This window comes from Pseudomonas sp. GM74 (assembly GCF_000282455.1).
Lineage (GTDB): Bacteria > Pseudomonadota > Gammaproteobacteria > Pseudomonadales > Pseudomonadaceae > Aquipseudomonas.
The window spans coordinates 1-115,343 of record NZ_AKJG01000041.1 but is presented as its reverse complement, the minus strand read 5'-3'; the positions used below and the strand labels follow the sequence as shown (position 1 = coordinate 115,343).

Genomic DNA, 115,343 nt, shown 5'->3' with positions numbered 1-115,343 from the left:
TCGAACAAGGTGGCTTCGACGTTCATCGCACGGTTCGCGATCATGCTGAACTCGACTTTGGCCCGGCCTTTATTCAGGACGTATTCGGCTTGCTGAGAGGCCACCGCCATGTGCGCAGCGGCGTCTTCCTTCATGTCCAGCTGTACTTCGTAGCGGACTACGCCGCTTTCTTTTTGTGCGTAAAGGCTGTTGGTGCCTTTGACCGGTTCGACATTGCCGCTCTCGTCGCGGATACCGGCGCGAACAAGGGTGTGGGTCTGGTTGATTTTTTCGGCCAGCTTGAACGACCAGTTTTGCGGCGTGCCGTCTTCAGCGTTTTCGATGCTGATGTTGATGCTGTAGTCCGGGCTCTCGCCATTGGCGGTGAACGCGCGGGCCTTGACCTTGTCGCCCACCAGCAGCGCCGTCGAGGGCGCAATGCTGCCTACGGAGGACCAGCCGCCAGGCAGTTCAGGCTCCGCCAGGATGTTCAGATCCGTAGCGTTGTAGAACGCGGCATCGGTATCGCCCACGGTCCAGATGGCCAGGACGACGTGATGGCCAGACTTGTCTGCCGGAATGTTGCAGCTGTGCTTGTCGCTGGACTCAGGCCGCTTGTTGCCACCATCGATTGTGCAGAACGGCGTGCTTTCGAAAGTGGCGCGCTTGAGCGATTCGTTCGGATTCCAGCCGTTGCGGGTGATGAAATACTCGTGTTTGGTCGCAGGGTGAACCGCCGTGTAATGCCATTTGAAATCGATGTTGCGGTCCTTGATTTCCGTCAGGTGCCAACGGGTGGCGGACTGTGCATCCATGGCAGAGAACAGCGAGTGACCACCGCTGGCGATCTTGCCATCGACCGGCCCCTGCAAGGGAGCGCCGCCGACACCTGCCGGAAAGCCCTTGAAGGTTTCACCGACACTCTGCGGCTCGTACTGGGCGCCACCACAGTTGGTGTTCAAGCCTTTCTGGCAAGCCAGTGCGCGCGAAGGCGGCACATCCAGATAACCATGGGCGGAAACGGTTTGAGAGGCCAGCATTGCCGATAACAGGATCATCGATGAGGTGCAGGCCGTTAATGCACTTCTTTTATCAAATGTAATTTTCATGATGTATTCCAGACTTCTTATCGAAAACAGGGCGCCTCGTGGGCGCCCCTGTTCGCTTCGTGATTGTTCGGCAATACGCCGGACAAGGGCCTGAAACCTTACGGGGATGGAGGAAAATTTTATGTAGGAGTAATCACCGCGCGAGGCAAGAACCGTCTCTCCATTCCTCGCCCCGACAAAGAAAGAAAACACTCTTACAGCTAGTGATGCTTTATCGATTGAGCTTTTAAACGGCACAAAAAAACCTGTCCGGCACGAGGCGGGACAGGCTTTTTGAAAACGGGTAATCGCTATTCGTGATACTGCGCCGACAACTCATGTACCGCGCGCAGGAACGCACCGGCATGCTCCGGGTCGACTTCCGGCGTGATGCCGTGACCCAGGTTGAACACGTGACCACTGCCTTTGCCATAGCTGGCGAGGATACGGCCGACTTCCGCGCGGATGGCTTCCGGTTTAGCGTACAGCACAGTCGGGTCCATGTTGCCTTGCAGCGCTACCTTGTCACCGACACGGGAGCGGGCGTTGCCGATGTCGCAAGTCCAGTCCAGGCCCAGTGCGTCGGCGCCAGCATCGGCGATGCTTTCCAGCCACAGGCCGCCGCTCTTGGTGAACAGGATCACCGGCACCTTGCGCCCCTCATGCTCGCGGATCAAACCGCTGACGATTTTCTTCATGTAGGCCAGGGAGAACTCCTGGTACGCCGCAGCCGACAGGCTGCCACCCCAGCTGTCGAAGATCTGCACCGCTTGGGCACCGGCCATGATCTGGCCGTTGAGGTAGCTGGTAACGGTCTGCGCGAGCTTGTCCAGCAGCAGGTGCAAGGCTTGCGGGTTGTCGTAGAGCATGGTTTTGGTCTTGCGGTAATCTTTCGACGAGCCGCCTTCGACCATGTAGGTGGCCAGGGTCCACGGGCTGCCGGAGAAACCGATCAGCGGCACACGGCCGTTCAGTTCGCGGCGGATGGTGCTGACCGCATCCATCACATAGCCCAGGTCTTTTTGCGGATCAGGAATCGGCAGGGCTTCGATGTCGGCCAGGGTGCTGACGACTTTCTTGAAGCGCGGACCTTCGCCGGTTTCGAAGTACAGGCCCTGACCCATGGCATCGGGGATGGTCAGGATGTCGGAGAAGAGGATCGCCGCATCCAGCTGCGGATAGCGGTCGAGCGGCTGCATCGTGACTTCGCAAGCGAACGCCGGGTTCATGCACAGGCTCATGAAATCGCCGGCCTTGGCACGGCTGGCGCGGTATTCAGGCAGATAGCGACCGGCCTGACGCATCATCCACACGGGGGTGACGTCTACGGGTTGCTTGAGCAGGGCGCGCAGGAAACGGTCGTTCTTCAGGGCAGTCATGTCGGCATCCGGAAAAAAAGTGAGGGCATTTTCTCAGAGCCGGACGCAAAAGGCACGGATGCAGGTCAGCCTTTTGTCTATCGGGTCAATTTGTCGCATTTTTGCAGCACCACAAAACACTGTGGGAGCTGGCTTGCCAGCGATACAGGCACCTCGGTGGTCAGGTAGACCGAGGTGATGCTATCGCTGGCAAGCCAGCTCCCACAGGTATCGCATTGCTGTTTCGAACGAGGTTTAGACGCCCAGGTAATCCAGGATCCCTTCCGCCGCATTACGGCCTTCGAAGATCGCCGTCACCACCAGGTCGGAACCGCGCACCATGTCGCCACCGGCGAAGATTTTCGGGTTGCTGGTCTGGTGCTTGTACTGACCTTGTTCCGGCGCCACCACGCGGCCCTGGCTGTCGGTCTGGATTTCGAACTGTTCGAACCACGGCGCCGGACTAGGACGGAAACCGAAAGCAATGACCACGGCGTCGGCCGGGATGATCTCTTCAGAGCCCGGGATCGGCTCGGGGCTGCGACGGCCACGGGCATCCGGCTCGCCGAGACGGGTCTCGACCACCTTCACGCCTTCGACCTTGTCTTCACCGACAATGGCTATCGGCTGGCGGTTGTAGAGGAATTTCACGCCTTCTTCCTTGGCGTTCTTCACCTCTTTGCGCGAGCCCGGCATGTTCGCTTCGTCACGACGATAGGCGCAGGTCACCGACTTGGCGCCCTGGCGGATCGACGTACGGTTGCAGTCCATCGCCGTGTCGCCGCCGCCCAGTACCACGACCTTCTTGCCTTTCATGTCGACGAAATCTTCCGGCGACTTTTCAAAGCCCAGGTTGCGGTTGACGTTGGCGATCAGGAAGTCCAGCGCGTCGTACACGCCCGGCAGGTCTTCACCGGCGAAACCGCCCTTCATGTAGGTGTAGGTGCCCATGCCCATGAATACCGCATCGTATTCTTCGAGCAGTTGCTCCATGGTCACGTCCTTGCCCACCTCGGTGTTGAGGCGGAACTCGATGCCCATGCCGGTGAAGACTTCGCGACGATTGCTCAGCACGGTCTTTTCCAGCTTGAACTCCGGGATGCCGAAGGTCAGCAGACCGCCGATTTCCGGGTTCTTGTCGAACACCACCGGGGTCACGCCGCCGCGCACCAGCACGTCGGCACAGCCCAGGCCCGCAGGCCCGGCACCGATGATCGCGACACGCTTGCCGGTCGGCTTGACCTTGGACATGTCCGGGCGCCAGCCCATGGCGAACGCGGTGTCGGTGATGTACTTCTCCACCGAACCGATGGTCACCGCGCCGAAGCCGTCGTTGAGGGTGCAGGCACCCTCGCACAGACGGTCCTGCGGGCACACCCGGCCGCAGACTTCCGGCAGGGTGTTGGTCTGGTGCGACAGCTCGGCGGCCTGGAGGATGTTGCCCTCGGCCACCAGCTTCAGCCAGTTGGGAATGAAGTTGTGCACCGGGCACTTCCATTCGCAATATGGGTTACCGCAACCCAGGCAGCGGTGGGCCTGGTCGGCCGACTGCTGGGGTTTGAAGGGTTCGTAGATTTCCACGAACTCTTTCTTGCGTTGACGCAACAGTTTCTTCTTCGGATCCTTGCGCCCGACCTCGATGAACTGGAAGTCATTATTCAGACGTTCAGCCATTTTAAAACCTCATCAAACTCTTCAGGCGCATATCACTGCGGGTTGGCACGGGTGCTGGAAAGCAACGATTTCAGGCTGGCAGCCTTGGGCTTGACCAGCCAGAAACGGCGCACGTAATCATCGAGGTTCTCGGCGAGTTCACGACCCCACTCGCTGTCGGTCTCCTCGACGTACTCGTTCAGCACGCGTTGCAGGTGGCTACGGTAGGCTTCCATCGCCTCGCCGCTGATCCGCTGGATTTCCACCAGTTCGTGGTTGACCCGGTCAACGAAACTGTTGTCCTGGTCGAGCACATAGGCGAAACCACCGGTCATGCCAGAGCCGAAGTTATAACCGGTCTTGCCCAATACGCAGACGAAACCACCGGTCATGTACTCGCAGCAGTGATCGCCAGTGCCTTCCACGACAGTGTGGGCACCGGAGTTACGCACGGCGAAACGCTCGCCCGCAGTACCGGCGGCGAACAGCTTGCCGCCGGTGGCGCCGTACAGGCAGGTGTTGCCGATGATGGCACTGTCCTGAGTGCGGTAGACGCTACCCTTCGGCGGAACGATCACCAGCTTGCCGCCGGTCATGCCCTTGCCGACGTAGTCGTTGGCGTCGCCTTCCAGGTACATGTTCAGGCCGCCGGCGTTCCATACGCCGAAGCTCTGCCCGGCCGTGCCTTTGAAGCGGAAGGTGATCGGCGCGTTGGCCATGCCCTGGTTGCCGTGCTTGCGCGCGATTTCACCGGAGATCCGCGCGCCGATGGAACGGTCGCAGTTGCAGATATCCAGGGCGAACTCGGCGCCGCTCAGGTCGTTGATCGCCGAGGTGGCCAAGTCGACCATTTTCTCGGCCAGCAGGCCCTTGTCGAACGGCGGGTTGCGCTCCACGCCACAGAACTGCGGCTTGTCCGCCGGCACGTGATCGCTGCCCAACAACGGGGTCAGGTCCAGGTGATGCTGCTTGGCGGTCTGGCCTTCGAGGACTTCCAGCAGATCGGTACGCCCGATCAACTCTTCGAGGGAGCGCACGCCCAGCTTGGCCAGCCACTCACGGGTTTCTTCGGCGACATAGGTGAAGAAATTCACCACCATGTCGACGGTACCGATGTAGTGATCCTTGCGCAGCTTCTCGTTCTGGGTCGCAACGCCGGTGGCGCAGTTGTTCAGGTGGCAGATGCGCAGGTATTTGCAGCCCAGGGCGATCATTGGCGCGGTGCCGAAGCCGAAGCTTTCAGCGCCGAGGATGGCCGCCTTGATCACGTCGAGGCCGGTTTTCAGACCGCCGTCGGTCTGTACCCGGACTTTGCCGCGAAGGTCGTTGCCGCGCAGGGTCTGGTGGGTTTCGGCCAGGCCGAGTTCCCACGGAGCGCCCGCGTACTTGATCGAGGTCAGCGGCGATGCACCGGTACCGCCGTCATAGCCGGAGATGGTGATCAAGTCCGCATAGGCCTTGGCCACACCGGCGGCGATGGTGCCGACGCCCGCTTCCGCTACCAGCTTCACCGAGACCAGTGCCTTCGGGTTGACTTGTTTCAGGTCGAAAATCAGCTGCGACAAGTCTTCAATCGAGTAGATGTCATGGTGCGGCGGTGGCGAAATCAGGGTCACGCCCGGCACTGCATAACGCAGCTTGGCGATCAGGCCGTTGACCTTGCCGCCCGGCAGTTGACCACCCTCGCCCGGCTTGGCGCCTTGGGCGACCTTGATCTGCAGCACTTCAGCGTTGACCAGGTATTCCGGGGTTACACCGAAACGGCCGGTGGCAACCTGCTTGATTTTCGAGCTCTTGATGGTGCCGTAGCGCGCCGGGTCTTCACCGCCTTCGCCGGAGTTGGAACGCGCACCGAGGCGGTTCATGGCTTCGGCCAGGGCTTCGTGAGCTTCCGGCGACAGGGCGCCCAGGGAGATACCGGCGGAGTCGAAGCGCTTGAGCACCGATTCCAGCGGTTCGATCTCGCTGATGTCCAGCGGCGTGTCCAGGGTTTTGACTTTCAGCAGGTCGCGGATCATCGACACCGGGCGGTTATCCACCAGCGACGTGTATTCCTTGAACTTGCTGTAGTCACCCTGCTGCACGGCGGCTTGCAGGGTGTTGACCACGTCCGGGTTGTACGCGTGATATTCGCCACCGTGGACGAACTTCAGCAGGCCGCCTTGCTGGATCGGCTTGCGCGGGCTCCAGGCTTCGGTGGCCAGGGCTTTCTGCTCGGCTTCGATGTCGACGAAACGCGCACCCTTGATACGGCTCGGCACGCCACGGAAGCTCAGGTTGCAGACTTCCTCGGACAGGCCGATGGCCTCGAACAACTGCGCACCGCGGTACGAAGTAATGGTCGAGATGCCCATCTTCGACAGGATCTTGAGCAGGCCCTTGGTGATGCCTTTACGGTAGTTCTTGAACACCTCGTAGAGGTCGCCCAGCACTTCACCGGTACGGATCAGGTCGCCCAGCACTTCATAGGCCAGGAACGGATAGACGGCAGAGGCGCCGAAACCGATCAACACGGCGAAGTGGTGCGGATCGCGAGCGGTCGCGGTTTCCACCAGGATGTTGGAGTCGCAACGCAGGCCTTTTTCGGTCAGGCGATGGTGCACCGCACCGGTAGCAAGCGAAGCGTGGATCGGCAATTTGCCCGGAGCAATGTGACGGTCACTCAGCACGACCTGGGTACGGCCCGAGCGCACGGCTTCTTCAGCCTGATCGGCAACGTTGCGGATCGCCGCTTCCAGGCCGATGCTCTCGTCGTAGTTGAGGTCGATGATCGCGCGCTCGAAACCCGGGCGATCGAGGTTCATCAGCGAGCGCCACTTGGCCGGGGAAATGACCGGCGAGCTGAGGATCACGCGCGAAGCGTGTTCCGGCGATTCCTGGAAGATGTTGCGCTCGGCACCGAGGCAGATCTCCAGCGACATGACGATGGCTTCACGCAGCGGGTCGATCGGCGGGTTGGTGACCTGCGCGAACTGCTGGCGGAAATAGTCGTACGGCGTGCGCACGCGCTGGGACAGCACGGCCATCGGCGTATCGTCGCCCATCGAACCCACGGCTTCGTAACCCTGTTCGCCGAGCGGACGCAGCACCTGGTCGCGCTCTTCGAACGTGACCTGGTACATCTTCATGTATTGCTTGAGCTGATCGACGTCGTAGAACGCCGAACCGTGGTCGTTGTCTTCCATGGTCGCCTGGATGCGCAGGGCATTCTTGCGCAGCCATTGCTTGTACGGATGACGGGACTTCAGACGGTTGTCGATGGCGTCGGTGTCGAGGATCTGGCCGGTTTCGGTGTCCACGGCAAAGATCTGGCCCGGGCCAACGCGGCCTTTGGCGATCACGTCTTCAGGCTGGTAGTTCCAGACACCGATTTCCGAGGCCAGGGTGATGAAGCCGTTCTTGGTGGTGACCCAACGCGCCGGACGCAGGCCGTTGCGGTCGAGCAGGCACACCGCGTAGCGACCGTCGGTCATTACCACGCCGGCCGGGCCGTCCCACGGTTCCATGTGCATCGAGTTGTATTCGTAGAACGCACGCAGATCCGGGTCCATGGTCTCGACGTTCTGCCACGCAGGCGGAATGATCATCCGCACGCCACGGAACAGGTCGATGCCACCGGTGACCATCAGCTCCAGCATGTTGTCCATGCTCGATGAGTCGGAACCCACGCGGTTGACCAGCGGGCCGAGCTCTTCCAGGTCCATCAGGTCGTTGGTGAACTTGGTGCGACGGGCCACGGCCCAGTTGCGGTTGCCGGTGATGGTGTTGATCTCGCCGTTGTGCGCCAGGAAGCGGAACGGTTGAGCCAGCGGCCATTTCGGCAGGGTGTTGGTGGAGAAGCGCTGGTGGAACACGCAAATCGACGTTTGCAGGCGCTCATCGCTCAGGTCCGGATAGAAGGCGGTCAAGTCCGCCGGCATCATCAGGCCTTTGTAAATGATGGTCTTGTGGGAAAAGCTGCACACGTAGTGGTCGGTGTCGGCGGCGTTGGCCACGGACGAGCGACGACGGGAGGTGAACAGCTTGACGGCCATGTCCTGATCGCTCAGGCCTTCACCGCCGATGAACACTTGCTCGATCTGCGGCAGGCGCTCAAGGGCCAGGCGGCCGAGGACGCTGGTGTCGATCGGCACTTTGCGCCAGCCGACCAACTGCAAGCCGGCGGCCAGGATCTCGCGGTTCATGTTCTCGCGAGCGGCTTCGGCTTTGACCGGGTCCTGGTTGAAGAAGACCATGCCCACCGCATATTGCTTGGGCATTTCGACGCCGAAGGTTTCCTGGGCGATGGCTCGCAGGAACACGTCCGGCTTTTGAATCAGCAGACCGCAACCGTCACCGGTCTTGCCGTCGGCATTAATCCCACCGCGGTGGGTCATGCAGGTCAGGGCCTCAATGGCCGTTTGCAAAAGGGTATGACTGGGCTCGCCCTGCATATGGGCTATCAGGCCGAAACCGCAGTTATCCTTGAATTCATCTGGTTGGTACAGACCTGCTTTCATAGACACTTTCTCACCAGGCTGCCTCTGATCGAGGCAAATTTCTTTTCAATTCAACCACTTGCCATCCGCGCCGAACGTACGCCAGCTTTGCGGGGACAAAAGGGAGGTCATTGTACACACCGACACAGAGGCTCACAAATTTGACGACGAAATGTCGCAAATCTATGTCGCATTTGTGAAAGGTTTAAAGCGATCCGCTGTGCTAGTCAAAACTTTTTTTAATTTTGACCGCAACGACTCAAAGACTACTGTGACGCAGACACCACAAGGCACGCAGCCCGAAGGGCAGCGCGCACTTGTAGAAATTTTGAGGTGCTTGGAGAGGCGGCCTGGGTAAGGCCGCCGAATCTTCAGCGAGTTGTTGCCAGTTCCTGTTGGACGCTGGCGACAGTGCGAGGCCAAGGTTTACCAGCCTGAACCTTCGCTGGCAAGGCCTTGATGGCGGAAACGGCTGCATCACGATTGGCGAAGTTGCCGTAGGTGATCACGTAAAGCGGCTTGCCATTGAGGACTTTCTTGAAATAACGGTACTCGCCGCCCTGCTCCTTGACGAAGCTTTGTGCGGCGGTTTCGGAGCTGGTGCCGAGGATTTGCACCACGTAGTTGCCCGGTGCCTGACCGGCGTACCAGGTGCCGCCAGCAGCCTTGGCCACCGGAGCCGGTTTCTCGGCAGGCTTGGCCGCAGCAGCAACGGCTGGCTTGGCTGGCGCTGGAGCAGGCTTGGCCACAGGAGCAGGCGCTGGCTTGGCGGTGGCGACCTGGGTCGGCGCTGGTGTCGGCTTGGCCGCTGGTGTCGGCGCTGATGTCGGCGCAGGGCCGGCAGGAACGCCCGCAGGCGGCGCAGTGGTGGTCACCGTCGGCGGTATGGCGCTGGAGCCTTCAACCGGAACGCCATCATCGCCTTCAGTGATACCGCCTGCGGCTTCAGCCAGCGGGGCGCGCATGACCGGTTGTGAGTTACCGACCAACGGCAATGGCATCGGCTGCGTGTTGCCGGCGAACTCGACGGCCGGAGCCCCCCCATTCGCGGTTGGCTGGCCTTGACCAAGCGGCAGTTGCGCCTGTTCATTGGCCGGCGCACCGGCGGTCGGTGCCTTGTTGCGACCCGGAATCAACCAGGCGGCAGCTACCGCGACCACGACCACGGCGGAAATCGCCAATACGTGTTTCTTCGGCATATTGAACCCCATTTTTGGACGCTTGACCGCTGAGCGGCTGGCGATCATGGCTTCGATCATTGCATCGCGGGCGACCTGATTGATGCTGCCAGGCCAGCCTTCGGAGCTTTCGTGAATATCAGAGATCTGATCCGCGGTGAAAAGTTCGATACCGCGACCCGCGCCTTCGAGCCGCTGCTCCAGATATTCGCGGGTTTCTTCTTCGGTGTAGGGCTGCAACTCGATGACGTGGAAGCGCTCTTCCTCGAGATGCAAAGCCTCAAGCTGAGCGATCAGCGAGGTTTCACCGAACAGGAACACATGCGGGCGGCCTTCAGGCGCGCCGGCAGCCAGGACCATCAGCGCCTCAAGGGCAGACTCGTCGAGTTGTTCGGCGTCATCGACCAGCAGATAGACTTCCTGCCCGGTCAGTGCAAGCTGCACCACCTGGGCCAGAATGGCGTCGGCATCAGCATGGGCGACGTTCAGCGCCTGGGCCACCTGGTGCAGCACACCGGCCGCATCGCCGGCGCCGCGGGCAGAAACCACCACGCTTTGTACCGATTGCTTGTTGGTGCTGGCGACCAGGGCCTGACGCAACAGGGTCTTGCCACTGCCCTCGGGGCCGGTGACCACCAGCAGCAACTGGCTGTAGCGGGCCAGGTGATGCAGTTGTCCCAGCACGGGTTTGCGCTGGGCCGGGAAAAATTTGAAGCCAGGCACCCGTGGAGCAAAAGGGTCATGACTCAACTGGTAATGGCCGAGGAAAGCCTCGTCGGCATGCAAACTAGTCATCGTGTTCTTATTAACCTTTAAGCTGAGCCAGGGCGCGGTAGTCTGCCCCCAGCGTGGCCTGTAGAACCTCTTTCGGATAATCGTCGGTCACCACCGCTTCGCCCATGTGGCGCAGCAGCACCAGGCGCAAACGACCGTCGATCACTTTTTTATCAATGGACATGTGTTCGAGGAAATCGGCTTCTGTCATTTCTTGCGGCGGCATGACCGGCAGCCCCGCACGCTGGAACAGACGAATGCCGCGATCACGCTCCTGCTCGCTGATCCAGCCCAGTCGCGTGGACATTTCCAGCGCCATTACGGTGCCAGCAGCCACTGCCTCACCATGAAGCCATACACCATAGCCCATGTGGGTTTCGATGGCGTGGCCAAACGTGTGGCCCAGGTTCAAGGTGGCACGAACGCCCGTCTCTTTCTCATCGGCACCGACCACCGCCGCCTTCGCCGCGCAGGAGCGCTCGATGGCATAGGTCAGGGCTTGCTGGTCCAGGTTGCGCAGGCGGTCAACGTTGTCTTCGAGCCAGGTCAGGAATGGCTCATCACAGATCAGCCCGTACTTGATGACTTCGGCCAGCCCGGCGGACAGCTCGCGCGCCGGAAGGGTATTGAGGCTGGCGGTATCGATCAGCACCACGTTCGGCTGATAGAAGGCGCCGACCATGTTCTTGCCCAGCGGATGGTTGATCCCGGTCTTGCCGCCGACCGAGGAGTCGACCTGGGACAGCAGCGTGGTCGGAACCTGGATGAAATCGACGCCGCGCTGGTAGCAGGCGGCGGCAAAGCCGGCCATGTCACCGATCACACCGCCACCGAGGGCGATCACCGTGGTGCGGCGGTCATGCCGGGCGGTCAGCAGGCCGTCGAAAATCAGTTGCAGGGTTTCCCAGGTCTTGAAGGCTTCGCCGTCGGGCAGTACCACGGAAATCACCGAGAACTGCGCCAGGCTGCGGGTCAGACGCTCGAGATAGAGCGGGGCAACAGTCTCGTTGGAGATGATCGCTACCTGCCGTCCGCGAATGTGCGGGGTCAGCAGCTCGGGCTGATCCAACAAACCTTCGCCAATATGAATCGGGTAGCTGCGCTCGCCTAGATCGACCTTGAGTGTCTGCATGTGTCCCCACAGTGAAGATGGAATCAGGCGTCTTGCCTTGAATTAACCAATGTCCGCGGCCTCTGCTGGTGTGACGCCGTTCGGTAGCCTTCCGCCACAACCTTGTACGGTCATGGCAGGACGCCGAGGATAGCGCATTTCGCGCGGCGCTTTAACGGGGTGGCAGCTGCTGCAGGCGCTCCAGAATGTCGAGTACGACCATTCGTGGCGGCCGCTCATCTGTTTCGACCACCAGGTCGGCAATTTCCCGATAAAGCGGATCGCGGATCGCCAGCAGATCCCGAAGGGTCTTGGCTGGATCGGCGGTACGCAACAATGGCCGATTGCGGTCACGGGCCGTGCGGCCGACCTGCTGCTCGACCGACGCATGCAGATAAACCACTCGCCCACCGGCATGCAGTGCCCGACGATTGGCTTCGCGCATGACCGCGCCCCCGCCTGTCGCCAGCACCACTCCGTCGTAATCGCACAGCTCGGCAATCATTGCCTGCTCGCGATCACGAAAGCCCGGTTCGCCTTCCTTATCGAAGATCCAAGGGATATTGGCGCCCGTGCGCAATTCAATTTCCTTATCGGAATCTTTGAATGGCAGGCGCAGCTCTTTGGCCAGCAACCGGCCGATGGTGCTTTTTCCAGCCCCCATCGGTCCAACAAGAATCAAATTTCGCACAGAATCAATGACTCACAGCAATCGCCTGATTATTCATGATACGCGGAGTGAGGAATACCAACAGCTCGGATTTTTTCTCCGAAACCACATCACGCCGGAAAAGGCGGCCAAGATACGGCACATCGCCAAGAAATGGCACCTTATCTACAACCTTGCTCTGAGTATTTGAGAAAACGCCGCCAATGACGATGGTCTCGCCATCGTTGACCAGGACCTTGGCGTTGACTTCGTTTTTCTTGATGGGCGGTACATCCTGGACCTTGTTCAGGAAGTCCGGTTCGTCCTTGGTGACCTTGACCTCCATAATGATCCGGTTGTCGGGCGTGATCTGAGGCGTCACCTCCAGCGACAGCGAAGCCTCCTTGAACGACACCGACGTCGCGCCGCTGGAACTGGCTTCCTGATAGGGAATCTCGGTGCCCTTGAGGATTTTCGCGGTTTCCTTGTCGGACGTGACCACCTTGGGTTGCGAGACGATTTCCCCGTTGCCGGTTTTCTCCATGGCCGTCAGCTCCAGGTCCAGCAAGACGTTATCGGTGATGAACGCGATGCCGATTCCCGAGGTGTTGTTGGCTACGCCCATGTCGACGAACGGTGAGTTGGTGCTGGTACTGCCGGGCGTGCCGATGGTCGATGACCCATTGAGCCCATTGCTGACGCCGGAGGTGTTCCAGTTGCCCTTGTTCTGTATCGAACCACCCCAACGCACCCCAAGGCTTTTGTCGTAGTCGACGTTGGCTTCGACGATCCGCGCCTCGATCATCACCTGGCGCACCGGGATATCCAGTTGCGTGACGATCCTGCGCAGCTCGTCCAGCCGGTCCTGGGTCTGGTAGGCAATGATGTTGTTGGTGCGTTCATCAACGGTGATCGAGCCCCGTCCGTCGGGTTTCGCTTCGGCACTGGTCACCGACTGGAAGAGCTTGGCGATGTCCGCCGCCTTGGCGTAATTGACCTGCAACAGCTCCCGACGCAACGGTGCCAGATCGGCAATCTGCTTCTGCGATTCGAGCTCCTGACGCTCACGGGCAGCAATTTCATCGGCCGGCGCAACCAGCAGGACATTGCCGACCTTGCGCTTGTCCAGCCCCTTGGTTTTCAACACCAGATCCAGCGCCTGATCCCACGGCACGTTCTGCAGGCGCAGGGTAATTCCCCCCTGGACCGTGTCGCTGGCCACCAGATTGAGGTTGGTGAAATCGGCGATCAGTTGCAGCACCGAGCGCACATCGATGTCCTGGAAATTCAGCGAAAGTTTCTCGCCGCTGTAGGCCTGTTGCCCGGCATTGCGCTTTTGCAGCTCATCGACTGTCGCCGGGCGAACGCTGACCGTGAGCTTATTGTCAGTCTGATAGGTCGAGTAATCGAACGTGCCGCCGGGCTCGATGCTGATGGTGGCTCGATCGCCGCTCTCGCTGGCATTGACGAACTGCACAGGCGTGGCGAAATCCTTCACGTCCAGACGCACGCGCAACCGCTCGGGCAATCGGGTTTTGGCAAATCCGACGATGATCCTGCCCTCGCGCTCTTGTATGTCGGGCGCAATCGATGGATCCGACAAGTCGATCACCACGTTGCCTTCGCCCTGGGTTCCCCGCTGGAAATCCACACCCCGAATGGCCTTGCCTACCGTCGCCGCGGCTCGCGCCGGAACCGGCGTTGCTGTGGCCGCCGGCCTGGATGTCGACGGTTTGCCCCCCTGCCCGACAACTACCAGCAGATTGTTGCCTTCAACTCGCGAATCATACGGGGCCGGCTGGGTCAGATTGATGATCAGCCGCGTACGGTCCCGGGCTTCCACAACCGTCGCACTGCGGGCATTTCCACTGCCGAGATCGCGAGTCTTGCTGGCCAACTGACTGGCGACACCCGGCAAATCCAGGGCAATCCGGGCCGGCGAATCCGTCGTGTAGCCGTGGGGCACCGGGGGCGGCGCATCGAACGACAACTTCAACTCGACACGGTCACCTGGCAGCGCAGCGACATCCAGCGCCTTGAGGTTGGCCGCTTGTACCATCGACGACAACAACGCTATCCATAGCGAAAGGCCGATGGTGGAGAGAATCCTGTTCATTATTGGAGTTCCACTATGAGTGCTCTTTCAAGGAAATGGTCCGGGGACGCTCCAGCCAAGCTCCCTGACCATCAGGGACAATTTCAACCACATCGACTTGAGAGCCGCTGATCGCAACGATCCGTCCGTCGTTACGCCCCAGGTAATCGCCGACTTTCAGCCGGTGCACCCCACCCGCCCCGCGCAGCAAGGCATAAGCGCCCGTTGCATTGGAAAGGGTGCCGACCATTTCAAACTGCTCGATGTTGAAGCCTTCGAGGTACTGTTTGACCCGGTCCGGGTCGGGTTTGACGTTATGCGAACCCCGCCGTCGGGCCGCCGGATCAGTGCTGATCTGCGGTGAAAACGGGCTGCGCAGATTCGCTGCGTTGTAAGTGAATGCAGGGTAGGACCGAAATACCGGCGTGGGTTCAATCCTCCCCGGCCCGTGCAGGCGCATTTCGTTCATGTACGCATCCAGATCGGTGTAGTCATCGCCTGCGCCACAACCGGACAGGGCAGACAAAAACACCATCACCGAAAAACAACGTGCCGGACTCATTGATGCTGTCCCTTGTCGTTGTAGCGGTAGGTCTTGGCGAGGATGGTCAAGCGCAGCTTCGGACCACCCTCGGGGCTGACGGGCGCAAGATCGAAATCGTGCAAGGTGACGATTCGCGGTAACCCGGCCACACCACTGACGAAGGTGGCCAGATCGTGGTAATCCCCGGTGACCGTGATCTGGATCGGCAGTTCGATATAGAACGGCTGGGCGACCTCCGGCAGCAACTTGATCTCTTCGAACTCCAGGCCGCTACCCAGGCCCGTACGGGTGATGTCTTCCAGCAAGCCAGGCACTTCGGTGTCACCGGGCAGTTGCCGCAACAGCACGACGAAGGCGCTCTCCATCTCCTTCAGCTGCCGGGTGTAGAGATCCAGATTCGCCGCCATGCGGGCTTTGTAGCCGAACTGCTCCTTGAGGGTCGACTCTTCTTCGCGCTTGAGATCGAGCTGCCCCACAAGGTCGCGGGTGGAAAAGCTGTAGCCAAAGGCCAGCACCAGAAGCACGAACAAACCGGCCACCAGAAACTTGATCACCGGCGGCCAGGAACCCATGTTGCTGGTATCCAGATCATTGATGTCGATCTTGCGCAGCCCTTCGAACCATTCCGACAGGCTCATTTGCCCCCCTCCGGTGCTAGGGGCTGAGTCTGACGAACGGTCAACTGGAAGACGTTGGCCTGCTCCACCTGACCGGCGGCCGTGGCCTTGACTTCGGTCAGGCTCGGCGCATCGAACCAGTCCGATGCCTCGAGGTTGCGCATCAACTCTGAAACACGGTTGTTGGATTGCGCGGCGCCAGTGATGGACAAGGTCTTTGCGGTCATTTTCACTTCGGTGAAATACACGCCGTCGGGCAGGGCTCGTACCAGCTGGTCAAATACTCGCCCGCTGATCTGGCGATTGCCTTGCAAGTCCTGGATGACGCCCATGCGCTCGACCAGTTGCTGACGGCGCGACTTGAGATCATTGATCTGTGCGATCCGCCCATCGATCACGGCGATTTGCTTGCCGATGTAATCGTTACGGGCGACTTGCCGGTCGATGGCACCGCTGATGACCTGATTCACGACCAGCACCGCACCCATCGCGCCCACCATTGCCGTCGCCAGGACCAGCAGGAAACGCTTGCGGCGAACTTCACGCCGCTCTTCGCGCCAGGGTAAAAGGTTGATCCGCGCCATCAGTCGAAGCTCCTGAGGGCCAGACCGCAGGCGATCATCAACGCCGGGGCATCACTCGCCAGGGCGGCACCGTTGACCTTGCTGCCCAGAGTCATTTCGCAAAAAGGGTTCGCGACCTGGGTCGGCGTGCCCAATTGCTGCTCGATCAAACGGTCCAGCCCCGGGATCGACGCGGTACCGCCGGCCAGCAGGACATGGTCGACGGCGCTGTACTGGCCGGACGCAAAGAAGAAATGCAACGAGCGCGACACTTGCTGCACCAGCGCCTCTCGAAATGGCTGCAAGACCTCAGCGGCATAACCATCCGGCAGACCGCCCTTCTTTTGCGCCAGCCCTGCCTGCTCCAGCGTCAGGCCATAGCGACGCTGGATTTCCTCAGTCAGTTGCCGACCGCCGAACAGTTGTTCCCGGGTGTAGATAATCCGCCCGTTGTGCAGCACGCTCAGGGTGGTCATGGTGGCGCCGATGTCCACCACTGCGACCGTCGAAGACTCCCCGGAAACCGCAAGCCGGCTGGCCAGCAATTCGAATGAGCGCTCCAACGCGTAGGCCTCGACATCGACCACGCGGGCGGTCAGCCCCGCCAAGGACAGGGCTGCCTCGCGGACTTCAACGTTTTCCTTGCGACAAGCGGCGAGCAGCACGTTGACACGCTCGGGATTGCGCCCGGAGGCGCCCTGGACCTCAAAGTCGATCGCGACCTCGTCCAGGGGATAAGGGATGTATTGATCGGCCTCGATCTTCAGCTGGCTTTCCATCTCGTCCTCGGAAAGACCGGCCTCCATCTCGATGGTCTTGGTGATCACCGCCGAGCCCGCCACGGCCACGGCCACGTTCCTGAGACCGGTTCTGGCCTTGGCCAGCGCACGCGCAAGGGCCAGCCCCACGCCTTCGAGCTCGGCGATATTCTTTTCGATCACCGCGCCGACCGGCAACGGCTCGACCACATAGGCCTCGACTCGAAAACGCTCACCCTGACGGCTCAACTCCAGAAGTTTCACCGAGGTGGAGCTGATGTCGATTCCCAACAGCCCATTGGATTTTTTGTTGAAGAGTCCTGGCACTACCAATTCCCTATGACTTTCCGTGAGTTACGGACTCTGCAATGTCCATTGCGTTCAATCCGCCCGTCTTGACAGCAGCGCCAGCCACGCTCCCGATCAGAAAAATGCTTATAATGCCCAGCGTTTTTTTCCGCATTTGCTCAAGCGCGGGTCGTTCTCATTTAGCCTGAACCCTGTTGCCCAATTCATTTTTTACCCTGGATATCCAAAAGCCTTGATTCGTCTGCTGAAGTTTTTCGGTTGGTCCATCGTCGCGGTTTTCTGCGGACTCCTTCTGGGTCTGAGCGGGGCGTACCTTTACCTTAGTCCCGGACTTCCGTCCGTGGAGGCGCTGAGAAGCATCCAGTTGCAGATCCCTTTGCGGGTCTACAGCAGCGATAACAAGTTGATCGCAGAATTTGGCGAAATGCGCCGTACACCGATCCGTTTCGCCGACATTCCCCCCAATTTCATCAATGCGTTACTAAGTGCTGAAGACGACAATTTCGCCAATCACTACGGCGTCGATCCGAGCAGCCTGATGCGTGCCGCGACCCAACTGGTCAAAAGCGGACACATCCAGTCCGGCGGCAGCACGATCACCATGCAGGTGGCGAAGAACTTCTTCCTGTCCAGCGAACGCAGCTTTTCGCGCAAGACCACCGAGATCCTGCTGGCCCTGCAGATCGAACGCCAATTGACCAAGGACGAGATCCTCGAGCTCTACGTCAACAAGATCTACCTGGGTAACCGTGCCTACGGCATCGAGGCGGCCGCACAGGTCTATTACGGCAAATCGATCCGCGATGTCAGCCTGGCGCAAATGGCGATGATCGCCGGCCTGCCCAAAGCGCCGTCGCGCTTCAACCCTCTGGCCAACCCGGCACGCAGCAAGGAGCGTCGCGACTGGATCCTGGGGCGCATGTACAAGCTCGGCAAAATCAGCGAGGCCGACTACACCGCCGCGGTTAACGAGCCGCTGAACGCCAGCTATCACGTGCCGACCCCGGAAGTGAACGCCCCGTACATCGCCGAAATGGCCCGCGCCGAAATGGTCGGGCGTTATGGCAGCGACGCGTATACCGAAGGCTTCCGCGTCACCACCACGGTGCCGAGCGACCTTCAGGAACTGGCCAACACCGCGGTCCACGAAGGCCTGATGACCTACGATCAGCGCCACGGCTATCGCGGGCCCGAGTCACGACTGCCGGGCAAGACTCGCGAAGCCTGGGCAACCGAGCTGACCAAACAACGCACCATCAGCGGCCTGGAACCGGCCATCGTGACCCAGGTCGACAAGAACGGCCTGCAAGTGCTGACCCGCACCGGCCAGGAACACGTGAACTGGGACACCATGAAGTGGGCCCGGCCGTTCCTGAATACCAACAGCATGGGCGCCAACCCGAAACAACCCTCGGACGTGGCCCAGGTCGGCGATCTGATTCGCGTACAGCGTCAGCCGGACAACTCGCTGAAGTTCAGCCAGATCCCGCAAGCCCAGGGCGCGCTGGTGTCCCTGGACCCACAGAACGGCGCCATTCGTTCGCTGGTCGGCGGTTTCGCCTTCGAGCAGAGCAACTACAACCGCGCGTTGCAGGCCAAGCGCCAGCCGGGCTCGAGCTTCAAACCGTTCGTCTACGCTGCCGCACTGGATAGCGGCTACACCGCCTCCAGCCTGGTGAACGACGCACCGATCGTGTTTGTCGACGAATACCTGGACAAGGTCTGGCGTCCGAAGAACGACACCAACACCTTCCTCGGCCCGATTCGCCTGCGTGAAGCCCTGTACAAGTCGCGCAACCTGGTGTCGATCCGCTTGCTGCAGGCGATGGGCGTCGGCAAGACCATCGACTACATCACGCGCTTCGGCTTCAACAAACAGGACCTGCCACCCAACCTGTCCCTGGCGCTGGGCACCGCGACCCTGACGCCGATGGAAATCGCCACCGGCTGGAGCACCTTCGCCAACGGCGGCTACAAGATCACCCCGTACATCATCGACAGGATTGAAAGCCGCAACGGCGACACGCTGTTCGTCGCCAACCCGCCGAGCGTGCCTCAGGGCGGCGCCGCCAGCGATGGCATTGCCGCGCCAAGCGCCCCTCAAGCCTTCACGGTCAACGCAACGCCGGGCGAAACCCCAGGCACTACGCCGACGCCACAAGCACCCGCCGTGGCCGAACGCATCGTTGACGGGCGCACCACGTACATCCTCAACAGCATGCTTGAGGACGTGATCAAGCTCGGCACCGGTCGTCGCGCGCTGGCCCTGGGCCGTCCTGACATTGCCGGCAAGACCGGTACGACCAACGAATCCAAGGACGCCTGGTTCTCCGGTTACAACGCCGATTACGTGACGACCGTGTGGACCGGTTTCGATCAACCGGAAAGCCTGGGTCGCAAGGAATTCGGCGGCACCGTCGCACTGCCGATATGGATGAACTACATGGGCGCCGCGCTCAAAGGCAAACCGCCACATACGCAACCGGAGCCCGAAGGCATCCTTAGCCTGCGAGTCGATCCAATCAGCGGCCGCGCGGCCAGCCCGGGCACGCCAGGGGCATACTTCGAACTGTTCAAGGCCGAAGATACGCCGCCGTCGATCGACGAGATCGGCAATGGCCTGGCCCCGGGCAGCCCGCTGCCAGCGGATGAAGCGGCGCCGATCGATTTGTTCTGATCACACCGGCAACACCCAAAAGCCCTGTCTTCGAGAGAAGTGCAGGGCTTTTTTTGCCTGCAAGTTTTGCATTGATTCGCCCGGCCTCTTCGCGGGCAAGCCCGCTCCCACAGTGGGCGATGGTGAACACAGGGTTTATGTGCACCTCCGACCCTGTGGGAGCGGGCTTGCCCGCGAAGAGGCCTGTACAGACAACACATAAGCAGCAGGCAATAAAAAGCCCCGACTCAAATGAGCCGGGGCTATCGGTTGAAGCGCTACAACGGCTTAGCCGTTGAACACGTCATCCACGCTTTTGAGCGGGTAGTTCTTCGGATACGGCAGGGTCGCCACACCGGTCTCGATAGCGGCTTTGGCCACGGCATCGGAGATCAGGGTGATCAGACGGGCATCCATTGGCTTGGGAATGATGTACTCACGACCGAATTCCAGCTTGATGCCGCCGTAGGCGTCGCACACTTCCTGAGGTACTGGCAGCTTGGCCAGTTCGCGCAGGGCGTTGGCCGCAGCCACTTTCATTTCTTCGTTGATGCGCTTGGCGCGAACGTCCAGGGCACCACGGAAGATGAACGGGAAGCCCAGTACGTTGTTGACCTGGTTCGGGTAGTCGGAACGACCGGTGGCCATGATCACGTCGCTACGGGTAGCGTGCGCCAGCTCCGGGGAGATTTCCGGATCAGGGTTGGAGCAGGCGAACACGATCGGGTTCGGCGCCATCGACAGCAGGCCTTCAGCGCTCAGCAGGTTCGGGCCGGACAGGCCAACGAACACGTCAGCACCTTGCAGGGCGTCAGCCAGGGTGCGCTTGTCGGTCGCGTGAGCGAACACAGCCTTGTACTGGTTCAGGTCGTCACGGCCGGAGTGGATCACGCCGGTACGGTCGACCATATAGATGTTTTCGATGTTGGCGCCCATGCTCACCAGCAACTTCATGCAGGAGATAGCGGCAGCGCCGGCACCCAGGCAGACGATCTTGGCTTCCGGCAGGGTTTTGCCAGCGATTTCCAGGGCGTTGATCATGCCGGCGGCGGTCACGATAGCGGTGCCGTGCTGGTCATCGTGGAATACCGGAATATCGCACTGTTCGATCAGAGCGCGTTCGATTTCAAAGCACTCTGGTGCCTTGATGTCTTCCAGGTTGATGCCACCGAAGGTGATGGAGATGCGCTTGACGGTGTCGATGAAGGCTTGCGGGCTTTCGGAGTCGACTTCGATGTCGAAAACGTCGATGCCGGCGAAGCGCTTGAACAGTACGCCTTTACCTTCCATCACTGGCTTGGAAGCCAATGGGCCGAGGTTACCCAGGCCGAGAATCGCGGTGCCATCGGAAATGACTGCAACCAGGTTGCCTTTGCCGGTGTACTTGTAGGCCAGTTCAGGATCGCGGGCGATCTCGCGTACTGGTTCGGCTACACCCGGGCTGTAGGCCAGCGACAGGTCGCGGGCGGTAGCGGTGGCCTTGGTGAGCTCGACACTCAGCTTCCCTGGACGAGGATTGGCGTGATATTCGAGAGCGGCAGTTTTCAGATCAGACATTTTGGCATTCCGCTTTTACTGTTGGACAGACTGGTGAGCGAGGATACGCGCCTCGCAAAATCCCCACAAGACTGACCGGTCACCCCTGTCAAGCGCCCGGCCCTACGACTTTGGGCCAAGAGCCACGGAACACAAGGGATCGACTGTTCACAATCGACAGAAAAAATGTCTACAATTTTTTATCACTGTATGATTTGAAACATCGCCGGGTCGGTCAAGGGCAACATCCAGCGCGCCTGGCCTTCTTTCAGTCCGCCACGTCGCGAACGATCCAGCACCCAGCCGCGCGCCTCGATCTGCTTGCCTTCGAGCCGTTCCAGCGAGGCTGCATCGAAGCGTCCCAGGAGATTGGGCGCAACCTTCAATACAACCGAATCCTGCAATTCGATCCAAACCCCGCCGCGATTGCGTTGAACCTTGCTCACACGACCGCTGAGCACGGCAAAGCCGGAAGTGCTGATCTGCTCCGCCTTCAGTACAGGCGACTGGCGCCACACACCGAGCCCGGCCTGTCGAGCGCTGCTTTCCGCGGCTTGCTGACAGGCGACCAAATCGACATTCGGCGCTACGGCCACCTGAAAACCCAGGCCTTCGGCAAGCATTTGCGCTTCAAGGTTGGCGCCATCGGCACCGTAGACATGGGCCAGGGTGCGGCCGTAATGGTCTTTGCTTTCTTTGCCGGGCAGCAAACCAACCTGCCCGTCGCTCGCCGCCACCAGGGCTTCGAGTCGCTTGCGCGCGACCACGGCGAACGGTTCGTCGGAGCGGCCATTCTTACCCAGCTCCGGCGTGTTCAAGCCGATCATGCGCACGCTGCGACCATCGCTCAGGCGCAAGGTGTCGCCGTCCACCACCCGCTGCACCGCGACGGGCGCCAGGCTGCCGGGTGCCGGACAAAACGCCTGGGCGCCGGATAGCCAAATCGCGGACATAAAAAAGGCGCCCGCGAGGGACGCCTTTTTCATCAGCATGGAAAAACCGGAACGGCTTCCCAAGTTGATTGGCCTTAGGCCTTTTTCGCGCCGAAAGCACCGAAACGGTCGGCGAAGCGCTGAACGCGGCCGCCAGTGTCCAGAGTCTTCTGCTTACCGGTGTAGAACGGGTGGCACTCGTTGCAAACGTCGATCGCCAGGGCTTTGCCGAAGGTCGAACGGGTTTCGAACTTGTTGCCGCAGCTGCAGGTAACAGCAACTGCTGGGTATTCTGGATGGATATCAGCTTTCATGGTGTCTTCCTCAGGCTAGCGTGCCGCCACCCAACACTATTGTTGAATACCGCACGTAATTAGGCCGCGGATTCTACCAGACAATGCCAATCACGCAAGCTGTCCCTCAAACCAGTCGTCTGCTAGGCTCCCGGCCTCAAGCGCACTCCCATGTGGGAGCGGGCTTGCTCGCGAAAGCGGTGTGTCAGGCAATAAATGCGTTGACTGACACTCCTTCTTCGCGAGCAAGCCCGCTCCCACAATTGATCTGCGTCCACCTCTTCTTTTGTTGCCTGCTAATCGAGATCCCCCCGCGTGCCCGACGCCATTCTGCGCCTCGCCCTGCCTTCGCCGCTGCGCCGCCTGTTCGACTACCGCGCTCCGGCCGGCGTCCTGCGCGCCCATCTGCACCCTGGCATGCGCCTGCGGGTGCCGTTCGGCCGACGCGAGATGATCGGCATTCTGGTGGAAGTCACCGACACCAGCGAAGTGCCGGTCGATAAGCTCAAGCCGGCCCTGGCCCTGCTTGACGCCACGCCACCGCTGCCATCGGCGCTGTTCAAACTGTGCCTGTGGACCTCCCAGTATTACCAGCACAGCCTCGGCGACACCTTGAGCTGGGCGCTGCCGGTTTTGCTGCGCCAGGGTGAACTGGCCGAAGCACGCCAGGAGCGTTTCTGGTCCGCCGCGCCGGGGGCCAGCCTCGACGATCCGCGCATCGCCCGCGCCCCGCGCCAGCGCGAAGCCCTGGCCACGCTGGCCCAGCATCCCCATGGCGTCGCCCATCAATTGCTGAGCAAGCTGATGCTGAGCAAAGACAGCCTGGATTTGCTGCTGGCCAAGGATCTGGTGCAAGTCGAGATCCGCCGGCACGCCCCGGGTGCACGCCACGAACACTGGCTGGCGCAACCAGAGCTGCCGCTGAACCCGGAGCAGCGCGCCGCCTATGAGGCGATTCGCGCCGGGTTCGACAGTTATCACGCCTTCCTGCTGGCCGGCGTCACCGGCAGCGGCAAGACCGAAGTCTATCTGCAGTTGATCCGCGAAACCCTGGAGGCCGGCAAGCAGGCGCTGGTATTGATCCCGGAAATCAACCTCGGCCCGCAGACCCTGGCGCGCTTCGAACAGCGTTTCAATGCCCGTATCGCGCTGATCCATTCGGCGGTCAATGACCGCGAACGCCTCGAGGCCTGGCTGGCCGCCCGGGACGGTGAGGCCGACATCATCATCGGCACCCGCTCGGCCCTGTTCACACCGATGAAAAACCCCGGCCTGATCATCATCGACGAAGAGCACGACGGCTCCTATAAACAGCAAGAAGGTTTGCGCTACCACGCCCGTGACCTGGCATTGGTGAGGGCACGACAGGAAAACATCCCGATTGTCCTCGGCTCCGCCACCCCTTCGCTGGAAAGCCTGCATAACGCCTACACCGGCCGCTACGGCCTGCTGCGCCTGAATGAGCGCGCCGGCGGCGCCAAACAGCCGCGCTTCCTGCGCCTGGATGTCAAAAGCCGTCCGCTGGACAGCGGCATTTCCGGGCCGATGCAACAGGCCATCGGCCAGACCCTGGCCGCCGGGCAGCAGGTACTGGTGTTCCTCAACCGCCGCGGCTTCGCCCCGACCCTGCTGTGCCATGACTGTGGCTGGATGTCCGAGTGCCAGCGCTGTGACGCGCGAATGACCGTGCATCAGCGTTATGGCGAGCTGCGCTGCCACCATTGCGGCTACGTCGAACGCGTGCCGCGCCAGTGCCCGAAGTGCAACAAGGTCGATCTGCGCCCCGTTGGCGCCGGCACCGAACGGGCCGAGGAGCGCCTGGCGATTCTGTTCCCGGACTATCCGGTGCTGCGGGTCGACCGTGACAGCACATCGCGCAAGGATGCGATGAACCAATTGTTCGCGACCATTCAAAAAGGCCAGCCGTGCATACTGATCGGCACACAGATGCTTGCCAAAGGTCACCACTTCCCACGAGTGACGCTGGTGTCGATCCTCGATGCCGACGGCGGCCTGTTCTCCGGTGACTTCCGCGCCAGCGAGCGCATGGCTCAGCTGATCGTCCAGGTCGCCGGCCGCGCAGGTCGCGCCGAAGAGCCGGGCAAGGTGATTATCCAGACGCACCTGGCCGACCACCCACTGCTGGTGCAATTGACCGAGCAGGGCTATTTCGCCTTCGCCGAACAGGCCCTGAGCGAACGCCGCGCGGCCGGCCTGCCGCCGTTTGCGCACCTGGCACTGTTGCGGGCCGAGGCGCACAAACCGGGCCAGGCCGAAGGCTTCCTCGATGAAGCCTGCAGCGAGGCTGAGCGTTTGCTGGCCGAACAGAACCTGACGGGGATCGAGTTATTGGGACCGGTCCCGGCACCGATGGAACGCCGGGCCGGGCGTTATCGTGCGCAGTTGTTGGTACAGGCCACAGCGCGGGCCCCCTTGCACCGATTGCTGGCCAGTTGGTTGCTGGTGCTGGAGCAGATGCCGAGCGGGCGGGCGGTGCGTTGGTCTTTGGATGTAGATCCCGTAGATCTATATTGATTTTGAGATCGCTTTCGCGAGCAAGCCCGCTCCCACATGAGTTTTGTGTCAGACACATAAGATATGAACACCGCAGATTCGATGTGGGAGCGGGCTTGCTCGCGAAGGGGCCCTAATTGTCACCACACATCCATAACCTGCCTGCTAAGGTTGGCAAGCCCGTCTTCGCAACGGATAATGCCCAGTTTTTCCACCAGCGCATGATGCGCCGCCGCGCCTGCGGTCGAAAGAGAAGACCATGAAAGACACCATTCGCCAGCTGATCCAACAAGCCATCACCCAACTCGTCAACGAAGGTGTGTTGCCTGAAGGCCTGTCGCCGGCGATCCAGGTGGAAAACTCCCGCGACAAGAAGAACGGCGATTTCGCCAGCAACATCGCCATGATGCTGGCCAAACCGGCCGGCATGAAGCCCCGCGACCTGGCGGAAAAAATCATCGCCGCGCTGCCGGCTGACGAAAACGTCGCCAAGACCGAAATCGCAGGCCCGGGCTTCCTGAACTTCTTCCAGAACACTGATGCCCTGGCAACCCGCCTGGACGCCGCCCTGGCCGACGCCCACATCGGCGTACGCAAGGCCGGCCCGGTGCAGCGCACCGTGGTCGACCTGTCGGCACCGAACCTTGCCAAGGAAATGCACGTCGGCCACCTGCGCTCGACCATCATCGGCGACGGCGTGGCCCGTGTCCTGGAATTCCTCGGCGACACCGTGATCCGTCAGAACCACGTCGGCGACTGGGGCACCCAGTTCGGCATGCTGATGGCTTACCTGCAGGAAAACCCGATCACCAGCGACGAGCTGTCGGACCTCGAGAACTTCTACCGCGCCGCCAAGCAACGCTTCGACGAATCCGAAGAGTTCGCCGACCGCGCCCGTGGCCTGGTGGTCAAGTTGCAGGCCGGCGACGCCGATTGCCTGGCACTGTGGACCAAGTTCAAGGACATCTCGCTGTCCCACTGCCAGAAGATCTACGAACTGCTCAACGTCAAACTGACCATGGCCGACGTGATGGGCGAAAGTGCCTACAACGACGACCTGATCAATGTGGTCAACGACTTGAAGGCCGCAGGCATGCTGGTCGAGAGCAACGGCGCCCAGTGCGTGTTCCTCGACGAGTTCAAGAACGCCGACGGCGACCCGCTGCCGGTGATCATCGTCAAGGCCGACGGCGGCTACCTCTACGCCACCACCGACCTGGCGGCCGTGCGCTACCGCAGCGGCAAGCTCAAGGCCGATCGCGCGCTGTACTTTGTCGACCAGCGTCAGGCCCTGCACTTCCAGCAAGTGTTCGCCGTGGCGCGCAAGGCCGGTTTCGTGACCCATCCGATGGAAATGGAACACATGGGCTTCGGCACCATGAACGGCGCGGACGGGCGTCCGTTCAAGACCCGTGACGGTGGCACCGTGAAGCTGATCGACCTGCTGACCGAAGCCCAGGAGCGCGCCTACACCCTGGTCAAGGACAAGAACCCTACACTTGCCGAAGCCGAGTTGCGCAACATCGCCAAGGTGGTGGGCATCGGCGCGGTGAAGTACGCCGACCTGTCCAAGCACCGCACCAGCGACTACAGCTTCAACTTCGACCTGATGCTCAACTTCGAAGGCAACACCGCGCCGTACCTGCTGTACGCCTACACCCGCGTGGCCGGCGTGTTCCGCAAGCTCGGCAAGGACTTCAGCGAAGTCGACGGCCAGATCGTCCTCGAAGCGGCGCACGAACACGAACTGGCGGCGAAGCTCGCGCAGTTTGGCGAGATCCTGAACAACGTGTCCGAAAAAGGCACCCCGCACATCCTCTGTACTTACCTGTACGACGTCGCCGGCCTGTTCTCCAGCTTCTACGAGAACTGCCCGATCCTCGCCGCCGATACCCCGGCACAAATGCAGAGCCGCCTGCGCCTCGCTGCGCTGACCGGACGCACTCTCAAGCAAGGCCTGGAACTCTTGGGCCTGGAAACTCTGGAGCGTATGTAAGTTGGCCGCCAAGAAAAAACCTGCACCCAAGCGTGGCGCCAGCCGTTACCAAGCTCCTGCAAAGCAACCGATCCCGGGCTGGCTGTGGATGGCCATCGGCCTGACGGTCGGCGCCTTCATCGTATTCCTGATGAAGCTGGAACCGGGCAAGGGCAGCGACACGGTCAAGCGTGAGAAAGTCGAGCAACAGCAACAACAGAAAGCCAGCAAGATCGCCGAGGCCAACAAGACCCCGCCGAGCCCGACGCAACCGGTGAAGCCGAAGTACGACTTCTACACCTTGCTGCCGGAATCGGAAGTCATAGTGCCGCCGGATGCCGTGCCGGAAAAAACCCTGCCGACGCCACAAGTGCCGGCCATCCCGACCACGCCGGTCACCCCGGCCGAAGCGGCGAAGATCGACACGGCTCGCGCCCAGGCTGCTTTGGCCGGGATTACTCCGCCTCCTGCGCCACCGGTCAAGGCTGCGCCGGTGACGAAGTTTTTCCTGCAGGCTGGCTCGTTCCGCAAGGAGACCGATGCGGACAAGGTTCGGGCGCAGATCATTCTGCTGGGCCAGGCCGTGGCGGTTGAGTCCGGCACGGTGAAGGACGAAACCTGGTATCGGGTGCTGGTCGGACCGTTCAGCAACCGCGAACAACTGACCACCGCGCAGAAACAATTGGCCGGCGCCGGTTTCAGCAATCTGTTGTTACAACAACGCCAGAGCCGCTGATTCCGTCAGAACTGCCGCGTCAACGTTCATCGTCGGAACGCCGCCCGGAGCAAGCCCGCTCCCACAGGATTTGCGCTACCCCTGTGGGAGCGGGCTTGCCCGCGATGGCGTCTTGATGAACACCGCATACCCCACCTGACTCACACCGCTCGTCCCCCGCCGCGCCTTACAGTTGAAATCCACTCCACCACCCCCATATGAATGGGCATAAGGCATTTTCGCCCCGCTGCGTGGAGACTCTTCCCTTGACCACCATCGTTTCAGTTCGCCGCCACGGCAAAGTCGTCATGGGCGGCGACGGCCAGGTTTCCCTTGGTAATACCGTGATGAAAGGCAACGCGAAAAAAGTTCGCCGCCTGTACCACGGCCAGGTCATTGCCGGCTTTGCCGGTGCCACCGCCGACGCCTTTACTCTCTTCGAACGTTTCGAAGGCCAGCTTGAAAAACACCAGGGCCACCTGGTGCGCGCCGCTGTCGAACTCGCCAAAGAATGGCGCACCGACCGCTCCCTGAGCCGCCTTGAAGCCATGCTCGCGGTCGCCAACAAAGACGCCTCCCTGATCATCACCGGCAACGGCGATGTGGTTGAACCCGAAGACGGCCTGATCGCCATGGGCTCCGGTGGCGCCTACGCCCAGGCCGCGGCCAGCGCACTGCTGAAAAAGACTGATCTGTCGGCCCGTGAGATCGTCGAAACCGCCCTCGGTATCGCCGGCGACATCTGTGTATTCACCAACCACACCCAGACCATTGAGGAGCAGGACTGCGCCGAGTAAGCCTGTTTCGGCCCCGTGCCACGGCTCATTCTTGCTTGAGGTCCTTTAAATACTATGTCCATGACTCCCCGTGAAATCGTCCACGAACTCAACCGCCACATCATCGGCCAGGACGATGCCAAGCGCGCTGTCGCCATTGCCCTGCGCAATCGCTGGCGCCGCATGCAGCTGCCGGAAGAGCTGCGCGTTGAAGTAACGCCAAAGAACATCCTGATGATCGGTCCGACCGGTGTCGGTAAAACCGAGATCGCCCGTCGCCTGGCAAAACTGGCCAATGCGCCGTTCATCAAGGTCGAAGCGACCAAGTTCACCGAAGTCGGCTATGTCGGCCGCGACGTCGAATCGATCATTCGTGACCTGGCCGATGCCGCGATCAAGCTGCTGCGCGAACAGGAAATCGTCAAGGTTCGCCACCGTGCCGAAGACGCCGCCGAAGAGCGCATCCTCGACGCCCTGCTGCCACCGGCGCGCATGGGCTTCAGCAACGACGACGCCCCGACTGCCGATTCCAATACCCGCCAACTGTTCCGCAAGCGCCTGCGCGAAGGTCAGCTGGATGACAAGGAGATCGAAATCGAAGTCGCCGAAATGGCCGGCGTCGACATCTCCGCGCCACCTGGCATGGAAGAAATGACCAACCAGCTGCAAAGCCTGTTTGCCAACATGGGCAAGGGCAAGAAGAAAGCCCGCAAGCTCAAGGTCAAGGAAGCGCTCAAGCTGGTACGCGACGAAGAAGCCAGCCGCCTGGTCAACGACGAAGAGTTGAAGGCCAAGGCCCTGGAAGCGGTCGAGCAGCACGGCATCGTGTTCATCGACGAAATCGACAAGGTGGCCAAGCGTGGCAATTCCGGTGGCGTCGATGTGTCCCGCGAAGGCGTGCAGCGCGACCTGCTGCCGCTGATCGAAGGCTGCACCGTCAACACCAAGCTGGGCATGGTCAAGACCGACCACATCCTGTTCATTGCTTCGGGTGCGTTCCACCTGAGCAAGCCGAGCGACCTGGTGCCCGAGCTGCAAGGCCGTCTGCCGATCCGCGTCGAACTCAAGGCCCTGAGCCCTGAGGATTTCGAACGCATCCTCAGCGAGCCTCACGCCTCGCTCACCGAGCAATACTGCGCACTGCTGAAAACCGAAGGCCTGGGAATCGAGTTCCAGCCGAGCGGCATCAAGCGCATCGCGGAGATCGCCTGGCAGGTCAACGAAAAAACCGAAAACATCGGTGCCCGTCGCCTGCACACCCTGCTCGAGCGCCTGCTCGAAGAGGTGTCGTTCAGCGCCGGCGACCTGGCCAGCGTCCATGACGGCAAGGTGATCCAGATCGACGCCGACTACGTCAACAGCCATCTGGGCGAATTGGCGCAGAACGAAGATCTGTCCCGCTACATTCTGTAGAGCAGCAAGCTGCAAGCTGCAAGCTGCAAGCTGCAAGCTGAGTTAAGCTTGCAGCTTGTAGCTTTCCGCCCAAGGCTCTTCCTATGCTTCCCACCGACATCAAGCTGCACAAAACCTCGAAAACCCTGACGCTCAAATACGCGTCCGGCGAGGAATACACCCTGCCCGCCGAGTTCCTGCGCGTGCACTCTCCTTCCGCCGAGGTCCAGGGCCACGGCAAACCCATCCTGCAATTTGGCAAGATCAACGTAGGACTGACCAAGATAGAGCCGGCCGGTCAGTACGCACTGAAACTGACCTTCGACGACGGCCACGACAGCGGCTTGTTCACCTGGGAATATCTGTACGAGCTGGGGCGACGTTATGACGCACTCTGGGAAGATTATCTGGCCGAGCTCAAAGCCGCCGGAAAAACCCGCGATCCGAACGAATCCGTCGTCAAGCTGATGCTCTAATCCGAGCCTCTCGCTCTTTAGAGGGCATTTTCTAATTTCATCTGTTTGAATGCTCCGCTTCAGGGCCGCCGATTGGCCTGCTTGCGAAAAAAATTAAACTCGGGTAACCAATGGAACTGGCAAGTTCCCTGCAGTGCTCTCTGCATTAAAAAAGCAGCGATGCAGTATTAACGGTCACCCCGAGCAGTAGTACCTGGCATTGGCTGTGTAACTGCACAGCAGGACCCGGTACTCGTCTCAGGACAATGGAGCGTCGTAGATGAGTAACAAGAATAACGATGACTTGAAGAGTCAAGCCTCGGAAAACACCTTGGGGCTGAATCCTGTCGTTGGACTGCGTGGAAAGGATCTACTGGCTTCTGCTCGAATGGTGCTCAGGCAGGCCATCAAACAACCGATTCACAGCGCCAAACATGTCGCTCATTTCGGCCTTGAACTCAAGAACGTGCTGCTTGGCAAATCCGAGCTGCTACCGACCAGCGATGACCGTCGCTTCGCGGATCCGGCCTGGAGCCAGAACCCGCTCTACAAACGTTATCTGCAAACCTACCTGGCGTGGCGCAAGGAGCTCCACGACTGGATCGACGACAGTAACCTGCCGGCCAAGGACGTCAGCCGCGGGCACTTCGTGATCAACCTCATGACCGAGGCCTTCGCCCCGACCAACACGGCGGCCAACCCGGCGGCGGTCAAGCGCTTCTTCGAAACCGGTGGCAAGAGCCTGCTCGATGGCCTCTCGCATCTGGCCAAGGACCTGGTGCATAACGGCGGCATGCCGAGCCAGGTCAACATGGGCGCATTCGAGGTCGGCAAGACCCTTGGCGTGACCGAGGGCGCGGTGGTCTTTCGCAACGACGTGCTGGAACTGATCCAGTACAAGCCGATCACCGAGCAGGTGCATGAGCGCCCACTGCTGGTGGTACCGCCGCAGATCAACAAGTTCTACGTGTTCGACCTGAGCCCGGAAAAGAGTCTGGCGCGGTTCTGCCTGCGCAACAATGTGCAGACCTTCATCGTCAGTTGGCGCAACCCGACCAAGGAGCAGCGCGAGTGGGGCCTGTCGACCTACATCGAAGCGCTCAAGGAAGCGGTTGATGTGGTCACCGCCATCACCGGCAGCAAAGACGTGAACATGCTCGGTGCCTGCTCCGGCGGCATCACCTGTACCGCGCTGCTGGGCCATTACGCGGCAATCGGCGAGAACAAAGTCAACGCCCTGACCCTGCTGGTCAGCGTGCTCGATACCACCCTGGACAGCGACGTGGCCCTGTTCGTCGATGAACAAACCCTTGAAGCCGCCAAGCGCCAGTCGTACCAGGCCGGTGTGCTGGAAGGCCGCGACATGGCCAAGGTTTTCGCCTGGATGCGTCCCAACGACCTGATCTGGAACTACTGGGTCAACAACTACCTGCTGGGCAACGAGCCGCCGGTATTCGACATTCTGTTCTGGAACAACGACACCACCCGGTTGCCTGCCGCGTTCCATGGCGACCTGATCGAGATGTTCAAAAGTAACCCGTTGACCCGTGCCGATGCACTGGAAGTGTGCGGTACGCCGATCGATCTGAAGAAGGTCACCGCCGACATCTTCTCTCTGGCCGGCACCAGCGACCACATTACCCCGTGGCGTTCCTGCTACAAGTCGGCGCAACTGTTCGGCGGCAATGTTGAATTCGTACTGTCCAGCAGCGGGCACATCCAGAGCATTCTGAACCCGCCGGGCAATCCAAAATCGCGCTACATGACAAGCACCGAGATGCCCGCCAATGCCGATGACTGGCAGGAAGAGTCAACCAAGCACGCCGACTCCTGGTGGCTGCACTGGCAGGCGTGGCAGGCACAGCGTTCGGGCAACCTGAAAAAAGCTCCGCTGAAACTGGGCAACAAGGCCTATCCAGCGGGAGAAGCCGCACCGGGCACTTACGTACACGAGCGGTAACTGACACACCTCGACTTCCCTGTGGGAGTGAGCTTGCTTGCGATGACGGTGGCAGGTTTGGCATATGCGCTGACTGACACTCCGCTATCGCGAGCAAGCTCGCTCCCACAGGGGGCGGGGATGAACTGGAAAAAGCGACCCACAGGGCCAGAAGCATGCCGCAACCCTTCATATTCCGTACCGTCGATCTGGATGGCCAGACGCTCCGCACGGCGGTACGCCCCGGCAAGCCTCACTTGACGCCCCTGCTGATTTTCAACGGCATCGGCGCCAACCTGGAGCTGGTGTTCCCGTTCATCGCGGCACTGGACCCGGACCTGGAAGTCATCGCCTTCGACGTACCCGGCGTCGGTGGTTCGTCGACTCCGAACCGGCCCTATCGCTTTCCGAGCCTGGCGAAACTCACAGCGCGGATGCTCGACTATCTCGACTACGGGCAGGTCAACGTCATCGGCGTGTCCTGGGGGGGCGCCCTGGCCCAACAGTTCGCCTACGACTATCCGGAGCGCTGCAAGAAACTCGTGCTGGCTGCGACAGCGGCGGGTGCAGTGATGGTGCCGGGCAAACCGAAGGTGCTGTGGATGATGGCCAGCCCTCGACGTTACATCCAGCCATCCCACGTGATCCGTATTGCGCCGATGATCTACGGCGGCGCTTTCCGTCGCGACCCGACGCTGGCCGCCAGCCATGCGGCCAAGGTGCGTTCGGCGGGCAAGCTCGGTTACTACTGGCAGTTGTTCGCCGGTCTCGGCTGGACCAGCATCCACTGGTTGCACAAGATCCGCCAGCCAACCCTGGTGCTGGCCGGCGACGATGACCCACTGATCCCGTTGGTCAACATGCGCTTGCTGGCCTGGCGGATTCCCAACGCCCAGTTGCACATTATCGATGACGGGCATCTGTTCCTGATTACCCGGGCTGAAGCTGTGGCCCCGATCATCATGAAATTCCTGGAAGAGGAGCGCCAGCGCGCGGTAATGCATCCGCGTCCGGCGCCATTGGGCGGCTAAAACCGCCGCCTCAGCGGTTGGCAGGACGCCACGCCGCGCAACAACCCATTACAGCGTCTATGGTGTTCTGGTTCGCTGTGTTTGTTTTAGGCCTGAAGACGAAGGAGTGTTGACTCATGCGCGAGAAACCAGCGAGGGATTCCTTACCGACTCCCGCCGCGTTCATTAATGCACAGAGTGCGATTACCGGCCTGCGCGGCCGGGATCTATTGTCGACCCTGCGCAGTGTGGCCGCCCACGGCTTGCGCAATCCGGTGCACAGCGCCCGACATGCCCTCAAACTCGGCGGCCAGCTGGGCCGTGTGCTGCTGGGCGAAACCCTGCACCCGACCAGTCCGCAGGACGCTCGCTTCGCCGATCCGGCGTGGAGCCTCAACCCGTTTTATCGGCGCAGCCTGCAGGCCTATCTGAGCTGGCAGAAACAGGTCAAGAGCTGGATCGACGAGAGCAACATGAGCCCGGACGATCGCGCCCGCGCCCACTTCGCTTTCGCCCTGCTCAACGATGCCGTATCGCCCTCCAACACCCTGCTCAATCCACTGGCGGTCAAGGAACTGTTCAATTCCGGCGGCAACAGCCTGGTGCGCGGCATCAGCCATTTGGTGGACGATCTGCTGCACAACGATGGCCTGCCCCGGCAAGTCACCAAGCAAGCGTTCGAGGTCGGCAAGACGGTCGCTACCACCACCGGTGCCGTGGTGTTTCGCAACGAGCTGCTGGAGCTGATCCAGTACAAGCCAATGAGCGAAAAACAGTATTCCAAGCCCCTGTTGGTGGTGCCGCCGCAAATCAACAAGTACTACATTTTCGACCTGAGCCCCCACAATAGCTTCGTCCAGTACGCCCTGAAAAACGGCCTGCAAACCTTCATGATCAGTTGGCGCAATCCGGATGTGCGTCACCGCGAATGGGGGCTCTCGACCTACGTGGAAGCCGTGGAAGAGGCCATGAATGTCTGCCGGGCGATCACCGGCGCACGGGAGGTCAACCTGATGGGCGCCTGCGCCGGCGGGCTGACCATTGCCGCGTTGCAGGGTCACTTGCAGGCCAAGCGGCAGCTGCGCAGGGTGTCCAGCGCGACTTACCTGGTGAGCCTGCTCGACAGCCAGATGGACAGCCCCGCGACGCTGTTCGCCGATGAACAGACCCTGGAAGCCGCCAAGCGCCGCTCCTATCAGAAAGGCGTGCTGGATGGCCGCGACATGGCCAAGGTCTTCGCCTGGATGCGCCCCAACGATTTGATCTGGAGCTACTTCGTCAACAACTACCTGTTGGGCAAGGAGCCACCGGCGTTCGACATTCTCTACTGGAACAACGACAACACGCGCCTGCCGGCCGCCCTGCATGGCGACCTGCTGGACTTCTTCAAGCACAACCCGTTGACCCACCCGGGCGGCCTGGAAGTGTGTGGCACGCCGATCGATTTGCAGAAGGTCACCGTCGACAGCTTCAGCGTCGCCGGCATTAACGATCACATCACCCCGTGGGACGCGGTGTATCGCTCGACGCTGTTGCTCGGTGGCGAGCGGCGCTTCGTGCTGTCCAACAGCGGCCATGTGCAGAGCATCCTCAACCCGCCGAGCAACCCGAAAGCCAACTACGTCGAGAACGGCAAACTGAGCAGCGACCCCCGTGCCTGGTACTACGACGCCAAGCGTGTCGACGGCAGCTGGTGGACCCAATGGCTGAGCTGGATTCAGGAACGTTCCGGCGCGCAGAAGGAAACCCACATGGCCCTCGGCAACCAGAACTATCCACCGATGGAGGCAGCACCCGGTACTTACGTGCGCGTGCGCTGACGTTCAACGAGCCACGGCCGCTGTCGGCCGTGGCAAGACCCGATCATTAAGAAGACTGGATGAAAACCCGCGACCGGATCCTCGAATGTGCCCTGCAGTTGTTCAACCAAAAGGGCGAACCGAATGTCTCCACCATGGAAGTTGCCAATGAAATGGGCATCAGCCCGGGCAACCTCTACTACCACTTCCACGGCAAGGAACCGCTGATTCTCGGGCTATTCGAACGCTTTCAGAGCGAACTGGCGCCCTTGCTCGATCCACCGGCCGATGCTGAACTGGCGCCCGAAGAATACTGGCTGTTCCTGCACCTGATCGTCGAACGCCTGTCCCACTACCGGTTCCTGTTCCAGGACCTGTCGAACCTCGCCGGGCGCCTGCCGAAACTGGCCAAGGGCATTCGCAACCTGCTCAATGCACTCAAGCGCACACTGGCGTCGCTGCTGGCACGATTGCAGGCGCAAGGGCTGCTGGTCAGCGATACCCAGGCACTGGGGCAACTGGTGGAGCAGATCACCATGACGCTGCTGTTCTCGCTGGACTACCAGCGGATTCTTGATCGTCAGGGCGAGGTACGATTGGTGGTTTACCAGATCATGATGCTGGTTGCGCCGCACCTGCTGCCATCGATGAAGGCTGCGACCGAACAGATGGCAATGGAGTATCTGGAAGACCACGAATAATCCTGAGCAAAACTATCCCCTGTCGTGTTCCAGGATGCACTCACAAACAAAAACGCCCGACCTGTGAAGGCCGGGCGTTTTCTTGAGCCCTGAAAATCAGGACTGACTGGTTGGCGTCGATGGAGCCGGCGCGACAGTCGGGGTGACAGCAGGGGTTGGCGCGGTAGCGGAGTTCGATGCGCTTACCGGAGCTGCCGGCGTTGCCGGTTTGGCAGCTGCCACTGCTGGTTTTGGCGCGGCGGCTTTTGGAGCTGCCGGCTTTTTCACCGCTGGTTTTTTCGCCGCAGCAGGCTTGGCTGCTGGCTTGGCCGCTGCAGTTTTCGCTGCAGGCTTGGCGGCCGGCTTAGCGGCGGCTTTTGCAGCAACCGGCTTGGCCGCTGGTTTGGCCGCGGCCGGTTTGGCGGCTGCAGTTTTAGCCGCAGGCTTGGCAGCAGGTTTAGCCGCTGCTTTTGCCAGTGGCTTGGCTGCGGTTTTGGCGGCCGGTTTGGCAGCAGGCTTGGCCGCCGCGGTTTTCGCCGCAACAGGCGCAACCTTGGCACCGGTCAGTTTTTCGATTTGCTTGGTCAGTGTTTCGACCTTGCTGTGCAGTGCCTTGACTTCGTTGCGGCTCGGTACGCCCAGACGCGAAATGGCGCTGTTCAGACGCTTGTCGAAAGCGCCTTCCAGCTCATCCCACTTGCCCAGCGCCCGATCTTTCACGCCGCTGATACGCGATTTGGCCGAAGAAGCGGAGTCCTTGGCGGCGTCGACAGTCTTGCCAACAGCGCTCTTGGTGAGCTTCTCGGCTTTCTCGCCGTCCTTGACCAATGCATCGAAGAGTTTGCTGCCGTCAGTGTCGATCTTCGAGTACACGCCTAAACCAGCCAGCCAGATTTTTCGGGAGTAATCTTCAACCTTCCCGATCCACGAGCTGCCTTCTTTTTCGGTTTTCTTTTTAACAGCCATCCCGTTCTCCTTAAGATTTACGCGCGACACGTTCGAGCAATGCCGTCAGCTCATCGAGCTTAGCAGAGAGTGTCTCAACGTCATGTTTAGACGGAATACCGATACGATTCAAGGCACTTGCGACACGCGTGTCGAACGCCTTCTCGACCTTGTCGAGTTGAACTTCGACACGGCCTTTGAAAGTGCTGACTTCACTCTTGGCTTCATCGATCTCGGCATTGGCCGCTTCAAGCTTCTCGGCAACTACCTTTTTGCCTTTCTTTTCAACAACCTGACCAGCCTTGATCAGCTCTTGAAAGTATTCGCTGCCCTCTTGGCCAACCTTGGTGTAGGCACCCAGGCCTGCCAGCCAGATCTTGCGGGCATAGGATTTGACGTCGCCCAGTGTGCCGGTCGACGGGTCGATTTTTTTCTTCAAAATAACTTTGGCCATGGTGCACCTCACGCGCAGAAGGTTTGAGGAACTGCCCGGGTAAGTGTCGGGCTCTGGCACAAAGTAGGGAGAAAAATTAGAAACGGCACCCTAACAACTGACATAAACCTTTGAGAGCACCGCAAACTAAATGTGGGAGCGGGCTTGCTCGCGAAGGCGTCGTGTCAGTCAACATCCTGGTCAACTGACAGACTGCCTTCGCGAGCAAGCCCGCTCCCACAAGGGGATCTCATTTCAAGGGGAAATCAGACCAGGGCCTTGTCCAGCGCCTTCTCGATTTCCGCCTTGATCATGCCGCTCATGGCCGACATCATCAGGCCCAGTTCCACGTCGACCCTGATCGAATCTTCACTGACATGCACCGCGCCCTTCACACCCGAGCGCTTGAGGTTCAGGGTGTCGCCGGACCACTGCGGCTCCAGACCATACTGATCGGAAAGTTTCTGCGCCAGCTTGTCGGCCTTTTCGCGAGCCGCTTCCTTACCCAGGCCATGGGCACGTTCAACACTAATACGGGCCATCGAATGACTCCTGCTTTATGGATGCTTTCCCGAGGCATCTTGACCTCTGCTGCGTCAAAACGTCCCGATGGTTGCCCATCTTACCTTCAGCCTTGCCAAGACAAAGCATGCCTTGGGGATTAGAATGTCGCGCATTCTCTTTTGGTGACAGCGATATGACTGATCAGCGCAAAGGCAGCGATGCCGAACCCACCACTCACTTCGGCTTCAAAAACGTTCCGGAAAGCCAGAAAGCGGAAAAAGTCGCTGAGGTTTTCCACTCGGTAGCCGCCAAGTACGACCTGATGAACGACCTTCTGTCGGGCGGCATGCACCGCCTGTGGAAGCGTTTTGCGATCGAACTGTCGGGCGTGCGCACCGGTAACCGCGTGCTGGACATCGCCGGCGGTACTGGTGACCTGACCCGCAAGTTCTCGCATCTGGTAGGCCCGACCGGCCAGGTCGTGTTGGCCGACATCAACGAATCCATGCTCAAGGTCGGTCGTGACCGCCTGCTGGACCTCGGTGTGTCCGGCAACGTCGAATTCGTCCAGGCCGACGCGGAAAAACTGCCGTTCCCGGACAACCATTTCGACTGCGTGACCATCGCCTTCGGCTTGCGCAACGTAACCCACAAGGAAGACGCCCTGCGCTCGATGCTGCGCGTGCTCAAGCCTGGCGGCCGCTTGTTGGTGCTGGAGTTCTCCAAGCCGACCAACGCGCTGATGTCCAAGGCCTACGACGCCTACTCGTTCGCCTTCATGCCGCTGATGGGCAAGCTGATCACCAACGACTCGGAAAGCTATCGCTACCTGGCCGAATCGATCCGTATGCACCCGAACCAGGAAACCCTGAAGTCGATGATGGTAGAGGCCGGTTTCGACCGCGTGACCTATCACAACATGACCGCAGGCATCGTTGCCCTGCACCGCGGCATCAAGCCCTGATGCTGCTCGCCGGCCTGCTCGCCAGCGTTGAACTCGGCCTGAACCGGGTGCTGCGTCTCGACAGCACGGCGCTGCCGCGACTGGCGCACTTGACCGGCAAAGTGATTGCCGTCGATTGCCGCAGCCCGGCGCTGCAACTGTTCATCCTGCCCAGCGACGAAGGCCTGATGCTCGCCTCCCAGTGGGAAACCGGCGCCGACTGCACCTTGCGTGCACCGGCCTCGAGCCTGCTGAAACTGGCCATGAGCAAGGACAAGACCTCCGTTCTGCATGCTCCTGAAGTCGAACTCGACGGTGACAGCGGCGTGCTGCTGGAACTGGCGGCGATCCTCCAGGACCTGGAGCTGGACTGGGAGTACGAACTCTCGCGCTGGCTGGGCCCGGTGGCCACGCAACTGGTCGGCGGTCACCTGCGCAGCCGCGCCCGCTGGTATCGGCAAGGCTTTGCCAGCCTGGGCCAGAACCTGGGTGAATACCTGGCCGAAGAATCGCGCACCCTTGTCGGTCAGCGCGAAGCCGAAGCCCGATTCAGTGAACTGGACCAGATCAAGCTCGATCTGGAACGTCTCGAGGCGCGTTTCGAGCGCCTTTCCCGATCCCTCGACCCAAGCGATAACGCATGAAGCTGCTTGCCGTCCGCCGTTTGTTGCGCATCCAGCGCGTCGTGATCCGCTACCGCCTCGATGACCTGCTGTTCGCCCTGCCACTGCCCTGGTTCTTGCGGGCACTGCGTTATGCCTTGCCATGGCGCTGGTTCCCGCGCAAGACCCTGGATCTGAGCCGTGGCGCGCGCCTGCGCCTGGCGTTGCAGGACCTGGGGCCGATTTTCATCAAGTTCGGGCAGATCCTGTCCACTCGCCGCGACCTGCTGCCCGAAGACATCGCCGATGAACTGATGAAACTGCAGGACCGCGTTCCGCCGTTCGACTCGCAAGTGTCGGTGAAGCTGATCGAAGAACAGCTGGGCAAAAAAATCAGCGAAGTGTTCAGCCGTTTCGACGTCGAACCGCTGGCCTCGGCCTCGGTGGCGCAGGTGCATGCCGCGCAACTGAAAACCGGCGAAGAAGTGGTGGTCAAGGTGATCCGCCCGGGCCTCAAACCGGTGATCGCCCAGGACCTGGCGTGGCTGTTCATCCTCGCCCGCGCCGCCGAAAAACTCTCGGCCGATGCGCGCCTGCTGCACCCGGTGGACGTGGTCAGCGATTACGAAAAAACCATCTACGACGAACTTGACCTGTTGCGCGAGGCGGCCAACGCCAGTCAGTTGAAGCGCAACTTCGACGGCTCGCCGCTGCTGTACGTACCGCAAGTCTATTGGGACTGGTGCCGGCCGAAAGTGTTGGTGATGGAGCGCATCTACGGCATTCAGGTCACCGATCTGGCGACCCTGGCCGACCAGCGCACCGACATGAAAATGCTCGCCGAGCGTGGCGTGGAGATTTTCTTCACCCAGGTGTTCCGCGACAGCTTCTTCCACGCCGACATGCACCCCGGCAACATTTTCGTCAGCACCGTGAGTCCGTGGAGCCCGCAGTACATTGCGATCGACTGCGGCATCGTCGGCAGCCTGACCCCGGAAGACCAGGATTACCTGGCGCGCAACCTGTTCGCCTTCTTCAAGCGCGATTACCGTCGCGTGGCGCAGTTGCACATCGATTCGGGCTGGGTCCCGGCGGAAACCAAACTCAACGAATTCGAAGCTGCGATCCGTACCGTGTGCGAGCCGATCTTCGAAAAACCGTTAAAAGATATTTCCTTCGGCCAGGTGCTGATGCGCCTGTTCCAGACCGCGCGTCGCTTCAACATGGAAGTGCAGCCACAGCTGGTTCTGCTGCAAAAAACCCTGTTGAACATCGAAGGCCTGGGCCGTCAGCTGTACCCGGATCTCGATCTGTGGAACACCGCGCAACCATTCCTCGAGCGCTGGATGCGTGAGCGGGTCAGTCCCAAAGCCCTGCTCGGCAACGTGCACAGCCAGTTTGAACAGATTCCGCACCTGGCCAACATGGCCCGCGACCTGCTCGAACGCATGTCCCAACCCCACGCACTCAACCCGCCGCCATCGTGGCACCGACGCCGTGATGACTGGTTCCTGCGCCTGCTCGGCACGGCCCATCTGGCCGGTGGCGCCGTTCTTGCCGCGGGCGGACCGCTGAATCAGTTGGCCTATTGGCCAGCAGGAATCATGATGGCGGTCGGTTTGTATCTGGTCGTGCGCCGATAGCCAGTTGTGTGAACGACTGGCACACTGTTTGAACGCCTGAGCTCGACTATTGAAGTGTGGAGCTCGCTGTCGGAGTCGAAGATGAAAAACTGGCTGGACGAGATCAAGTGGGACGCTGACGGCCTGGTGCCGGCCATCGCCCAGGATCACAAGACCGGGCGCGTCCTGATGATGGCCTGGATGAACCGCGAAGCACTGGAATTGACCGCTGCCGAGAACCGCGCCATTTACTGGTCTCGGTCCCGTGGCAAGCTGTGGCGCAAGGGCGAAGAGTCCGGCCATGTACAGACCCTGCACGAGATGCGCCTGGACTGTGACGCCGACGTCATCATCCTGATGGTCGAGCAGATCGGCGACATCGCCTGCCATACCGGCCGCCAGAGCTGCTTCTACCGCGTCTATGAGAACGGCGACTGGACAACTGTCGACCCGGTCCTGAAAGATCCGCACGCCATCTATTCCGCAGGGCACAAACATGAGTGACACTCTCACCCGCCTCGCCGAGGTACTCGAAGAGCGCAAAGGCGCCGCCGCCGACAGTTCGTACGTCGCCAGCCTGTACCACAAGGGCTTGAACAAGATTCTGGAAAAAGTCGGCGAAGAGTCGGTCGAGACCATCATTGCCGCCAAGGACGCCGCCATCAGCGGCGACTGCAGCGATGTGATCTACGAAACCGCCGATCTGTGGTTCCACAGCATGGTCATGCTCGCCCAATTGGGGCAGCATCCACAGGCTGTACTCGATGAACTGGACCGTCGTTTCGGTCTCTCCGGACACGCCGAGAAAGCCTCGCGCCCGTCCGCCTGAATAACTATTAGAGAGGAGCAGCAGCATGGGCATTTTTGACTGGAAACACTGGATCGTCATCCTGGTTGTCGTGGTACTGGTGTTCGGCACCAAGAAACTGAAAAACCTCGGCACTGATGTCGGCGAATCGATCAAGGGCTTCAAGAAAGCCATGAACGACGACGAAAAACCGGCCGACCCGAATGCGACCCCGGCCCAACCGGTTCCACCGGTGCAGCCCCAGGCCTCTGTGAACCAGCCGCACACCATCGACGTGCAGGCACAGAAAGTCGAAGAGCCGATCCGCAAAGACGTGTGAGCGCAGACTAATGTTTGGTATCAGCTTCTCTGAACTGCTGCTCGTCGGCCTCGTCGCCCTGCTGGTGCTGGGCCCCGAGCGCTTGCCGGGCGCTGCGCGCACCGCCGGCCTGTGGGTCGGGCGCCTGAAGCGCAGCTTCAACGCGATAAAACAGGAAGTTGAACGTGAAATCGGTGCCGACGAAATTCGTCGGCAACTGCACAACGAACACATCCTGTCGCTTGAGCAGGAGGCGCGAAAAATCTTCACGCCGACCCAGCAGGAGCCGACACCGGTGGAGCATGTGGGTGCCCAGACGATTCATGCGCCTGCCCCCGCTGCCGCGACAACGCCTGCTGTTGCGGCTGTCGAGCCTGCGCCGATTGTTGCTGCAACCACTCCGGTTGAACCCGTTACACCTGCGGCTGCGCCCGTTGCGCCGGCCCCTCATGACCCAACACTGCCGCCGCGAGCCCCATGAGCGATCTCCCAGAAAACGACCAGCACATGCCGCTGGTTTCGCACCTCACCGAGTTGCGTACCCGCCTGCTGCGCTGCGTAGCGGCGATCTTCATCATCTTTGCCGGGCTGTTCGCCTTCACCCAGCAGATCTACACCTTCGTCTCCACGCCGCTGCGCGCGTACCTGCCCGCCGGCGCGACGATGATTGCCACCGACGTGTCGTCGCCGTTCCTGACGCCACTGAAGCTGACGATGATGGTCTCGCTGTTCCTGGCCATCCCGGTGATCCTGCACCAGATCTGGGGTTTCATCGCCCCGGGCCTGTACAAGCATGAAAAGCGCATCGCCGTGCCTTTGCTGGTCTCCAGCATCTTTCTGTTCTACGCCGGCATGGCATTCGCCTATTTCCTGGTGTTCCCGCTGATCTTCAAGTTCTTCGCCTCCGCCACCCCGGCCGGCGTGGAAATGATGACCGACATCACCAGCTACCTCGATTTCGTCATGACGCTGTTCTTTGCCTTTGGCGTGGCGTTCGAAATCCCGGTGGCCGTGGTGCTTCTGGTGTGGATCGGCGTGGTCGACGTCAAATACCTGAAGAAGATCCGCCCGTACGTGATCATCGGCTGCTTCGTGGTCGGCATGATCCTGACGCCGCCGGATATTTTCTCGCAGACCCTGCTGGCCGTGCCGATGTGGCTGTTGTTCGAGATCGGCATCCTGTTTGGCAGCCTGATCAGCAAGCGTGGCGAGCATCCGGACGACCAACCGGCTGACGACCATAACGACCAGCCGCCAGCGACCCAAGCGTGAACCTGCTGCTCCTGGAAGAGGCCGATTTCATTGCGGCCGACCGCGCGGTCCTGCGTGATCGCCGCTTGACCCACATGCAGGAAGTCCACCGCTGCGAAGTCGGTGACAGCATGCGCGTCGGGCGGATCGGCGGCTTGATGGGCTCGGCTGAAGTGCTGCGCCTGGACGCCGACGAAGCGGAATTGCGCGTCACCCTCGACCAGCCACCACCGGCCAAGCTGCCATTGACCCTGGTATTGGCCCTGCCACGCCCCAAGATGCTGCGTAGGGTGTTCCAGACGGTGGCGGCCATGGGTGTGCCGCGTATCGTGCTGGTCAACAGCTATCGCGTCGAGAAGAGCTTCTGGCAGACCCCGTTCCTGGAGCCAGAGGCGATTCGCGAGCAGTTGATCCTCGGCCTCGAACAGGCCCGGGACAGCGTGCTGCCGGAAGTCGTGATCGAAAAGCGCTTCAAGCCCTTCGTCGAAGACCGTCTGCCCGCGATCACCGAAGGCACCCTCGGCCTGGTGGGGCATCCGGGCAATTACCCGCCCTGCCCTCGTGCCCTCAGCGAACCGGTGACCCTGGCCATCGGCCCCGAAGGTGGCTGGATTCCCTACGAGATCGACCTGCTGGGCAAGTCCGGCCTGCAACCGGTGCAACTGGGCGAGCGCATCTTGCGCGTTGAAACCGCCGTGACCGCGTTGCTGGCACGACTTTTCTAACTACGCATAGCCCGTAGCAGCTGGCGAAGCCTGCGTTCGGCTGCGAAGCAGTCGCAAAACCCGGCACCTCAGTCATTCTGGTTGACCGAGTACAGCGTATAGACGACTGCTGCGCAGTCGAACGCCGGCTTCGCCAGCTGCTACATGTGATGACCGCAAGCCGACTATCCGCCCCTACAGAACCCCACCCATCTGCCGATACATCCCCCATAAAACCAAATTGCGGTCCAGGGAGTTTCAGCATGTACCAATGGCTAGCCGAGAATCTGGGAAACGTCAGCGTCAAACGCAAGCTGGGGATCGGCTTCGGCCTGGTGCTGTTACTCACCCTGCTGATCACCTTTACCGGCTGGAGCGGCCTGAGCGACGTGACCAGCCGTGGCGATAAACTGGGGTTCATCGCCAGTCTCAACGACCTGACCAAGGACTTGCGCATTGCACGCCTGGAATACGAGATGCGTCGCGGCGAACAAGGTCCGGGTGCCGTCAACGATCTGCTGGGCAAGCTCGAAAGCGGCCTGCAGACCGCCCGCGGCCTGATCGAGCAACCGGCTGACACAGCCATGGTCGATCAACAACTGGCCGCTGTCGCCGAATACCGTCGCGCCTTCAACGATATGACCCAGGCCGGCGCCCAGCGTGAAGACGCGCGCAGCAAACTCGGCGCCACCGCCGACAACGCCGTGGCCCGCGTCGCCGAAGTGGAAAAATCCATGCTGCAAAGTGACAGCGTGGCGGCGTTCAACAGCGTCATCGACCTGAGCAAACTGATCCAGCAGGCGCGCTTCCAGGTTCGCGGCTACACCTACAGCGGCAAGAGCGAAGCCGAACAGCCAGCCCTCGACGCGATCGACAACGCCCTGAAGAACCTCGAGAGCCTGCCGGCCAAACTGCCTGAAGAACACATCGCCAACCTGCAACAGGCAACTGACTCGCTGAAGGCCTATCGCGCCGCCGTCCGCCAGTTCCGCGACTCCCAGGTGGCCAGCGCCAAGGCCCTGGCACGCATGTCCGCCCAAGGCGAAACCCTGTTGGACATGAGCCAGAAACTCACCGTCTCGCAAACCGTCGTGCGTGACACCGACGCCGCCCACGCCAAGAACATGCTGACACTCGCTACCGTGCTGGCCATCGCCTTCGGCCTGCTGGCTGCCTGGGCGATCACCCGGCAGATCATCATTCCGCTGAACCAGACCCTGGTCGTGGCCCAGCGCGTTGCCAGCGGCGACCTGACCCATAACCTGACGTCGCAGCGCCGCGACGAACTCGGCCAGTTGCAGCGTGCCATGCAAAGCATGACCCAAGGCCTTCGCGAGCTGATCGGCGGCATCAGCGATGGCGTCACGCAGATCGCCAGTGCCGCCGAAGAGTTGTCTGCAGTCACCGAGCAGACCAGCGCCGGGGTCAACAGCCAGAAGGTCGAGACCGATCAGGTCGCCACCGCCATGAACGAAATGGCCGCCACCGTGCAGGAAGTTGCGCGCAACGCCGAAGAAGCTTCCGAAGCCGCCGTCGCCGCCGACCAGCAGGCACGCGAGGGCGATAAAGTGGTCGGTGAAGCCATCGCCCAGATCGAGCGCCTGGCCAAGGAAGTCGGCCACTCCACCGAGGCCATGGGCGAACTCAAGCGTGAAAGCGACAAGATCGGCAGCGTACTCGACGTCATCAAATCCGTTGCACAGCAAACCAACCTGCTGGCCCTCAACGCCGCCATCGAAGCCGCCCGCGCCGGTGAAGCCGGACGTGGTTTTGCCGTGGTCGCCGACGAAGTCCGCAGCCTGGCCCAGCGCACCCAGAAGTCCACCGAAGAGATCGAAGAGCTGATCGTCGGCCTGCAAAACGGCACCCGGCAAGTGGCGACCATCATGGACAACAGCCGCACCCTGACCGACAGCAGCGTCGAACTGACCCGCCGCGCCGGTGGCTCACTGGAAAGCATTACCCGCACGGTGTCGGCGATCCAGGCGATGAACCAGCAGATCGCCGCGGCTGCCGAGCAGCAAAGTGCTGTGGCGGAGGAGATCAACCGTAGCGTGCTGAACGTGCGGGATGTGTCGGACCAGACTTCGGCGGCCAGTGAAGAGACCGCAGCCTCCAGCGTTGAACTGGCGCGGTTGGGGACGCATTTGCAGATGCTGGTGGGCAAGTTCAGGGTCTGAGGTGATCCGCATGCCTCGGTTTACTCAGGACCGAGGTGATGCCTTCGCGGGCAAGCCCGCTCCCACAGGTATTTTCGGTGTTCACACAATGTGTGCCTCACCTTGAACCCTGTGGGAGCGGGCTTGCCCGCGAAAGCGATCGACCAGACGCTGCCGTTACAGCATCTTCTGCAAGCTCAAGAACAAACTTCAAGCCATAAAAAAACCCGCTTTCGCGGGTTTTTTTATCATGCCAACTGAGGCTGTTCGCTCATCGGCTTGAGCGGCAGCAACGGTGCATGGGGATCGGCCTTCACCGACTTGCGCCAGGCACCCAGCCACTCTGGGTGACCTTCGTTCCAGACCTGCTCGTGCAAGCGAGCCAATGCCACCGGGTCGCTCAACAGTTGCACACGCTCGTTGTTGGTCAGGCCTTCAGGTCCAACCTTCATCGCGTGTCGCACCCGCTCGATCCGCAACCACTCAATCGGCTCGGCCTGATTGTGCCGGGAAGTCGCCAGCGAGCACGCCAGGGCGTTCTGCTGTGGATCGACCACCGAACGGACGAAGCCGTCGTTCAGCGCGTGCCAGCGGTTTTCGTGGGTGTACTGGTCGGTTGCCAGCAAGGCCTGCGGCGGATTGTATTCCTCAGGGATCAGGAACAGGCTCTCGTCGCGGGATTTGAGGCCAAGGCCGACGCGGCTGGAGATCACCGAGACGGGAATCGACAGCATCAACGAACCGACGATCGGCACCAGCCACCACAGGAAGCTCGGGTTCAGCCAGATCACCAGCATGGCCCAGAAGAAGCCCAGCAGGGTTTGCGGGCCGTGGCGCTTGACCGCTTCGCTCCACGGCGTGGAGTCGTCGTCACGTTGCGGCGAGTTCCAGGTCGCGGCCCAACCGAGGAACGCGGCGAGGACGAAACGGGTGTGGAAGATCATCCGCACCGGCGCCAGCAGCATGGAGAACAGCATCTCCAGCAACATCGACAGGGTCACCTTGAACTTGCCGCCGAACTCTTTCGCGCCCTTGGCCCAGATCAGGATGATGCTCAGCAGCTTCGGCAGGAACAGCAGCACGATGGTGGTCGAGAACAGCGCAATCGCCTTGTCCGGGTGCCATTGAGGCCACAACGGATAGAGCTGACGCGGCTCGAGGAAGTACTGCGGCTCCATCAGCGTGTTGACCGCCAGCAGCGCGGTCGACAGCACCAGGAAGAAGAACCACAACGGTGCCGACAGATAGGACATCACGCCGGTCAGGAACACCGCGCGGTGCACCGGGTGCATGCCCTTGACCAGGAACAGGCGGAAGTTCATCAGGTTACCGTGGCACCAGCGACGGTCACGCTTGAGTTCGTCCAGCAGGTTTGGCGGCAGTTCTTCATAGCTGCCTGGCAAGTCGTAGGCAATCCACACGCCCCAGCCTGCACGGCGCATCAACGCGGCTTCAACGAAGTCGTGGGACAGGATCGAGCCGGAGAACGCGCCTTTACCCGGCAACGGCGCCAAGGCGCAGTGGTCGATGAACGGCTTCATGCGGATGATTGCGTTGTGGCCCCAGTAGTGCGATTCGCCCAGTTGCCAGAAGTGCAGGCCGGCGGTGAACAGCGGGCCATACACGCGAGTGGCGAACTGCTGCATGCGCGCATACAAGGTGTCCATGCCCGACGCCCGCGGCGCGGTCTGGATGATCCCGGCGTCCGGCGTGGCTTCCATCAGGCGTACCAGACTGGTCAGGCACTCACCGCTCATCACGGAGTCGGCGTCGAGTACGACCATGTACTTGTAGTCACCGCCCCAGCGACGACAGAAGTCGTCGAGGTTGCCGCTTTTACGCTTAACGCGACGGCGACGACGGCGATAGAAGATCTTGCCAAAGCCCCCGGCCTCACGACAGACGTCCAGCCAGGCCTGTTGCTCGGCGACACAGATATCGGCGTCGTTACTGTCACTGAGGACGAAGAAGTCGAAGCGGTCCAGGTCACCCGTGGCCGCCACCGACTCGAAGGTCGCCCGCAGGCCGGCGAATACCCGCGGCACGTCTTCGTTGCAGATCGGCATCACCAGGGCGGTGCGCGCTTCCTTCGGAATCGGCTCGTTGCCGGCACTTTTACCGGAGATACGGTATTTATCGTGGCCGGTCAGCAATTCGAGGAAGCCCATCAGCGCGGTCCAGAAACCGGCCGACACCCAGCAGAACAAAATCCCGAACAGGATCAGGATGCTGGTCTGCAATGCGTACGGCAGCACTTGCGTGGCGGTTTGCAGCAGCGGTTGGTGCAGCACTTCGTTGAGGTCGACGAACGACCAGCCCTGGTACGGCATGATGCCTTTCATGTACCAGCCGGCGACGATGGTCTGGCCGAGCATCAGCAACAACAGAATGTAGCGACGGATCGAACCCACGGTACGCCAGCGCGCGGCCGGCAATACACGTTCGTCCTTCGGCGGCTTCGGCGGGTTGGTACGACCGGTCATCCGGCGCCAGCCGCGCACCAGAATATTGGTGCGCCACGGCTCCGGCACGACCTTGGTCCGCCGGATCGGCGGGGTCGCCTTGAGGCAGACCCGGCCGTTGGTGTCGAGCACCAGCATTTCCGCGTCCTGCAGCTCTTCGGCAGTGCTCAGGGTCAGGCGTTTGCCCACCGAAGCCTGGGCGGCTTCGGTCGGGGCGTCGAACGTCGACGATGACAGGCGTTCATGCAATTCGCTGAAGGACTGGCAGCCCGCGAGTTCCGCGCGCTGCTCGTCGGTCATCGGCAGATGCGCCAGATACTCGGAAAGAGTTTCTGGCCGTACTTGTGAGTTACTCATCGGCAGGCAACTGATAGCTCCAGGTCTCGGTCAGGACTTCTTCAGTCGGGGCCGATTCCGGTGTGGCTGGGGCCGCGTCGGCAGCGGCAGGCTGCTTGGCGTCTTTATTGGCCTTGTCCTTGGCATCTGCAACAGGCTTGGCTTCGGCCTGCTTGGCCTCCGCTTGCCTGGCTTCCTTGTCCGCTTTCTCTTGTTGCTTGGCGGCAACCTTGTCGGCCTTGGCAACCGACGAGTTCGACGACGGAATCGAAGTCTTGGCCAGGTCCGCCGGCACGATGTTCTGCACCAGTGCGGCACGCATCTCGGTGGATTTGCTCGGATCCTTGATCTTCATCCGCAAGGTCAGGCGCCAGCCCTTGGTTTCAGGGTTGAAGCGCACGCTATTTTCCACCAGTTCGGCGTTGTCGCCGACGCTGACCTGGCTGCGAACGTCCGCATCGGCCGGCAATGCAGCCAGGGACGGGCCTTCGAAATCCACCAGGTAGGCAACGCTGCCGTCCGGCTGACGAATCAGGTTGGACTGTTTGACGTCACCGGTGGAACGCAGGGTCTGTTTGACCCAGGCGCTGTCCGGCGCGTGAATCGAGGCTTCATCCATGGTCCAGTGCATACGATAAGCGACATCGAGCGGCTGGCCAGGTTCCGGCAATTTTTCCGGGTTCCAGAAGGCAACGATGTTGTCGTTGGTTTCGTCGGCGGTCGGAATCTCGACCAGGTCGACGGTGCCCTTGCCCCAGTCACCCTTCGGCTCGATCCAGGCGCTTGGGCGCTTGTCGTAGCGGTCGTCGAGGTCTTCATAGTGGCTGAAATCGCGGCCACGTTGCAGCAGACCGAAGCCGCGCGGGTTTTCCACGCTGAAGTTGCTCACGGCCAGGTGTTTCGGATTGTTCAGCGGACGCCAGATCCACTCGCCGTTGCCGGCATGGATCGCCAGGCCGCTGGAGTCGTGCAGTTCGCGACGGTAGTTCAGTACTTTCGACGGCTGGTTGGCGCCGAACAGGAACATGCTGGTCAACGGGGCGATACCCAGCTTGCCGACCTTGTCACGCAGGAACATCTGCGCCTTGACGTCGACGATGGTGTCGCTGCCCGGACGCAGGGTCAGGCGATAGGCGCCGGTGGCACGAGGAGAGTCCAGCAGGGCGAAGATCACCAGGTGCTTGTCGCCTGGCTTGGGCTGCTGAATCCAGAATTCGCGAAAACGCGGGAATTCTTCGCCGGACGGCAAGGCGGTATCAAGCGCCATGCCGCGAGCGGACAAACCATAGACGTGACCCTTGCCGACGACGCGGAAGTAGCTCGCGCCGAGCATGGTCATGATTTCGTCTTGCTTGTCGGCCTTGTTGATCGGGTACAGCACACGGAAACCGGCATAACCCAGTTGTTCGGTGGCCTTGGGATCGAACTGCATGTCGCCGAAGTCGAAACGACTCGGATCGTATTTGATCTCTTCGACGGTGTTCGCGGTGATTTCGTTGATTTTCACCGGCGTATCGAAATGCATGCCCTGGTGATAGAAGGACAGCTTGAACGGCGTCTTCTGATCAGCCCACTCGGCTTTTTCCGTCAGAAAACGAATTTTCTGATAGTCCGCGAATTTCATGTCGCGGAACTCGTTCGGCAGGTTACTGCGCGGCGCTTCGTATTTCTGCGCGGCCAGCTCTTTTGCCTTGGCCGATACATCATCCAGACTGAATGCCCAAAGCTGACCGGCGCTGAGCAGGCAGAGCAGTGCAGAGCCCGCTACCAGGGCGCTGCGTAACCGTTTGGCAGACAATTTTGGTGCGTTACAGGGACTAACAATCACGAGCAACCCTCGCCGAAAACAGATCAAAAAACCAACGGCCAGTTAAAGGGCCTGCACGGTGTACGGCATGAAAAAACCGCCCTTGCAAACCACTCTTGCCAAGTTGGCGAGCATTGTTCCGACTCCGCTGGGGCGAAATGATTCCCCAATCGGATCCGGACAAGTCTCTACCTAAGTCAAAATGGACCAACGAACGCTGATCCCCGTAGCGCGGGATTATCTAGTAGGCCGCGTTACAACGCATCAGGGGTAACAAAGTATTTATCGCGAAAAAACCCTGTTTTCAGTCGAAATGAGCGTAAAAACTTGTTTCAAACGCTTTCAGGTCTGTAACAGGAAGGTTACCGGGCCATCATTGACCAGGTGCACCTGCATATCCGCGCCGAATCTACCTGATGCCACAGTGCCATGCACCTGTTTCGCTTTGCTTAATAGATAGTCGAACAACTCCTCGCCCAGCGCCGGAGGAGCCGCAGTCGAGAAACCCGGACGCAGCCCGCTTTTGGTATCGGCAGCCAGGGTGAACTGAGAGACCAGCAGCAGCCCGCCGCCCACATCCGCCAAGGACAGATTCATCTTGCCCTCAGCGTCACTGAATACCCGATAGTTAAGCAGTTTATTAAGAAGTTTGTCGGCGCTGGCCCGCGTATCGTCGGGCTCAACGGCTACCAGGACCAGCAATCCCTGATCGACGGCGCCCACGATCTCGCCCGCGACTTCGACTCGCGCGCCGCGCACCCGTTGCAGCAGGCCCTTCATGCTTCTTCAGGCGGCAGGTCGAGCAGACGCCGGGCCATCTGATTGGCTGCGCGGACCAGCGCGTCGGTGATGCCCGGCTCGGAAGCGGCATGTCCGGCATCGCGGATGACCTGCAGTTCGCTGTTCGGCCAGGCCTGATGCAATTCCCAGGCGTTATCCAGCGGGCAGATCACGTCATAGCGACCATGGATGATCACGCCGGGCAAATGGGCGATCTTGCCCATGTCGCGGATCAGCTGGTTCTGCTCCAGGAAGGCGTGGTTGCTGAAGTAGTGGCATTCGATGCGGGCAATCGACAACGCACGTTGTGGCTCGGAGAAACGGTCGACTACCAGCGGGTTGGGACGCAGGGTCGCGGTGCGTCCCTCCCAGGTGGACCAGGCCTTGGCCGCGTGCATCTGGGCTATCTGGTCGTTGCCGACCAGCCGCTTGTGGAACGCGGTGAGCAAGTCGTCGCGCTCGTCCAGCGGGATCGGCGCGATGTAGTCCTGCCAGTAATCGGGGAACAGACGGCTGGCGCCGGCCTGGTAGAACCATTCGATTTCCTGCGGACGGCAGAGAAAGATCCCACGCAGGATCAGGCCATGTACCCGCTCAGGATGGGTTTGCGCGTAGGCCAGCGCCAGGGTCGACCCCCAGGAGCCGCCAAACAGCACCCATTTGTCGATGCCCAGGTGCTGGCGAATCCGCTCGAGGTCGGCGACCAGATCCCAGGTGGTGTTGTTTTCCAGACTGGCATGGGGCGTGGAGCGACCACAGCCGCGCTGGTCGAAGGTAACAATGCGATACAGGTTGGGATCGAAGAAGCAACGACTCTGGGCATCACATCCGGCACCGGGGCCGCCGTGGATGAACACTACCGGCAAACCTTCCGGTGAACCGCTTTCGTCGACGTACAGGGTGTGGGTCGCATCGACGGCCAGATCGTGCCGGGCGTAGGGTTTGATCTGCGGGTACAAAGTCTGCATTGCGCACTCCGTAAGGGGTCGAGGTCATCCCTGGGGGGACTTCTATTATTCTGCCGTCCGGCATCATAAACCCGATTTACGTCAATGAGCATGCCTGCGCGAAGTCAGAGTTTTCCCGCAAGATAACCAAACAAGGTTTCGTACAGCGCATCGACCTCGGCCACCTGCCCGCGGGCCCGCAAACAGCCATGGACCAGGCCCTCGCCGACATACAGAGTCGCTGCCACGCCCGCAGCGTTCATTCGCTCGGCATACCGCACGCCGTCATCACGCAACGGGTCGAATTGCGCCACGGCGATCAATGCCGGTGGCAGTCCGCTGAAATCCGTGGCGAGCAATGGCATGGCGTAGGCAGTCGGATGGCGGGTGCCCCGCAGGTAAAGGGCGTGATAGCAATCGACGTCACTGCTGCTGAGTAACGGCGCGTCGACGCACTCACTGCGCGATGGCAGCCGGTGATCGCCGCCCAACCCCGGATAGATCAGAACCTGCGCGCACGGCAACGGCTCGCCGGCATCGCGCAGTGCCAGGCACAACGCTGCCGCGAGGTTGCCACCGGCACTGTCACCGGCCACCAGCATGCGCTCCGGATCGAGTTGAAACGGCCCGGTGCGCAGCGCCCGCCAGACCTTCAGGCAATCATCGAACGCGGCGGGGAACGGATGCTCCGGTGCCCGGCGATAATCGACGGCGATCACCAGCACACCGAGTGTCGATGCCAATTCGGCACAGATGAAATCGTGGGAGTCCAGGTCCCCCACCACCCAGCCGCCGCCATGCAGGTAAACGATGCACGATGCTCCACTGGCCGGTGGCTGATAGGAGCGGACAGCAACGCCGGACAACTCGAAATCGACCACATACAACCCGACGGGACGTGCCGGAGTAAACGCCCGGCACATCTCGCTGTAGGCCAGGCGCAATCCGGCGAGGCTGCTGTCGGTACTGTTGAAACTGACGGTTTTCTCGACGAATGCCGTCATCTGCTCGGAAAGCGGGTAAGGAGCCATGAGCCTGGTGTCAGCCTTTTCAGAGGTACATGGGAAGACCAGGTTCCTGTGGGAGCGGCGGTGCGGCGACCCGACTTGCTCGCGAAGAGGCCAGCACATTCAACCTCTATGTCGACTGTCCATCCGCCTTCGCGAGCAAGTCGGGTCGCCGCACCGCCGCTCCCACAGGTATGGATGTCAGTTTTTCAGGCTGGCCTGAACGGTTGCCACGCCATCCTTGCCATCGAAACTACTGACACCCGCCAGCCAGCGCTGCAAGTCCTCGGGATGGTCACGCAGCCATTTTTTCGCGACATCCTGAGCCGTTTGGCGCTCCATGATCGGTACCATCAACTGGCTTTCCTGGGCGGCGGTGAACGTCAGGTTTTCCAGCAGCCGATTGACGTTCGGGCAACGCTGGGCGTAATCCGGCGCGGTTACGGTGGAAACGGTCGCGGCGCCTTCATTCGGCCCATACACGTCTTCGCTGCCGGTCAGATAGTCGATCTTCATGTTGATGTTCATCGGGTGCGGGGTCCAGCCGACGAACACCACGAACTCCTTGCGATTCACGGCGCGCTGTACGGCCGCAAGCATGCCGGCTTCACCGGACTCGATCAGTTTGAAATCCTTCAGGCCGAAGTGATTGGTCTCGATCATGGTCTTGATGGTGGTATTGGCGCCGCTGCCCGGCTCGATGCCGTAGATCTTGCCACCCAGCTGGTCCTTGAACCTGGCGATGTCGGCGAAGGTTTTCAGGCCCGCCGCCGCCACATAGTCAGGGGCTGCGAGAGTAGCCTGGGCGTCGGCCAGGCTAGGTTTGTCCATGACCTTGACCTGATTGGCCGCCACGAAGGGAGCGATGTTTTTATCCATCGCCGGTTTCCAGTAACCGAGGAAGATGTCCAGGCGCTTGTCGCGGATGCCGGCGAAGATGATCTGCTGCACGGCGCTGGTTTGCTTGCTTTCATAGCCCAGACCATTGAGCAGCACATCGGCCATGCCACTGGTGGCGATCACGTCGGTCCAGTTGACCACGCCCATGCGCACGGTTTTGCAGGAGGCGTCGTCCGCGGCCATGGCGCCGGCGCTCAACAGAGCGGTACCGCAGAAGATTGAGAGACAGCGGGTGAACAGACCTTTGGGGCTTGTCATAGAGAGCATTCTCGTGCGGCAGCGGATTATTGTCGGGGCGGTGTCTTTGTGCACCGTGGCCAGAACATTACGCAGCAGACGAGCGGTAAAAGCGAACTGTGGCGACCGTGTTTTGCACGGTGGCGACTGTCCCGACGCGCTTTCAGGATAAACACATACCTGTGGGAGCGGGCTTGCTCGCGATGGCGGTGGATCAGTCGACATAGATGTAACAGACAGACCGCTATCGCGAGCAAGCTCGCTCCCACAGGGTTATATACCAAGCATTAAGCTTTGTAGTGCTTCTCGCCCCAGGCCAGCAACCCTTGCAGCAACTCCTTGAGCACCACCCGCGTCGGTTCCGCCAGGTCCGGGCGATAACGGAACGGCTCGAACTCTTCCATGTAGGTGCACTGCCCCAGCTCCAGTTGCACCGCGTGGATGTTCTCGGCCGGATTGCCGTAATGGCGGGTGATGTGCCCGCCCTTGAAGCGTCCGTTGAGTACATGGGTGTAATTGTCGTGAAGCGCGCAGATCGCTTCCAGCCGGGTCGCAAGCTGTGGATCGCAACTGGCGCCATTGAAGGTGCCGAGGTTGAAGTCCGGCAGCTTGCCGTCGAACAGGTGCGGGATGATCGAGCGGATCGAGTGCGCATCGAACAGCAGCGCGTAGCCGAACTCGGCTTTCATCCGCGCCAGCTCCTGCTGCAAGGTGCTGTGGTACGGCGTCCAGATCTGCTCCAGATAGGTCGCGCGCTCTTCTTTCGAAGGCTCCAGCCCCTCGCGGAACAACGGCACGCCGTCGAACAACGTAGCCGGGTACAGGCCGGTGGTCGCGCCCACGTACAACGGCTTGTCGTCGGATGGCCGGTTCAGGTCAATGACGAACCGTGAGTACTCGGCGGCCAGGGTGCTGGCGCCCAGTTCGGCAGCGAAGTCGTAAAGCTGCGGGATGTGCCAGTCGGTGTCCGGCAGGCTTTTCGCGTCAGGGATCAACCCGGCTTCGACTGCCGGGGTCAGGCGCACGCCGGCGTGAGGCATGCTGATCAGCAGCGGTACGCGGCCTTGTTTGAAGTTCAGAACCTTATCCACAACAGATCTCCTACAGACTTGATTCGACGCCGTGGCGCACGACGCGTTTTTCCAGGTCGCCGCCCAGCCAGTAACACAGGTCGGCCGGACGATCGATTTGCCAGGCGACGAAATCCGCAACCTTGCCGACCTCCAGCGAGCCATGGGTGTCGGCCATGCCCAGCGCGGTGGCGGCATGAATCGTCGCGCCGGCCAGGGCTTCTTCCGGGGTCATGCGGAAGCAGGTGCAGGCCATGTTCAGCATCAGGCGCAACGACAGCGCCGGCGAGGTACCTGGGTTGAGGTCGCTGGCGATGGCGATTTTCACACCGTGCTTGCGCAGGGCTTCCATCGGCGGCAATTGGGTTTCGCGCAGGAAGTAAAAGGCGCCGGGCAACAGCACCGCGACCGTGCCGGACTTGGCCATGGCGATAGCGTCGTCTTCGGTCATGAATTCCAGGTGATCGGCGGACAACGCGTGGTAACGCGCCGCCAGGCTCGAGCCGTGCAGCGACGACAATTGCTCGGCATGCAGCTTCACTGGCAAGCCCAATTCCTGGGCGGTGATGAACACCCGCTCGACCTGCGCCGGGGAGAACGCCAGGTACTCGCAGAACGCGTCCACCGCGTCGACCAGCCCTTCGGCGGCCAGGGCCGGGAGCATGTCGGCACAGATGTGATCGATGTAGTCGTCGGCGCGATCGGCGTATTCCGGCGGCAAGGCATGAGCCGCCAGGCAGGTGCTGCGCACGCTGACCGGCAGTTCGGCGCCGAGGCGACGAGCCACACGCAGCATCTTGCGCTCGTTGGCCAGGTCCAGGCCGTAGCCGGACTTGATTTCGATGCTGGTGACGCCATCGCGCATCAGGCTTTTCAGGCGCTTGGCGGCACTGGCGAACAACTCGTCTTCGCTGGCTGCGCGGGTGGCGCGCACGGTGCTGGCGATGCCGCCGCCGCTGGCGGCGATTTCCGCATAGCTGACACCTTGCAGGCGCTGTTCGAATTCACCGCTGCGGTTACCGCCGAACACCGTGTGAGTGTGGCAGTCGATCAGGCCCGGCGTGACCCAGGCCCCGTTCAAATCATTGACGGCCGGGTACTCGCCCGCCGGCAACTCACTGCGCGGGCCGATCCACTCAATGTGCGCTCCTGACGTCACGATGGCCGCGTCCTCGATGATCGAGTAGACGCCTTGTGCCATGGTTGCGACGTGACAGTGTTGCCAGAGAGTTTTCATCCGTGGCCTCCATTAGGTTATCGATGAGAAAAAGTAGGATCCTGCGTCACCAGGGCTGCCTGACCCGCCGCCGGTTTCACCCACGTCAGGTAAGCCAGTACCAGCAACACGATCCAGACCACGCCGACAATCAGCGCTGCCTGGGTGTCCGGGAAATAGCCGAGCACGCCGAAAATGAACAGCATGAAGGCAATCGCCGCCGCCGGCGCATAAGGCCAGAGCGGTACCGGGAATTTCAGTTGCGCAACCTGCTCGGCGCTCATGGACCGGCGCATGGCCACTTGGGTCACCAGAATCATCAGCCAGACCCACACCGTGGCAAAGGTCGCGATGGAAGCGATCAACAGGAACACGTTTTCCGGGATCAGGTAGTTCAGCAACACGCCCAGCAACAGCGCGGCACTCATCACCACCACCGTCATCCATGGCACGCCATTGCGCGACAGGCGGGCGAAGCCCTTGGGTGCATGCCCTTGCTGGGCCAGACCGAACATCATGCGGCCAGCGCCGAAGATGTCACTGTTGATCGCCGAAATCGCCGCCGTGATCACCACGATATTGAGGATGGTGGCCGCCGAGCCGATCCCCAGCTTGTCGAAAATCTGCACGAACGGGCTGCCCTGGCTACCGATCTGCTGCCATGGAAAGATCGACATCAGCACCAGCATCGTCAGCACGTAGAACAACAGGATCCGCAACGGTACGGCATTGATCGCCCGGGGCAGCACGTGCTGCGGGTCCTTGGCTTCACCTGCCGTTACGCCGATGATTTCAATACCGCCAAACGCAAACATCACCACCGCGAACGAAGCGATCAGACCGCCCATGCCATTGGGCATGAAGCCGCCGTGGTTCCAGAGGTTGCTGATGTCGGTCGCCTGGCCGGGGGCCGAGCTGATGCCGAACCACATGATGCCGAAACCACCCAGGATCATCGCGACGATGGCCGCAACCTTGAGCAGCGACAGCCAGAACTCCATTTCACCGAAGACTTTGACGTTGCACAGGTTCAGGCCGCCGACAATGGAAACGACGCCCAGCACCCAGATCCAGCGGGAAACCTCCGGGAACCAGAAGCCCATGTAGATACCGAATGCCGTGACGTCGGCCATGCCGACGATGACCATTTCGAATGCGTAGGTCCAACCGAGGACGAAGCCCGCCATTGGCCCCAGGTAGGTGCTGGCGTACTGGCCGAAAGAGCCGGTCACCGGGTTGTGCACCGCCATCTCACCGAGGGCGCGCATGACCATGAACACCGCCGCGCCACCGATCAGGTAAGCGAGCAGTACCGCAGGCCCGGCCATTTGAATGGCCGAGGCGGATCCATAAAACAGCCCGGTGCCGATCGCCGACCCCAGCGCCATGAAGCGAATATGTCGGGCAGAAAGCCCGCGTTTCAAACCTTTTTCTGGCTGTTGCATTTCTCGTCCCTAATTATTGTTATTCGACGCTAAATCGAATCGCCTCCTGTAGGAGCTGTCGAGTGCAACGAGGCTGCGATCTTTTAAAAAACAAGATCAAAAGATCGCAGCCTGCGGCAGCTCCTACATTGGAACCCTTACAGGCTAGGCAGCAACTTCGTTGTCACCAGCTCGTTCAGGCAACGCGAGGCCAACAATTCAGTCGCCGCATTGATGTCCGGCGCAAAGAAGCGGTCCTTCTCGTAGAACGGCACGTCGTTACGCAGGATGGCCCGAGCTTTTTCCAGTTTTGGCGAAGTCTTCAGACCATTGCGCAGGTCCAGGCCCTGAACGGCCGCCAGCCATTCCACGGCGAGAATCCCGCGGGTGTTCTCGGCCATTTCCCACAAACGCTTGCCAGCCGCCGGAGCCATCGATACGTGGTCTTCCTGGTTGGCGGAAGTCGGCAGGCTGTCCACCGAATGCGGATGGGACAACGCCTTGTTCTCGCTGGCCAGTGCCGCCGCAGTCACCTGGGCGATCATGAAGCCGGAGTTCACGCCGCCATTGGCCACCAGGAACGGCGGCAGTTGCGACATGTGCTTGTCCATCATCAGCGAGATACGGCGTTCGCTCAGGGAACCGATTTCAGCGATGGCCAAGGCCATGTTGTCAGCGGCCATGGCCACCGGCTCGGCGTGGAAGTTGCCACCGGAGATCACGTCACCTTCAGCGGCGAACACCAGCGGGTTGTCCGATACCGCATTGGCTTCGATGGCCAGCACTTCGGCGGCCTGACGGAACTGGGTCAGACAGGCGCCCATGACTTGCGGCTGGCAGCGCAGGGAGTACGGGTCTTGTACCTTCTCGCAGTTTTCGTGGGAGTCGGAGACTTCGCTGCGCTCGCCCAGCAGATCGCGGTAAGCGGCGGCGGCATCGATCTGGCCTTTCTGGCCACGGGCAGCGTGGATGCGGGCGTCGAACGGCGAACGCGAGCCCAGGACCGCTTCGACGGTCAGGCCGCCCAGCGCCAGGGCACCGGCGAACAGGTCTTCACCTTCGAACAGGCCGCGCAGGGCAAAAGCGGTGGACACCTGAGTGCCGTTGAGCAGCGCCAGGCCTTCTTTCGCGGCCAGGGTCAGCGGGGTCAGACCGGCGACTTTCAGCGCTTCGGTGGCTTCCATCCACTCGCCTTTGTAGCGCGCCTTGCCTTCGCCCAGCAGCACCAGCGACATGTGGGCCAGCGGCGCCAGGTCACCGGAAGCACCGACCGAACCTTTCAATGGAATATGCGGGTAAACCTCGGCGTTGATCAGGGCGATCAGCGCGTCGATTACCACACGGCGGATGCCAGAGAAACCACGGCTCAGGCTGTTGACCTTGAGCACCATGATCAGACGCACCAGCTCATCGCTGATCGGCTGGCCGACACCGGCGGCGTGGGACAGCACCAACGAGCGCTGCAGGTTTTCCAGGTCTTCGCTGGCGATGCGGGTCGAGGCCAGCAGGCCGAAACCGGTGTTGATGCCGTAGGCGGTGCGGTTCTCGGCGAGGATCTGTTCCACGCAGGCCACGCTGGCTTCGATCTGGGCCGAGGCGCTGTGGTCGAGGGTCAGTTTCACCGGCTGCTGGTAGACGTCACGCAGTTGGGCGAGGGTCAGTTGGCCGGGAATCAGGTTTAGCGCAGTCATTTTGTGCTCCTTTTGAGAGTTGTTATTAACTCACCAGACGCTCCGGAGATGTCCGTTGTCCGTCGCGTCTGCCTTTTGGGGAGCCGCGCCTTGGCACGCTGGTGTTATGGAAATCAGTTCAGTTCGGGAAAAGCGTTGTGCAGCAAAATCGGGTCTTTCAATACCGCGGCAGCGGCGGCGATGTCCGGTGCCAGCCAGCGATCCTGGTCGTAGGGGGCAACGTGCTCGCGCAGCAGACGCCAAGCGGCATCGGTGCCCGCGCCGAAGCGTTGCTCTTTCAAGAATTCAAACGCCTGGGCTGCCAGCAAATACTCGATGGCGAGGATCTGCGTGCAGTTTTCCAGCGCGCGATGCAACTTCAGCGCGGCGTTGGTACCCAGGCTCAGGTGATCTTCCTGCAGGCCCGACGTCACGTAGTTGTCCAGCACCGCCGGTTGCGCCAGTTGACGGTTCTCCGCGCACAGCGAAGCGGCAACGTATTGCACGATCATCATCCCGGAGTTCACTCCCGGGTTGGCCACCAGGAAGGCCGGCAAACCGCTGACGTGCGGGTTGATCAAGCGGTCCAGACGGCGCTCGGCGATGGATCCGATTTCCGCCATGGCAATCGCCAGCAGGTCCGCCGCCATTGCCACGGACTGGCCGTGGGGGTTGGCCTGGGACACCACGCGGTAATTGTCCGCGGTGCCCAGCACCAGCGGGTTGTCGGTGGCGCCGTTGAGTTCGGTTTCGATCTGTTTGGTCGCGTGTACCAATTGGTCGCGCGCGGCGCCGTGCACCTGCGGGATCGAACGAATGCTCAGGGCATCCTGGGTACGAATGCCTTTGCTCTGGGCGATCACTTCGCTGCCGTCGAGCAAGGCCCGCAGGTTGATCCCGACCTGTTGCATGCCCGGGTGCGGCTTGAGCGCGATGATCTCGGCATCGAACGCATCGATCTGCCCACGCTGGGCTTCAAAGCTCATCGCACCGATCACGTCGGCCCATTCCAGCAGGCGCGTGGCATCGGCAATCGCCAGGCAGCTCAGGCCGGTCATGCATGGCGTACCGTTGACCAGGCACAAACCATCCTTGGCACCGAGCTTGACCGGTTGCAGGCCTTCTTCGGTCAGCGCTTGCTGCGCGGAAACAATCTGGCCGCGATAGCTGACATTGCCGACACCCAGCAGCGCGATGCCGATGTGTGCCATGTGGGTCAGGTAGCCCACGGAACCCTGGGACGGCACTTGCGGAGTGATGCCACGGTTGAGCAGCGCCAGCAGTGCTTCGACGACCTGACGGTGCAGGCCGGATTTGCCATGGCTGTAGTTGACGACGGCGGCGCACATGATCGAGCGGGTCTGCTCATTGGTCAGTGGCGCGCCAACGCCACAGGCGTGGCTGAGCAGGGTGTTGCGCGACAGCTGGCTGAGTTGTTCGTCCTGCAGCGAGACGTTGCACAGCGCACCCAGACCAGTGTTGATGCCGTAGGCACGTTCGCCGCTGGTGACGATGCGCTGGACGATGGCCTGGGCGTTTTCGATGCGCGCCCAGACCGGCGCCGACAGCTCTAGCTGTGCGCCATCACGAGCAACGGCCACCACATCCTGCCAACGCACCGGGGCATCGGCGATAACGATTTTTTCAGCCTGGGACATCTTCAACCTCTGCGTACAACCTGAATATTGATACAGCTTCACTGACGCCTTCGCGGGCAAGCCCGCTCCCACAGTGGTTGCTGGTGTAATCAAAACTGGTGTTCGACACCGATCCTTGTGGGAGCGGGCTTGCCCGCGAAGGGGCCGGCCCGGCTACCACAACTTTCTCAGACCACCGCCGCCCGACGCTGCACAAAGCGGTCGACATACTCATCCGCCGGCGAATGCAGGATCTCTCTCGGCGTGCCGACCTGGATCAGGCGGCCGTCCTTGAGGATCGCGATGCGGTTGCCGATGCGCACGGCCTCGTCGAGGTCGTGGGTGATGAAGACGATGGTCTTGTGCAGGGTCTTTTGCAGCTCCAGCAACTGGTCCTGCATCTCCGCGCGGATCAGCGGGTCGAGGGCACTGAACGCTTCGTCCATCAGGATGATGTCGGTGTCCGCCGCCAAGGCGCGGGCCAGGCCCACACGCTGACGCATGCCGCCGGAGAGCTGGTGCGGGTATTTGTTTTCGTAGCCCTTGAGGCCCACGGTGTTGATCCAGTGCAACGCACGCTCGGCGCACATGGCTTTGCTTTCGCCACGGATTTTCAGGCCGTAGGCGACGTTGTCCAGCACGCTCTTGTGCGGTAGCAGGCCGAAGCTTTGGAACACCATGCTGATCTTGCGCCGACGAAATTCGCGCAGCGCTTCCATGTCGTATTGCAGGATGTCCACGCCATCCACCAGGATCGCGCCGCTGGTCGGGTCGATCAAGCGGTTGAAGTGGCGTACCAGGGTCGACTTGCCGGAACCCGACAGGCCCATGATCACGAAGATTTCGCCGCTGCCGATGCTCAGAGACAGGTCGTTCACGCCGACCACGCAGCCGGTTTCGGCCAGCACCTGGTCCTTGGTCTTGCCCTGGCCGACCATGGCCAGCGCGTCCTTGGCACGGTTGCCGAAAATCTTGAAGACGTTCTTGACTTCGATCTTGCTCACGGTTGCGTTGTTCATTTGCTCACCTCATGCCGTGCGCGACCGTACGCCTGTGTAATGCGGTCGATCACCACAGCCAGAATCACGATCGCCAGACCGGCTTCAAGGCCACGTCCGACGTTGAGGGTCTGAATCCCCACCAGCACGTCTTCACCCAAGCCACGGGCACCGATCATCGAGGCGATCACTACCATCGACAGGGCCATCATGGTGGTCTGGTTGATGCCCGCCATGATGCTCGGCAGGGCCAGCGGCAGTTGCACGCCGAACAGTTGCTGCCAGCGGTTGGCACCGAAGGCGTTGATCGCTTCCATCACTTCGCCGTCGACCTGGCGAATGCCCAGATCGGTCAGGCGGATCAGCGGTGGCGCGGCGTAGATCACCGTGGCGAAAATCGCCGGGACCTTGCCCAGGCCAAACAGCATCAGCACCGGGATCAGGTACACGAAGCTCGGCATGGTCTGCATGATGTCCAGCAACGGCATCAGTATCGAACGCAGGCGGTTGCTGCGCGCCGAGAGAATGCCCAGCGGAATGCCGATCAACACCGAAATGATCGTCGCCACCATCATCAGCGCCAGGGTCTGCATCAGCTTGTCCCAGAGACCGACCGCACCCACCAGGAACAGCAGGCCGACGATTACTGACGTGGTCACGACTTTACGGGTCGCGTGCCAGGCCACGCCCGCCACGATCGCCAGCATCAGCCACCAGGGCGCTGCACGCAGCAGGCTTTCAAGATTGACGATGGCCCACAACAGCGTATCGGAGATGTGCCGGAACACGTCGCCGTAGTTGGTGACCAGCGAATCGACCCAACCGTTGACCCAGTCGGCGATGGAAAAGGTAAAGCTTTCGGGAAACATAAGAGACTCTCAATCAAGGGGTTGCGATCAAGCATCCGACTGCCGTTGTCGACAGTCGGAGAAGCTCAACCTACAAGGCCGCGTCGATCTTTTTGGCTGCGTCTTCGCTCACCCATGCGTGCCAGACTTCAGGATGTTCCTTCAAGAAGATCTTGGCCAGTTTTGGCGACTCGATCCGCTCTTTGGTCATGCGCCCAAGGTTCTGGTTCAGCAGGTCGATTGGCACGTTGACCTTTTCCAGCACGGCCACCAGTTCCGGGGCTTCGTCGTGGAAGGTCTTGGACAGGCCGACCTTGATGGTCACAGTCTTGTTCACGCCTGGTTTCTCTTCGAGTTTCACCACGTCGACCTGGCCCATCAGCGGGGTTGGCGACCAGTAGTAGAACAGGATCGGTTCGCCACGCTTGTAGCTCGACAGCACGGCGGCATCCAGCGCCGGGCCGGTGCCTGGGCGGAAGTTGGTGTAGGTGCTTTCCAGACCGTAGCTTTTCAGCATTTCGCTGTTGTCCAGCTCACAGGTCCAGCCGGCCGGGCAGTTGTAGAAACGCCCCTTGGATGGCTCTTCGGCGTCCTTGAAGATCGCCGAGTATTTGCCCAGGTCGGCAATGTTTTTCAGATCCGGAGCCTTGGCTTCCAGCTTGCGCTTGGCGTCGCCTTCGATCACGTAGCGTGGCACGTACCAGCCTTCGATCGCGCCAACAACCGGCGCGCCGACACCGACGACCTTGCCGGCCTTCTCGGCCTTGTTCCAGACTTCGCTACGGCCGACCCATTCTTCGGCAAACACTTGAATATCGTTGCTGCCCAGGGCGTTTTCCATGGTGATGGAGTTGCCCGGCAGGCTGTCGGTCTTGCAGTCGTAGCCTTTCTCCAACACGACTTGCATCACGTCGGTCAGCAGCATGGCGCTTTCCCAGTTCAAACCGGCGAATTTCACCGGTTTGCCCGACTCGCACCAACCCGCCGCCTGAGTGGCGCCAGCGCTGGCCAGCAGGCCCATGGAAAGCAATGTGGTCAGCAGGGTCTTGTTCGATTTCATTGTAGTGACGCTCCTAATCATGAATTGGCTTACGGCAGTCAAGAGGCATCCAGCCCTGTCCACGTCCAATCAGGCCTGCGCCGCAGCGCGACCGACATTCAGCTTTTGTTCGGTGATCGCGTCCTGCTCGACCGGCAGGATCAAACGATCAGGCACTGTGCCGTGCCATTTTTTCGCACACAGGTAATACAGGGCTGCGGGAATCACCAGACCGATGATCCAGGAAATATCCACATCACCCAGGGCCGCCACCAGCGGACCGGTATAGAACTTGGTGGAGATGAACGGCAGCTGCACCAGCACACCGAACACATAGACGCTGATACCGAGAAGGTTCCAACGACCGTAGCGACCGTTCGGATCGCCCAGCGCCGGCACGTCATAGCGCTCGCGAGTGATGCAGTAGTAGTCCACCAGGTTGATCGCACTCCATGGCGTGAAGAACGCCAGCAAGAACAGAATGAAGGACTTGAACGCACCGAGGAACGAGTGCTGGCCGAGCAACGCCATCAGGGTCGCAGCACCGACGATGACCAGCACGAAGACCAGGCGCTGCAAGCGCGTGACTTTCAGGTCACCACGGAAACCGCTGATGATGGTCGCGATGCACATGAAGCTGCCGTAGGAGTTCAGTGTGGAAATGGTGACCTTGCCGAACGCGATGCTGAAGTACAGCAGCGCAGCGGTGGCACCGGTTCCGCCCAGACCCACGATGTACGCCACTTCGTGGCCGGCGAATTGCCCGTTGGCCGAAGCGGCAGCGAACACGCCGAGGACCATCGCCACCTGTGCACCAATGACCGAACCTGCGCCTGCGGCAAAAAAAGTTTTCACCGAGGAAATGTTGCTCGGCAAGTAGCGAGAATAGTCAGCCACATAAGGGCCGAAGGCGATCTGCCAGGACGCCGCGAGCGACACCGCGAGCAAGAAACTGCTCCAGCTGAAGTGGCGGATCTGCAACAGAGCGCCAACGTCAACCTGGCTCATCAGACGGCTGAACAGATAAATAAAGGCAATCACGCCAACGACACTGGCAACACGGCCGATCCAATGGATCACCCGATAACCGAGCACCGTGACCAGCACGATGACACTGGCGAAAAGGAGGATACCGACGGTGTCGCTGACCCCAAACAACTGGCCCAGCGCCTGGCCGGATAACACGGTTCCCGTTGCGGTGAAGCCCAGGTACATCAAGCAGACCAATACGATCGGGATGGCCGCGCCGTACACGCCGAACTGTACCCGGCTGGAAATCATCTGCGGCAGGCCGAGCTTGGGGCCTTGAGCCGCATGCAGCGCCATCACGCCACCACCCAGTAATTGACCGATCAAAAGACCGATCAATGACCAGAACACGTCACCGCCCAGCACCACGGCGAGCGCCCCGGTGACAATCGCGGTGATTTGCAGGTTGGCACCCATCCACAGGGTGAACTGGCTAAACAGACGACCGTGTCTTTCCGCTTCCGGGATGTAGTCGATCGAGCGTTTCTCGATCAACGGTTTATTGCCTGCACGTTCGTCAGTGACAGCCATGGTTCAACCTCTATGGATTGTTATTCTGGGTTGGTTTGAATCTTTGTAGTTCCTGTAGCAGCTGCCGAAGGCTGCGTCGGGTTGCGAAGCGACCCCGGCATTCCAAAGCGGAACGAAGGTCCTTCGGCCCTTAACGCCGCCTGCGGCAGCTGCTACATGGCTTATTTACCGGTAATCATCGGCAGGTTCAGCCCTTGTTCCTTGGCGCAGTCGATGGCGATCTGGTAACCGGCATCGGCGTGACGCATGACGCCGGTGGCCGGGTCGTTGTGCAGTACGCGAGCGATACGCTCGGCCGCTTCGTCAGTACCGTCGCAGACAATCACCATGCCCGAGTGCTGGGAGAAGCCCATGCCGACGCCGCCGCCGTGATGCAGGGACACCCAGGTCGCGCCGCTCGCGGTGTTGAGCAAGGCGTTGAGCAGTGGCCAGTCGGAAACGGCGTCGGAACCGTCCTGCATCGATTCGGTTTCGCGGTTCGGGCTCGATACCGAACCGGAGTCCAGGTGGTCGCGGCCGATCACGATTGGCGCGGACAACTCGCCGCTGCGTACCATTTCGTTGAACGCCAGGCCCAGCTTGGCGCGCAGGCCCAGGCCAACCCAGCAGATACGTGCCGGCAAACCCTGGAAGCTGATGCGCTCGCGGGCCATGTCCAGCCAGTTGTGCAGGTGGGCGTCGTCCGGGATCAGTTCCTTGACCTTGGCGTCGGTCTTGTAGATGTCTTCAGCGTTGCCCGACAGTGCAGCCCAACGGAACGGGCCGATGCCACGGCAGAACAGTGGACGGATGTAGGCCGGTACGAAGCCCGGGAAGTCGAATGCGTTTTCCACGCCTTCTTCTTGCGCCATCTGACGGATGTTGTTGCCGTAGTCGAAAGTCGGTACGCCCATTTTCTGGAACTCGAGCATCGCTTTGACGTGCACGGCCATCGATTGCTTGGCGGCCTTCACCACAGCGGCTGGCTCGGTCTTGGCGCGAGCGCGGTATTCGTCCCAGGTCCAGCCGGCCGGCAGGTAGCCGTTGAGCGGATCGTGGGCGCTGGTCTGGTCGGTGACCATGTCCGGGCGAACGCCACGCTTGACCAGTTCCGGCAGGATTTCAGCGGCGTTGCCCAGCAGCGCGATGGAAATCGCCTTGCCTTCTTTGGTGTATTTGGCGATGCGGGCCAGAGCGTCGTCAAGGTCGGTAGCCTGCTCATCGACGTAGCGGCTTTTCAGACGGAAATCGATGCTGACCTGCTGGCACTCGATGTTCAGCGAGCAAGCGCCGGCCAGGGTTGCAGCCAGAGGCTGGGCGCCACCCATGCCGCCCAGGCCAGCGGTCAGTACCCACTTACCTTTGAGGTCATCGTTGTAGTGTTGGCGACCGGCTTCGACGAAGGTTTCGTAGGTGCCCTGGACGATGCCCTGGCTGCCGATGTAGATCCAGCTGCCGGCGGTCATCTGGCCGTACATGGCCAGGCCTTTGGCGTCCAGTTCGTTGAAATGCTCCCAGTTCGCCCAGTGTGGAACCAGGTTGGAGTTGGCGATCAATACGCGCGGTGCGTTGCTGTGGGTCTTGAACACGCCAACCGGCTTGCCGGATTGCACCAGCAGGGTCTCGTCGTCGTTCAGGTTGGTCAGGCTTTCGACGATCTTGTCGTAGCATTCCCAGTTACGTGCAGCGCGACCGATACCACCGTAAACCACCAGTTCCTTAGGGTTCTCGGCGACTTCCGGGTCGAGGTTGTTCATCAGCATGCGCAGCGGCGCTTCGGTCAGCCAGCTCTTGGCGGTCAGCTTGTTACCGCGTGCGGCACGGATTTCAACGTCACGAAACTTAGTAGGTTTAATGTCAGTCACGAAAAAGACTCCTCAGCAATCAATCCAAACCAACCCAGGCACTGGGCGAGCAAGCCAATGGGCATCAGTGCACACCGGCGAATCAGTGGACGATGGTTGAGTCCTCGTGACTCATACGCATACGTCTTTACTTGTACATACAAGCATATGCAATCAAGCGGCCAACTTGTTGGATGAGCATTCAAGAAAAATCCTGAAACGGCTGGAGAGCGCCTGGAACAAGGGTTCTGGCGAAGATTAAATATTTTTCGGGGGATTTTTGTGTCGAGGGGGTTTTGTTACTTGAGCGTGGTTTTGCGCCACGCTGGGGCGTTCGGTAACAACGTGGTGCGCTTTCGGGAACGGATTTGCAGTGACAAAAAACATCGCGAGCAAGGCCACCCCCACAAGAACAATGAGATTCCTGTGGGAGCGGGCTTGCCCGCGATTGTGTCGCTTGAGTGTTGGATCAGCGCACAGCCAGTTCAATCACACAGCATGGGCCATTGCTGGAGATTTCCAGCAGACCAGTGTTACCGTCCAGTTGCAGGCAATCATGCCGGCCCAGTTGCGAAGCGTTGCTATCGACCACCACTTCCAGCGCATCGCTGATGCTGAACACCAACACCGTGCCCGCCGAGCTGAAGAACCGCTGCTCGCCGCTCAACCACTGCAACCGCGCAGCGTAACGCTGCGGTGCGTAAATCAGATTGAAATCGCGAATCGGACCGCCGAGCAATGTGCAGGAAACCTTGCTTTCACCGCTGAAGGCAAACGGGTCCAGCGGTAACAGTGGCCGCGTAACCTGGCCATCCACCGTCAGGCTCATACCATCGCCCTGCAAAACGGTGATCACTCGCTCGTAACCGGCGAAGGTGGAAAAACCACCCGATTCGCCGATGTCGGCAATCGACAGGCGCCAGCCAAAGCCGTCCAGGCCGGTGCCGGCATCGCGGGTAATTTCTTCAGTGCTGCCGCCGCCGTTTTTCCACGGCATGCGCGGGTAGTCTTTGGCGCGTAAAACCTTCAACTCATTCATTTATGGCTCTCTATTTATGGAACCGACCTTCCAGACGATGACGGGAACCGGGGTGGATCAAACGAGCGGCGGTCACCGGCTGGCGGCCGGACCAGGTGCGGCGACGGATCAGCAGGCACGGCTCGCCTTTTTCAATCTGTAGCAATTTGCATTCGGACGACTCGGCCAGGATCGCCTCGACCACGTGCTCGCCTTCGGTCAGCGGCGCGACCTGGTTCAGGTAGGCGTAGGGCGTTTGCAGGGTGAAGTCTTGCTTGAGGTAATCAGGCGCCACCAGCGCGTTGACGAAACGGTCTTCGATTTGCACCGGAATATCGTTCTCGAAATGCACGATCAGCGAGTGGAACACCTTCTGCCCTTCGCGCATGTCCAGGGCCAGGGCGCGCTCGGAACCGGCGGCCTCTTCTTCAAGGGTGATGACCTTGCAGGTGTGGCGATGACCGCGAGAAGCGATTTCGTCGGCGATGTTGTGCACTTCAAACAGCGCGGACTGGCTTTTCGGCTCGGCGACGAAGGTGCCGACGCCCTGCATGCGCACCAGCAGGCCATCGGCGGTCATCTCGCGCAGCGCGCGGTTGATGGTCATGCGGCTGAAGCCCAACTGGCTGACCAGCTCGCTTTCCGACGGAACGCGGTAGTGCGGCGGCCAGTTTCCACTGTCGATTTGCTGGGTGATCATTTGTTTGACGCGGGCGTACAAGGGCGCCGGACTGTCGCCCATGTTCGCGGCCAACGGAGAGACTGGAGGCGGAGTCGGCACGGTTAATCCTTGGTCGTTTAGTGAATATCGCTAGCTTGCCGGAGTTTACCGGGCAGGCAAACGTCTGTATATGTATATACAAATAACACACGATGGGGTGCTGAACCATGTCCGCCTTCTTTGCCGAACGCGCGCTGCTGCCTAGTGGATGGGCCAACAATGTACGTCTTGAGGTCAGCGCCGATGGCGTATTGACCCATATCCAGGCCGATTCTCATGCAGATGGCGCCGAGCGGTTAAGCGGTCCGCTGCTGCCTGGCATGCCGAACCTGCACTCCCACGCCTTCCAGCGGGCCATGGCCGGGCTGGCGGAAGTGGCGGGCAATCCGAACGACAGTTTCTGGACCTGGCGCGACCTGATGTATCGCCTCGTCGGAAAAATCAGCCCGGAGCAACTCGGCGTCATCGCCCGTCAGCTGTACATCGAAATGCTCAAGGCCGGTTACACATCGGTCGCGGAATTTCATTACGTACACCATGACATCAGTGGCCAGCCTTACGCAGATCCGGCCGAACTGGCCCTGCGTATCAGCCAGGCCGCAGGTTCCGCCGGTATCGGCCTGACCCTGTTGCCGGTGCTCTACAGCCACTCCGGTTTCGGCGGCCAGACCCCGAACGAAGGTCAGCGCCGCTTCATCAACAGCACCGAAAACTACCTCAAGCTGCAATCGCGCCTGCAACCGGTGCTGGCGCAGCAACCGGCGCAAGCCCTGGGTCTGTGCTTCCACTCGTTGCGCGCGGTCACGCCGCAGCAGATCAGCGAAGTGCTGGCAGCCAGCGACAAGCAGTGCCCGGTGCACATCCACATCGCCGAGCAGCAGAAAGAAGTCGACGACTGCCTGACCTGGAGCGGACGTCGTCCGCTGCAATGGCTGTACGAGAACGTCGACGTCGATCAACGCTGGTGCCTGGTCCACGCGACCCACGTCAATCCGGAAGAAGTCACGTCGATGGCCAAGAGTCGCGCCATCGCCGGCCTGTGCCTGACCACCGAAGCCAACCTCGGCGACGGGATTTTCCCGGCGGTGGACTTTCTCGCCCAGGGCGGCCGCATGGGCATCGGTTCCGACAGCCATGTGTCATTGAGTGTGGTGGAAGAATTGCGCTGGCTGGAATACGGCCAGCGACTGCGTGACCAACGGCGTAATCGTTTGTATGGCGCGGAGCAGCCGATGGTCGGCCGCACGCTGTTTGATGCCGCGCTGGATGGCGGCGCCCAGGCACTGGGTCAGCCGATTGGCGCCCTGGAAGTCGGCAAGCGCGCCGACTGGCTGGTGCTCGACGGCAACGATCCGTACCTGGCAACGGCCAGCGGCGACGGGATTCTCAACCGCTGGCTGTTTGCCGGTGGCGATCGTCAGGTGCGGGATGTGTTGGTGAACGGCCAGTGGGTGGTGCGTGATGGGCGCCATGCTGATGAAGAAGAAAGCAATCGCGCCTTCACCCAGGTATTGCGCGAATTGCTGGGCTGACACGAAACAACTGTGGGAGCGAGCTTGCTCGCGATGGCGGCCTGTCAGTCAACATTTCTGTTGAATTAGATGGCCTCATCGCGAGCAAGCTCGCTCCCACAGGGATATGTGCAATTAGTTAGTTCGACGTCTCTGCCATCTGCTGTTCCGACGCCCGCCAGATCAGCCGCGTGGTGTCGTAACCCTGCTGGCGCGCCCTGCTCAGCAGCTCTTCGCGCACCACACCGTTCACGGTTGGCGTACGCGACAACAGCCACAAATACTTCCGGCTCGGATCACCGACAATGGCGGTCTTGTAGTCATCGCTGACGTACAGCACCCAGTATTCGCCCTTCGCCGAACCCGGGATCAGCCTGGAGAACCAGGTATCGAACTCGACCCACAGCTTGTCGTTCTTGCCGGGCACCTGTGGATAAGCCGTGCCCTTGACCTCTTCCCATTGCCACTGCGCCGTCAGGCAGCGGTTCAACACCGCGACATTGCCGTCAGGCTTGAGCGTGTAATGGGCTTCGGACTGCGCGCAGTCGCGCTGGAAGTACATCGGCATGCGAGCCAGCTCGTACCAGGTGCCCTGGTAGCGCTTGAGGTTGACGCTATTGACAGTCTTGGGGGCCAATGGGTCCTGGCCAGACGTGGCACAGCCGGCCAACACCAGGCCGGCAAAAAGGATGATCAATAACCGCTTCATTATTTTTCTCCCGTGGGCGATCGCCCCGGTTTACTTCAGGCCTTGGCCGGAAAACATCAGCACTTTGTCACCGGCGAACTGCACGCTGATAAAGCTGTTCTTGTCGCCCCAGGTGCAGCTGGACATGCCGAGCGCGCCTGAACAATCGGCGGGTTTGCCCAACAGGGTCTCCACTTCGGCCTTGGCCATGCCGGCGGAGAGCTTCGAGTAGTTTTCCTGATTGACCTTGCCGCAGGCAGCGAGCAATACGCAGAACGAAAGCAGGGCGATGGAACGCAACGACATGGTGAAACTCCGGGGGCGTAGGGGATTGGCATGGCTGCCAAGCTGAAGCTTAGAAGAGAAAACCCCTGTGAGGTTCCCTGCCCGGCAGGCTATTTATCGGGCCACTCGTCTACCTTTTGCCGAAAATCAGCCACTTTGCCTGTTTACCGGACATTTCGTCGTTTTTCAGAGATTGCGCCTAATCTTTGGCACCGTTCAGTCGACATAAATGCAACGCAAAGCCACGTCGGTGGCATTTGCTCCCCCATTTTGTAGAACAGCCCCTCTGCGGTAGCCCATCCATGACCAGAAACATGAAGTTCAGCCACAAGATATTGCTGGCTGCCGCCCTCGTGGTGGCCGTCGCATTCGCTTGTTTCATCCTGTTCAACGACTATCGCCAGCGCGAAACCTTGCGCAACAGTACCGAAGCCTCGATGCAGGAACTCGGCAGCCTGACCACCAGCAACATCCAGACCTGGCTGGAAAGTCGCATGCAGCTGCTGCAGTCGATGGCCCAACAGATCAATGCCGACGGCAATGCTCCCGCTGGCCTGAAACGAATCATCGACCTGCCCGCCTACACCGGCAATTTCCAGCTGAGTTACTTCGGTGGCGCCGACGGCGTGATGTTCTCGGTCCCGGCGGGCAACCGCGCGGCGGACTACGACCCACGCGCCCGTGGCTGGTACAAGGCGGCCAATAACGCGCAAAAGACCATCGTCACCGAACCGTACATCGCCGCCTCTTCCGGCAAACTGGTGATCACAGTCGCCACCCCGGTGCAGCACCAGGGCCAGATGATCGGTGTCGCCGGCGCCGACATCGACCTGTCCAGCGTCAGCGCGATCATCAATTCGCTGAACTTCGGCGGTCACGGCCATGCGTTCATCGTCGGTGCCGACGGCAAGATCCTGATTCACCCGGACAGCAAGCTGGTACTCAAGAACCTGACCGAGGCCTACCCCAACGGTGCGCCGAAAGTCAGCCCGGGCATGAAAGAAGTCGAGATCGACGGCAAGCGCCAGTTCATCTCCTTCACCCACGTCAACGGCGTGCCATCGGCGGACTGGTACGTAGCGCTGGTGCTCGACCAGGAAACGGCGTTCTCGATGCTCAGCGAGTTCCGCACCTCGGCGATCATCGCCATGGTGATTGCCGTGGTGATCATCATTGTCCTGCTGGGCATGCTGATCAGCCTGTTGATGCAGCCACTGCTGACCATGGGCCGCGCCATGCACGACATCGCCGAAGGCGAAGGTGACCTGACCAAACGCCTGACCATCCACGGCCACGACGAATTCGGCGCGCTGGGGCTGTCGTTCAACCGCTTCGTCGAGCGCATTCACACCTCGATCATCGAAGTATCCTCGGCCACCGGCCAGGTCAACGAAGTGGCGTTGCGTGTAGTCGCCGCCTCGAACTCGTCGATGTTCAACTCCGACCAGCAAGCCTCGCGCACCAGCAGCGTGGCCGCGGCGATCAACCAGCTCGGTGCCGCCGCCCAGGAAATCGCCCAGAACGCCGCCCTCGCCTCGCAACATTCGAGCGATGCCCGCAGCCTGGCCGAAGACGGCCAACAGGTGGTGGATAAAACCATCGCGGCGATGCAGCAACTGTCGGCCAAGATCAGCGATTCATGCGGCAACATCGAAACCCTCAACAGCAACACGGTCAACATCGGGCAGATCCTGGAAGTGATTACCAGCATCTCCCAGCAGACCAACTTGCTGGCACTGAACGCCGCCATTGAAGCGGCCCGCGCTGGCGAGGCCGGCCGTGGTTTCGCGGTGGTTGCCGACGAAGTGCGCAACCTCGCTCACCGCACCCAGGACTCGGCGCAGCAAGTGCAGACGATGATCGAAGAGCTGCAAGTCGGCGCCCGGGCAGCGGTGGGCATCATGACCGACAGCCAGCGCCAGAGCGAAAGCAGCGTCGGCATCGCCAACCAGGCGGGCGAACGCCTGGGCAGCGTGACCCAGCGCATCGGGGAGATCGATGGCATGAACCAGTCGGTCGCCACCGCCACTGAAGAACAGACGGCCGTGGTGGAGTCGATCAATGTCGACATCACCGAGATCAACACGCTGAACCAGGAAGGCGTGGAGAACCTGCAGTCGACCTTGCGTGCGTGTGCCGATCTTGAGCAGCAGGCGGCACGGTTGAAGCAGCTAGTCGGAAGTTTCAGGATCTAAGGCGCACTCACCGGCCCCTTCGCGGGCAAGCCCGCTCCCACAGGGTTCTGCGACGAACACATATTTTGTGTTCGACCAAATCAACTGTGGGAGCGGGCTTGCCCGCGAAGGCGGCATCTGCCGCGATGAAATTTAGAACCGTGAACCCGGTTTCGACAGAAACGCCAATTCCTCAATCGTAGATTCGCGCCCCAACACCGCATTGCGATGCGGAAACCGCCCAAACTGCGCAATCACTTTCTGATGCCGCTCGGCATAGTCCAGGTAATCGCTGAACAGTGCCCGATCGCTCTCCGGCTGCTGCGCTACCAATTCGATATAGCGCGAGACGCCTTCGTTCTGCACCGCCAGGTTCTCGCTATGCTCGAACACCAGGTAGATGAACACCCGCTGAATCGGCTGCAACTGCCGGTCGAAATCCGCGGCAATGCCTTGCGCCACCAGTGCCTGAGCCCTGATGTCACCGGAAAAAGCCTTGGGAGTATCGCGAAAGATCATTCGCGGGATTTGATCGAGCAACAGCACCAGGGCCAGCCAACCTTCGGGACGTTGCATCCACTCGGTCAATCCGCCGGCCAGTGCCTGCTCGGCCTGGGCCCCGAAACGCTCACGCGCTTCGAGGTCCTGGCTGTCGCGCTTGCCAAACCACAACTTGCCCTTCTGCGCTGCCACTTCCCTCGCTGACCCGGAACTTCCGAACCACCAATCAAGCAACGGCTGCCAGGGCGCGGTCATGGTTTATTCCTTGTGGTAAGCCGTGACGCGGGCAACTTCTTCTTTCGAACCGAGGAACACCGCAACACGCTGATGCAGGCCTTCGGGCTGGATGTCGAGGATGCGCTGGTGGCCGTCGGTGGACGCGCCGCCGGCTTGCTCCACCAGGAACGACATCGGGTTGGCTTCGTACATCAGGCGCAGTTTGCCCGGCTTGGACGGCTCGCGGCTGTCGCGTGGGTACATGAACAGACCGCCGCGGGTCAGGATGCGGTGCACGTCGGCGACCATCGCGGCAACCCAACGCATGTTGTAGTTCTTTTTCAGCGGGCCTTCATCGCCTGCCAGCAATTCGCTGACGTAGCGCTGTACCGGTGCTTCCCAGTGACGCTGGTTGGAAGCGTTGATGGCAAATTCCTGGGTGGCTTCAGGAATGGTGATGTTTTCGTGGGTCAGTACGAAGCTGCCCATTTCACGGTCCAGGGTGAAGCCTTTCACGCCGTCGCCCAGGGTCAGGATCAGCATGGTCTGCGGACCGTAGATCGCGTAACCGGCGGCCACTTGCTGGGTGCCTGGCTGCAGGAAGGCCTTTTCATTCAAGGGCTCGTTCTGGCTCAGGTATTCGTTCGGGCAACGCAGTACCGAGAAGATGGTGCCGACCGGGGCGTTGATGTCGATGTTCGACGAACCGTCCAGCGGGTCGAATACCAGCAGGTACGCGCCTTTCGGGTATTTGCCCGGGATCTGGTAGGCGTTGTCCATTTCTTCGGACGCCATGCCGGCCAGGTGACCGCCCCATTCGTTGGCTTCGAGCAGGATCTCGTTGGAGATCACGTCGAGCTTCTTCTGCACTTCGCCCTGGACGTTTTCAGTGCCCATGCTGCCCAGAACGCCACCCAGGGCGCCTTTGGACACGGCGTGGTTGATCTCCTTGCAGGCACGCGCCACCACTTCGATCAGGAAGCGCAGATCGGCAGGAGTGTTGTTGCTGCGGGTCTGCTCAATCAAATAGCGACTCAAGGTAACGCGGGACATGGAAGGCTCCGGAGGAATGGGGGGCTAAAAACCCGCGCAGTTTAGCGCGAGTCGGGGCGCATTTCCTCCTATCAGACGTGATCGGCCGAAGAGAGTTCATGTGCGGGGATGAGCGTAGTTGGAAATGGGCTGGATGTGAGCTGGAAAGTAGCGGTCATATAAGCATTTTCATTGACTGATATACCGCTATCGCGAGCAAGCTCGCTCCCACAGGGGCAGCGCAATACCTGTGGGAGCGAGCTTGCTCGCGATTGGGTGCGCAGCACCCACAATCAAGGTTTGGCAGTAGACTTGCGCAACAAACTGAACGCCATCGCCACCAGGAACAAGACACTGAGCAACAACACCGCCCACAAGCCGAACTTCTTCCACTGGGTGTCCGTCGTCGCCAGCGTTTTCTCTGTCGATGCATCCGAGGCCACCGCCCCGACATCCACCATGGCCCGGCCCAAGGTCGCCAGCTTCGCCGGGCTGTAATCCGGAATCAGCGTCGACAGCGACAAGTTCGCCGCCTTCGCCGTCGAATTCCCCACGACCAGCGTGTAAGGCCCCGGCCCGCGCGCCAGGAACACCAGTTGCGTGGCACGCACGGCAAACTTCAGCTTCGGCGCCTGATCACCCAGGCCGCCGCCGCGTTCGTCCACGGTCAGTTTCAATTGCTGGACGATTTGCCCTGACAGCTGCAATTCGTTTTGCACCACGTCCTGACCGTTCTGGGTCAGGCGATAGAGCAAACCGCTGCCCAACGACTGCCATGGCAGGCTGCTGTCGCGCCGGCCGGCCAGGCTCACTGGTGCCAGGCTGTTGGGCTGGCTCAACTCGACCTGCACCCGTTCGACATTCAGCCCCATCGGCAACTGCCAGGTGTATTCACCCGCCTTCACGCTGCTGCCGGCCAATGCCTGAGACCAGACCAACGGCAGCGGCAGGCTGCGGGTACTGGCGCTGCGCAGTTGCGCCGACGTCAGTGTCGGCGCCGAATGCGGTGTGATCCACAGTAACCGCAGGTAGCGCGCAGACTGGCCCGGCAGGTTGACCTCATGCTGCTCGACCCGCTCGTCGGAAAAGGTCAGGCGCGCCACCTGCCCTTCGCCCCAGGACTGCCAATGCTGCAAGTCGTCGCTGGCTTCGACGGTGAAACGCTGGAAACCGTCGCGCTCGCTGGTCCAGTCGAGAATCAACTGCTGCAACGGCGCCTTGATCGCCGAAGCGTCGAGCAACCAGCCGCGCAACTCCTCCTCACCCGCCTCCAACTGACTGGAGGGCTGCACCTGGACCAATGTGCCGGTGGTGCTCGATTGCACCCGCACGCTCGGCGCGATTTCAGTGGCGTCCACCGAGTTGTACAGCGCAAACCATTTCACCTCGGTCAAGGTGCGCGTTTCATTGCTCCGCGCCGACTCCCGGGCCAAGGCATAAGCCTGAACTTCACCCACGGCGTTGAATACACGCACATCGCTCAGGTCAGCCTGCCGTGCATTCAGTTGTACGCTCAGGGGCAGTTCAAGGCGATACCAAGGTCCTTCGCCCGTTACCGACAAAGGCACTTGGGTGGTGAAGTCCGCCGGCTTTTCCTGGGCAACCGCCGACAACACCACCCCCATGGCAACAATGCCCAGCCAACTCAGGTTCAGCTTCTGACTCAAGACGACACTCCTTGTGATTCCGGGACCGGTTTGCCGGTATCCGGCACAGTTTCGGCGCGTTTGGGCGGTAGCGGAGCGAAATAACCCACCACCAGCAGCAACACGCCGACACCGATAAACGAAACGATCCGCGCCAGCCCGCCGCGATTACTCAATTCGACAAAGAACAGCTTGGCCACGACCACACCGATCAAGACCGCGCCGATCAACCAGACTTCGCGACGGCGACGCAAATGGCCGCCGATCATCAGGCTCAGGGCCATCAAGGTCCAGACGATGGACAACCCGGCTTGCACCCGCATCGACGCCAGCAACAGATCCAGCTCGAACGGCACCGCGCTCCAGTGGTGCGCCGTACGCATTACCAATGCGGTAAAGAACACGAACAGCGAGGCCCCTGCGACCCCTTGCGTAGCGATGGCGACGTAGTTCCTGGGGACCGCCAACTGTGTCATGGCACTGCTGGACCAGACATAAACGCCGAACAACGCGAACAATAGGCCCAGCTCCAACGGGTTGATCAAGGGTACGTAGGGCAGTGGCTCGGCGTTGCCGTCACTGGCGACATTCGCCAGCCAGAACCAACCGAGCATCAACAATGCCAGCGGCGCGGCAGCGAATACGCGGTATTCGCGCGGATACGCCGACACAGGCCAAGGCCACGCGCGAGGTGCCGCCATCAACACCAGATACAGACTTGGCAGAATCGCCCAACCCAACCAGCGCCAGGCGTTGTATTGCTCGGACAACACCAGCAAGCCGTAACGCAGCTCCAGCGCCAGCACACCCATCAATAGCCAACAGCCAAGCACATGGGCGACGCTCGTTACGCGCGCCGGCAGCATGGGCGCCAGGCGTCGCAAGGACATGAAATGTACGACGAACACGGCGGCCCACGCCAGCCAGCCGACGTTCGCCGCCGGGTGATAACGCGAGTGCCCGGCCGCGAGCAGCACCAATGTCGCCGCGGGAATCAATACCGTGCCCAGCACCCCCAGTGACGGCCATTTCAGGCGCAGCGCCAACACCGTCCACAGCGCCACACTCAAGGCAGCGATACCCAACAACAAAGTCGCCCGTATCGGCAACGGCGCAAAATGCACCACTTCGATGACCCAGGCCAAGGCCCACCAGCATGCGCCCCACACCAACAACGCCTGGGACAATCGCAACAGACTCAGCCCTTCCAACGCTCGGAGCGAATGACCCATCTGCAAACGCCAGGCCCCGATCATCGCCGCCAGCCCCAACACCAGCGGCGCCCAGAATCCAGCATGAGCCAATGGGCTCAACCCTTCACTGAACAGCGGCCCCGTCGCCAGGAACAGCGCGCCACCCAACAGTTGCACAGCGAGCGCGGTGAACACGAAGGTGCGCGATGGCAGGCGCAAGCCAACCAACAACGTCAGCGCCCCGGCCAGGGCCCAACTGATCACCGTGCCGTGGCCGAAGAAAAACAACGGTGCCAGCAAATAGAGAAACACCAGTCCGAGGCACGCCAGGACTGGCAGGCCTTTCAGTTCCCAAGGCCTGATCTGCTCTGGCAAGGCTTTACGCAACTGGTAGAAGCTGAACAGCAACGCGACGCCCAGCAACAGCGCGCCTAGCGGAACACCGCCGAGCAGGCTGCTCTCGCTGTTGTGCAACTCGCTGAGAAACGCCAGCGCCGAGCCCAGTTGCAGGAGCAAGGCAAAGGCCCGACCCAAGGGCCTTTGCTGGCGCAGGCCGAGCCAGAAGATCCCCGCGCCCTCCACCGCCCACGCCGCTGTCGTCCAGCGTGCATCGAGCCCCAGCGGTATCGCCAGGCTGGCGAAGATCACGCCCAAGGCCAGGCAGGTTTCCCCCAGCAACAGCGTGCGTCCGGCCATCAGCCATCGGGCAAGCCCCATGTAAATCATGCCCAGCGCCAAGGCACTGAACGCCGTAGCGAACTCCAGATGCTGTACCAGTGCGAACTGCAAGCCAAAACCCACCAGCGGCGGACCGAACAGCAGCGTGCCATCGACGTAGTCGCCCTTGCGCGCCGACCACTGCAACAACGAATCGCGATTGCCCTCTGCCGGTGCATCGCTCATCTCCAGCAACTTGCGCCGGGCGAACAACAGACCAATGGCCAGGTACATCAGGAAAAACAAAATCAGAAACGGCTCGGTGCTCCACAGCAGTTCCGGCGAGTAGGAGCGCAGGCCCCAGGCGAAACCGATACCGAAGGTGCCGCTGAACCCGATGACATTCAACAGCCGCCAGGCCTTGAACCAGGCAATAACGAAGATGCCGGCATTGAGCAGGGCAAAATAGCTGAACAGCGCGACATGGCTACCGGCGCCGGTGGAGGCCAGGATGGGCGCGGCGAAGCCACCCAGTGCGGCCGCGGCGGCCAGCCCCAGGGAGTCTTGGGTAATGGCGAGAATCGCCGAACAGACCGTCACCGCCACCAGCAGGCCAAAACCCGCCGAGGGGTCGAGCAAGGGATGCAAGCGCATCGCGGCAAACACTGTCAGATACAGCACGGCAATCCCGGCGCCTTGCAGGATCAACGCATAACTGCTGTTACGCGCTCGCAACCACCACCCCAGCCCGAGCAACCCCAAGGCTGCCGCCGCAACGCCTGCGTAACGCAACTCAACCGGCACCACCACGTCTTCGGTGACATAGCGCAGCAGAAAGGCCAGGCCGAGGAACAGCAGCACCACGCCGACCCGCAACACGGTATTGCCGCCGAACAACCAGGCCCGGGCGCGACTGATGGCGCGGTCGATGAAGTTAGGGCCACGCGGGGGGACAGGTGGTTGCGCCTGGCGAGCGGTCGTCTCGGCCTTCCAGGCATCGGCGGGCGGCGAACGCGTGGTTTCGGTGGCCGCCGCGGTGATCGGCTCGAGTTCGGGCGGCAATTCCCAGAGCAACGCCGGGGCTGCGGCAGGTGCTTCATCGAGGATGGTTTCAGGTGAGACCAGTGGCTCGTGGGTTTCCGGCGCCTTGACGCCCGAAGCTTCAAGCAGCGCCAGCCGTTGTTCGACCGCCTGCAGCGCTACCTGCGCCTGCTCCAGCAAACGCTGCTGCTTGAGGACCTGCGAGTCCATGCGAGCCATGCGAAGAGCCTGGCCGACACCCAATCCGAGTAACGCCCCCAGCAGCGCATCACTGAATGACTCGTCGAGTATCCAGCCGAGCACCAGCCCTATCAGCATGAACATCCATTGCATGGTCGATATCCCTAAGCGCATTGGCCAATCCGGAAAGATTAGCTCAGCCGTATCCATAAAGATCGCAGCCTTCGGCAGCTCCTACAGGATTGGTGTAGGAGCTGCCGAAGGCTGCGATCTTTTCCGGCGCGCCAGTATATCCACCTGCCTGAAGACTTACTCCAGCGCCTTCCAGATTTCCGTGGCGTATTCGCGAATGGTCCGGTCCGAGGAGAACCAGCCCATCCGCGCCGTGTTCAGGACCGCTGAACGCCACCACTCCTTCGAATCGTGCCAATGGGCTTCGACCCGCATCTGGGCGTGCCAGTAGGAATCGAAGTCGGCGCAAACTAGGAAGCGGTCGTAGTCCACCAGCGAATCGATCAACCCGGTATACCGGGACGGATCATCCGGTGAGAACACCCCGCCACGAATCGCTTGCAGCACATCGTTCAGACGATGGGACGCGGCAATATCCGGCACCGCGCTGAATTCATGGTTCTGCTTGCGCGCCTCCACCTGCTGCGCGCTGAGGCCGAAGATGAACATGTGCTCGGCGCCGATGCGATCGCACATTTCCACGTTGGCCCCGTCCAGGGTGCCGATGGTCAGCGCGCCGTTCAGGCCGAACTTCATGTTGCTGGTGCCTGATGCTTCGAACCCGGCGGTGGAGATCTGCTCGGACAAATCCGCCGCCGGAATGATGCTCTCCGCCAGGCTGACGTTGTAGTTGGGCAGGAACACCACTTTGAGCAAGCCGCGCACGGTCGGGTCGTTGTTCACCACCCGGGCGATGTCGTTGGTCAGCTTGATGATCAGTTTGGCCTGGTGATAACTCGCGGCCGCCTTGCCGGCGAAGATCTTCACCCGTGGTACCCAGTCGATTTCAGGTTCCGCGCGAATCGCCTGGTACAACGCCACGGTGTGCATCAGGTTGAGCAACTGGCGTTTGTATTCGTGGATCCGCTTGACCTGCACGTCGAACATCGCCGCCGGGTTGACCGCCACGCCCAACCGCTCATGAATCAGATATGCCAGGGCTTTCTTGCTGTGCAGGCGTTGTTCGGCAAACGTCTTGCGGAATGCACTTTTCTCGGCGAACGGTTCGAGGGCGAGCAAACGTTCTTCCGGGTTATCCAACACTTCGGGCCCGAGGGTATCGACCAGCATCGAGGTCAGCTCGGGGTTGGCCTGGTACAGCCAGCGGCGGAAGGTGATGCCGTTGGTTTTGTTGTTGATCCGCTCCGGGTAGAGCTTGTGCAGTTCGGAGAACACCGTTTGGCGCATCAACTGCGTGTGCAACCCGGACACACCGTTGATGCTGTGGGAACCGAGAAACGCCAGGTTGCCCATGCGCACCCGACGACCGTTGTCTTCCTCGATCAGCGACACCGCGCGCAGCACGTCGAAGTCGTGAATGCCTTTGGCCCGCAGGGAGTCGATGTGCTGGGCGTTGATCAGGTAAATGATCTGCATATGCCGTGGCAGCATGCGCTCCATCAGGCCGACCGGCCAGGTTTCCAGCGCTTCGGGCAGCAACGTGTGGTTGGTGTAGGACAGCGTGTCGACGGTGACCTGCCACGCCGCATCCCACGCCACGTCATAGACATCCACCAGTTGCCGCATCAGTTCAGCCACGGCAATCGAGGGGTGAGTGTCGTTGAGCTGGATAGAGGCGTGATCACCCAGGGTCAGCACCGAGGTGTGCATGTTGCGATGGCGGCGCAGCAGATCCTGCAATGAGGCGGCGACGAAGAAATACTCCTGGCGCAGGCGCAGTTCCTGGCCGGCCTCGGTGCTGTCCGCCGGGTACAGCACCCGGGAGATGCTTTCGGCCCGGGCCACTTCGGCCACGGCGCCCAGGTGGTCGCCGGCGTTGAAACGTTCCAGATGCAGATCTTCCATGGCCCGGGCGCGCCACAAACGCAGCGTGTTGACGCTTGCCCCGCGCCAACCGACCACCGGCGTGTCATACGCAATGGCCCGAACGGTTTCCGCAGGGTGCCAGACTTGCCTGGACTTACCGCTGTCATCGGTCACGGTCTCGACACCGCCGCCGAAACCGATCGGGTAAACCACCTCCGGGCGCTCGAACTCCCAAGGGTTGCCGAAATCCAGCCAGTGTTCGGTCTGCTCCTGCTGCCAGCCGTCGACAATGGCCTGGCGGAACAAGCCGTGTTCGTAACGAATACCGTAGCCATGACCGGCGATACCGAGGGTCGACATGCTTTCCAGGAAACACGCCGCCAGACGCCCGAGGCCGCCGTTGCCCAGGGCCGCATCGGGCTCCAGCAAGCGAATGCGCTCAAGGTCGACGCCGAGTTCTGTCAGGGCTTCGCGGGCAACGTCGAGCAGGCCGAGGTTGCTCAGGCTGTCGAAGAGCAGCCGGCCGATGAGAAATTCCAGGGAGAGGTAATAAACGCGCTTCTGACCTTTGCGGTAGATCTGCCGCGTGTGGTCCATCCAGTGCTCGACCATGTGATCCCGCGCGGCCAGGGCAATGGCTTCGAACCAGTCGTGGTCGAAGGCGTGATCCGGGTCTTTACCCACTGCATAAGTGAGTTTGGTCAAGACGGCGTCGCGGAATGCGGCCACCTCTGCTTCGCGAACAAGTGGTTCTTGAGTCATCGATAGGACCTCGAGCGAGCTTGAAGTTGTCTGAGCCTAGACGGTCTGACAGGCGGTAGAGGCTCTGGTTCGGCAGTTTTTCCTTTGAATACGAGTTGGATCGACATTGTGTTGTCCAGTGCCTGAATCAATGCAGGGCCCGTGCCTATTTTCCGGTTGTTTGCCTCGCCTGTGAAAAAAACTGGCGAAAGGTTGTTCAAAAATCCACCAGTCCCGGTATGATCGCGCGCCCTGATGCACACGCTGGTAACAAACGATGATGAAGCCGAACCTGATCGCTGCCGCAGAGATCGACCGCCTCGATACCTGGGCCAAGTACTCTGCCCCGATGTGCGGCTCGTGCATGTCCAGCTGCTGCACCCTGCCGGTCGAGGTCAAGATCAAGGATCTGATCCGTATCGGCGTGGTCGATGAATTCGAGCTGGGTGATCCGCCGAAGAACATCGCCAAGCGCCTGCAAAAGGAAGGCTTGGTCGAACGCTTCAACCAGAAGTCAGGAATCTTTACCCTCCAGCGCATGAGCAACAACGATTGCCTGTACCTGGATCGTAAGAGCCGTCTGTGCACTATTTATGAAAAGCGCCCGGATACTTGCCGCAACCACCCGAAAATCGGCCCGCGGCCGGGGTATTGCGCGTACAAGCCGAAAGAAGTGGAGCGCGAGCGGAATTCGCGGAGTATCGAGCGGTTCTGATACTTCCTGACATTTTTGGCGGCTGATCGGCCGCGAAGGGGCCGGCACAAACACCGCATAAACCCCAGACAAACAAAAACGCCCCCGGCCTTTCGACCGGGGGCGTTTTTGTTCAGCCGGGGCTAAATCTTATGCCTTGGCTTGTTCGAGCACAGTGATCCGCCAAACCCTCGAAAAGTTTTAACGACCGTTACTGCTCGATGTAGCAGCGGTCGAGCCCCAGCGAGGCCGCGTTCGGCTGCGAAGCAGTCGTAAGCGTTTTGCGGCCGCTGCGCGCCCGAACGCAGCCTCGCAGGCTCGGCAGCTGCTACGGCCAGACAAACAAAAACGCCCCCGGCCTTTCGACCGGGGGCGTTTTCGTTAAGCCAGGCTAAATCTTATGCCTTGGCTTTCTTGGCAGCGCGGGTACGCTCGCTTTCGTCCAGGATCTTCTTGCGAAGACGGATGGACTTAGGAGTCACTTCACACAGCTCGTCGTCCTGGATGAATTCCAGAGCCTGTTCCAGGGTGAAGCGAACAGGTGGAACCAGGGCGATGGTTTCGTCTTTACCCGAAGCACGCATGTTGTCGAGCTTCTTGCCCTTGGTAGGGTTGACGCCAAGGTCGTTGTCACGGCTGTTCAGACCAACGATCTGACCGTTGTAGATTTCCTGACCGTGTTCTACGAACAGCTTGCCACGCGCCTGCAGGGTTTCCAGGGAGTAGGTCAGTGCCTTGCCGGTTTCAACCGAAACCAGAACGCCGTTCTGACGGCCCGACATGTCGCCGGACTTCATCACGTCGTAACGGTCGAAGATCGAGGTCAGGATGCCAGCACCGTTGGTCAGGGTCAGGAACTGGTTACGGAAACCGATCAGACCGCGAGCAGGGATGTTGTATTCCAGACGTACACGGCCCTTGCCATCCGGCACCATGTTGGTCAGGTCGCCCTTACGCAGGCCCATCTCTTCCATCACCTTGCCCTGGGATTCTTCCGGCAGGTCGATGGTGACGTTTTCGAACGGTTCGTGCTTCACGCCGTCAACCAGACGGATGATCACTTCCGGACGACCTACAGCCATTTCGAAGCCTTCGCGACGCATGGTTTCGATCAGTACCGAGAGGTGCAGTTCGCCACGGCCGGAAACCTTGAACTTGTCAGCCGAGTCGCCTTCTTCAACGCGCAGTGCAACGTTGTACAGCAGCTCTTTGTCCAGACGTTCCTTGATGTTACGGGAAGTCACGAACTTGCCTTCTTTACCGCAGAATGGCGAGTCGTTTACCTGGAAGGTCATGGAAACGGTTGGCTCGTCGACGGTCAACGGCTTCATCGCTTCAACGGTGTCCGGGTGGCACAGGGTGTCGGAGATGAACAGCGAGTCCATACCGCTGATGCACACGATGTCGCCTGCTGCAGCTTCTTCAACGTCTACACGGTGCAGACCGTGGTGACCCATCAGCTTCAGGATACGACCGTTACGCTTCTTGCCGTCGGCGCCGATAGCGACAACCGGGGTGTTCGGCTTGACGCGACCACGAGCGATACGGCCAACACCGATAACACCCAGGAAGCTGTTGTAGTCCAGTGCGGAGATCTGCATCTGGAACGGACCTTCACGGTCAACAGCCGGTGCCGGTACGTTGTCGACGATCGACTGGTACAGCGGGGTCATGTCTTCAGCCATTTCGTTGTGGTCCAGACCGGCAATACCGTTCAGGGCCGAAGCGTAGACGACTTTGAAGTCCAGCTGTTCTTCGGTGGCACCCAGGTTGTCGAACAGGTCGAAGATCTGGTCCAGAACCCAGTCCGGACGCGCGCCTGGACGGTCAACCTTGTTGATGCACACGATCGGACGCAGGCCGGCTTCGAAAGCCTTCTTGGTCACGAAACGGGTTTGCGGCATAGGGCCGTCTTGAGCGTCAACCAGCAGCAGAACGGAGTCGACCATCGACATTACGCGTTCAACTTCGCCGCCGAAGTCGGCGTGGCCCGGGGTGTCCACGATGTTGATGTGGTAGCCGTTCCAGTTGATGGCGGTGTTTTTCGCCAGAATGGTAATACCGCGCTCTTTTTCCTGGTCGTTGGAGTCCATCACGCGCTCGTCGTTGAGCTCGTTGCGCTCCAGGGTGCCGGATTGACGCAGGAGTTTGTCTACCAGGGTGGTCTTACCATGGTCAACGTGGGCAATGATGGCGATGTTGCGTAGATTTTCGATCACTTGTGTATCTCGATCAGAGGATTCGGTGTGCTGACAAGTCTTGGCAGCGATTAACAGTAGCGTCCGTGAAAGCCGTTACAGCTTGACGGTGGCATCGGGGGGCCGGTGACGCAGGCCACAGGCAAACAGCCCCGGGCACTTAGCTCGGTCGATAAACGCGCACATTGGCATGCCCCTCACTGAGCAAATGGTGGGCATGCAGGCGACTCATCACGCCTTTGTCGCAATACAGCAGGTACTGGCGAGTAGGGTCCAGTTCCTTGAAACGAGCGTTCACTGCATAAAACGGCATCGTTTGTACCTCGATGCCAGCAAGGTCCAGCGGGTCGTCTTCAGCGGCATCCGGGTGACGGATGTCGATGACGATCTGACCGGCCAGCGCTTCGCTGACTTCTTCAATCTGCAAATCCTGGCCCAGTTCATCGATCACACGATCGATCGGCACCAGCTTGGCGTTTTCGAGCGCACGCTCGAGTACCGCCATATCGAATTCTTTCTCTTCATGCTCGACGCGATAGCGCTTGGCCGCGGTCTTCGGATTGACCGAGATGACGCCGCAGTATTCCGGCATGTGTCGGGCGAAATCGGCGGTGCCGATTTCGATTGCCGTGTCGATAATGTCCTGCTTGTGGCTGGCGATCAGCGGACGCAGCACCAGCTTGTCGGTTACGCAGTCGATCACTGACAGGTTCGGCAAAGTCTGGCTCGACACCTGGGAGATCGCCTCACCGGTGACCAGTGCGTCGATGTGCAGTCGATCTGCAATCCGGGACGAAGCGCGCAACATCATACGCTTCAATACTACGCCCATATGACTGTTATCGACTTTGCCGAGAATTTCGCCCAGCACTTCTTCGAACGGCACACTGACAAATAGCACGCGCTGGGAGCTGCCGTACTTCTTCCAGATGAAATGCGCGACTTCCATGACGCCCAGTTCGTGGGCTCGTCCGCCCAGGTTGAAGAAGCAGAAATGCGCCATCAGCCCGCGTCGCATGATCTGGTAGGCCGCCACGGTGGAGTCGAAGCCACCGGACATCAGCACCAGGGTCTGCTCCAGGGCGCCAAGCGGATATCCGCCGATGCCGTTGTGCTGGCTGTGGATCACGAACAACCGTTGGTCGCGAACTTCGATCCGGACTTCGATTTCCGGCGTTTTCAGGTCGATCCCGGCGGCGCCGCACTCGCGACGCAGTTTGCTGCCGACGTATTTTTCGACGTCCATCGAGCTGAACGGGTGCTTGCCCGCACGCTTGCAGCGCACCGAGAAAATCTTCCCGGCCAGCGCATCGCCGTAGTGCTGCCTGCACTTTTCGGTGATGTCGTCGAAGTCGCCCAGCGGGTACTCGTCGATCTGCAGAAAGTGCGCGATGCCCGGCATGCAGGTCAGTCGTTCACCCATCTCTTTCAAGGCTTTCGGGTCGGTAACGCGGGTTTCCAGCTCGAGATTGTCCCACACGCCGTTCACCACCACGGCCGGGTCCAGATCGCGGAGCACGGCGCGGATGTTTTTGGCCAACTGGCGGATAAATTTCGTCCGGACAGGTCGACTCTTGATGGTGATCTCGGGGAAGACTTTTACGATTAATTTCATGGAAACAGCGCGCGCATGGCCTGCCGAAAAAGGGGGGCGCGGATTATAGCGGAAATTGCTCAAGGTTTAACCAGTTAATGTGCAGAAGGTTTCGCGCGCACCAAAACAGGTCACTTGTTGGAGATTGCGCCACATTACAGGGCGAGATTTTCCGCTTTAAAGCGCAATATGCCCCCGCAAGCGTGTTTTTGGGGCAAAAAACCCATGCTGGGGCACTGGCATGCAATTTGCTCCCTTGTGAGGCAGGTTGCCTTGGCAGAGTATTCGCGCCGGCATCACCCACATTTAAGGGCATCCACTACTAGCCCGAAGCCACCCGGAGGACACTATGTCGAAGTCGGTTCAACTCATCAAAGATCATGACGTCAAGTGGATTGATCTGCGCTTCACGGACACCAAAGGCACTCAGCACCACGTGACCATGCCGGCTCGCGATGCGCTGGATGACGACTTCTTCGAAGTCGGCAAAATGTTCGACGGTTCCTCCATCGCTGGCTGGAAAGGCATCGAAGCCTCCGACATGATCCTGATGCCGGACGACTCCACCGCTGTCCTGGATCCGTTCACCGAAGAACCGACCCTGATCCTGGTCTGCGACATCATCGAACCTTCGAGCATGCAAGGCTACGACCGCGACCCACGTGCGATCGCCAAGCGCGCCGAAGAGCACCTGAAAGCCACCGGTATCGGTGACACCGTGTTCGCCGGTCCAGAGCCAGAGTTCTTCATCTTCGACCAGGTGAAGTTCAAGTCCGACATTTCCGGCTCCATGTTCAAGATCTACTCTGAACAGGGTTCGTGGATGTCCGACCAGGACATCGAAGGCGGCAACAAAGGCCACCGTCCAGGCGTCAAAGGCGGCTACTTCCCGGTTCCGCCGTTCGACCACGACCACGAAATCCGTACCTCCATGTGCAACGCACTGGAAGAAATGGGCCTGACCGTCGAAGTTCACCACCACGAAGTGGCGACTGCCGGCCAGAACGAAATCGGCGTCAAGTTCAACACCCTGGTGAAGAAAGCCGACGAAACCCAAACCCTGAAGTACGTCGTGCACAACGTTGCCGATGCCTACGGCCGTACCGCTACCTTCATGCCTAAGCCTCTGTACGGCGACAACGGCTCGGGTATGCACGTACACATGTCCATCTGGAAAGATGGCAAGAACACCTTCGCAGGCGAAGGCTATGCCGGCCTGTCCGACACCGCCCTGTACTTCATCGGTGGCATCATCAAGCACGGTAAGGCCCTGAACGGCTTCACCAACCCGGCAACCAACTCCTACAAGCGTCTGGTTCCAGGCTTCGAAGCGCCAGTGATGCTGGCCTACTCGGCTCGCAACCGTTCCGCTTCGATCCGTATTCCTTACGTGTCGAGCCCGAAAGCCCGCCGTATCGAAGCACGCTTCCCGGATCCGGCTGCCAACCCGTACCTGTGCTTCGCCGCACTGCTGATGGCTGGCCTGGACGGCATCCAGAACAAGATCCACCCTGGCGACGCAGCTGACAAAAACCTGTATGACCTGCCGCCTGAAGAGGCCAAAGAGATCCCACAAGTTTGCGGCAGCCTGAAAGAAGCACTGGAAGAGCTGGACAAAGGTCGTGCGTTCCTGACCAAAGGCGGCGTTTTCAGCGACGACTTCATCGACGCTTACATCGCCCTGAAAAGCGAAGAAGAAATCAAGGTACGTACCTTCGTACACCCACTGGAATACGAGCTGTACTACAGCTGCTGATCCGGTAGCGCCGCGACACGCGGCGTGACAAAAAGAGGCCTCCTTCGGGAGGCCTTTTTTATTGCCCACGATTCAACGGCTGACACATATCCCTGTGGGAGCGGGCTTGCCCGCGAAAGCGGTCTGTCTGATAAGCAGATGTTGAGTGTACTGACGTCTTCGCGAGCAAGCCCGCTCCCACAGGGATTTGTGGCGCTTGGAATATCTCGCAAACCATACCCATATGTTTAGCGGCTTGGTTCAAACACACAGCCTGGCCTATGCTGCAACCCAACGCTTTCGCTTCCGGTCGATTCCATGGGTCGTGGTTTTCTGTTCATCCTGCTGTTGATCGCTCTGCCCGCCACGGCGCAGATCTACAAGTACACGGACGCCAACGGCGCCACCGCGTACAGCAATCAACCGCCTGACGGCGTCAGTGCCCAACCGGTCGATTTGCCGCCCCTCAATAGCGTCGAACGCCAGCCTGCCGGCGAAGCCGCACCTGCTACTGATTCCGGTCATAAAGAACAGCCCTACAAGACCTATGAAGTGCTGGAGATTACCGGCCTGCCCACCACAGAAGCGTTACGCGCCAACAATGGCACCTTCACGATAAATGTACTGATCAAACCGCGCCTGCAAGGCCCCCATCTGCTGCGCCTGCTGCTGGACGGTCAGCCCTACGGCCAGCCAGGCAACGTGCCGACCCTGCAACTGGTGAACATCGATCGCGGCGAACACCGCCTTGTCGTACAAGTGATCGATGGCGAAAACGTTGTGCAGCAGAGTCCTGCGGTGACATTCACCGTACAACGAGTGCACAAGCCTTGAAGGCCTGGATGCTGATCGCCTGCCTGATCGCCCCGCCCGCCTTGGCTGAGGTCTTCATGTCTGTCGACGCTCAGGGCAATCGGGTTTTTACCGACCAGCCCAAACCCGGCGACGCCAGGCGCGTACCGCTGACAACGACCAATCGAATGGCGGCCAACCCCACCAGTGCAACACCGTTGATTGCCCAGAGCAGCCCTGAAGTACAGGCGCTGTTCCACTATGAGGTGCTGCGCATCCTGATCCCGGAACCCGACGCAACCATCCGCAGCAACACCGGCGAAGTCATCGTCAGCGCCACCAACGAACCCGCCCTGCAACCTGGTCACCGCTACCGGCTGCTGCTCGACGGCCAGCCCACTGCCGAACCCGGCCTGAGCCCGGTGTTCGCCTTGAGCAACATCGATCGTGGCAGCCATACCCTGTCCGTGGAAATCCTCGACGACCAGGGGCGCATCGTCGAACGCACCGCCAGCCAACCCTTCCACATGCAGCGCACGTCTCTCGCCCAGAAGCGCAGAATCAAACCCTGCGCCCTCGAAGACTACGGCCAGCGGCCGGAATGCCCGCTCAGCGACAAACCCGGCGAAGAAAAAAATCCTTTCCTGCGACTTTTCTAACCTCGTTCAGGTTTGCGCACTATATTGGTGCAATTGCTTGCACCGTACTCATATTCCAACCCATTTTGGTTCGAAAGTACCCGCGAAAGCTGGCAGTACGCCACGTAAACGAGCGTCAAACGCCTGTTTCAGGCCTTGAGCGCTTCTTTTCGGAGCCTTGGTTTGGTTTTTGCATTTTTGCCCGTACCAGCGTTTTTTTGCGCATGCTCTGCCCTAAAAGAGGTCCCGATGACCATTAGCGACGCACTCCACCGTTTGCTACTCGACAACCTCACCACTGCCACCATCCTGCTCGATGCCGAACTGCGCCTCGAGTACATGAATCCGGCGGCGGAGATGCTGCTGGCCATCAGTGGTCAGCGCAGCCACGGACAGTTCATCAGCGAGTTGTTCACCGAATCGACCGAGGCGCTGAACTCGTTGCGCCAGGCCGTTGAACAGGCGCACCCGTTCACCAAGCGCGAAGCCATGCTTACCGCCCTCACCGGCCAGACCCTGACCGTCGACTACGCGGTAACGCCGATCCTGAGCAACGGCGACACGATGCTGCTGCTCGAAGTCCACCCCCGTGACCGCCTGCTGCGGATCACCAAGGAAGAAGCACAACTGTCGAAACAGGAAACCAGCAAGATGCTGGTGCGCGGCCTTGCCCATGAAATCAAGAACCCCTTGGGCGGGATTCGCGGCGCGGCACAATTGCTGGCCCGGGAACTGCCGGAAGAAAGCCTGCGCGACTACACCAACGTCATCATCGAAGAAGCCGACCGCCTGCGTAATCTGGTGGACCGCATGCTCGGCTCCAACAAGCTGCCGTCGCTGGCCATGTGCAATGTCCATGAAGTGCTGGAGCGTGTCTGCCATCTGGTGGAGGCCGAAAGCCAGGGCTGCATCACCCTGGTGCGCGACTACGATCCAAGCATCCCCGACGTCCTGATCGACCGCGAACAAATGATTCAGGCCGTGCTGAACATCGTGCGCAACGCCATGCAGGCCATCAGCACCCAGAATGAACTGCGCCTGGGCCGCATCAGCCTGCGCACCCGCGCCATGCGCCAGTTCACCATCGGCCACGTGCGTCATCGCCTGGTGACCAAGATCGAGATCATCGACAACGGTCCGGGCATCCCGGCAGAGCTTCAGGAAACCATTTTCTTCCCCATGGTCAGCGGTCGTCCGGACGGTACCGGGCTGGGCCTGGCCATTACCCAGAACATCATCAGCCAGCACCAGGGCCTGATCGAATGTGACAGCCACCCCGGCCACACCACCTTCTCGATCTTTCTGCCACTGGAACAAGGAGCCACATCGACATGAGCCGTAGTGAAACCGTGTGGATCGTCGATGACGACCGTTCTATCCGTTGGGTCCTGGAAAAAGCCTTGCAACAGGAAGGCATGACCACGCAAAGCTTCGACAGCGCCGATGGCGTGATGAGCCGCCTGGCGCGCCAGCAGCCGGACGTGATCATCTCCGACATCCGCATGCCCGGCGCCAGCGGCCTGGAGCTACTGGCGCGGATTCGCGAACAGCACCCACGGCTGCCGGTGATCATCATGACCGCGCACTCGGATCTGGACAGCGCTGTCGCGTCCTATCAGGGCGGCGCCTTCGAGTACCTGCCCAAGCCGTTCGATGTCGACGAGGCGGTTTCCCTGGTCAAGCGCGCCAACCAGCACGCTCAGGAACAACAGGGCCTGGAAGTTGCCCCGACCCTGACCCGCACCCCGGAAATCATCGGCGAAGCGCCGGCGATGCAGGAAGTGTTTCGCGCCATCGGGCGCTTGAGCCACTCCAACATCACCGTGCTGATCAATGGTGAATCGGGTACCGGTAAAGAACTGGTGGCCCACGCGCTGCATCGCCACAGCCCGCGCGCCGCTTCGCCGTTCATTGCGCTGAACATGGCGGCGATTCCCAAAGACCTGATGGAATCCGAACTGTTCGGCCACGAGAAAGGCGCGTTTACGGGCGCGGCCAACCTGCGTCGCGGGCGTTTCGAGCAAGCCGATGGCGGTACGCTGTTCCTCGACGAAATCGGTGACATGCCCGCCGATACCCAGACCCGCTTGCTGCGGGTACTGGCCGATGGCGAGTTCTACCGCGTCGGCGGTCATGTGCCGGTGAAGGTCGATGTGCGCATCATCGCCGCGACCCACCAGAATCTGGAAACCCTGGTGCACGCCGGGAAATTCCGTGAGGACTTGTTCCATCGCCTCAACGTGATTCGCATCCATATCCCGCGCCTGTCGGATCGTCGCGAAGATATCCCGACCCTGGCCAAGCACTTCCTCGGCCGCGCCGCCCAGGAACTGGCCGTCGAGCCGAAGCTGCTGAAAAGCGAAACCGAGGAATACCTCAAGAACCTGCCGTGGCCCGGCAACGTGCGTCAGCTGGAGAACACCTGCCGCTGGATCACGGTGATGGCTTCGGGTCGCGAAGTGCACATCGGCGACCTGCCGCCGGAGCTGCTGAGCCTGCCGCAAGACTCGGCACCGGTCACCAACTGGGAGCAGGCCCTGCGCCAGTGGGCTGACCAGGCGTTGGCCCGTGGTCAATCGAGCCTGCTCGACAGCGCCGTGCCGGCCTTCGAGCGGATCATGATCGAGACCGCCCTCAAGCACACCGCCGGTCGCCGCCGCGATGCCGCCGTCTTGCTGGGTTGGGGACGCAACACCCTGACCCGCAAGATCAAGGAATTGGGGATGAAGGTTGATGGCGGGGATGATGACGAGGGCGACGAAGCCTAAACAGCCTGTAGTTATTCGCTGATCGTTAGGCCCAATCGCGAGCAAGCTCGCTCCCACAGTGGTTTTTCGGCGTTTTCACTATCGTGTAGACACCATTGAACCCTGTGGGAGCGAGCTTGCTCCGGGCGGCGTTCCGACGATGCTTTTAGAGCCATCAATGCACCGACTGAATGCACTGTGAACCGCAATCGCGCACGAAAGCTGAATCGAAACACCGCCTCCATCTGCCGCAAAACTCACCCCCAAAAAACACCAAAGCCCCGAATTACGGGGCCTTGAGTATTACTTCAGAATTTTCTGTTACCACATATGAAAACCTGGCACGCCCCCTGCAATAACCCTTTCAGGTGAATCAGTTCACCCACCCGGTTTCGGGGACCTTGGTACAGGCAGGCCGGGGATTCCCCTCTTTACATCGGGCTCACACCGCACCCGCGACGAGCCCAGCCGTTTTGGGGCCCTTGATACAGGCAGGTCAGGGGTTCCTTCTTTACACCAGGCTCACACCGCACTCGCGACGAGCCTCCCGTTTCGGGAACCTTGGTACAGGCAGGCCGGGGATTCCCTCTTTTATTGCTCCCGGAGATGGATCTCCAGCCGCCAGCGGTCATCGACCTCGCTGCCGGCCCATTCGCCTTGCAGAGGCCGGGCCGCTACCAGTGTCAGCAACAATCCCCCATCGCTCAAACGTACCCGCCAGTTCACGTCCTTGCCGCCGAGCTTGAGTTGACCTTTCTGCGCCTTGCCCTCGGCGTCAAACAGCAGCGCGACACTGCCATCAACCATCTCGCCGTGGGTCTTGGGCTCATTGTTGAACCACACCACCAACCCGTCGTTCGTCACTTCCACCTGCTGCAGTTGGCTGGGGTCCGGCGTGGTCAGGCGACCGATCATCATCCCGACCATCACCCCGACAATCGCCAACGAGCCCATCACCCGCAGGAATAGTTTCGAACGCACGCCTTCTGGCGGCGTAGAATGCGCGTCATCTTTGCCTTCGGAGCCGTGCATGTTTCACGTCATCCTTTTCCAACCGGAAATTCCGCCGAATACCGGCAACGTTATCAGGCTGTGCGCCAACAGTGGCTGCCACCTGCATTTGATCGAACCGCTGGGCTTCGAGATGGACGACAAACGCCTGCGCCGGGCCGGTCTCGACTACCACGAGTATGCCACTCTGCAACGCCATGCGGACCTCGCCAACTGCCTGGAGAGCCTCGGCCACCCACGCCTGTTCGCCTTCACCACCAAGGGCTCGCGGCCGTTCCACGATGCCAGCTTCGCCCCGGGTGACGCATTCCTGTTCGGCCCGGAAAGCCGTGGCTTGCCCGCCGACGTACTGGACGCCTTGCCCGGCGAACAACGCCTGCGCCTGCCGATGCGCGAAGGCTGCCGTAGCCTGAACCTGTCGAACACTGTCGCAGTGGCGGTTTACGAAGCCTGGCGCCAAAACGGCTTCAAGTAGCCCGAAGATCATTTTCGCCTGACAGAAACAATCGCGGGCAAGCCCGCTCCCACAAGTTTTACACAACCCTGTGGGAGCGGGCTTGCCCGCGATTTTTTAGCAGCGCAGCTTACTGAACGGTCGGAGTCTCGCCGGCAGCCTGCATGCGTTGCAGCTCTTGCGCGTACAGCGCATCGAAGTTCACCGGAGCCAGCATCAGTGCCGGGAACGAACCGCGGGTCACCAGGCTGTCCAGGGTTTCGCGAGCGTAAGGGAACAGGATGTTCGGGCAGAACGCACCCAGGGTGTGGCTCATCGAAGCGTCGTCCAGGTTCTTGATCAGGAAGATACCGGCCTGTTGCACTTCAGCGATGAACGCCACTTCGTCACCGTTTTTCACGGTAACCGACAGAGTCAGCACAACTTCGTGGAAGTCGGCTTCCAGCGTCTTCTGACGGGTGTTCAGATCCAGACCGACGCTCGGCTCCCACTGCTGGCGGAAGATCGCCGGGCTTTTCGGAGCTTCGAAGGACAGGTCACGCACATAAATGCGCTGCAAGGAGAATTGCGGTGCAGTTTCTTCTTCGTTCGCAGCAGTGTTCTGTTGGTCAGTCATCGCAGATCCTTCTTGATCCAGGGTTCTTTTAGGTTTGCTTGTTTGGGGTATTGCCGTCAGGCCCTGAGCAGCGCGTCAAGCTTGCCGGCGCGCTCCAGGGCGAACAGATCATCACATCCGCCCACGTGGGTGCTGCCGATCCAGATTTGCGGCACGGACGTACGCCCGGCCTTCTGGGCCATCGCAGCGCGCACCTGCGGCTTGCCATCGACCTTGATCTCTTCGAAGGCCACGCCTTTGTTCTCGAGCAGGTACTTGGCCCGCGAGCAGTAAGGGCAGTAATCGCTGGAATAGACGACGACGCTACTCATATCACTTCACCAGCGGCAGATTGTCGGCTTTCCAGCTGGAGATACCGCCGGACAGCTTGGCGGCGGTGAAGCCGGATTTCATCAATTCGCGGGCGTGGGTGCCGGCGGTCTGGCCCATGGCGTCGACCAGGATGATGGTCTTGGCCTTGTGCTTTTCCAGTTCGCCAACGCGAGCGGTCAGTTTGTCCTGGGGAATGTTCAGCGCGCCGACAATGTGACCGGCGGCGAAATCCTTGGTCGGACGAATGTCGATCACCACGCCCGCGTCCTTGTTGACCAGGCCGGTCAGTTCGCCGGTGCTCAGGCTACGACCGCCGCCCTGCATTTGATAGGCAATCAGCAACGCCAGCAGTACGACGAAGATACCGACGAGAATGTAGTGGTTAGTGGCAAATTGAATCAGGTTAGCAACCATCGAAGGAGGTTCCAGGGCGTTAAAATGTCGGCCAGTATACACAGCCACTATGGTGGGCCAAACCCCGTCCGGCGGTGACGTGGCCGGAACTTCGCTTTAAACTGCGACTCCCTTTTTCCATTACCCCTTTTACCTCAGCCACGAGTGGATTCCATGACTACCACGCCTAAACCTTTGGTCCTGATGATTCTCGACGGCTTCGGTCACAGTGACAGCCCCGAATCCAACGCCATTTTCGCGGCGAAGAAGCCTGTACTGGACCGCTTGTGGGCCACCGTGCCGAACGGCCTGATCTCGGGCAGCGGCATGGACGTCGGCCTGCCGGATGGCCAGATGGGCAACTCCGAAGTCGGCCACATGAACCTGGGCGCCGGCCGCGTGGTGTATCAGGACTTCACTCGCGTGACCAAATCGATCCGCGACGGCGAGTTCTTCGAGAACCCGACCATCTGCGCAGCCGTGGACAAGGCCGTCGCCGCCGGCAAAGCCGTACACTTCATGGGCCTGCTATCCGATGGCGGCGTGCATAGCCACCAGGATCACCTGGTCGCCATGGCCGAACTGGCCTTCAAGCGCGGCGCACAAAACATCTACCTGCACGCCTTCCTCGACGGCCGCGACACGCCGCCGAAAAGCGCACAGTCGTCGATCGAACTGCTCGACGCGACCTTCCAGGCCCTGGGCAAAGGCCGGATCGCCAGCCTGATCGGCCGTTACTACGCCATGGACCGCGACAACCGTTGGGACCGCGTGTCCCAGGCCTACAACCTGATTGTCGATGGCCAGGGCGAATTCAACGCCGCCACCGCCCAGGAAGGCCTGCAAGCAGCCTACGAGCGCGGCGAGAGCGACGAATTCGTCAAAGCCACCTCCATCGGTGAGCCGGTAAAAGTCGAAGACGGCGATGCCGTGGTGTTCATGAACTTCCGCGCCGACCGCGCCCGCGAACTGACTCGCGTGTTCGTCGAAGACAACTTCAGTGAGTTCGAACGTGCCCGCCAGCCGAAACTGGCCGGTTTCGTCATGCTGACCCAATACGCCGCCAGCATTCCCGCACCGTCGGCTTTCGCTGCCGGCAGCCTGGAAAACGTGCTGGGCGACTACCTGGCGAAAAACGGCAAGACCCAGCTGCGTATTGCCGAAACCGAAAAATATGCCCACGTGACCTTCTTCTTCTCCGGCGGCCGCGAAGAACCGTTCCCGGGCGAAGAACGCATCCTGATTCCGTCGCCGAAAGTCGCTACCTATGACTTGCAGCCGGAAATGAGCGCACCTGAAGTCACCGACCGCATCGTCGACGCCATCGAAAACCAGCGTTACGACGTGATCGTGGTCAACTACGCCAACGGCGACATGGTCGGTCACAGCGGCGTGTTCAAAGCGGCGGTCAAGGCTGTTGAATGCCTGGACCTGTGCGTGGGCCGCATCGTCGATGCCCTGGAAAAAGTCGGCGGCGAAGCCTTGATCACCGCCGACCACGGCAACGTCGAGCAAATGTCCGATGAAACCACTGGCCAGGCGCACACTGCGCACACCACCGAGCCGGTGCCGTTCATCTATGTCGGCAAGCGCGACCTGAAGGTCCGCGAAGGTGGCGTGCTGGCGGACGTGGCACCGACCATGCTGAAGTTGCTGGGCCTTGAGCAACCGGCAGAAATGACCGGGAGTTCGATTCTGGTCTGATCCGACTCTCCAAAACACTGAAAATCCTGTGGGAGCTGGCTTGCCAGCGATAGCAATCTGACAGCCAACTTCTATGTTGAAACTCAGGCCGCAATCGCTGGCAAGCCAGCTCCTTTGTGGTGGTTTTGAAGACTAAATCTCCCCACATCTCTCTCCAGTTATCACACAGTCCCAATTGGGCATTTTTTTTGCCGCCCATGGCGGGCATACTAGGCCGTCCCTTTCCCTGGTGCCGCCCGCCCCTATGCTCCGCGTCCTGATAGCCCTAGCTCTGACTTGCCTGCTCCAACCGGCCTTTGCTGACGAGCGCGCAGATACCCAACAACAGTTGGACGCCACGCGTCAGGACATTGCCGAGCTGAAAAAGCTGCTGGGCAAGCTGCAGGAAGAAAAGTCCGGCGTGCAGAAAGAGCTCAAGGGCACCGAAACCGAAATGGGCAAGCTCGAGAAGCAGGTCGACGCCCTGCAAAAAGAGCTGAAGAAAAGCGAAGCCGAGCTGCAGCGACTCGATGCGGAGAAAAAAAAACTCCAGAGCGCGCGCATTGAACAGCAACGACTGATCGCCATTCAAGCCCGGGCGGCCTACCAGAACGGTCGCCAGGAATACCTCAAGCTGCTGCTCAACCAGCAGAATCCGGAAAGATTCGCCCGTACCCTCACCTATTACGACTACCTGAGCCAGGCTCGCCTGGAACAGCTGAAGAACTTCAACGAAACCCTGCGCCAACTGTCCAATGTCGAGAAAGACATCGCCATGCAGCAGGCGCAACTGCTGGTGCAGCAGAGCAGCCTCGACACCCAGCGTGACGAGCTCGAGAAAGTCCGCAAGGAGCGCCAGCAAGTCCTGGCCAAGCTCAACGACGACGTAAAGGCTCGCGATCAGAAACTGGCGGCGCGCGAGCAGGATCAGGCAGACCTGTCTAAAGTCCTTAAAACCATTGAAGAAACCCTGGCCCGCCAGGCCCGTGAGGCAGAAGAAGCGCGACAAAAAGCGCTGATTGCCCAGCAGGAAGCCGAAAAAAAGCGTTTACGTGAGGCCCAGGCGCAGGCAGATGCCAGCGACGACGCCCCACGCAAACCGGTCAGATCGACACCTGGCGCACTGGTTTCCAGTTCCGGCGAGACCTTTGGCGGCCCGTTTGCGTCAACCCGCGGCAAACTTCCCTGGCCTGTCGATGGTCGACTGCTGGCGCGCTACGGTGAAAGCCGTGGCGACGATGCCCGGACCAAGTGGGATGGCGTGATGATCGGCGCGTCTGCCGGTAGCACCGTGCATGCGGTGCATGGTGGTCGCGTAGTGTTTGCCGACTGGCTGCGAGGCGCCGGGTTGCTGGTGATCCTCGACCACGGCAACGGTTTTTTGAGTCTTTATGGTCACAACCAGACGCTGCTCAAGTCTGCAGGTGATGTGGTTAAAGCCGGTGAGTCCATCTCCACTGTGGGTAGCAGTGGCGGACAAGATACACCGGCATTGTATTTTGCGATTCGTCAGCAGGGTCACCCGAGTGATCCGGCACAATGGTGCCGCGCGCAAGGATAAGCGCGTTACCTAATTCAGGAGTTTGTTAGACATGCTGCATTTGTCCCGCCTTACCTCGCTGGCCCTGACGATCGCCCTGGTGATCGGAGCGCCTCTGGCGTTTGCCGCTCAACCAGCGCCGGCGGTTGCGCCTGCGGGCACTGCCGCGACCACCAAGGCGCCACTGCCGCTGGATGAGTTGCGCACCTTTGCCGAGGTGATGGACCGGATCAAGGCCGCTTATGTCGAACCGGTGGACGACAAGACCCTGCTGGAAAACGCCATCAAGGGCATGCTCAGCAACCTCGATCCGCATTCTGCCTACCTCGGTCCTGAAGATTTCGCCGAGTTGCAGGAAAGCACCAGCGGTGAATTCGGCGGCCTGGGCATCGAAGTCGGTGCCGAAGACGGCTTCATCAAGGTGGTGTCGCCCATTGACGACACTCCGGCCTCCAAGGCCGGCATCCAGGCCGGCGACTTCATCGTCAAGATCAACGGCCAGCCGACTCGCGGCCAGAGCATGACCGAAGCCGTGGACAAGATGCGCGGCAAGATCGGCCAGAAAATCACCCTGACCCTGGTGCGCGACGGCGGCACGCCATTCGACGTGACCCTGTCCCGCGCCGTCATCCAGGTCAAGAGCGTGAAGAGCCAGTTGCTGGAATCGGGCTACGGCTACATTCGCATCACCCAGTTCCAGGTCAAGACCGGCGAAGAAGTTTCCAAGGCCTTGGCCAAGCTGCGCAAGGACAACGGCAAGAAGCTCAAGGGCATCATTCTTGACCTGCGCAACAACCCGGGCGGGGTGTTGCAAGCGGCGGTGGAAGTGGTCGACCACTTCATCACAAAGGGCCTGATCGTTTACACCAAGGGCCGAATCGCCAACTCCGAGCTGCGTTTCTCTGCCACCGGCAAGGACGAAAGCGAAGCCGTGCCAATGGTCGTGCTGATCAACGGCGGCAGCGCCTCGGCTTCGGAAATTGTCGCCGGTGCCCTGCAGGACCAGAAACGCGCAGTCGTCATGGGCACCACCAGCTTCGGCAAAGGTTCGGTACAAACCGTGCTGCCGCTGAACAACGAGCGCGCATTGAAGATCACCACGGCGCTGTATTACACGCCGAACGGTCGCTCCATCCAGGCTCAGGGCATCGTGCCGGACATCGAAGTACGCAAGGCCAAGATCACCAGCGAGCAAGACAGCGATTACTTCAAGGAAGCCGACTTGCAGGGCCACCTGGGCAACGGCAACGGCGGCGCCGACAAACCGACCGGCTCCAGCGGCAAAGCCAAGCCGATGCCGCAGGACGATGATTACCAATTGGCCCAGGCCCTGAGCCTGCTCAAAGGACTGAGCATCACGTCCGGCCGTTGAGATGTTTCTGCGGTTACTGATCGGTCTGTTGTTTTGTCTGGCGGGTGTTGCTCACGCAGAACCCGCCGGATCGACGCCCCACAAAGCCTACCTGAGCCTGATCATCGATGACCTGGGGCAGAACCTGCCCCGGGATCGTCGCGTGCTGGCCCTGCCTGGCCCTGTGACCACGGCAATCATGCCCGACACGCCCCACGCCACCGAATTCGCCCGCGAAGCCCATCGCGCCGGCAAGATCGTCATCCTGCACATGCCCATGGACCCGGCCACCGGACCGTTCGCCTGGCATCCCGAGTTGCCCGTCGATGAGCTGGAAAAACGCCTGGACGCCGCGTTAAAAATGGTCCCGTACACCAGCGGCATCAACAATCACATGGGCAGTCGCATGACCGCACAGCCAGCCGCCATGGCGTGGTTGATGGCGGATTTGCAGCGCCGGCATAAATTCTTCGTCGACAGCCGCACCAGCGCCCAGACCGTAGCCGCGGCCCAAGCCCAGAAGATCGGTTTGGCGAGTGTTTCACGGGATGTGTTTCTCGACGATGAGCGTACTGAGGCTGCGATCTTCACTCAGTTGCAGATAGCGATCAGCCTTGCGCACAAGCAAGGCTCGGCGGTGATGATCGGGCATCCGTATCCACAGACACTTTCGGTGCTGGAGCGCGAATTGCCCAAGCTCAAGGCTCAGGGCATCGAGTGGATTGATATCCGGCAGATGATCAGTGTGCGCGGCAATCGGGCGACCGCAGCTCACGGCAAGGATGGCCAGTACCGCCTCCCGACCGCGCGGTAATTCTTCGCCGCCCACTCCATTTCGCGATAACTATTTATACCTGTCGGCACACAGACGCGTGCCACGATAGCGCTCACCCCGAATTTCATCACCAAGGAATGGATATGAAATACCTCAGCTTCTTTTGCCTCACGGGCCTGATTGGCCTGATCGCTACTTCCGCAGCACAGGCCCGCGACTTGGGCGAAGGCGCCGTCAACGACTCACCGTCAAGAGCACTGCAAAATAGCGAACATTTTTACGAAATCTGGAGCGGCGTGGGACGACTCAGCCTCCAATCGGGCGAAACTTGCAGCGCCGTTTTACTGGACACGCGAGACAGGCAAGGCCGAGCCACCGGCCCTGCTTACCTGCTTACCAGCGGTCATTGCGTGTACTTTGAATACGGTTCGGCGCGGACCAATCTGCCTTTTGAAGCCAGCATCACCTTCCACTACTTTTATGACATGCCACAGCGTAAGCGCCAATACGCCATCCGAACGGCCCGATGGAGCAGTCTGGTCGGGACCGATCTTGCAGTACTCGAAGTCGACGCGACATTGGCGTCGCTGATACAGGCCGGGGTCAACCCGCTCAAGCTGGCGTCCCATCAAACCTACGAGAGTCAGGATGCACTTAACGTTGGCGCGCCGGGTGGCTTTGCCGAAGATGGGCTTCGATTGAGTGCCTGCGTTGAACAAACCGCCGGAACGTTCATCGATCACCCCGGAGTGTTCCCTTTGGCCATGAAAAACAACTGCGACCTTCACGCTGGCAGCTCCGGTAGCCCGATGCTGAACCGCCGCACCAATGAAATCACCGGCATCGTCAGTAAAATCGCGATGTGGCGCAATATCCCGGTGCCGCCCGATTGTGAGCATTCGACGTCTTGCACGGCTGCGCGTATCAACTACAGCTACTCGGCCAACTTCCTGCACAAGTGCTTTATTGACGGCGTCTTCACCCCCGATGGGGCGGATTGTTCATTGGAGCCGGTCGAGCTGACTGTCATGGAGCCCTGGAAACTCAAGTCATACGTTCATAGAACGCAAAACGCGGTTGGGCAGATCGTATTGCCTACGTGGGACTTCAGGTTCTCCCTCGAGGCGCCCTTCTATCGCTATAAAACGGTCCATAACGCTCGGGATTGTCAGGTGCCAGGTAACTATAGCGCCGCGATCAGCACTGAAGATGCTTACATCAATACTGAGATCGGCCCACAAAGCGGCGCATCTGCGCTCTGCATTATTGGTGTCACCTCAGGGGAACAGCAGCTGACAAGGGCGACATTGAACAACGTGTTTACAAGTGCCGTGTACTTGAGCGCGACACCGGACACTCCGTCTCAGGCTGTATCGAAGCGATGATTACAGATACCGCGCCATGATGTCATCCACCACGCCTTCCTTGCGCAGCTGATCCAGTGCCGCTTGCAGCTTGGCCACGACCTCATCCGGCACATCTTTATTCAACGCCAGGTACAACTCGGCACTGTTGAAGCGCAGTACGGTTCTCAACCCGTTGACTCCTTCCTGGCGCGCCAGATAGCGCCCGGCCGGGTCACCGGTGGCCCACAGGTCGATCTGGCCGTTGACCAGTTTCCTGGCGTTATCCTGATCGCGCAACACAACGATCGGGTTGAGGCCTTGCTTGGCCAGCGTCTCGGCAATCGCGTCGCCCTTATAGGCGCCGATCTTGTATTTGCGCGCGTCATTCAAGGTTTCGAGGGTGATCTTGCTGTCGGCCCTGGCCAGCATGATCCAGTCGTCCGGGCCAATCGGGCCGACCCATTTGAAGAGTTTTTCGCGATCCGGCAGGCGCGCCATGACGAATACGCCGTAACCGGGTTTTTCCAGGGTGAGTTTGTAGATTCGCTCCCAAGGGAAACGCAGCGTCAGGCTGTAGGTAATATCGGCGCGCTTGAATATCTCGCGAACGATATCGGTGGCGATGCCATTGATGTTCTCGTCCTGAGCGAAGTTCTTGCCGTTCTTCGCCATGTTGTACGGCGGGAAGTTCTCCGTCAGCAACACCAGGTCGGTATCGGGGCTGTCTTTAGCGTTTGCTCCGTTGATCAACAACAGAGAAGCGCTGGCAAGGACGAGAAGAAAGCGTTTAAGCATGTCTGGCTACCGAAATCCATGGCGTCCCCAAGAGTGCCTTGGGGACGTCATGGTGTCCACTGGCCTGTACCGGTTTGTTTAACGCATCACGATTCCGCGATGGGCCATATAGGCCTTGGCTTCCTGCACCGTGTATTCGCCGAAGTGGAAAATACTCGCCGCCAGTACCGCGCTGGCGTGGCCTTCGATAATGCCGTCGGCCAGGTGTTGCAGGTTGCCGACACCGCCGGAGGCGATCACCGGAATGCCCAGCGCATCGCTGATGGCGCGGGTGACGCCCAGGTCGAAACCGTTTTTCATACCGTCCTGGTCCATGCTGGTCAGCAGGATTTCGCCGGCACCCAGGCCTTCCATTTTCTTCGCCCACTCAACGGCGTCGAGGCCGGTTGGCTTGCGACCGCCATGGGTGAAGATTTCCCAGCGCGGGGTTTCGCCCGGTCCGGAAACCTTCTTCGCATCGATAGCCACCACGATGCATTGCGAACCGAAATGCTGCGCGGCTTCGCCGACGAACTCCGGGTTGAACACCGCGGCGGTGTTGATCGAAACCTTGTCCGCACCGGCATTGAGCAGATTGCGGATGTCCTGCACGGTACGCACGCCACCGCCCACGGTCAGCGGGATGAACACCTGGCTGGCCATGCGCTCGACGGTGTGCAACGTGGTATCGCGGCCGTCGACGCTGGCGGTGATGTCGAGAAAGGTAATCTCGTCTGCGCCCTGCTCGTCGTAGCGACGTGCGATTTCCACCGGGTCACCGGCGTCGCGGATGTTTTCGAATTTCACACCCTTGACCACCCGGCCGTTGTCCACGTCCAGGCAAGGGATGATGCGCTTGGCTAACGCCATAAGACTTAATCTCCGATTAAGAAGCTTCAAGCTTCAAGCTGCAAGAAAGAGCGGATCGCGGTCGCGCTTCTAACTTGCAGCTTGCAGCTTATGGCTTGGAGCTGGCCGCGTAGCTATCGCAGAACGCCTGAGCTTCTGCCACATCCAGCGTGCCCTCATAAATCGCGCGGCCTGTGATCGCACCGATGATGCCCGGCGCCCTGGCGTCGAGCAGGGTCTTGATGTCGCCCAGGTTGTGGATGCCGCCGGAAGCGATCACCGGGATCTTTGTTGCAGCAGCCAGTGCCGCGGTGAACGGTACGTTGCAGCCCTGCATCATGCCGTCTTTGGCGATGTCGGTATAAACGATCGAAGACACGCCGTCTGCTTCAAACTGCTTGGCCAGGTCGATCACCTGGATGGTGCTGATTTCAGCCCAGCCGTCAGTGGCGACAAAACCGTCCTTGGCATCCAGGCCCACGATGATTTTGCCCGGGAACGCGCGGCAGGCTTCGGCGACGAAGGCTGGATCTTTCACGGCCTTGGTGCCGATGATCACGTAGCTCACGCCCGCTTTCACGTAGTGCTCGATGGTTTCCAGGGAGCGGATACCGCCGCCGATCTGGATCGGCAGGTTCGGATAACGCTTGGCGATGGCGGTGACCACCTCGCCGTTGACCGGCTGGCCTTCGAAGGCGCCGTTCAGGTCGACCAGATGCAGACGGCGGCAACCGCCCTCCACCCACTTGGCAGCCATGCTCACCGGGTCATCGGAGAACACCGTGGAATCTTCCATACGGCCCTGGCGCAGACGAACACAGGCACCGTCTTTAAGATCGATAGCGGGAATAATCAGCATGCTTTTTCCTTCGTCAAAAGAGCGGCAAGCTGCAAGCGACAAGCTGCGAGCATGCGGTGTACCAATTCTTGCAGCTTGAAGCTTGCGGCTTGAAGCTGCTCCTAATTTTTTTCGAGCGCCCACAGGTCGCTTTCGATGCTTTCGAACCTCTCCTTGAGATGCGCCTGCACATCGAAAATCGCCCTGTTGTAATAGTGCGGAGCAATTTCACGGGTAAACAGCTCAAGAATCTCCGCCGCCTCGAACGAGCCGAGGTCGAGTTCGAAGCGGTCTTCCATGAAACGCTTGATCTTGCGATTGGCCTCGCTCTCCTGCTCGGGAGTGAGGGTCAGGATCGGCGGTTTCTTCTTGACGGCCATTTACCAGCGACCGTCCCACGCAGCGAAGTTCTGCAGCAACTGCAGGCCATGGGTATGGCTTTTCTCCGGGTGGAACTGCACGGCGAAACGCGAGCCTTCGGCCAGCGCCGCGGCGAAATCGACACCGTAGTGACCGCCACCCACCACCTGCCGCGCGTTGGCGGCAGCGATGTAGTAGCTGTGCACGAAGTAGAACCGCGCCATGTCCGGAATGTCGTGCCACAGCGGGTGACTGACCTTCTGCTTCACTTCGTTCCAGCCCATGTGCGGGACTTTCAGGTGTTCGCCGTCTTCGACCAGATCCTTGCCGAAGAACTTCACCGCGCCCGGGAACAGGCCGATGCAGTCGACGCCGTCGTTCTCCTCGCTGGTATCGAGCAAGGCTTGCATGCCCACGCAGATGCCGAGGAACGGACGGTCCTGGCTGACTTCACGCACCAGCGAATCGAAGCCGAGACGACGGATCTCCGCCATGCAATCGCGAATCGCGCCGACGCCGGGGAAAACCACCCGGTCGGCTTCGCGAATCACGTTCGCATCGCTGGTGATCAGCACCTTGCCGGCACCCACGTGCTCGAGGGCCTTGGCCACCGAGTGCAGGTTGCCCATGCCGTAATCGATAACCGCGACTGTCTGCATTACAGAACGCCCTTGGTCGATGGCATTTGCCCGGCCATGCGGTCATCGAGCTCGACGGCCATGCGCAGGGCGCGGCCGAAAGCCTTGAACACGGTTTCGATCTGGTGGTGGGTGTTGGTGCCACGCAGGTTGTCGATGTGCAGGCTGACCAATGCGTGGTTGACGAAGCCCTGGAAGAATTCCTGGAACAGGTCAACGTCGAAGCCGCCGACGGTGGCGCGGGTGTACGGAACATGCATCTGCAGGCCTGGACGGCCGGAGAAGTCGATCACCACGCGCGACAGCGCCTCATCGAGCGGCACGTAGGCGTGGCCGTAGCGACGGATGCCTTTCTTGTCGCCGATGGCTTTGGCAAACGCCTGGCCGAGGGTGATACCGACGTCTTCCACCGTGTGGTGGTCATCGATATGCAGGTCGCCCTTGCTGACAATATCCAGGTCGATCAACCCGTGACGGGCGATCTGGTCCAGCATGTGCTCAAGAAAAGGAACACCGATATCGAATCGGGCCTTTCCGGTGCCATCGAGGTTGATCGAGGCTTTGATCTGGGTTTCCAGAGTGTCGCGCTCGACAGACGCCTTACGTTCGGCCATCACCAGCTCCGCAAAATCATTGGGCGAAAAAGGCAGCCATTATAGGCTTGCGGGCGCCAAACAGAAACACGAGAGGTGATATCCCTGACGGAGTGAATCCGGTACAGCCGAGGGTGTACATGTCAGTACAAGCAGTCGAACGCAGTAATTGCACCCTATGGAGATCAAATGTGGGAGCGGGCTTGCTCGCGAAGGCGGATTGCCAGACACATACATGTCAACTGACACACCGCTTTCGCGAGCAAGCCCGCTCCCACAGGGACCTGCGCTAGTGGAAGAGTACCGCCGTCTTCTGCAAGGTCACCCACACACCCCACGCCAGCGGAATGCCCACCACCAGCCACGCCGCAATCGCCAGCGGCTTGGTGCCCGGCGCGGCTTTCCACTCCAGCGACGTACTGGCGTCAGCGCCTTTGTCATGGCCCAGCGCCTGTTCGGCAGCCAGTTCGGCGTCGGTCATGAAGTACTTGTCCGCCACCGGACGCACCAGCAGGTTGCACAGGAAACCCAGCACCAGCAGGCCGGCGAGGATGTACAGGGTGATGTCGTAGGCCGCCGCGCGCTCGACACCGATGCTCAGCTGATATTCACGCAGGTAGTTCACCAGCACCGGACCGAGCACGCCGGCAGCAGCCCACGCCGTCAGCAGGCGACCGTGAATCGCACCGACCATCTGCGTACCGAACAGGTCCGCCAGATACGCAGGAACAGTCGCGAAACCACCGCCATACATCGACAGGATGATGCAGAACGCCGCCACGAACAGCGCGATGCTGCCCAGGTGACCAAGGTTCGGAATCAGTCCGTACAGGGCAAAACCCAGGGCGAAGAAAACGAAGTAAGTGTTTTTACGGCCCAGGTAATCCGAGAACGAAGCCCAGAAGAAGCGCCCGCCGATGTTGAACAGGCTCAGCAAACCGGTGAAGCCGGCAGCGATGGCGGCGATCGAAGCCAGTTGCGAGGTGTCCAGTTGACCGAAGGCCAGGTCATTGCCCAGCAACTTGCCCGCGAACACTTCCTGCAACAGTGGCGACGCCATGCCGAGGATGCCGATACCAGCCGAAACGTTCAGGCACAGCACCAGCCACACCAGACGGAACTGCGGCGTCTTCCAGGCCACATTCACGTGAACATGACGATGAGTGATCATCGCGTTCGAGGCTTTTTTCACCGGGGCCGTCCATCCTTCAGGCTTCCAGCCGGTTGGCGGAACGCGGTAGGACAGCGCGCCACCGATCATGAACACGAAGTAGATCGCGGCCATCGCCAGGAAGCTCTGCCAGACGCCGACGCTGGTTGGCGAGGCGAAATGCCCCATCAGCGCCGTCGCCAGTGGAGCGCCGACCATTGCGCCGCCGCCGAAGCCCATGATCGCCATGCCCGTCGCCATGCCGCGCTTGTCCGGGAACCATTTGATCAGGGTCGATACCGGCGAAATGTAACCCAGGCCCAGGCCGATACCGCCGATGACCCCGGAGCCGATCCACATCAGCCAGATCTGATGGGTATACACCCCCAGCGCCGAAATCAGCAGGCCACCACACCAGCACAGCGCCGATACGACACCGGCCTTGCGCGGCCCGGCATGTTCCAGCCAGCCACCCCAGATGGCGGCCGAGCAACCCAGGAAGATGAAGAACAGGGTGTAGATCCAGCCGAGCATCGAGATCGGCCAGTCACACTGGGACGAAAAGACTTGTGCGATAAAACTCATGTCCGGTGCGCAGGCCACTGGAGCGGAGATGCCCAGCGCCTTGGACAGCGGCAACCAGAACACCGAAAAGCCGTAGGCCATGCCGATGCACAAGTGGATGGCCAACGCGGCCGGTGGCACCAGCCAACGATTGAAACCGGGCTTGGCGATGATCCGCTCCTTGGACAGGAACGCAGGCTGGTCGGCACTGAAGCCGTCCGCCGTGATGCTCGTGGTCATTGTGTATCCCCCAATTATCAGTATGGTTCGCCAGCCACGGCCCGCTCCCGGCCTTTATGCACGCAGGCATGACCGTTTTTTTGGTGGAGCACCTTGTTGCGCGACAATAGGTCGCAGAAGGACGGACGAACGGGCAAAGGTTACCATTTGCAAGTGACAGAAAAACCAAACTGACATCACCTTTTGTACGTCATCTGATCTCTATCGCTTCATGACCTCACAGGAATCACCATGCCGATCATTGTCGAGCCGCTGAACCAAGCCACTGCCCAGGATCGGCAGGATCTGGACAAGATCTACAGCGACGCCCCGGACTGGCTGTTCGCCCCGTTTGCCGGGGCCGCGCAATTGATCGAAGACTGTTTGCGCGACGGCACACTGATCGCCGGACGCTTCAATGATCGCCTGCTGGGCGCGGCCCGATTGCAGAGGCACCAAGACGCCTGGTACTTGTCCCAAATATGTGTACGAAAAATTACCCGTCGCCGTGGTGTTGCCGAGCGACTGGTCGCCGAAGCCCGAAAAATGGCCGCGCAATCGGGCATGCCCCTGCGCCTGCTGGCGCCTGCCGGGCATCTGGAGGCTCAGGCGCTGGCCGCCAAGCTGAAACTGCCGCTGGACGTATTGCCGGCTTGATCACTGACCGGTCGTCTGTTCGGGGGCGCTATACTCCTCGGCTAAATTTTGAATTCGACTAATTACAAGGACTCGCCCATGAAAGCGTTCGGCAAAATCCTGGGTCTGGTACTTCTCGGGCTGTTGCTGATCATTGTGGCGCTGGGCTTTGCCCTGACCCACCTCTTCGATCCCAACGACTACAAAGACGAGATCCGCCAGATTGCCCGCGACAAGGCCCACATCGAGCTGACGCTCAATGGCGATATCGGCTGGAGCCTGTTCCCCTGGCTGGGCCTGGAGCTGCACGACGCCAGTGTGGCGACCCTGATCAAGCCGACCGAGCCGTTTGCCGACTTGCAGATGCTCGGTCTGTCGGTGCGCGTACTGCCGCTGCTGCGCCGTGAAGTGCAAATGAGCGACGTGCGCGTCGAGGGCCTGAACCTGCGCCTGAACCGTGACAAGGACGGCCACGGCAATTGGGAAGACGTCGGCAAGGTGCCGGCGCCGGCCAACGCCGACACGACCAGTACTGCGCCCGCAGCGAGTGAACCTGCACCCGAAGCCAGCGTCGCGGCAGAAAAACCGCCGCAGCCGATCCGCCTGGACATCGACAGCCTGACCGTGAACAACGCACGGGTCGAATACAGCGACGAGAAAACCGGCAAGAGCTTCAGCGCCGAAAGCATCCAGTTGAGCACCGGTGCGGTTCACGACTCCGTTAACATTCCGCTCAAGCTCACGGCTTTCCTGTCAGCCAACCAGCCGGCACTGCGAGTGCGTACCGAGCTCAACGGTGAGGTGCGTATCGCGCGTGCACTGCAACGCTATCAGCTCGAAGACATGCGGTTCTCCGGTGAAGTGACCGGCGACCCGCTGCAAGGCAAGACCATGACGTTCTCCGCCCAGGGCCAGCTGGTGCTGGACAAGGCAGCCAATGTCGCCGAGTGGACCGGCATCAAGATCGCCGCCAACCAACTGCGGGCACTGGGTGAACTGAAGGTCAACGACCTCGACAAGACCCCACAGGTCAGCGGCGGCATCTCGATCGCCCAGTTCGACCTGGCGAAATTCGTTGACAGTATCGGCCAGAAACTCCCGGCCATGGCCGAAGGCAGCCTGAGCAAGGTCGAACTGGTCAGCCGTCTGGCGGCAACACCCACCAGCCTGGCGCTCGACAACTTCAACCTGAAAGTCGACGACAGCACCTTCAGCGGCCGCATTGCCGTCGAAGATTTCGCCAAGCAATCGCTGCGCGCAGTACTCAAGGCCGACACCTTCAATGTCGACCGTTACCTGCCACCGAAGTCCGCCGAGGCCAATAGTGCGACACAAGTGCGTCAGGCCGAAGTCGCCAGCACCGAAGCCGATGCCATGGCCGGCGCCGGCAGCACTCCGTTGCCGCCCGCGCCGACCAAGGACGCGTGGAGCAACGAGCGCCTGTTGCCCGTGGAACGCTTGAGCAAACTCGACGTGGACGCCGACCTGACCTTCGGCCAGTTGACCCTGCAAAAACTGCCGATCCATAACGCGGCACTCAAGGCCACCGGCCAGGGCGGCCTGCTGACGTTGGCCAACCTGCGCGGCGATCTGTACGAGGGCAACTTCGAAACCACCGGCACGCTCGATGTGCGCCAACCCGTGCCGGCGCTGAATCTGCAGACGAAGATCAACCGGGTACCGGCGGAAAAAATCCTCGAAAGCCAGGGCAAGAATCCGCCGGTCAAGGGCCTGGTGACGCTCAACAGCAGCCTGACCGGCAGCGGCAACAGCCAGAAAGCGTTGATCGAAACCCTCAACGGCAACGCCAGTTTCGTCATCAACAATGGCGTGCTGCTCAACGCCAACCTTGAACAACAGCTGTGCAAAGGCATCGCTACGCTCAATCGCAAAACCCTCGGCAGCGAGCCGCGGGGCAAGGACACGCCCTTCCAGGAGCTCAGGGGCAACCTGACCTTTCGTAATGGCGTGGCCAGCAACCCGGACCTGAAAGTGCGCATCCCGGGCATGACCGTCAACGGTGACGGTGATATCGATCTGCGAGTACTGGGCATGGACTACCGCGTCGGCATCATCGTCGAGGGCGATACCAGCGCCATGCCGGACCCGGCCTGTCAGGTCGGCGACAAGTTTGTCGGCATCGAGTGGCCACTGCGCTGCCGCGGCCCGCTGGAACTGGGCGCCAAGGCTTGCCGTGTGGATAACGACCGCATGAGCCAGGTCGCGGCCAAACGGGCCGGCGACCGGATCAGCGAAAAAATCGACGAGAAATGGGGCGACAAGGTCGACCCGAAACTGAAAGACGCGCTCAAGGAGCTGTTCAAGCGATGAGAGCCGAGCAGTTTTCAACGGCGGTGCTGGACTGGTTCGACCGCCACGGCCGGCACGATTTGCCATGGCAGCAGGACATCAACCCATACCGGGTATGGGTCTCGGAAATCATGTTGCAGCAAACCCAGGTCAGCACCGTGCTGAACTACTTTGACCGATTCATGGCTTCGCTGCCGACGGTCGAAGCCTTGGCGGCGGCACCGGAAGACGAAGTGCTGCACCTGTGGACGGGCCTGGGTTACTACACCCGCGCGCGCAATTTGCAGAAGACCGCGAAGATCGTCGTCGAGCAGTACGGCGGCGAATTCCCCCGGGACGTGGAAAAGCTCACTGATTTGCCGGGGATCGGCCTGTCCACCGCCGGCGCCATTGCCAGTATCAGCATGGGCCTGCGCGCGCCGATCCTCGATGGCAACGTCAAACGCGTGCTGGCGCGCTTTACCGCGCAAGAGGGCTACCCCGGTGAGCCGAAGGTCGCCAAACAGCTCTGGGCCAACGCTGAGCGCTTTACGCCGCAGACCCGCGTCAACGCCTACACCCAGGCGATGATGGACCTGGGGGCGACGCTCTGCACCCGCAGCAAACCGAGTTGCCTGCTGTGCCCACTGGAAAAGGGCTGCGAGGCGCACATGCTCGGCCTGGAAACCCGCTACCCGATCCCCAAGCCGCGCAAAGCCATCCCGCAGAAACGCACATTGATGCCGATGCTCGCCAACAACGACGGCGCGATCCTTCTGTACCGTCGCCCGTCCACGGGCCTGTGGGGCGGTTTGTGGAGCCTGCCGGAACTCGACGACCTCGACGACCTGCCGCACCTGGCATCGCAGCACTCGCTGGAACTGGGCACCCAACAGGCATTGCCAAGCCTGGTGCACACCTTCAGCCATTTTCAGCTATCCATCGAACCCTGGCTGGTTCAGGTCCAGGAGACCGGCCATCACATGGCCGAGGCTGACTGGCTCTGGTATAACCTCGCCACCCCGCCGCGCCTGGGCCTTGCCGCCCCGGTCAAAACCTTGCTCGAACGCGCGGCCGCCGTATTGAACGCAGGAGAGTCGTCATGACCCGCACCATCATGTGCCGCAAGTACAAAGAAGAATTGCCAGGCCTGGAGCGCGCTCCCTTCCCGGGCGCCAAAGGCCAGGACATTTTTGACCACGTCTCGCAAAAGGCCTGGGCCGACTGGCAGAAACACCAGACCCTGCTGATCAACGAAAAACGCCTGAACATGATGAACGCCGAAGATCGCAAATATCTTCAGGGCGAGATGGACAAGTACTTCTCCGGCGAGGATTACGCCAAGGCCGAAGGCTATGTGCCGCCGTCGGAATAACCCCGATTTATTGGGGGGCGGAACGTAAGCGACGGTAATAATTAAATTTTTTTGAAAACTTGCTTGACGACCCCCTGAAAAACCCGTTTAATGCGCCCCGTTGCCCAGATAGCTCAGTCGGTAGAGCAGGGGATTGAAAATCCCCGTGTCGGCGGTTCGATTCCGTCTCTGGGCACCAAATACCGAAAACCCTGAATCGAAAGATTCAGGGTTTTTTTATGCCTGCGATTTAATGGTCGCCGGACCACCTCCAGACCAAGCCACTCTCCACCCTGCCTTAACTCCCCCACCTGATACGTCCGACGAATGATGGCAATTTGACGCCATCGCTTTGCGCTGTAAACTGCCGGCCTCTTCCGTTTTCTTTGCGTAAAAGGAATTTGCAATGGCAACCCTGGGCGAAATCCGCGTCAACCCTACAACTGGCTATCATTCCGAGCCCTCCCTCACGGCCCTGAAAGATGGTGGTTACATCGTGGCGTGGAGCGATCAGGGAACAAGCTTTACCGATTACATCTATACCCAGCGCTATAACGCCAGTGGCGTGAAGGTAGGCGCACCAGCCCTCGTCAACAACGTTACCAACAGCGCACAGGAAGATCCCACCATTACCGCATTGGCCAACGGTGGCTACGTGGTCGCCTGGCAATCGGATACCTTCGACGACATGTCGGACATCGCCGCCCAGGTCTACAACGCCAATGGCGCCAAGGTTGGAAGTGAGTTCATCGTCAACACAACCAGAATCGGCATGCAGGACAGTGCGGAGATCACCGCGCTCAGCGACGGCGGTTTTGTGGTGTCGTGGTCTTCGTATGGTCAGGACGGCAGCGGCTGGGGCGGTTACCTGCAGCGCTATAACGCCAGCGGGGCAAAGGTAGGTGCAGAAACTCGCGTCTCTACCACCACTCAATACGACCAGGATGGCCCTACCGTCACCGGCCTCGCCGATGGCGGCATGATGGTGGTTTGGGAGGGCAACGGGACCGGCGATACATCCGGCATCTTCGGTCAACGGTTCAAGGTCGACGGCAGTAAGTCGGGCGGAGAAATTCGCATCAATACCAGGGTTGCCGACGATCAGACTGACCCCATGATCAAGGTGCTGAGTAGCGGTAACTATGTCGTCACCTGGCAATCAGCTCCCGACGATGGCGATGGTAATGACGAAACCGATGCCCCTGGCGACGTCTACGCGCAGCTTTTCAATGCCGCAGGCGTAAAAGTGGGTGCAGAAACCCGGGTGAACACCACCACCATTGGCAATCAGGAAGAGCCCAATGTCACCGCCATGACGGATGGCGGTTATCTGGTGACCTGGGCAGGCCAAGGCACCGGTGATGTAAATGGCATCTTTGCCCAACTCTTCAATGCCAGCGGTGTCAAGGTTGGTACCGAAACCCGCATCAACACCACCACTACCGGTAATCAATCGTTCGGCCAGGTTACAGCATTGACCGATGGCGGCTATGTGATTGCCTGGGAGTCCTATGGGGCGCATGGGCAAGTTGACGTCTATACCCAGCGCTTTGACGCGAACGGCAACAAGGTTTCCAGCCTGACAGGCGATGCCTTGGCCAACACCCTGACCTGGACCAGCGCCGGCAGCGTGATCATTGATGGCGGCGCGGGTAACGACACACTGACAGGTGGCCGCGCCAATGATCATCTGAACGGCGGCGTCGGCAATGACTCGCTTAACGGCGCTGCCGGTGCCGACC

General features: G+C 60.6%; 95 protein-coding genes, 1 tRNA gene and 3 pseudogenes (1 of these 99 running past the window's edge). 43 read left to right on the top strand and 56 right to left on the bottom strand.

The window, feature by feature from the left end; translation table 11 throughout:
• The 12 genes from gbpA to PMI34_RS20685 form a co-directional block, all read right to left on the bottom strand.
• On the bottom strand, nucleotides 1-1,088 hold the 5' portion of the coding sequence (gbpA, locus tag PMI34_RS20630; protein WP_008047870.1) for an N-acetylglucosamine-binding protein GbpA. The gene continues 379 nt to the left of window position 1, outside the view; the window shows 1,088 of its 1,467 coding nt (coding positions 1-1,088); it begins with the start codon at nucleotides 1,086-1,088; its stop codon lies beyond the left edge, outside the window.
• Nucleotides 1,089-1,378: 290 nt separating this feature from the next.
• On the bottom strand, nucleotides 1,379-2,446 hold the full coding sequence (gene hemE / locus PMI34_RS20635; protein WP_008047869.1) for a uroporphyrinogen decarboxylase: 1,068 nt from the start codon (nucleotides 2,444-2,446) through the stop codon (nucleotides 1,379-1,381).
• A gap of 234 nt (nucleotides 2,447-2,680) precedes the next feature.
• A complete protein-coding gene (locus PMI34_RS20640) occupies nucleotides 2,681-4,099 on the bottom strand; it encodes an FAD-dependent oxidoreductase (protein WP_007975602.1) in 1,419 nt (472 codons plus the stop codon).
• A 32-nt stretch (nucleotides 4,100-4,131) separates the two neighbouring features.
• Nucleotides 4,132-8,577 carry a glutamate synthase large subunit gene (gltB, locus tag PMI34_RS20645; protein ID WP_008047868.1) on the bottom strand — a complete coding sequence of 1,482 codons (4,446 nt, stop codon included), beginning with the start codon at nucleotides 8,575-8,577 and terminating at the stop codon, nucleotides 4,132-4,134.
• 350 nt (nucleotides 8,578-8,927) lie between these two features.
• A complete protein-coding gene (locus tag PMI34_RS20650; RefSeq protein WP_008047867.1) occupies nucleotides 8,928-10,529 on the bottom strand; it encodes an AAA family ATPase in 1,602 nt (533 codons plus the stop codon).
• A 10-nt stretch (nucleotides 10,530-10,539) separates the two neighbouring features.
• Nucleotides 10,540-11,640 carry a 3-dehydroquinate synthase gene (gene aroB, locus PMI34_RS20655; RefSeq protein ID WP_008047866.1) on the bottom strand — a complete coding sequence of 367 codons (1,101 nt, stop codon included), beginning with the start codon at nucleotides 11,638-11,640 and terminating at the stop codon, nucleotides 10,540-10,542.
• A gap of 151 nt (nucleotides 11,641-11,791) precedes the next feature.
• Entirely contained in the window at nucleotides 11,792-12,310 is a 519-nt protein-coding gene (gene aroK / locus PMI34_RS20660) for a shikimate kinase AroK (protein ID WP_015093141.1), read from the bottom strand.
• Between the two features lie 4 nt (nucleotides 12,311-12,314).
• On the bottom strand, nucleotides 12,315-14,384 hold the full coding sequence (gene pilQ, locus PMI34_RS20665) for a type IV pilus secretin PilQ (protein ID WP_008047864.1): 2,070 nt from the start codon (nucleotides 14,382-14,384) through the stop codon (nucleotides 12,315-12,317).
• 13 nt (nucleotides 14,385-14,397) lie between these two features.
• On the bottom strand, nucleotides 14,398-14,925 hold the full coding sequence (locus PMI34_RS20670) for a pilus assembly protein PilP (RefSeq protein WP_008047861.1): 528 nt from the start codon (nucleotides 14,923-14,925) through the stop codon (nucleotides 14,398-14,400).
• Complete coding sequence (locus PMI34_RS20675) at nucleotides 14,922-15,545, bottom strand: type 4a pilus biogenesis protein PilO (RefSeq protein ID WP_008047859.1); 624 nt, start codon at nucleotides 15,543-15,545, stop codon at nucleotides 14,922-14,924. The genes PMI34_RS20670 and PMI34_RS20675 overlap by 4 nt, the downstream gene beginning before the upstream one ends.
• On the bottom strand, nucleotides 15,542-16,108 hold the full coding sequence (locus PMI34_RS20680; RefSeq protein ID WP_008047857.1) for a PilN domain-containing protein: 567 nt from the start codon (nucleotides 16,106-16,108) through the stop codon (nucleotides 15,542-15,544). The genes PMI34_RS20675 and PMI34_RS20680 overlap by 4 nt, the downstream gene beginning before the upstream one ends.
• A complete protein-coding gene (locus tag PMI34_RS20685) occupies nucleotides 16,108-17,172 on the bottom strand; it encodes a pilus assembly protein PilM (RefSeq protein WP_008047855.1) in 1,065 nt (354 codons plus the stop codon). Before PMI34_RS20685 ends, PMI34_RS20680 begins: the two co-directional genes overlap by 1 nt.
• Nucleotides 17,173-17,389: 217 nt before the next feature.
• Between PMI34_RS20685 and PMI34_RS20690 the strand changes: the two genes are divergently transcribed.
• A complete protein-coding gene (locus PMI34_RS20690) occupies nucleotides 17,390-19,831 on the top strand; it encodes a penicillin-binding protein 1A (protein WP_443216121.1) in 2,442 nt (813 codons plus the stop codon).
• Between the two features lie 267 nt (nucleotides 19,832-20,098).
• Here PMI34_RS20690 and PMI34_RS20695 read toward each other — a convergent pair whose 3' ends face one another.
• From PMI34_RS20695 to rpmE, 3 genes are all read right to left on the bottom strand, one after another.
• Nucleotides 20,099-21,367 carry a malic enzyme-like NAD(P)-binding protein gene (locus PMI34_RS20695; RefSeq protein WP_008047852.1) on the bottom strand — a complete coding sequence of 423 codons (1,269 nt, stop codon included), beginning with the start codon at nucleotides 21,365-21,367 and terminating at the stop codon, nucleotides 20,099-20,101.
• Between the two features lie 182 nt (nucleotides 21,368-21,549).
• Nucleotides 21,550-22,338, bottom strand: a complete 789-nt coding sequence (locus tag PMI34_RS20700) for a thermonuclease family protein (RefSeq protein ID WP_008047851.1) — start codon at nucleotides 22,336-22,338, stop codon at nucleotides 21,550-21,552.
• A 35-nt stretch (nucleotides 22,339-22,373) separates the two neighbouring features.
• The gene (gene rpmE, locus PMI34_RS20705) at nucleotides 22,374-22,592 is read right to left on the bottom strand and encodes a 50S ribosomal protein L31 (protein ID WP_008047849.1); all 219 of its coding nucleotides are present in this window, start codon (nucleotides 22,590-22,592) and stop codon (nucleotides 22,374-22,376) included.
• 294 nt (nucleotides 22,593-22,886) lie between these two features.
• Between rpmE and PMI34_RS20710 the strand changes: the two genes are divergently transcribed.
• The 10 genes from PMI34_RS20710 to PMI34_RS20755 all read left to right on the top strand — a co-directional run bounded on the left by PMI34_RS20710 (nucleotide 22,887) and on the right by PMI34_RS20755 (nucleotide 35,847).
• Entirely contained in the window at nucleotides 22,887-25,106 is a 2,220-nt protein-coding gene (locus PMI34_RS20710) for a primosomal protein N' (protein ID WP_008047847.1), read from the top strand.
• Nucleotides 25,107-25,344: 238 nt separating this feature from the next.
• Entirely contained in the window at nucleotides 25,345-27,081 is a 1,737-nt protein-coding gene (gene argS / locus PMI34_RS20715) for an arginine--tRNA ligase (protein WP_008047844.1), read from the top strand.
• Nucleotide 27,082: 1 nt separating this feature from the next.
• Nucleotides 27,083-27,796, top strand: coding sequence for an SPOR domain-containing protein (locus tag PMI34_RS20720; RefSeq protein ID WP_007975583.1), 714 nt, complete (start codon nucleotides 27,083-27,085; stop codon nucleotides 27,794-27,796).
• A 245-nt stretch (nucleotides 27,797-28,041) separates the two neighbouring features.
• Entirely contained in the window at nucleotides 28,042-28,572 is a 531-nt protein-coding gene (gene hslV / locus PMI34_RS20725) for an ATP-dependent protease subunit HslV (RefSeq protein ID WP_007975582.1), read from the top strand.
• Nucleotides 28,573-28,626: 54 nt separating this feature from the next.
• Nucleotides 28,627-29,964, top strand: a complete 1,338-nt coding sequence (gene hslU, locus PMI34_RS20730; RefSeq protein ID WP_008047842.1) for an HslU--HslV peptidase ATPase subunit — start codon at nucleotides 28,627-28,629, stop codon at nucleotides 29,962-29,964.
• Nucleotides 29,965-30,047: 83 nt separating this feature from the next.
• Nucleotides 30,048-30,419: a gamma-butyrobetaine hydroxylase-like domain-containing protein gene (locus PMI34_RS20735; RefSeq protein WP_008047840.1), complete on the top strand. Its 372-nt coding sequence runs from the start codon at nucleotides 30,048-30,050 to the stop codon at nucleotides 30,417-30,419.
• 259 nt (nucleotides 30,420-30,678) lie between these two features.
• Nucleotides 30,679-32,358 carry a class II poly(R)-hydroxyalkanoic acid synthase gene (gene phaC / locus PMI34_RS20740; RefSeq protein WP_008047837.1) on the top strand — a complete coding sequence of 560 codons (1,680 nt, stop codon included), beginning with the start codon at nucleotides 30,679-30,681 and terminating at the stop codon, nucleotides 32,356-32,358.
• A 155-nt stretch (nucleotides 32,359-32,513) separates the two neighbouring features.
• Nucleotides 32,514-33,368, top strand: a complete 855-nt coding sequence (gene phaZ / locus PMI34_RS20745; protein WP_008047834.1) for a poly(3-hydroxyalkanoate) depolymerase — start codon at nucleotides 32,514-32,516, stop codon at nucleotides 33,366-33,368.
• A gap of 116 nt (nucleotides 33,369-33,484) precedes the next feature.
• Nucleotides 33,485-35,167: a class II poly(R)-hydroxyalkanoic acid synthase gene (phaC, locus tag PMI34_RS20750; RefSeq protein WP_008047833.1), complete on the top strand. Its 1,683-nt coding sequence runs from the start codon at nucleotides 33,485-33,487 to the stop codon at nucleotides 35,165-35,167.
• Between the two features lie 59 nt (nucleotides 35,168-35,226).
• On the top strand, nucleotides 35,227-35,847 hold the full coding sequence (locus tag PMI34_RS20755; protein ID WP_008047831.1) for a TetR/AcrR family transcriptional regulator: 621 nt from the start codon (nucleotides 35,227-35,229) through the stop codon (nucleotides 35,845-35,847).
• 96 nt (nucleotides 35,848-35,943) lie between these two features.
• Here the strand turns inward: PMI34_RS20755 and PMI34_RS20760 are convergent, their stop codons facing one another.
• The 3 genes from PMI34_RS20760 to PMI34_RS20770 all read right to left on the bottom strand — a co-directional run bounded on the left by PMI34_RS20760 (nucleotide 35,944) and on the right by PMI34_RS20770 (nucleotide 37,746).
• Nucleotides 35,944-36,792 carry a phasin family protein gene (locus tag PMI34_RS20760; protein WP_008047829.1) on the bottom strand — a complete coding sequence of 283 codons (849 nt, stop codon included), beginning with the start codon at nucleotides 36,790-36,792 and terminating at the stop codon, nucleotides 35,944-35,946.
• Between the two features lie 10 nt (nucleotides 36,793-36,802).
• Nucleotides 36,803-37,225 carry a phasin family protein gene (locus PMI34_RS20765; RefSeq protein ID WP_008047828.1) on the bottom strand — a complete coding sequence of 141 codons (423 nt, stop codon included), beginning with the start codon at nucleotides 37,223-37,225 and terminating at the stop codon, nucleotides 36,803-36,805.
• Between the two features lie 245 nt (nucleotides 37,226-37,470).
• On the bottom strand, nucleotides 37,471-37,746 hold the full coding sequence (locus PMI34_RS20770) for a polyhydroxyalkanoic acid system family protein (RefSeq protein ID WP_008047826.1): 276 nt from the start codon (nucleotides 37,744-37,746) through the stop codon (nucleotides 37,471-37,473).
• Nucleotides 37,747-37,901: 155 nt separating this feature from the next.
• On the opposite strand from PMI34_RS20770, the gene ubiE reads away from it, so the two are divergent.
• The 11 genes and pseudogenes from ubiE (at nucleotide 37,902) to PMI34_RS29685 (ending at nucleotide 46,116) form a co-directional block, all read left to right on the top strand.
• A complete protein-coding gene (ubiE, locus tag PMI34_RS20775) occupies nucleotides 37,902-38,672 on the top strand; it encodes a bifunctional demethylmenaquinone methyltransferase/2-methoxy-6-polyprenyl-1,4-benzoquinol methylase UbiE (protein ID WP_008005057.1) in 771 nt (256 codons plus the stop codon).
• Nucleotides 38,672-39,295, top strand: a complete 624-nt coding sequence (locus PMI34_RS20780) for a ubiquinone biosynthesis accessory factor UbiJ (protein ID WP_008047823.1) — start codon at nucleotides 38,672-38,674, stop codon at nucleotides 39,293-39,295. The genes ubiE and PMI34_RS20780 overlap by 1 nt, the downstream gene beginning before the upstream one ends.
• On the top strand, nucleotides 39,292-40,896 hold the full coding sequence (gene ubiB, locus PMI34_RS20785; protein ID WP_008047822.1) for a ubiquinone biosynthesis regulatory protein kinase UbiB: 1,605 nt from the start codon (nucleotides 39,292-39,294) through the stop codon (nucleotides 40,894-40,896). Before PMI34_RS20780 ends, ubiB begins: the two co-directional genes overlap by 4 nt.
• A gap of 81 nt (nucleotides 40,897-40,977) precedes the next feature.
• Entirely contained in the window at nucleotides 40,978-41,379 is a 402-nt protein-coding gene (hisI, locus tag PMI34_RS20790; protein WP_007989281.1) for a phosphoribosyl-AMP cyclohydrolase, read from the top strand.
• Entirely contained in the window at nucleotides 41,372-41,704 is a 333-nt protein-coding gene (locus tag PMI34_RS20795) for a phosphoribosyl-ATP diphosphatase (protein ID WP_008047820.1), read from the top strand. The genes hisI and PMI34_RS20795 overlap by 8 nt, the downstream gene beginning before the upstream one ends.
• A 25-nt stretch (nucleotides 41,705-41,729) precedes the next feature.
• The gene (locus PMI34_RS20800; RefSeq protein WP_007989280.1) at nucleotides 41,730-42,002 is read left to right on the top strand and encodes a twin-arginine translocase TatA/TatE family subunit; all 273 of its coding nucleotides are present in this window, start codon (nucleotides 41,730-41,732) and stop codon (nucleotides 42,000-42,002) included.
• Between the two features lie 10 nt (nucleotides 42,003-42,012).
• Complete coding sequence (gene tatB / locus PMI34_RS27910; RefSeq protein ID WP_008047818.1) at nucleotides 42,013-42,462, top strand: Sec-independent protein translocase protein TatB; 450 nt, start codon at nucleotides 42,013-42,015, stop codon at nucleotides 42,460-42,462.
• On the top strand, nucleotides 42,459-43,253 hold the full coding sequence (gene tatC / locus PMI34_RS20805) for a twin-arginine translocase subunit TatC (protein ID WP_007989278.1): 795 nt from the start codon (nucleotides 42,459-42,461) through the stop codon (nucleotides 43,251-43,253). The genes tatB and tatC overlap by 4 nt, the downstream gene beginning before the upstream one ends.
• The gene (locus PMI34_RS20810) at nucleotides 43,250-43,957 is read left to right on the top strand and encodes a 16S rRNA (uracil(1498)-N(3))-methyltransferase (RefSeq protein ID WP_008047816.1); all 708 of its coding nucleotides are present in this window, start codon (nucleotides 43,250-43,252) and stop codon (nucleotides 43,955-43,957) included. Before tatC ends, PMI34_RS20810 begins: the two co-directional genes overlap by 4 nt.
• 149 nt (nucleotides 43,958-44,106) lie before the next feature.
• A pseudogene (locus tag PMI34_RS29690) lies at nucleotides 44,107-45,261 on the top strand (methyl-accepting chemotaxis protein); the annotation flags it as partial.
• Entirely contained in the window at nucleotides 45,244-46,116 is an 873-nt protein-coding gene (locus tag PMI34_RS29685; RefSeq protein WP_443216120.1) for a methyl-accepting chemotaxis protein, read from the top strand. The pseudogene PMI34_RS29690 and the gene PMI34_RS29685, both read left to right, overlap by 18 nt.
• A gap of 227 nt (nucleotides 46,117-46,343) precedes the next feature.
• Here PMI34_RS29685 and mdoH read toward each other — a convergent pair whose 3' ends face one another.
• The 18 genes from mdoH to hutC form a co-directional block, all read right to left on the bottom strand.
• A complete protein-coding gene (mdoH, locus tag PMI34_RS20820) occupies nucleotides 46,344-48,914 on the bottom strand; it encodes a glucans biosynthesis glucosyltransferase MdoH (protein ID WP_032829468.1) in 2,571 nt (856 codons plus the stop codon).
• Nucleotides 48,907-50,721, bottom strand: coding sequence for a glucan biosynthesis protein G (locus PMI34_RS20825; protein WP_008047810.1), 1,815 nt, complete (start codon nucleotides 50,719-50,721; stop codon nucleotides 48,907-48,909). The genes mdoH and PMI34_RS20825 overlap by 8 nt, the downstream gene beginning before the upstream one ends.
• Before the next feature lie 321 nt (nucleotides 50,722-51,042).
• A complete protein-coding gene (gene dtd / locus PMI34_RS20830; protein WP_008047807.1) occupies nucleotides 51,043-51,480 on the bottom strand; it encodes a D-aminoacyl-tRNA deacylase in 438 nt (145 codons plus the stop codon).
• Nucleotides 51,477-52,448 (bottom strand): prolyl aminopeptidase, encoded by a 972-nt coding sequence (pip, locus tag PMI34_RS20835; protein ID WP_008047805.1) that lies wholly within the window; start codon nucleotides 52,446-52,448, stop codon nucleotides 51,477-51,479. The genes dtd and pip overlap by 4 nt, the downstream gene beginning before the upstream one ends.
• Nucleotides 52,449-52,552: 104 nt before the next feature.
• On the bottom strand, nucleotides 52,553-53,458 hold the full coding sequence (locus tag PMI34_RS20840; protein WP_008047803.1) for an alpha/beta hydrolase: 906 nt from the start codon (nucleotides 53,456-53,458) through the stop codon (nucleotides 52,553-52,555).
• 177 nt (nucleotides 53,459-53,635) lie between these two features.
• A complete protein-coding gene (locus PMI34_RS20845; protein ID WP_008047801.1) occupies nucleotides 53,636-54,592 on the bottom strand; it encodes a choline ABC transporter substrate-binding protein in 957 nt (318 codons plus the stop codon).
• Between the two features lie 266 nt (nucleotides 54,593-54,858).
• Complete coding sequence (gene hutG, locus PMI34_RS20850; protein WP_008047799.1) at nucleotides 54,859-55,662, bottom strand: N-formylglutamate deformylase; 804 nt, start codon at nucleotides 55,660-55,662, stop codon at nucleotides 54,859-54,861.
• Between the two features lie 10 nt (nucleotides 55,663-55,672).
• A complete protein-coding gene (hutI, locus tag PMI34_RS20855; protein ID WP_008047798.1) occupies nucleotides 55,673-56,878 on the bottom strand; it encodes an imidazolonepropionase in 1,206 nt (401 codons plus the stop codon).
• 17 nt (nucleotides 56,879-56,895) lie between these two features.
• Nucleotides 56,896-58,302: an amino acid permease gene (locus tag PMI34_RS20860; RefSeq protein WP_008047796.1), complete on the bottom strand. Its 1,407-nt coding sequence runs from the start codon at nucleotides 58,300-58,302 to the stop codon at nucleotides 56,896-56,898.
• 137 nt (nucleotides 58,303-58,439) lie between these two features.
• The gene (gene hutH, locus PMI34_RS20865; RefSeq protein ID WP_008047794.1) at nucleotides 58,440-59,972 is read right to left on the bottom strand and encodes a histidine ammonia-lyase; all 1,533 of its coding nucleotides are present in this window, start codon (nucleotides 59,970-59,972) and stop codon (nucleotides 58,440-58,442) included.
• Between the two features lie 113 nt (nucleotides 59,973-60,085).
• Entirely contained in the window at nucleotides 60,086-61,609 is a 1,524-nt protein-coding gene (hutH, locus tag PMI34_RS20870) for a histidine ammonia-lyase (RefSeq protein WP_008047791.1), read from the bottom strand.
• 167 nt (nucleotides 61,610-61,776) lie between these two features.
• Nucleotides 61,777-62,607, bottom strand: coding sequence for a quaternary amine ABC transporter ATP-binding protein (locus PMI34_RS20875; protein WP_007975542.1), 831 nt, complete (start codon nucleotides 62,605-62,607; stop codon nucleotides 61,777-61,779).
• The gene (locus PMI34_RS20880; protein ID WP_008047789.1) at nucleotides 62,604-63,455 is read right to left on the bottom strand and encodes an ABC transporter permease; all 852 of its coding nucleotides are present in this window, start codon (nucleotides 63,453-63,455) and stop codon (nucleotides 62,604-62,606) included. Before PMI34_RS20880 ends, PMI34_RS20875 begins: the two co-directional genes overlap by 4 nt.
• Nucleotides 63,456-63,525: 70 nt before the next feature.
• On the bottom strand, nucleotides 63,526-64,494 hold the full coding sequence (locus PMI34_RS20885) for an ABC transporter substrate-binding protein (RefSeq protein WP_008047787.1): 969 nt from the start codon (nucleotides 64,492-64,494) through the stop codon (nucleotides 63,526-63,528).
• Nucleotides 64,495-64,563: 69 nt separating this feature from the next.
• On the bottom strand, nucleotides 64,564-66,033 hold the full coding sequence (locus PMI34_RS20890) for a purine-cytosine permease family protein (protein ID WP_008047785.1): 1,470 nt from the start codon (nucleotides 66,031-66,033) through the stop codon (nucleotides 64,564-64,566).
• Between the two features lie 161 nt (nucleotides 66,034-66,194).
• A complete protein-coding gene (gene hutU, locus PMI34_RS20895; protein ID WP_008047783.1) occupies nucleotides 66,195-67,877 on the bottom strand; it encodes a urocanate hydratase in 1,683 nt (560 codons plus the stop codon).
• A 448-nt stretch (nucleotides 67,878-68,325) separates the two neighbouring features.
• Nucleotides 68,326-68,895, bottom strand: a complete 570-nt coding sequence (locus PMI34_RS20900) for a HutD/Ves family protein (protein ID WP_008047781.1) — start codon at nucleotides 68,893-68,895, stop codon at nucleotides 68,326-68,328.
• Nucleotides 68,896-68,905: 10 nt separating this feature from the next.
• On the bottom strand, nucleotides 68,906-69,616 hold the full coding sequence (gene hutC, locus PMI34_RS20905) for a histidine utilization repressor (protein ID WP_173677901.1): 711 nt from the start codon (nucleotides 69,614-69,616) through the stop codon (nucleotides 68,906-68,908).
• Between the two features lie 146 nt (nucleotides 69,617-69,762).
• Here hutC and PMI34_RS20910 point away from each other — a divergent pair, with 146 nt between their 5' ends.
• The gene (locus PMI34_RS20910; RefSeq protein WP_008047777.1) at nucleotides 69,763-71,127 is read left to right on the top strand and encodes a formimidoylglutamate deiminase; all 1,365 of its coding nucleotides are present in this window, start codon (nucleotides 69,763-69,765) and stop codon (nucleotides 71,125-71,127) included.
• Nucleotides 71,128-71,245: 118 nt separating this feature from the next.
• On the opposite strand, the gene PMI34_RS20915 is transcribed toward PMI34_RS20910, so the two are convergent.
• Both PMI34_RS20915 and PMI34_RS20920 read right to left on the bottom strand, forming a co-directional pair.
• Nucleotides 71,246-71,815: a lipocalin family protein gene (locus PMI34_RS20915; protein ID WP_008047776.1), complete on the bottom strand. Its 570-nt coding sequence runs from the start codon at nucleotides 71,813-71,815 to the stop codon at nucleotides 71,246-71,248.
• A gap of 30 nt (nucleotides 71,816-71,845) precedes the next feature.
• Nucleotides 71,846-72,100, bottom strand: a complete 255-nt coding sequence (locus PMI34_RS20920; protein WP_008047774.1) for a hypothetical protein — start codon at nucleotides 72,098-72,100, stop codon at nucleotides 71,846-71,848.
• Between the two features lie 281 nt (nucleotides 72,101-72,381).
• Here PMI34_RS20920 and PMI34_RS29680 point away from each other — a divergent pair.
• Nucleotides 72,382-73,416, top strand: a pseudogene (locus PMI34_RS29680) (HAMP domain-containing protein); the annotation flags it as partial.
• A gap of 93 nt (nucleotides 73,417-73,509) precedes the next feature.
• Nucleotides 73,510-74,274, top strand: a complete 765-nt coding sequence (locus tag PMI34_RS29675) for a methyl-accepting chemotaxis protein (RefSeq protein ID WP_371318464.1) — start codon at nucleotides 73,510-73,512, stop codon at nucleotides 74,272-74,274.
• Nucleotides 74,275-74,406: 132 nt separating this feature from the next.
• Here PMI34_RS29675 and PMI34_RS20930 read toward each other — a convergent pair whose 3' ends face one another.
• The 5 genes from PMI34_RS20930 to PMI34_RS20950 all read right to left on the bottom strand — a co-directional run bounded on the left by PMI34_RS20930 (nucleotide 74,407) and on the right by PMI34_RS20950 (nucleotide 83,479).
• Entirely contained in the window at nucleotides 74,407-75,009 is a 603-nt protein-coding gene (locus PMI34_RS20930; RefSeq protein WP_008047770.1) for a DUF924 family protein, read from the bottom strand.
• A gap of 3 nt (nucleotides 75,010-75,012) precedes the next feature.
• Nucleotides 75,013-76,023: a class 1 fructose-bisphosphatase gene (locus PMI34_RS20935; RefSeq protein WP_007975526.1), complete on the bottom strand. Its 1,011-nt coding sequence runs from the start codon at nucleotides 76,021-76,023 to the stop codon at nucleotides 75,013-75,015.
• A 272-nt stretch (nucleotides 76,024-76,295) separates the two neighbouring features.
• A complete protein-coding gene (locus tag PMI34_RS20940; RefSeq protein ID WP_008047768.1) occupies nucleotides 76,296-77,669 on the bottom strand; it encodes a DUF3999 domain-containing protein in 1,374 nt (457 codons plus the stop codon).
• A complete protein-coding gene (locus tag PMI34_RS20945; RefSeq protein WP_008047767.1) occupies nucleotides 77,666-80,872 on the bottom strand; it encodes a DUF2339 domain-containing protein in 3,207 nt (1,068 codons plus the stop codon). Before PMI34_RS20945 ends, PMI34_RS20940 begins: the two co-directional genes overlap by 4 nt.
• 156 nt (nucleotides 80,873-81,028) lie before the next feature.
• Entirely contained in the window at nucleotides 81,029-83,479 is a 2,451-nt protein-coding gene (locus PMI34_RS20950; RefSeq protein ID WP_008047765.1) for a glycogen/starch/alpha-glucan phosphorylase, read from the bottom strand.
• Between the two features lie 256 nt (nucleotides 83,480-83,735).
• Between PMI34_RS20950 and PMI34_RS20955 the strand changes: the two genes are divergently transcribed.
• The gene (locus PMI34_RS20955) at nucleotides 83,736-84,173 is read left to right on the top strand and encodes a YkgJ family cysteine cluster protein (protein ID WP_008018944.1); all 438 of its coding nucleotides are present in this window, start codon (nucleotides 83,736-83,738) and stop codon (nucleotides 84,171-84,173) included.
• 377 nt (nucleotides 84,174-84,550) lie between these two features.
• On the opposite strand, the gene typA is transcribed toward PMI34_RS20955, so the two are convergent.
• Together typA and thiI are read right to left on the bottom strand one after the other, a co-directional pair.
• Nucleotides 84,551-86,371: a translational GTPase TypA gene (gene typA, locus PMI34_RS20960; RefSeq protein ID WP_008047763.1), complete on the bottom strand. Its 1,821-nt coding sequence runs from the start codon at nucleotides 86,369-86,371 to the stop codon at nucleotides 84,551-84,553.
• Between the two features lie 139 nt (nucleotides 86,372-86,510).
• Complete coding sequence (gene thiI / locus PMI34_RS20965) at nucleotides 86,511-87,965, bottom strand: tRNA uracil 4-sulfurtransferase ThiI (protein WP_008047761.1); 1,455 nt, start codon at nucleotides 87,963-87,965, stop codon at nucleotides 86,511-86,513.
• A gap of 328 nt (nucleotides 87,966-88,293) precedes the next feature.
• On the opposite strand from thiI, the gene glnA reads away from it, so the two are divergent.
• The 5 genes from glnA (at nucleotide 88,294) to ntrC (ending at nucleotide 93,877) form a co-directional block, all read left to right on the top strand.
• Nucleotides 88,294-89,700 carry a glutamate--ammonia ligase gene (gene glnA / locus PMI34_RS20970; RefSeq protein WP_007970634.1) on the top strand — a complete coding sequence of 469 codons (1,407 nt, stop codon included), beginning with the start codon at nucleotides 88,294-88,296 and terminating at the stop codon, nucleotides 89,698-89,700.
• A 297-nt stretch (nucleotides 89,701-89,997) separates the two neighbouring features.
• On the top strand, nucleotides 89,998-90,513 hold the full coding sequence (locus PMI34_RS20975; RefSeq protein WP_008047758.1) for a DUF4124 domain-containing protein: 516 nt from the start codon (nucleotides 89,998-90,000) through the stop codon (nucleotides 90,511-90,513).
• Nucleotides 90,510-91,130 carry a DUF4124 domain-containing protein gene (locus PMI34_RS20980; protein WP_032829465.1) on the top strand — a complete coding sequence of 207 codons (621 nt, stop codon included), beginning with the start codon at nucleotides 90,510-90,512 and terminating at the stop codon, nucleotides 91,128-91,130. Before PMI34_RS20975 ends, PMI34_RS20980 begins: the two co-directional genes overlap by 4 nt.
• A 228-nt stretch (nucleotides 91,131-91,358) precedes the next feature.
• Nucleotides 91,359-92,444 (top strand): nitrogen regulation protein NR(II), encoded by a 1,086-nt coding sequence (gene glnL, locus PMI34_RS20985; protein WP_008047753.1) that lies wholly within the window; start codon nucleotides 91,359-91,361, stop codon nucleotides 92,442-92,444.
• Nucleotides 92,441-93,877: a nitrogen regulation protein NR(I) gene (ntrC, locus tag PMI34_RS20990; protein WP_008047743.1), complete on the top strand. Its 1,437-nt coding sequence runs from the start codon at nucleotides 92,441-92,443 to the stop codon at nucleotides 93,875-93,877. The genes glnL and ntrC overlap by 4 nt, the downstream gene beginning before the upstream one ends.
• A 570-nt stretch (nucleotides 93,878-94,447) precedes the next feature.
• On the opposite strand, the gene PMI34_RS20995 is transcribed toward ntrC, so the two are convergent.
• Nucleotides 94,448-94,888 carry a hypothetical protein gene (locus PMI34_RS20995; protein WP_032829463.1) on the bottom strand — a complete coding sequence of 147 codons (441 nt, stop codon included), beginning with the start codon at nucleotides 94,886-94,888 and terminating at the stop codon, nucleotides 94,448-94,450.
• Here PMI34_RS20995 and trmL point away from each other — a divergent pair.
• A complete protein-coding gene (gene trmL / locus PMI34_RS21000) occupies nucleotides 94,887-95,342 on the top strand; it encodes a tRNA (uridine(34)/cytosine(34)/5-carboxymethylaminomethyluridine(34)-2'-O)-methyltransferase TrmL (protein ID WP_008047740.1) in 456 nt (151 codons plus the stop codon). The two genes, PMI34_RS20995 and trmL, sit on opposite strands and share 2 nt — an antisense overlap.
• Before the next feature lie 109 nt (nucleotides 95,343-95,451).
• Here the strand turns inward: trmL and secB are convergent, their stop codons facing one another.
• From secB to PMI34_RS21015, 3 genes are read right to left on the bottom strand one after another with little or no spacing between them, the layout of a single operon-like run.
• On the bottom strand, nucleotides 95,452-95,937 hold the full coding sequence (gene secB, locus PMI34_RS21005) for a protein-export chaperone SecB (RefSeq protein WP_008047739.1): 486 nt from the start codon (nucleotides 95,935-95,937) through the stop codon (nucleotides 95,452-95,454).
• 56 nt (nucleotides 95,938-95,993) lie between these two features.
• Entirely contained in the window at nucleotides 95,994-96,248 is a 255-nt protein-coding gene (grxC, locus tag PMI34_RS21010) for a glutaredoxin 3 (protein WP_008047737.1), read from the bottom strand.
• Nucleotide 96,249: 1 nt separating this feature from the next.
• Nucleotides 96,250-96,663, bottom strand: coding sequence for a rhodanese-like domain-containing protein (locus PMI34_RS21015; protein WP_008047735.1), 414 nt, complete (start codon nucleotides 96,661-96,663; stop codon nucleotides 96,250-96,252).
• A gap of 153 nt (nucleotides 96,664-96,816) precedes the next feature.
• Between PMI34_RS21015 and gpmI the strand changes: the two genes are divergently transcribed.
• The 5 genes from gpmI to PMI34_RS21040 all read left to right on the top strand — a co-directional run bounded on the left by gpmI (nucleotide 96,817) and on the right by PMI34_RS21040 (nucleotide 103,376).
• A complete protein-coding gene (gene gpmI / locus PMI34_RS21020; RefSeq protein WP_008047727.1) occupies nucleotides 96,817-98,346 on the top strand; it encodes a 2,3-bisphosphoglycerate-independent phosphoglycerate mutase in 1,530 nt (509 codons plus the stop codon).
• Nucleotides 98,347-98,590: 244 nt separating this feature from the next.
• On the top strand, nucleotides 98,591-99,886 hold the full coding sequence (locus PMI34_RS21025; RefSeq protein WP_008047725.1) for a murein hydrolase activator EnvC family protein: 1,296 nt from the start codon (nucleotides 98,591-98,593) through the stop codon (nucleotides 99,884-99,886).
• Nucleotides 99,887-99,917: 31 nt separating this feature from the next.
• Nucleotides 99,918-101,237 (top strand): S41 family peptidase, encoded by a 1,320-nt coding sequence (locus tag PMI34_RS21030; protein WP_008047723.1) that lies wholly within the window; start codon nucleotides 99,918-99,920, stop codon nucleotides 101,235-101,237.
• A gap of 1 nt (nucleotide 101,238) precedes the next feature.
• Nucleotides 101,239-102,030, top strand: coding sequence for a divergent polysaccharide deacetylase family protein (locus PMI34_RS21035; protein ID WP_008047721.1), 792 nt, complete (start codon nucleotides 101,239-101,241; stop codon nucleotides 102,028-102,030).
• 104 nt (nucleotides 102,031-102,134) lie between these two features.
• Nucleotides 102,135-103,376 (top strand): trypsin-like serine peptidase, encoded by a 1,242-nt coding sequence (locus PMI34_RS21040; RefSeq protein ID WP_008047719.1) that lies wholly within the window; start codon nucleotides 102,135-102,137, stop codon nucleotides 103,374-103,376.
• Here the strand turns inward: PMI34_RS21040 and PMI34_RS21045 are convergent, their stop codons facing one another.
• The 7 genes from PMI34_RS21045 to PMI34_RS21075 all read right to left on the bottom strand — a co-directional run bounded on the left by PMI34_RS21045 (nucleotide 103,377) and on the right by PMI34_RS21075 (nucleotide 109,343).
• Entirely contained in the window at nucleotides 103,377-104,132 is a 756-nt protein-coding gene (locus tag PMI34_RS21045; protein WP_008047717.1) for a substrate-binding periplasmic protein, read from the bottom strand.
• Nucleotides 104,133-104,210: 78 nt separating this feature from the next.
• Entirely contained in the window at nucleotides 104,211-104,981 is a 771-nt protein-coding gene (gene hisF / locus PMI34_RS21050; protein ID WP_007972752.1) for an imidazole glycerol phosphate synthase subunit HisF, read from the bottom strand.
• 88 nt (nucleotides 104,982-105,069) lie between these two features.
• On the bottom strand, nucleotides 105,070-105,819 hold the full coding sequence (gene hisA, locus PMI34_RS21055; RefSeq protein ID WP_008047715.1) for a 1-(5-phosphoribosyl)-5-[(5-phosphoribosylamino)methylideneamino]imidazole-4-carboxamide isomerase: 750 nt from the start codon (nucleotides 105,817-105,819) through the stop codon (nucleotides 105,070-105,072).
• 101 nt (nucleotides 105,820-105,920) lie between these two features.
• A complete protein-coding gene (locus tag PMI34_RS21060) occupies nucleotides 105,921-106,178 on the bottom strand; it encodes a DUF2164 domain-containing protein (protein ID WP_007989200.1) in 258 nt (85 codons plus the stop codon).
• A complete protein-coding gene (gene hisH, locus PMI34_RS21065; RefSeq protein WP_008047713.1) occupies nucleotides 106,179-106,817 on the bottom strand; it encodes an imidazole glycerol phosphate synthase subunit HisH in 639 nt (212 codons plus the stop codon).
• A complete protein-coding gene (gene hisB / locus PMI34_RS21070; protein WP_003218037.1) occupies nucleotides 106,817-107,410 on the bottom strand; it encodes an imidazoleglycerol-phosphate dehydratase HisB in 594 nt (197 codons plus the stop codon). The genes hisH and hisB overlap by 1 nt, the downstream gene beginning before the upstream one ends.
• Nucleotides 107,411-107,678: 268 nt before the next feature.
• Nucleotides 107,679-109,343 carry an OFA family MFS transporter gene (locus PMI34_RS21075; protein ID WP_008047710.1) on the bottom strand — a complete coding sequence of 555 codons (1,665 nt, stop codon included), beginning with the start codon at nucleotides 109,341-109,343 and terminating at the stop codon, nucleotides 107,679-107,681.
• 231 nt (nucleotides 109,344-109,574) lie between these two features.
• On the opposite strand from PMI34_RS21075, the gene PMI34_RS21080 reads away from it, so the two are divergent.
• From PMI34_RS21080 to PMI34_RS21105, 6 genes and pseudogenes are all read left to right on the top strand, one after another.
• Complete coding sequence (locus PMI34_RS21080) at nucleotides 109,575-109,979, top strand: acetyl-CoA sensor PanZ family protein (protein WP_008047709.1); 405 nt, start codon at nucleotides 109,575-109,577, stop codon at nucleotides 109,977-109,979.
• A 78-nt stretch (nucleotides 109,980-110,057) separates the two neighbouring features.
• The gene (locus tag PMI34_RS21085) at nucleotides 110,058-112,289 is read left to right on the top strand and encodes an AsmA family protein (RefSeq protein WP_008047707.1); all 2,232 of its coding nucleotides are present in this window, start codon (nucleotides 110,058-110,060) and stop codon (nucleotides 112,287-112,289) included.
• Nucleotides 112,286-113,353, top strand: coding sequence for an A/G-specific adenine glycosylase (gene mutY, locus PMI34_RS21090; RefSeq protein WP_008047705.1), 1,068 nt, complete (start codon nucleotides 112,286-112,288; stop codon nucleotides 113,351-113,353). The genes PMI34_RS21085 and mutY overlap by 4 nt, the downstream gene beginning before the upstream one ends.
• Nucleotides 113,350-113,622, top strand: coding sequence for an oxidative damage protection protein (locus PMI34_RS21095; protein WP_007989188.1), 273 nt, complete (start codon nucleotides 113,350-113,352; stop codon nucleotides 113,620-113,622). The genes mutY and PMI34_RS21095 overlap by 4 nt, the downstream gene beginning before the upstream one ends.
• 102 nt (nucleotides 113,623-113,724) lie before the next feature.
• Nucleotides 113,725-113,800 (top strand) — tRNA-Phe (locus tag PMI34_RS21100).
• A gap of 207 nt (nucleotides 113,801-114,007) precedes the next feature.
• Nucleotides 114,008-115,343: pseudogene (locus PMI34_RS21105) on the top strand (hypothetical protein); the annotation flags it as partial.

Bases quoted from the DNA above. Each gene is read 5' to 3' on its own strand.
- hemE (WP_008047869.1), bottom strand. From the start codon at position 2,446: ATGACTGCCCTGAAGAACGACCGTTTCCTGCGCGCCCTGCTCAAGCAA.
- PMI34_RS20640 (WP_007975602.1), bottom strand. From the start codon at position 4,099: ATGGCTGAACGTCTGAATAATGACTTCCAGTTCATCGAGGTCGGGCGC.
- gltB (WP_008047868.1), bottom strand. From the start codon at position 8,577: ATGAAAGCAGGTCTGTACCAACCAGATGAATTCAAGGATAACTGCGGT.
- PMI34_RS20650 (WP_008047867.1), bottom strand. From the start codon at position 10,529: ATGACTAGTTTGCATGCCGACGAGGCTTTCCTCGGCCATTACCAGTTG.
- aroB (WP_008047866.1), bottom strand. From the start codon at position 11,640: ATGCAGACACTCAAGGTCGATCTAGGCGAGCGCAGCTACCCGATTCAT.
- pilQ (WP_008047864.1), bottom strand. From the start codon at position 14,384: ATGAACAGGATTCTCTCCACCATCGGCCTTTCGCTATGGATAGCGTTG.
- PMI34_RS20670 (WP_008047861.1), bottom strand. From the start codon at position 14,925: ATGAGTCCGGCACGTTGTTTTTCGGTGATGGTGTTTTTGTCTGCCCTG.
- PMI34_RS20675 (WP_008047859.1), bottom strand. From the start codon at position 15,545: ATGAGCCTGTCGGAATGGTTCGAAGGGCTGCGCAAGATCGACATCAAT.
- PMI34_RS20680 (WP_008047857.1), bottom strand. From the start codon at position 16,108: ATGGCGCGGATCAACCTTTTACCCTGGCGCGAAGAGCGGCGTGAAGTT.
- PMI34_RS20695 (WP_008047852.1), bottom strand. From the start codon at position 21,367: ATGTCTGATCTGAAAACTGCCGCTCTCGAATATCACGCCAATCCTCGT.
- PMI34_RS20700 (WP_008047851.1), bottom strand. From the start codon at position 22,338: ATGCTGATGAAAAAGGCGTCCCTCGCGGGCGCCTTTTTTATGTCCGCG.
- rpmE (WP_008047849.1), bottom strand. From the start codon at position 22,592: ATGAAAGCTGATATCCATCCAGAATACCCAGCAGTTGCTGTTACCTGC.
- argS (WP_008047844.1), top strand. From the start codon at position 25,345: ATGAAAGACACCATTCGCCAGCTGATCCAACAAGCCATCACCCAACTC.
- hslU (WP_008047842.1), top strand. From the start codon at position 28,627: ATGTCCATGACTCCCCGTGAAATCGTCCACGAACTCAACCGCCACATC.
- PMI34_RS20735 (WP_008047840.1), top strand. From the start codon at position 30,048: ATGCTTCCCACCGACATCAAGCTGCACAAAACCTCGAAAACCCTGACG.
- phaC (WP_008047837.1), top strand. From the start codon at position 30,679: ATGAGTAACAAGAATAACGATGACTTGAAGAGTCAAGCCTCGGAAAAC.
- phaZ (WP_008047834.1), top strand. From the start codon at position 32,514: ATGCCGCAACCCTTCATATTCCGTACCGTCGATCTGGATGGCCAGACG.
- phaC (WP_008047833.1), top strand. From the start codon at position 33,485: ATGCGCGAGAAACCAGCGAGGGATTCCTTACCGACTCCCGCCGCGTTC.
- PMI34_RS20755 (WP_008047831.1), top strand. From the start codon at position 35,227: ATGAAAACCCGCGACCGGATCCTCGAATGTGCCCTGCAGTTGTTCAAC.
- PMI34_RS20760 (WP_008047829.1), bottom strand. From the start codon at position 36,792: ATGGCTGTTAAAAAGAAAACCGAAAAAGAAGGCAGCTCGTGGATCGGG.
- PMI34_RS20765 (WP_008047828.1), bottom strand. From the start codon at position 37,225: ATGGCCAAAGTTATTTTGAAGAAAAAAATCGACCCGTCGACCGGCACA.
- PMI34_RS20770 (WP_008047826.1), bottom strand. From the start codon at position 37,746: ATGGCCCGTATTAGTGTTGAACGTGCCCATGGCCTGGGTAAGGAAGCG.
- ubiE (WP_008005057.1), top strand. From the start codon at position 37,902: ATGACTGATCAGCGCAAAGGCAGCGATGCCGAACCCACCACTCACTTC.
- PMI34_RS20780 (WP_008047823.1), top strand. From the start codon at position 38,672: ATGCTGCTCGCCGGCCTGCTCGCCAGCGTTGAACTCGGCCTGAACCGG.
- ubiB (WP_008047822.1), top strand. From the start codon at position 39,292: ATGAAGCTGCTTGCCGTCCGCCGTTTGTTGCGCATCCAGCGCGTCGTG.
- hisI (WP_007989281.1), top strand. From the start codon at position 40,978: ATGAAAAACTGGCTGGACGAGATCAAGTGGGACGCTGACGGCCTGGTG.
- PMI34_RS20795 (WP_008047820.1), top strand. From the start codon at position 41,372: ATGAGTGACACTCTCACCCGCCTCGCCGAGGTACTCGAAGAGCGCAAA.
- PMI34_RS20800 (WP_007989280.1), top strand. From the start codon at position 41,730: ATGGGCATTTTTGACTGGAAACACTGGATCGTCATCCTGGTTGTCGTG.
- tatB (WP_008047818.1), top strand. From the start codon at position 42,013: ATGTTTGGTATCAGCTTCTCTGAACTGCTGCTCGTCGGCCTCGTCGCC.
- tatC (WP_007989278.1), top strand. From the start codon at position 42,459: ATGAGCGATCTCCCAGAAAACGACCAGCACATGCCGCTGGTTTCGCAC.
- PMI34_RS29685 (WP_443216120.1), top strand. From the start codon at position 45,244: ATGCAAAGCATGACCCAAGGCCTTCGCGAGCTGATCGGCGGCATCAGC.
- mdoH (WP_032829468.1), bottom strand. From the start codon at position 48,914: ATGAGTAACTCACAAGTACGGCCAGAAACTCTTTCCGAGTATCTGGCG.
- dtd (WP_008047807.1), bottom strand. From the start codon at position 51,480: ATGAAGGGCCTGCTGCAACGGGTGCGCGGCGCGCGAGTCGAAGTCGCG.
- pip (WP_008047805.1), bottom strand. From the start codon at position 52,448: ATGCAGACTTTGTACCCGCAGATCAAACCCTACGCCCGGCACGATCTG.
- PMI34_RS20840 (WP_008047803.1), bottom strand. From the start codon at position 53,458: ATGGCTCCTTACCCGCTTTCCGAGCAGATGACGGCATTCGTCGAGAAA.
- PMI34_RS20845 (WP_008047801.1), bottom strand. From the start codon at position 54,592: ATGACAAGCCCCAAAGGTCTGTTCACCCGCTGTCTCTCAATCTTCTGC.
- hutI (WP_008047798.1), bottom strand. From the start codon at position 56,878: ATGAAAACTCTCTGGCAACACTGTCACGTCGCAACCATGGCACAAGGC.
- PMI34_RS20860 (WP_008047796.1), bottom strand. From the start codon at position 58,302: ATGCAACAGCCAGAAAAAGGTTTGAAACGCGGGCTTTCTGCCCGACAT.
- hutH (WP_008047794.1), bottom strand. From the start codon at position 59,972: ATGACTGCGCTAAACCTGATTCCCGGCCAACTGACCCTCGCCCAACTG.
- hutH (WP_008047791.1), bottom strand. From the start codon at position 61,609: ATGTCCCAGGCTGAAAAAATCGTTATCGCCGATGCCCCGGTGCGTTGG.
- PMI34_RS20875 (WP_007975542.1), bottom strand. From the start codon at position 62,607: ATGAACAACGCAACCGTGAGCAAGATCGAAGTCAAGAACGTCTTCAAG.
- PMI34_RS20880 (WP_008047789.1), bottom strand. From the start codon at position 63,455: ATGTTTCCCGAAAGCTTTACCTTTTCCATCGCCGACTGGGTCAACGGT.
- PMI34_RS20885 (WP_008047787.1), bottom strand. From the start codon at position 64,494: ATGAAATCGAACAAGACCCTGCTGACCACATTGCTTTCCATGGGCCTG.
- PMI34_RS20890 (WP_008047785.1), bottom strand. From the start codon at position 66,033: ATGGCTGTCACTGACGAACGTGCAGGCAATAAACCGTTGATCGAGAAA.
- PMI34_RS20900 (WP_008047781.1), bottom strand. From the start codon at position 68,895: ATGAATGAGTTGAAGGTTTTACGCGCCAAAGACTACCCGCGCATGCCG.
- hutC (WP_173677901.1), bottom strand. From the start codon at position 69,616: ATGGGCGACAGTCCGGCGCCCTTGTACGCCCGCGTCAAACAAATGATC.
- PMI34_RS20910 (WP_008047777.1), top strand. From the start codon at position 69,763: ATGTCCGCCTTCTTTGCCGAACGCGCGCTGCTGCCTAGTGGATGGGCC.
- PMI34_RS20915 (WP_008047776.1), bottom strand. From the start codon at position 71,815: ATGAAGCGGTTATTGATCATCCTTTTTGCCGGCCTGGTGTTGGCCGGC.
- PMI34_RS20920 (WP_008047774.1), bottom strand. From the start codon at position 72,100: ATGTCGTTGCGTTCCATCGCCCTGCTTTCGTTCTGCGTATTGCTCGCT.
- PMI34_RS29675 (WP_371318464.1), top strand. From the start codon at position 73,510: ATGTTCAACTCCGACCAGCAAGCCTCGCGCACCAGCAGCGTGGCCGCG.
- PMI34_RS20930 (WP_008047770.1), bottom strand. From the start codon at position 75,009: ATGACCGCGCCCTGGCAGCCGTTGCTTGATTGGTGGTTCGGAAGTTCC.
- PMI34_RS20935 (WP_007975526.1), bottom strand. From the start codon at position 76,023: ATGTCCCGCGTTACCTTGAGTCGCTATTTGATTGAGCAGACCCGCAGC.
- PMI34_RS20945 (WP_008047767.1), bottom strand. From the start codon at position 80,872: ATGCAATGGATGTTCATGCTGATAGGGCTGGTGCTCGGCTGGATACTC.
- PMI34_RS20950 (WP_008047765.1), bottom strand. From the start codon at position 83,479: ATGACTCAAGAACCACTTGTTCGCGAAGCAGAGGTGGCCGCATTCCGC.
- PMI34_RS20955 (WP_008018944.1), top strand. From the start codon at position 83,736: ATGATGAAGCCGAACCTGATCGCTGCCGCAGAGATCGACCGCCTCGAT.
- thiI (WP_008047761.1), bottom strand. From the start codon at position 87,965: ATGAAATTAATCGTAAAAGTCTTCCCCGAGATCACCATCAAGAGTCGA.
- glnA (WP_007970634.1), top strand. From the start codon at position 88,294: ATGTCGAAGTCGGTTCAACTCATCAAAGATCATGACGTCAAGTGGATT.
- PMI34_RS20975 (WP_008047758.1), top strand. From the start codon at position 89,998: ATGGGTCGTGGTTTTCTGTTCATCCTGCTGTTGATCGCTCTGCCCGCC.
- glnL (WP_008047753.1), top strand. From the start codon at position 91,359: ATGACCATTAGCGACGCACTCCACCGTTTGCTACTCGACAACCTCACC.
- ntrC (WP_008047743.1), top strand. From the start codon at position 92,441: ATGAGCCGTAGTGAAACCGTGTGGATCGTCGATGACGACCGTTCTATC.
- trmL (WP_008047740.1), top strand. From the start codon at position 94,887: ATGTTTCACGTCATCCTTTTCCAACCGGAAATTCCGCCGAATACCGGC.
- PMI34_RS20995 (WP_032829463.1), bottom strand. From the start codon at position 94,888: ATGCACGGCTCCGAAGGCAAAGATGACGCGCATTCTACGCCGCCAGAA.
- secB (WP_008047739.1), bottom strand. From the start codon at position 95,937: ATGACTGACCAACAGAACACTGCTGCGAACGAAGAAGAAACTGCACCG.
- grxC (WP_008047737.1), bottom strand. From the start codon at position 96,248: ATGAGTAGCGTCGTCGTCTATTCCAGCGATTACTGCCCTTACTGCTCG.
- PMI34_RS21015 (WP_008047735.1), bottom strand. From the start codon at position 96,663: ATGGTTGCTAACCTGATTCAATTTGCCACTAACCACTACATTCTCGTC.
- gpmI (WP_008047727.1), top strand. From the start codon at position 96,817: ATGACTACCACGCCTAAACCTTTGGTCCTGATGATTCTCGACGGCTTC.
- PMI34_RS21025 (WP_008047725.1), top strand. From the start codon at position 98,591: ATGCTCCGCGTCCTGATAGCCCTAGCTCTGACTTGCCTGCTCCAACCG.
- PMI34_RS21030 (WP_008047723.1), top strand. From the start codon at position 99,918: ATGCTGCATTTGTCCCGCCTTACCTCGCTGGCCCTGACGATCGCCCTG.
- PMI34_RS21035 (WP_008047721.1), top strand. From the start codon at position 101,239: ATGTTTCTGCGGTTACTGATCGGTCTGTTGTTTTGTCTGGCGGGTGTT.
- PMI34_RS21040 (WP_008047719.1), top strand. From the start codon at position 102,135: ATGAAATACCTCAGCTTCTTTTGCCTCACGGGCCTGATTGGCCTGATC.
- PMI34_RS21045 (WP_008047717.1), bottom strand. From the start codon at position 104,132: ATGCTTAAACGCTTTCTTCTCGTCCTTGCCAGCGCTTCTCTGTTGTTG.
- hisF (WP_007972752.1), bottom strand. From the start codon at position 104,981: ATGGCGTTAGCCAAGCGCATCATCCCTTGCCTGGACGTGGACAACGGC.
- hisA (WP_008047715.1), bottom strand. From the start codon at position 105,819: ATGCTGATTATTCCCGCTATCGATCTTAAAGACGGTGCCTGTGTTCGT.
- PMI34_RS21060 (WP_007989200.1), bottom strand. From the start codon at position 106,178: ATGGCCGTCAAGAAGAAACCGCCGATCCTGACCCTCACTCCCGAGCAG.
- hisH (WP_008047713.1), bottom strand. From the start codon at position 106,817: ATGCAGACAGTCGCGGTTATCGATTACGGCATGGGCAACCTGCACTCG.
- hisB (WP_003218037.1), bottom strand. From the start codon at position 107,410: ATGGCCGAACGTAAGGCGTCTGTCGAGCGCGACACTCTGGAAACCCAG.
- PMI34_RS21075 (WP_008047710.1), bottom strand. From the start codon at position 109,343: ATGACCACGAGCATCACGGCGGACGGCTTCAGTGCCGACCAGCCTGCG.
- PMI34_RS21080 (WP_008047709.1), top strand. From the start codon at position 109,575: ATGCCGATCATTGTCGAGCCGCTGAACCAAGCCACTGCCCAGGATCGG.
- PMI34_RS21085 (WP_008047707.1), top strand. From the start codon at position 110,058: ATGAAAGCGTTCGGCAAAATCCTGGGTCTGGTACTTCTCGGGCTGTTG.
- mutY (WP_008047705.1), top strand. From the start codon at position 112,286: ATGAGAGCCGAGCAGTTTTCAACGGCGGTGCTGGACTGGTTCGACCGC.
- PMI34_RS21095 (WP_007989188.1), top strand. From the start codon at position 113,350: ATGACCCGCACCATCATGTGCCGCAAGTACAAAGAAGAATTGCCAGGC.